The following is a 115,343-nucleotide window of genomic DNA, read 5'->3' on the forward strand; positions in this document are numbered from 1 at the left end:
TGACGATAAAGACGGTAAAAAATTCATAGCAGAAGTGCAAAACCAACTGAAAATTATAGATGAAATTGGTAAAAAACAACACAAACTAATTGCTATTGCTGAGGCAGGTTACGAAGCCATTCCAGACCCAAAATGGTGGACAGGAACTTTATCTAAAGCAATTGGCGATTATAAAATTTCTTATGTTTTATTCTGGAGAAACCACGGCTGGCAGGAAAAAGAACAAAAAATGCATTACTACGCGCCATATTCCGGACAGATAAGTGAGAAAGATTTTATTGAATATTATAAACTTGACAAGACGTTATTCGAAAAAGACATTAGAAAAAATTAAAAATTGAAAATTAAAAATTAAAAATCTGTTTAAATCTGCGAGATCTGCGAGCGAAAAATTCGATACATAGAAACATCCATTTTAAAGATATCGCATTCAAAATAAAATCTGTTTTTATCCGCGTTTTTACGAAGTAAATCCGTTTTATCTGCGTGCTAAAAAATTCAACACATAGAAACATTAAAATAATTAACCAAATCTAAATCACAACCTTTAAAAAAAGCCTAATGCACGACAAAATTAGTTTAAAAGAAAAAATAGGTTACGGCCTAGGAGATGCTGCATCATCCATGTTCTGGAAAATTTTCAGTATGTATCTTCTATTTTTCTATACCGATGTCTTCGGACTGGCGCCTGCCGTTGTAGGAACCATGTTTTTGATTACCCGAATCTGGGATTCTTGTTTTGATCCGATCGTGGGAATCATTGCCGATAGAACAAAAAGCAAATGGGGAAAATTCAGACCTTACCTTTTGTGGGTTGCTGTGCCTTTTGCCGTTATCGGAGTTTTGACTTTTTATACGCCTGATTTTGACGAAAAAGGAAAAATAATTTATGCTTATGTTACCTATTCGGCGATGATGATGATTTATTCGCTGATCAATGTGCCCTATGCATCACTTTTGGGAGTAATGTCATCTGACCGAAAAGAAAGAAATACTTTGTCTTCTTATAGAATGGTTTTTGCTTTTGGAGGAAGTCTTCTCGCGCTTTGGTTAATTGAGCCTTTAGTGAATTATTTTGGAGGAAGCCTAAACTCTAAATCAGGCTGGCTGGCTACAATTGCCGTTTTCGGAATCATTACAACTGTTTTTTTCTGGGCTTGTTTTTTCTTTACGAAAGAAAGGGTAAAACCAATTTCAGACGAACAAAACAATCTAAAGGAAGATTTAAAAGATTTACTAAAAAATAAACCCTGGTGGATTTTACTGGGAGCCGGAATTGGTGCATTGGTTTTTAATTCTATCCGTGACGGAGCTGCCGTTTATTACTTTAAATATTATGTAAGTAACAGCGTGAACTTCGATTTTTCTCTTTTCGGGACAGATTTTCACATGACGCCCACTTCTATTTATTTGGTTTTAGGGCAAGCCGCCAATATCATTGGAGTTATTGCTGCTACGCCAATTGCCAACAGAATTGGTAAAAAGAAAACCTTTTTTGGTGCCATGGCATTAGCCGCAATTTTGAGTTTGATTTTCTATTTCTTTGGGAAAGAAGATGTGTTCTTAATCATGAGCTTTCAGGTTTTAATCAGTATTTGTGCAGGTTGTATTTTTCCATTAATCTGGTCGATGTATGCCGATAGCGCCGATTACTCAGAATGGAAACAAGGCCGCAGAGCAACAGGATTGGTTTTCTCTGCATCATCCATGTCACAAAAATTTGGATGGACCATTGGTGGTGCCGGAACCGGATGGCTTTTAGGCTATTATGGTTTTCAGGCCAATGTCGAGCAAACCGCCGTAACCCAAAACGGAATTCAATTAATGTTAAGCATACTTCCTGCCATTGCAGCAATAATATCAGTCGCTTTTATCTTGTTTTATCCGTTATCCGAAAATAAACTTCAGGTAATCGAACAGGATTTAAACGAAAAACGAGACCAAAACAATTAAAAAATACAGATACAGAAATCTATTTATATGACAGCAATAGCCTCTTCGACTACATTTCAGGATAGAAAAGTAGCATTAGAAAAAGAACATACAACACTGATCGAGCAAAAAAATGCGCCACAGGATCACGCCGGAAACGGTATATACGAACGCTACAAAAATCCGGTTGTTACAGCAGCCCATGTACCATTGAACTGGCGCTTTGACCTTAACGAAAAAACCAATCCGTTTTTACAGGAAAGGATCGGGATGAATGCCGCTTTTAACGCAGGCGCCATGAAATGGAAGGGAAAATATTTACTGGCAGTTCGCGTAGAAGGAATCGACAGAAAATCTTTTTTCGCTATTGCGGAAAGTCCAAACGGAGTCGATAATTTTAAATTTTGGGACAAACCCTGCGTGATTCCACAAACCGCAGAACCAGACACCAATGTTTATGATATGCGTTTGATTCACCATGAAGACGGTTGGATTTACGGTATTTTTTGTACGGAAAGAAAAGATCCAAAAGCGCCTAAAAGCGATACAAGTTCGGCTGTAGCCAATGCGGGAATCGTACGTACTAAAGATTTAATAAACTGGGAAAGATTACCGGATTTGATTTCGAATACCGGACAACAGCGTAATGTGGTTTTGCACCCTGAATTTGTAAACGGAAAATATGCTTTATATACACGTCCGCAAGATGGTTTTATTGATGTTGGTGCCGGCGGCGGAATTGGTTTAGGATATGTTGACGATATGACAAATCCGGTTGTGAAGGATGAAAAAATCATCTTCGGAAAACAGTATCACACAATTTATGAATTGAAAAATGGTCTTGGCCCTGCTCCTATCAAAACCGAAAAAGGCTGGTTGCATCTCGCACACGGCGTTCGTAATACCGCTGCAGGATTGCGTTACACGCTTTATATGTTCATGACAGATTTAAACGATATTTCGAAAGTGACACACGTTCCGGCAGGACATTTTATGGGACCTGAAGGAATCGAAAGAGTTGGCGATGTATCGAATGTATTGTTCTCAAACGGATGGATTGAAGATACTGACGGAACGGTTTATGTATATTACGCATCATCTGATACCAGAATGCATGTTGCTGTTTCGTCTGTAGAAAAACTGGTTGATTATGTTGTTAATACTCCCGCAGATACTTTTATCTCAGCAGGTTCAGTGAAAACGATCATCAATCAAATCGATAAAAACAACACAATTTAAATCTACCGTGTCAGTACAACTCAAGCAACTTAAATCGGAATTATCAGACGAACTTGATGCTATTCTAAAATATTGGTCTAAACATACTTTAGACAATGAAAATGGTGGTTTTGTTGGTCAGATTGATTTTAATGATCATATCATTGCCAATACTGAAAAAGGTGCTGTTTTGAACGCCCGGATTTTATGGAGTTTTTCGGCAAGTTATAAAGTCACAAAAAACGAAAGTCATAAAAAGATTGCAAAACGCGCTTTTGAGTTTCTTTCGGAATATTTTTATGATGCTGAATTTGGCGGTTTATTCTGGAGTATCAATGCTGACAAAACACCAAAAGATACTAAAAATCAGATCTATGCTTTAGCTTTTGCTATTTACGGATTATCTGAATATTATGCTATTGCTAAAGATGACAAAGCTTTAGAAATAGCGATAAATTTATATTTAAAGATTCAGGAACACAGTTACGATAATGAGCACAAAGGTTATTTTGAAGCTTTAACCAGAGATTGGCAACCTATTGATGATTTGCGTTTGAGCGATAAAGATGCCAACGAAAAGAAAACTATGAACACGCACTTGCACATTGTTGAGGCTTATGCGAATTTATTCAGGGTTTGGAAAGATAAAACGCTTCAAAACAATATTGTAGAGCTATTACAAACGATTGAAAAACATTTTATTAATACCGAAACAGGTCATTTACGTTTATTTTTTGATGAAAACTGGATCGAAAAACCGGACGTGAGCTCTTACGGGCATGATATCGAAGCGGCTTGGCTTTTATTGCAATGTGCCGAAATTTCTGAGGATGAAACGCTGATTGCCAATTATAAAAAACATGCCATTCAGATGGCCGAAGCAACAAAAGAAGGACTTGATTCTGATGGTGGTTTGTGGTACGAATTAGATCCTAAAAAAAATGAATTAGTCGCCGAAAAACATTGGTGGGTTCAGGCCGAAGCTTTAATTGGTTTTTACAACGCTTATCAATTAACAGGCGATGAAACTTATTTAGACATTGTTTACAAAAACTGGAAGTTTATAAAAAAATACATTCTGGACAAAGAAAACGGAGAATGGTTCTGGGGAATTAACCGCGATTATTCTTTGATCGAAAAAGACAAAGCCGGTTTCTGGAAATGTCCGTATCATAATAGTCGCGCTTGTTTGGAATTAATTGAGCGCATTAAAACATAAAAGATGAAAACTACATTTCTGAAAATAGCATTTTTAAGCCTGTCGATTTTAGCAATTTCAAGCTGTTCTTCAAACGACGAATCAGATCCTGAAATCATTATTGAACCGCCAGTTGTAAACCCAGGCGATCTGTTGACTACGCAAAATGTCGCAACCTACATGGTCGATGCAAATGCTACCAAAGAAACTGTAGCTTTATTTTATAATTTAAAAAAGCTTGCCAAAACTAAAATTGCCGTTGGTCAGCAGGATGCTTTTAATAGTTTTTATCAGGATAACGGCGGAGATTCTGACATCAAAAAAAATACAGGTTCTGATCCTGCAATTTTAGGCTCTGACTTTATGTTTATTACTGATAAAAACAATAACAATCAGGCGGATAACTGGTTTTATCACGAAGAAGAAAAAATTTTAATCGCTACAAAAGCCGCTTACGCGAAAGGAATAATCAATACTTTTTGCTGGCATTTGAGAGAACCAATTAAAGAAGATTCTTTTTATACGGCCGATATGACAGCAGATCAAAAAGCAAATGCTTTCAAAAGTATTTTGCCTGGCGGAGTAAATCATGAATGGTATAAGAAAAAATTAGACAAAATTGCCAGTGTTCTTTTAAATCTAAAAGGTTCGAAAGGAGAATTGATTCCGATTATCTTCAGGCCTTTTCATGAATTTGATGGAAGCTGGTTTTGGTGGGGTGCTAATTTCGTCACGGCTCAGGAATATAAAACGGCTTATCAGTTCACCGTTGATTACTTAAAAAACAGTAAAGGCGTTCATAATATTCTCTATGCCTTTTCGCCTGACAACTCGTATACTACAGAAGCGAATTATTTAAGCAGGTATCCCGGTGATAAATATGTAGATATTTTAGGAATGGACAACTATGGAGATTTTGATAATCAGGGACAATATGGTGCTAACAAAGCCAATTCTAAACTAAAAATAATTGCTGATTTGGCTAAAGCCAAAGTAAAAATTGCAGCATTAACAGAAACCGGTTATCAGGTTACAAATGCAAAAATGCCAATAACAGATTGGTTTTCGACTTATTTGTACAGCGCATTAACATCGAATGATATTGAAGTTAGTTATGCCATGCTTTGGAACAATACTAAAGATGCTTATTTTGTACCAAATGGCGCCGTTTCGAATGCAGCAGATTTCAAGACATTTGCTACGAAGCCAAAAATAACATTAGTCAATTCTTTACCAAAGATCTATGAATTGCCAAAGTAACATAAAGTATGTCATTGCGATGAACGAAGCAACAATAATCACGTTTACTAACTAAAAAGGATATACTACATGAGATTGCTTCGTTCCTCGCAATGACTAATGAATACCTAAATCCCTATCCCTGATAGCGACTGACGAAGTAATTAGCTCCTAAAAATATAAATAATGAAAAACAGATTTCTAAAAACTCTTGTCTTCGGTTTAATGCTTTCTACAATTGCTTGTCAGGCGCAGGAAAGAATTACGGTTAAGGGAACGCAATTTTATAAAGGCGATAAACCTTACGCCTATATTGGTACGAATTATTGGTATGGAAGTTTATTAGCTTCGAAAAAAGTGGGCGACCGAAAAAGATTGCTTCGCGAACTGGATTTGATGCAGAAAAACGGAATCGATAACTTGAGAATTCTCGTGGGTGCCGATGGCGGAAAATACGATTTTACGGTTCGTCCAGCATTGCAATACGAACAGGGAAAATATGATGAGGATTTGCTTGACGGCCTGGATTTTTTGATCAACGAAATGAGCAAACGTAAAATGTATGCGGTTTTGTATTTGACGAATAACTGGGAATGGTCGGGCGGAATGTCGCAATATTTAGAATGGAATGGTAAAGGCGCGATTCCTGTTCCGAATATTGCCCCCAATACCTGGCCGCAATTTATGGCGTATACAGAACAATTCCATAGTTGTGAGCCTTGTATGAAAGCTTTAGAAGATCATGTAAAGTTTATTATTGGCAGAACCAATAAATATTCGAAAAAGAAATATACCGAAGATAATACCATTATGGCGTGGCAAGTGGGCAATGAACCAAGGCTTTTTACGGTAGAAAATGAAACGAAATTTACGATTTGGCTGAATAATATTGTAAATCTGATTGATAGTTTAGATAAAAACCATTTAGTTTCGACGGGTTCTGAAGGAAAAAACAGCTCGAACGATAGTATGGAAATCTTCGAGAGAACGCACAAAAATCCAAATATCGATTATTTGACGATGCACATCTGGCCTAAAAACTGGAACTGGTTCAAAGCTGATAATGCCGAAAAAACAATGCCAACAACTCTTGAAAATGCGGGAAAATATATTGACGATCATATTAAAGTGGCCAATAATTTAAAACGCCCTATTATTATTGAAGAATTTGGTTTAGGAAGAGAAAATGAAAGTTTACTGGCAACGACATCAACAAAAAACAGGGATGTTTTTTATGATTACATTTTTAGCAGAGTTGCCGAAAGCGTTAAAAATAACGGCCCGTTGCAAGCTGCGAATTTCTGGGGATTTGGTGGTGAAGGAAAAGCGGTAACTCAAGACGGAAAATGGAATCCCGGAGATCCATTAACAACAGATCCACCACAAGAACCACAAGGATTGAATTCGGTTTTTTCTTCGGATAAATCGACTTTGGATATTGTGAAGAAGTATAATTTACAATTGAAAAAATAGATAAAGTACACCTTTTTATATTTCAAACCCGACAGGTTTCAAAAACCTGTCGGGTTTATTGTTTCATATAAACGACAGAGACGCACTGCTGTGCTCCTCTACGATCTGTATTTACAGAAATAGATTATGCTAAAATTTTCTCGATTGCATTCAATTCATCCTGAGTAAAATCAAGATTTTGCAAACAATCGATATTATTATTTAATTGTCGTACTGAACTTGCGCCTATTAAAACCGATGTAATACGTTTGTCTTTTTGCAACCAAGCCAAAGCCATTTGTGCCAAAGATTGATTACGATTTTGTGCAATTTCGTTTAGCTGAACTAATTTATTAATACGTTCGGGAGTAACCTCATCTTCTTTCAAATGTCCGTTTGGATTATGCGCTCTGGAATTATCAGGAATTCCGTTCAGGTATTTGTCTGTTAAAAGTCCTTGTGCCAAAGGTGAAAATGCGATGCAGCCCACTCCTTTTTCTTCCAAAACATCCAATAAACCGTTTTCTACCCAACGTTCTAACATTGAATATTTTGCCTGATGAATCAAACATGGCGTGCCTAATTGTTTCAAAACATCAACCGCAACACGAGTTTGCTCTGCTGAGTAATTACTGATTCCAACATACAACGCTTTTCCGCTTCTTACGGCATAATCAAGCGCCATCATAGTTTCTTCTATTGGCGTTTCCGGATCTGGGCGATGCGAATAAAAGATATCGACATAATCGACTTTCATGCGTTTCAAACTCTGATCTAAGCTTGATAATAAATACTTGCGAGAACCCCAATCTCCATAAGGCCCGTCCCACATTGTGTAACCTGCTTTGGTAGAAATGATGATTTCGTCACGTAAATTTCCCTGGAAATTGTGCCAAAGAATTTTACCAAAATTAGTTTCTGCAGAACCTGGAACTGGTCCGTAATTATTTGCCAAATCAAAGTGGGTAATTCCTTTATCAAAAGCTTCTACAGCAATACTTTCGGCGTTTTCAAAATTATCGACCGACCCAAAGTTATGCCACAATCCTAAAGAAATTTCAGGAAGTAATAATCCGCTTCTTCCGCATCTGTTATATTTCATTGTTTTAGTTTAATGGTTGAAAGTTTTATAGGTTTTAAAGATAGAAAAATATCAAAAGTTATAATCCGAAAAATTGTGTTTTTTTAATCGCGCAAAGACGCTAAGTCGCAAAGTTTTTTTGCCACGAATTCACGAATGAATTGCTTCAAAATTCGCATCAGTTTTTTTTCATAGCCCCTAGTTTTAACTAGGGAAATTTATATGTAAATAAAAAAAAGTTTTAGCCAAACCTAATTAGCATTTAATATTTGTAAATTGCTATAAATATTAAATCATGAAAAATAAGCATCAAAATATAATTTCAATAGATCCTAACATTAGATTTGGAAAGCTGATAATTACAGGAACAAGAATTTGTGTTGTTGATATTCTTTCATGGCTCTCTATCGGAATGTCTATTGAAGAAATCATTGAGGATTTTCCTGAACTAAAACGAGAACATATTCTTGCTACTCTAGCTTTTGCTGCTAATCGAAAAAACATAAAAAAAAAATATAGAAATTTCATTCTAGCAATGAATTAGAACCTAAACCTGTATTGCATAGCCCCTAGCTTCAGCTAGGGAAATTTATAGTCAAATAAAAAAGGGCTTTAGCCAAACCTAACAAGTTTGTCTAAAGCCCTTTCGTTTACGTATAAATCAACGTCCAGTTAAAACTGGAAACTATTTAATAGCTAATAAAATTCTATAAATGAATTTTTTCTTTCAACTCATCAATTTTTTCAGGAATATCGTGTATTCTTTTTAGTTTGAAAGAAAGATAAATGTAAAAAATTCCCAATGCTATAAAAGCAAACGCTGTCCAGTATACTAATGAAAGTCCTGCAAAAAGAGGATTCCATAACAATACAAATGAAAAGATTGTTCCTAATATCCCTAAAGATAAAAGATTCTTCCAATCCGGAACGGAGTAACTCTTTAGATTAAAAGCAATAACAATCGCCATTATCGAACGGAATAAAATTACAAACCCAACATATAACGGAAGTAATGTAATCGAGATTAACGGATTGGAAAGCAATAATATCCCAACCACTAAACCTATAATTCCGGATGCTAATGTCCAGCCCCAATTATCAATTTTCTTTCTGTTCGAAAGAGCAAAAATGATATCAAAAACTCCACTCACCAAAAACGAAATGCTAAAAAGAAAAGCAAGTGTTAAATAAGCGGCCAAAGGAGTAATAAAAGACCAAATCCCGATTCCAACAAAAAGTAATCCTATCAATAACGGAATGTACCAATAATCAATCGCTATTCTAACTTTTTTAAATAAAGAACTTTCCATAAATACTATTTTAAAATCATGCTTACTCTGTAAAGTTTTCAGCTTACCTTTAAAAATTGACTTCTTAAAAAAACCTGTAAACACCTGTTTTTCAAATGAAGTTATCCCAAAGATAACGATTAAAAATAATATTTATAATTATTAACTTACAAAATACTTTAATCAAACTTTGCTTGTTTGGCTAAAGCCTTTTTTCTATTCCAATCTAATTCCCCTAGCTGAAGCTAGGGGCTATGCAAAAAAATCGCCACGAATTTACGAATGAATTGTTTAAATAATTCGTGAATTCGTGGCGAAAAAACTTTATAAATTAGTAGCAAAAAAAACTTTGCGTCTCTGCGCCTTTGCGAGATTATTTCTTAGCTACTTCAACTCAAAACCACTTTCTAAACCTTTATCAGAACTTCCTCCTACCATAATCTTAAAAGTTCCCGGTTCTACAAGATAATTCCCGTCATTGTCATAAAAACCTAATTCTTTATTAGTTAAAGTAAAAGTTACCGTTTTCGTTTCTCCTTTTTTCAAATTCACTAATTCAAAACCTTTTAATTCTTTTATTGGCCGAACAATACTTGCAAATTCATCATGAATATATAACTGTACAACTTCTTTTCCATCATAATTTCCTGAGTTTGTAACCGCAACGCTAACCTCAACTTTTTCACCTTTTGCGAAAGTCGATTTATTCAATTTTAAATCTTTATAATCAAATTTGGTATAACTCAACCCAAAACCAAACGGATATTGAGGCGTTTTTTCCACATCCATATAATGAGACCAAAACACATTTTTATCACTATCTACAGGTCTTCCTGTACTGTATTTATTATAATAAATAGGCACCTGACCCACATTTCTCGGAAACGATATTGGCAACTTTCCACTTGGGTTGTAATCTCCATATAAAACCTGCGCAACCGCATTTCCGGTTTGAGTTCCTAATTGCCACGCTTCAACAATCGCCGGAATATTTTCAGCCGCCCAAGGAATACTCAACGGACGACCATTATTTAAAACCAAAACCACATTAGGGTTTACTTTATATATTTCCTCTAACAATTCCTGTTGCAAGCCCGGCAAATTCAAATCAGTTCTGCTTCTTCCCTCGCCGCTCTGAAAACCGTATTCTCCTAAAACCATCACCACAACATCGGCATTTTTTGCGGCTGCTTTTGCCGCTTCAAATCCGCTTTTATCAGTAGTATTAAAAACTGTTTCCGTTAAAAAAGTTGCTTTTTGCTTCAATAAATCTACACCTTTTTCAAAAACTAATTGATTGTCTTTGTATTGTTGCATTCCTTCTAAAACCGAAACCGCTGTATTATCATCTGCAGCAATTCTCCAGCTCCCAAGCGGACTGTTTTTATCATTTGCCAAAGCGCCAATCAAAGCAATTTTTTGTCCGGATTTCTTTAGCGGAAGCAAATTCTTTTCGTTTTTCAGCAATACGATAGATTTCTTCGCCATATCTAAAACACCGTCATTATTGGCTTTACTTCCAACAACCGCTTTTTCACGTTTTTCATCACAATATCTGTACGGATCATCAAACAAACCAAGCTCGAATTTCACACGCAAAATTCTACGAACCGCATCATCAACCAAAGCTTCTTTTACTTTTCCTTCCTTCACTAAACCCACTAATTTTGCTACGTATAAGTACGATTCCATATCCATATCAGAACCTGCAATAACCGCTTTTGCCGTTGCATCTGCTTCGTCTTTTGCATAACCGTGCGCAATCATTTCGCGAACGGAAGCGTAATCCGAAATTACAAAACCGTCAAACTTCCATTTTCCTTTCAGAATATCCCTTTGCAGGAAAACATTTCCTGTTGCCGGAACCCCATTCAAGGTATTAAACGAATTCATAAACGTACGAACTCCAGCTTCAACCGTCGCTTCAAAAGGTGGTAAAACCGAATTATACAATTTAGAATTACTTATATCTACCATATTATATTCTAATCCCGCCTCAACATAACCGTACGCCGCAAAATGTTTCGCACAGGCCGCAATCGTATTTACTTTGGACAAATCAGCAATTGTTTCGCCTTGAAAACCTTTTACTCTGGCATAACCTACCTTACTTCCCAAATACGGATCTTCTCCTGAACCTTCCATCACACGTCCCCACCGCGTATCATTTGCAACGTCTACATTTGGCCCAAAAGTCCAGTTAATTCCAGATGCCGAAGCCTCATCAGCCGCAATTGCCGCTGACTTTTTAATCGCTTCCAAATCCCAACTTGCTGCTTCTGCCAACGGAATCGGGCTCAACGTTTTATAACCATGAATCACATCAAAACCTATAATCAACGGAATCCCCAATCTCGTTTCTTCAACCGCAATTTTCTGCACGGCACGAACTTCCTTCACACCACGCACCGTCAGCATCGAACCCACCCAGCCTTTACGCAAATGTTCGTATTTCAACTCAGCCGTTCCGCCTTTCGGAGCCGGCCCCGTAACATCCCAAAACCCGTTATATTGATTCATTTGCCCCACTTTTTCCTCCAAAGTCATTAAAGGCAAAAGCAAATCGATACGTTGTTCAATAGTTTTATTTTTATCCAGATACGGCTTTTTTTGTGCATTCATATTTCCAACAGTAAACAGGGCAAAAACCCCGATTGTTATTATTTTATTTTTCATTGGTTAGTTTTTTTCTAAGGTACTAAGGTGCTGAGAGACTAAGATTTTAAGTTTAATATTTTGGGCGTGTTTCGCCGCGGCGAATCGGGCTATTCGCTGCAAGTCCTCGCACTTCCTTCGTCAGGCTGTGGGCTTTTCACTACTATCCCTCACGCGAACCACTTAACGAGATATTTTGTTTTTAAACACAATCTTGTCATCCTGAGGAACGAAGGATCGCACAAGAGATTCCGCACAGTAATTCTCCAATCTTTGTCGAGTTTCTAGTGTGATCCTTCGTTCCTCAGGATAACAAACTGTATGTTTCACTTTGCGGGGCTTCGACTCCGCTCAGCCTGACAAACGCAAACAAAAAACCAGCGCCAATCCGTTACATCAGGAAAATCCGTGGGCAAAAAAATCTAAAATCTAAAATCTAAAATCCATCTTACTCCGTAACAAAACAAGAAGCTGGTAAATTCGCTTTATTAAACAAATCGGATTGTATTGTATTCCCCCACGCAAATCTCAATTTTGCAGGATTAACAACTTTCTTGCTTACCAAAATCACTTCATTATTTTTTATCGAAGCTTCGGCAGGATAGAAAACACTATCGGCTCCAGCCACTTCAAACTGATTTGATGTTTTGTTCTTAAAATACAATCCATCAGCATAATCAAACAAAACGATAGCTTTGTTTTTATCTACTTTAAAATCTTTAAAAAGCGGACCATTTACCAAATTAGAATTGACTTTATAAGTATCTGCCAAAGCCAAATTCGCCAAACGAATCCCAACCGATTTTTTATTTTTTGGATGAATATCGATAGTATCCGAAATATCACTTGTTAGCACCATTCCCGTTTTAGAAACTTTTTTCAATACTTTTCGTTGAGAATTTCTTACCGTAACATTCGAGAAGTTATTACTGCCTGTTTTATAAGGCGCGATTTGAACGTAATAAAACGGAAAATCATCATTCCAGGCTTTTCTCCACGCAGTAATCAAAGCCGATAAAGTTTGGTCATATACCAAAGAACCTACATTCGATTCTCCCTGATACCAAAGTGTTCCTGCAATCTTAAAACCCACAAAAGGATAAATCATTGCATTATACGCACGTCCGGGTTGACGTGGTCCGTATTCTTGCTCGTTTAGTTTTTTAGCATTTTCTAATAAAACCGAATCATTCTGAACCACTTCTTCCGGCATCCAGATTTCAGCCGGAGTTCCGCCCCAATTCGAAGAAATCAATCCTATCGGAACATTTTTCAAATCTTCCCTTAAGCGCTTGGCAAAAAAGTAACCAATCGCACTGAAGTTTTTCATGGTTTCCGGAGTCGACTCGACCCAGTTTCCTAATAGATTATTTTGAGGACTTGTCGCCGTTAATTTCGGAACGGTAAAAAAACGAATATTGGGATTTGTGGCATTTTTAGCTTCTTCTTCGCCATTATCAATTCCCCAACTTACCGACATTTCCATGTTCGATTGTCCGGAACAAACCCAAACTTCACCAATTAAAATATTTTTAAGAATCACTTCATTGTACCCTTTTATAGAAATAGTATAAGGTCCTCCGGCTTCGGGCGTTTTAATATTCAATTCCCATTGTGCCTGATTATTAGCAACGACTTTATATTCCTTATTATTCCAGCTCGAAACCAATTTGATTTCTTCCTTTGGATTCGCCCAACCCCAAATCTTAATCTGAGAGTTGCGTTGTAAAACCATATTATCGCCAAAAATATTCGGAAGTGTAACGTTTGCCATCATAGTACTGGAAATCATCAGAATGAAAACAAACTTAAATATATTATTTTTCATTTAGCAACTTTTTTAAAAACGGAGCATATTCATGGGCCAAAACCTTATGATCTGCCACATCAGGATGTCCGGAACAACCTTTTGGAGTCATGGGTTTAAATTTGAAAATTAAAATGGGTTTATGGATTTTATCTTCCGTGAAAGCGTTCTTCACTTTATTGAGACAATCTTCAAAAACAATCGCTCTTTCGCCATTTATCATCGGACTATTCGTAATCACAATTTGAGCTTTTGGATTGTGCTGGTACAACATTTTAATAAAGTTAATGTAATTCGAAACGTACTTTTCAGGATTAAAAGGCAAACGTTCTTTTTTGCCATCTCCGCCAGAAAAATCATTCGTCCCTAATGCAATGCTGATAATATCAGGCTGAAAAGCAAAATCGTATTTAGGCTTAGAATTGTCTTTCGTCAAATATAAATTCGGATAAACGTCTGGCATAATTCCTTCTTCTTTATTCTCGTCGTTCCAATTTCTGTACATTCCAATTCCCGAAACAGAACTCACCAAATAATCAACACCAATTTCCCTCGAAAGTACTGGACCATAAGCATAATATCCGTTATGATGATCAAAATATTCTCCTTTATCGCACGGAATATCCGACGGATCACTAGCCGCTCCGCAAGTAATAGAATCTCCAATAAATTCGATTTTCTTTTTCTTTTTAGCAGTAATAGAAGTGAGTTTTGCCGTAGTTCCTGCAAATAAAATTCCGCCGCTATGAGCCTCTGTAGTTTTATAAATTTCTAAAATATGTTCATTTTTATTAGACGTTATTTTTACTGGAAAAGATTGTACTGCTCCTTTTTCGATTCTCAATTTCCCTATATATTTCCCGTCTAAAACCAGTGAAACATAATTATGATGTTCCCACGAATCTACACTTTGCAATGCAATCGAACATTCATTTCCTGTAAAATTAAAAGAAACCGATGAAGCTGTTCCTATTAAAACCACCTTGTTATCGGGGAGTTTTTCAACACGACCCTGATATAAGAAAGTATTGGTTTTGTTTTGTGAACTCGAAACGATTGAAATCAGTAAAAACGAAATCAAAAATGATATTTTTTTGAGAAACATAATTTATTTGTTAAAATATAAATACGATTCACAAATATATTTGAAATATGAGATACAAAAAGATACTAAAACATCAAATAGTAATATAAAATCACCAAACTCATAAGACTATTTCGTGGTTCTTGACGTTAATTAATAAGCTACCTTGCAAAACATATCCTTTGATATTCTAAAGCAACGGTCTATCTTTATCATTTAAATCTTACAACACTTCTTTAAAATGAAATTATCCCTATATATCGTATTTTTTGTTACTATTTTATGTTCTTCTTTTACATTAAAAAAAAATCAAGTTGAAGCAAACCGAATTGAAACCGCTCAAAATAAAATCGATCGGGATTCTATAATTATTTACGCAAAACAATATTTAGGAATTCCTTATCTCTACGCAGGAAACGATCCTAAAAAAGGATTTGATTGTTCCGGTTTTGTCAATTATATTTTTAAAAATTATGGTATTACTTTACCCAGAAGTTCAAGCGGTTTTAAAAATTTAGGAACAAAATTAGCTCCCGAAAATTTTAAAGTGGGAGATATTTTGGTTTTTTACGGTTATAGAAACAAAACCATTGTTGGGCATGTTGGTATTATTTGTGAAGCCAATGGGATGCATTCAAAATTTATTCATGCTTCTTCAGGGAAAGCAGGCAGCGTTACGATTAGCGATCTTGATTCTGATCATTACAGCAAACGTTATTATAAATGTATTAATGTATTGCCTTGATATTATAGCCACAAATTACACGAATTAGCACGAATTATTTTTTTTATAAATTAGTGGAAATTCGTGTAATTCGTGGCAAAAAATCTTCTTATTCTTCAGTCAATAGTTTTATCAAACTTTCGTCTCTTTTATAAACATCTTTATAAAAATTCAAATTGCCATCGCGATCTACCCAAGCGGTAAAATAACCGATATAAACCGGAATTTTCTTTTTTAGCGTATACCAGCTTTCTTTACCGGCATGCATAGCTTTATCGATTCTTTCCGGAGTCATACTTGGATCTTGTTTTAATAGTTCGATTGCCAATTCTCTAGGTTTACCAACACGAACGCATCCGTGACTAAAAGCCCTGTTTTCTCTTTCGAACAAACTTTTTGAAGGAGTATCATGTAAGTAAATATTGTTTGAATTTGGAAATAAAAACTTTACCAAACCAAGCGAATTGTTTTTTCCCGGTAACTGACGAACTGCGCCATTATTCCATTCCAGATTTTTCTGAGCCAGATAATTTTTGTTCTTAGCCATTCCCGGTTTTATTTCGCTTTTAATAATGCTTGGAGGTACATTCCAATACGGGCTGAAAACAATATTATTCATCATTCCGCTAAAAATTACGGTTTTGTTCATTGCTCTTCCCACTACAACTGGCGATACAAATGCAATTTCATGATTGCGAATCAAATACAATTTAAACTCCGGAATATTAACTTCGATGTATTCTTTTCCTTTTTCGAGTTCAGGGTCAATCCATCTGCAACGTTCCATGTTGGCAATAATAGTTTTTATTCTATCCGAAACAGGAACATTTAATTCCGCAATATGTTCCGGTAAAATAATGTTTTTCGGCGTTAATCCGTGGTGCAATTCGTAAGTCCTGATTCCTTTTATCAATGTCGAATCACAAATATTGCTTTTGCTATTTTCTTTAAGATCTCCCGTTATATACAATCTTTCTCTGATTTGCCCAATCATAGCGACAGAATCGCCCAATTTCAGACTTTTAAAATCTTCGGCAGTTTCGATAGTTTTCCATCCGCCTTTTTTCTCAATCTCTCTATATCGGTGAAGCGCATCACGAAATTTATAGTACTGACTGAACATTTTGCTCTTTTTGTCGTCACTAATAGTCGCTTTTTTATAAATAGAATCTGAAAAAACCTGATAGTTGACTTTTTTTCTAGGTAAAAGCCATTCTAATGATCTGGTCGTTTTTTCGTCTACGCCCGAAACTTTCTGTACATAATAAAAGTACAGGTTCGTAATCATCAAATCGGTGTCTTTTTGTGACAATTTATTTTCGGCTGTATGCTCAAAAATAGGACTGATCTTTTCATTATAAGGAAAATTAGCTTTCAAACCTTCCTGATCTAATCCTTTGTATTTATTAAACAAAGTATTTGCGTATTCTACAACGCCTCTATTATCCAGCCACAATTGAGTCGATTTGTTTTTTTTGTATAAAGCCAAAACTTCGCTCTGAAATTTAACCAATTTAGGATACGACTGATAAAATGTCGAAATGCCAGAACTATCAATTGTAATTTTAAGTTCAGGAACCACTTTCTCTGAAGCTTTTTTTGATTCTTCTGTTTTCTTGTCTGCTTTTTTATTACAGGAAACAGCAGCAAAAAGAAGTACAACAGCAACAAGCGAATACAAAATTTTCATAATAATTTTTTTAATAAAAATAGAAAAGTTTTGGAGAAAACAAACCATTTAAAAAAAAATTAATACTGACTTTACAATCTGAGCATTCCCTCAAAAAAAGGCATAAAAAAAACTCCAGCAACATGGCTCAACTGGAGTTTTTCACTTTATAACCAACCTTTATTTTTAGATTACTGTCCCTTTTAAAGTAAGTACTTTTGGAGTTGTCTCCGCACTTGTTGTTACAGTAACTGTTTTTGTAAAACCACCTTTGTTTGCTGCGTTATAAGTTGCTGTTACTTTAGCTGATTTACCAGGTAAAATAGGCTCTTTTGTATAATCTGTTGCAGTACAACCACAAGATCCCTGAACGTTTGTAATTACAACTGCAGTTTTTCCTGTATTTTTAAATTCGTATACAATTGCTTTTGGCGTTCCTTGAGGAATTTGACCTACATCAATTGTTTCCGCTTTCCATACAATTGTAGAAGCAGCTTCTGCCTCAACTTTTGTTTCAGCTGTAATCGATTTTATCGGAGCAATTGCCGAAAAAGACATTAAACTTAAAGCTAAAGCTAACATCGAAATTTTGATCATTTTCATAATTATTTATATTAATGGTTTATAGTTCTAATTTTGCTTTACAAAGATATTTCAGACAAATCCTAATCGCTGTTAACCGCTTTCAAATCTTTGTTAATGACTTGTTAATCGGTGTTTTTAAACCTAATTTTGATTAATATTACACTCTAAAATACCGTTTTCTTGAAAATCAATAAACTTAATAGTATTATCCTTCTGGGACTTGTAGCCATTATTAGCATATTGGTGGCGCAATTACTTTGGACAAAAGAGGCTTTTACTTTAGAACAAAAAAAATTAAGCCAGAAGGCAAACATTGCTTTACTCGAAGTTGCCCGAAAATTATATGAAGGAAAGGATCACGAATCATCGTGTCAGAATCCTGTGCAAAAAATTTCGAACGATTATTATATAGTAAATATTCAAAATGCTTTTGAACCGGATATCTTAGAATTTTACCTGAGATCTGAGTTTAAGAAAATGAATATTACTACTGATTTTGAATACGCCGTATACAATTGTCAGAGTGATGAAATGGTGTACGGAAAGTACATTTCATTTTCTGAAAAAGAAAAAGAGAAAAAGACGGTTTCGTTTCCTAAACATAAAAATTTAGTTTACTATTTTGCGATTCGCTTCCCGAACGAAACCACGTATTTATTTAGTTCAATGCGTTTTTGGTTTATCCTTTCGATTGCTTTAATTCTTATTTTATTGATTTATGTATATTCGATTTTTACACTTTTGCAGCAAAAAAAATACTCTGAATTGCAACGGGATTTCATCAATAATATGACGCATGAATTCAAAACGCCTTTATCGTCTATACTAATCGCTTCAAAATATCTTAGCGAACAAAACCCTATTAAGGATGATAAAAAACTTCATACATATACCAATATCATCATCAATCAGAGTCATAAACTGAACAATCATATCGAGAAGATTTTAAATGTAGCCAAATCAGATTCTGCTCCTTTAGCATTAAAAAAAGAAATGATTTTAATTGTTCCTATTATCGAAGAAGTAATCGAAAATATTCAGTTAAAATATCCTGATGCAACCATTAAAATTGAAACTTTATCGTACGATTATAAAATAGAAATTGATGTTTTTCATTTTACGAATTTAGTCTACAACTTATTAGATAATGCGGTGAAATATTGCAACGAAAAACCGGAAATTACGATTGCAATATCATCAGAAAATAATATTTTAAAACTTGCTTTTATTGATAACGGAATCGGAATTTTGCCTAAAAATTTATCGTTTATCTTTGATAAGTTTTACCGTGCACAAAACGAGAAAAGTAATGAAGTGAATGGTTTTGGACTTGGCTTGTATTATGTAAAAGAAATTTGCAACTTGCATAACTGGAAAATAAAAGTCGAAAACAATCTCGCAAATGGTATTACAATAACCTTGTCTATTCCTCATAAAAAATGAAACAATTCAAAGTACTTTATACTGAAGATGATGAAACTTTAGCTTTTTTGACTAAAGACAATCTGGAACAAAATAACTATGAAGTTATTCATTGTTGCGACGGACAATTGGGTTTGGAAACCTTTAAAAAAGAAAATTTTGACATTTGCATCTTTGATATCATGATGCCAAAAATGGATGGTTTTGAATTGGCTACAGAAGTTAGAAAATTAAATACTGATATTCCCATTATCTTTCTCTCGGCAAAAACATTAAAAGAAGATCGTATCAAAGGTTTGCGTCTGGGCGCCGATGATTATTTGGTAAAGCCTTTTAGTATCGAAGAATTATTGCTAAAAATTGAAATATTCCTGAAGCGTTCTCAGAAAAATATCCCGATGGAAAAATCTGTTTATGAAATTGGGAAGTATCAATTTGATACGAACAATTTTATTTTATTTAATGAAACTGAAAAAATAAGCCTTACACAACGTGAAGCCGAATTATTGAAATTATTTCTGGACAATAAGAATTCGGTTTTAAAAAGAGAACAAATTTTGACTTCGCTTTGGGGAACCGATGATTATTTTATGGGAAGAAGCCTGGATGTTTTTATTTCGCGACTGCGTAAAATTTTAGTTAATGAAAAAGGTATTTCTATTGAAAATCTTCACGGAATTGGGTTTAGGTTTACAGTGTAAGTTTTGTTCATAATTGTTTTTACAGCGCTATAAAACATTTTTAGCATTAACAAAGCTTCCTAAAAATATAATAATTACGAAAACCTTCTTATAAATACATTATCCTGAAAAGTTATATTTTTAATACAAATTAGAAAAAAACTGTAAAATTAATTTTAAAAAACTTTCGTATTTTTAATATCTAATTTTCCTCGATATGAAATTACATCACTTACGCAACGCCACTTTAGTTATTGAAACTGAAACCGATGTTATATTGGTTGATCCCATGTTAGGAAAAAGAAAAACGATTGCTCCTTTTACTATTTTTCGTTATAAACCTCACAGAAACCCGCTCGTTGCTTTGCCTAAAAATAGCAGGGATATTTTAAGCCGGGTTACCATTTGCCTGATTACACATTTACATCCTGATCATATTGACAAAGCCGGAGAAGTTTTTCTTCGACGAAAAAGCATTCCGGTAATTTGTAGTTCAAAAGATGAAAATGCTTTGAGTGCAAGAGGCCTAAACATTCTTCAGACTTTAAATTATTGGGAACCGGAGGATTTTTTAGGAGGTAAAATTACAGGTATTCCGGCGATTCATGGTTACGGATTTATTGCCAAACTTATGGGAAACGTAATGGGTTTTCATATCGAATTACCTAACGAAAAATCAATTTACATAAGTTCTGATACTGTTTTTACTGAACATGTACAAAAAGTTCTGGTTGAATTTAAACCAGAAATTGCTGTAGTAGCCTGCGGAACAGCAAGATTAGATATTGGTCAGCCTTTATTAATGCGAATGAACGATATCCTGAAATTTGTTGCCTTAGCGCCTAAATATGTTTTAGCAAATCATTTAGAAGCCCTAAATCATTGCCCAACAAAAAGATCTGAATTGAGATTAGCCTTAGAACAAAATGGCCTTTTAGATAAAGTTTCGATTCCGGAAGATGGAGAAACTGTTTCTTATTAAATTATAAAACCAGCAAACCAAATTCGCGTAAAGTGTTTATGGGTTTTGAATACCAGAATAATTCAAAATCATCTAAATTGGTTTCAAAATCAGCTTTTACTTCCTGAAAAGTATAATTTTTAGCATTCGAAATTGTGATTTTAGTCAAAATATCAACAAGCCATTCACCTTCTTCTTTATTGGTCTGAATGTTGAAACTTTCTTTTTTATCATGAAAAGTAAAAGTCATCATTTCCCAGGATTTGCCTTTTTTAGATTTTGTAAAATGGTCTGTAAACGGCTTTCCTCCTAACCAAACTACTTTTGCATTTGGTTTTGTATTAAAATCATTTCCTTCTTCGAGAGCATTAAAAATAAAATCGGGATCAATTTTAGTTTTTGGAATTTTAAAATCGAACCAATCCTGCAATTCGTAGTCAAAGCAAATTCCGTGCATGAAATTAAAAAGCGATTTCTTTAATCCGAAACTAAATTTATCATGGTTGATTCCTGTTGAATCCGTATAATCAATATCATTATTGGCAAAGGTTCCAATAGCTTCGGTCTTTTTTGTTACGCCAAATTTTTCCGGATACAATCCAACCGGACTATGCGCCGTCATGGCAAATTGATGCCAAAATCCTGATTGTAAAATTCCAGCTTCAAATAATTGACGTACCATTTCGAGACTATCCACCGTTTCCTGAATGGTTTGAGTTGGATATCCGTACATTAAATAAGCATGAACCATGATTCCGGCTTCGGTAAAGTTGCGTGTTACTTTTGCCACTTGTTCTACGGTTACGCCTTTGTCTATTAATTTTAATAATCGATCAGAAGCAACTTCTAAACCTCCTGAAACAGCAATACAACCGGAAGCTTTAAGTAATAAACATAAATCTTTAGAAAAGTTTTTTTCGAATCGAATATTAGTCCACCAGGTTACGGCTAATTTTCTTCGCAGAATTTCTAACGCCAAAGCGCGCATCAAAGCAGGTGGTGCTGCTTCATCAACAAAATGAAATCCGTTTTGACCTGTTTGCAGCATCATATCTTCCATACGATCGCACAACAAATTGGCTGCAACGGGTTCGTAAACTTTGATATAATCTAACGAAATATCACAAAAAGTACATTTTCCCCAATAACAACCGTGTGCCATGGTAAGTTTATTCCAACGACCGTCGCTCCACATTCTGTGCATCGGATTTACAATTTCGATAACCGAAATGTATTTATCCAAAGACAAATCAGAGTAATCCGGAGTTCCTACGTAAGCTTGTTTGTAATCGTGTTTTAATGAATCGTTTTTGTAAACTACTTTTCCGTCTTGCAAAAGAAAGGTTCGTTTGTATAAATTGTAATTTGGATTTTCGAGATTGAAAATTAATTCCTCTATCGGAACTTCTCCATCATCTAAGGTAATAAAATCGAAAAACTCAAAAACGCGTGCGTCAGAAAGCGAACGCAATTCGGTATTTGGAAAACCACCTCCCATCGAAATTTTAATCTCGGGATGATGTTTCTTAATCCATTGTGCCGATCTAAAAGCGCTATATAAATTCCCCGGAAAGGGAACCGAAATTAAAAATAAAGTAGGCTGAACAGCTTCAATTTTTGCTTTTAAAATCGAAATTAAAATCTTGTCTATATAAGTGGGTTCTTGCTGTAAAGCATCGTATAATTCATCAAATGAATTGGCGCTTCGGCCTAAACGTTCGGCATATCGGCTAAAGCCAAAATTTTCATCGACACATTCTACTATATAATCGGATATATCTTCAAGATATAAAGTTGCCAAATGTTTGGCTTTGTCCTGCGTTCCCATGGTCCCGAAAGCCCAATCGAGTTCTTCTAATTGTGCAAAACGAGAAGCTTCCGGCAGAAAATCTTCCTGACAAATTTGTAATGCCAATGTTGGATTTTTTCCCTGCAAAAACTGAATTACGGCATCAATTGTTTTGATATATTCGTCCTGTAAAGCAAAAATACGCTTTGAATTATCAGATATATCCTGATTCAATCCTTCAAACCTGAAACCTGAAAATTCAAACAAATCCATTAATCCTTTTTTCGAAAACAGTTCTAAAATAACATCAATACCTAAATCTGCCTGAACCGATTCGATATTTTTTGTATTCAGAAACCCTTTTATATACGCCGTTGCTGGATACGGTGTATTCAGTTGTGTAAAAGGCGGCGTAACGACAAAAAGTTTGGTTTTCAAAGCAACATTATTTTTTGCAAAAATACGGCATATTTAATGACTTTTCAGGAAAAGATTCAACTTGTGATTTTAGTTTTATTTTGTAGATATTTAATTACATTTGTCGCTATCCAAAACCAACTTATGAAACACAAATTACTTTTTATTTTTTTGTTTTTTTCAATACTTTGCTATTCTCAGGAAAATTGTAATAACGGAATTGATGATGATGGTGACGGTAAAATAGATTTAAATGATGAAGACTGTATTTGTAATAAATCTGCTATTACTTCTATAATTCCCAATCCTTCTTTTGAAACAAAATCAGAATGTCCAAGATCATTTTCAGAGTTAAAAAATGCAACTCCATGGATTCAGGCCACAACTGCGACGACCGATTATCAAAATAAATGTGGATTTGTAACCAGAGGAGTCAAAGATTTAGGCCTGGATAATTTTCCTGATGGAGACGGAATTGCTGCAGCGTTATTTTTGCCTGATTGGAATGAATATTTAGGAGCGACATTATTATCGCCTTTAGTAGCCAATACTGATTATCAATTAACTTTTAATATAGCTGCCTATTTTGAAAATGGTAGTGGAGAACATACAGGTAAAGACATATCGCTTTTAGAACCTGTCAACGTTACAATATACGGATGTGCAAACGGTCAAAACCTACCTCTCAATACCACTCAAAGCCCAAATTCAGTAGATCCTACCTGGGTGGAAATTGGCAATGCTTCCTACACTCCAACCTCAGTCTGGGGAGAGCTAACACTAACATTTAAAACCAATTTTAATGTTAACGCTATTATGCTTGGCGCTCCTCCTGTGCTTCCGGTTTCCTATAAAAGAACCCACGGAAATCCTTACTTCTTATTCGATAATCTCCTATTAAATACATCAGCATCTTTTGGTGTAAATATAAGTCAGCAAGGATTGTTTTGTGATTCTAACCTAATCTTAAAAGCCGAAATAACAAAACCTCTCAGTGACAAAAAAACATTTCAGTGGTATCAAAACGGAATTGCAATTTTGGATGCTACAAAAGAATCTTATAAAGTTCCTGCTTTTTCTACAAGTTTAGGTCAATATTCCGTTAAAGTGACAGATGGAGACAAATGTTTTATAAGTACAAAAATAACGATAAACAATAATGTTCCCAGCCCAACTTTCTCAACGATTCAGCCCAACTGTATTATAACTACTGGTACGATAAAGATTGTAACCCCTGCTTCTGAATATAGTTTTGACAATGGTGTAACATGGCAAGAAAGTCCTGTCAAGGAATTATTACCAGTGGGAACTTATTACATTAAAATAAAAACACAGACTGGATGTGTTTCTTCTTCTACAGGAGTAAGCATTTTGGCACCGCAGTTATTGGCAAATTCTGATTTGTCTATTATACAACCTACTACCTGCGAAGGGAAAGGAACAATTACAATAAATGCAAAAAATGCAGAACAGTATAGTTTTGATGACGGCGCAACCTGGGGCTTTAATTCGACCGCAAGCAATTTAGAACCGGGAAATTATTTAATAAAAATAAAAGATGCAGCTGGCTGTCAATCTTCATCTCAATATGCAATCATAAATCGAGTTTTCTTAAAAAATCCAACTTTTACTATCACTCAGCCTATTTGTGGAAAAGACGGCAAAATATCTATAAATACTGTTGCAGACCAATATAGTTTTGATGGAGGTAAAACATGGACAACTGATCCAGTAGCTTCAGATTTAAAACCAGGATCCTATTTAGTTCAAACAAAAAATAATAATGGTTGTCAATCTAATACTGTATACGCTTACATTGAACAGTTTTATTTAAAAACATACCCAACTTATACTAGAACTCAACCAATCTGCGGAACAGGAGGTACCATAACCATCACTTCGGAAGCTTCAGAATTTAGTTTTGACGGAGGTAAAACATGGACAACTAATCCAGTTGCAAACGATCTTTTACCTGGAAATTATCAAATTGTATTTAAAAATGAGTTAGGTTGTATATCATATACTCAATATGTAAATCTGGATTATTTTTATTTACCTAATCCTGCTTTTACTTCTACTAAACCAACCTGTGAAACTGGTGGCAGTATTACTATAACCACTACAGCAAGTGAATATAGTTTTGACAATGGTAAAACCTGGACCACAAATCCTACAGCTTCAAATTTAAAACCAGGAACTTATTACATTATGATTAAAAATGAAATTGGATGCACTTCATCTACTTATCATTACGTTAATCTTGATTATTTTTTCCTTCCAGATCCCACTTTTATCTCGATCAATCCTAGCTGTGGAAATATCGGGAGCATAGAAGTAACAACAAAAGCAGACCTCTATAGTTTTGACGGTGGTTATAACTGGACAACAGACCCTAAAAAAACAAATTTATCGAGTGGCTATTATTATATAAAAATAAAAAACAATCTTGGTTGCGAATCAAATTCAATTTATGCTTATCTGGATTCCAATTATCTGGCTAACCCTAATTATAATCTAACACCAGCTACTTGTAATAATAATGCCAGTATAACCATTACTACTACAGCCGACTTATACAGTTTTGATAATGGTAATACATGGACAAAAAATTCAACTCTTTCAGGGCTAATTTCTGATAATTATTATAATATCAAAGTCAAAAACAGTTCAGGCTGTGTATCTAATTATCTTTCGATCTTTATAAAACCTTTTTATCTGGATGCCCCTGTCTTTACAGTTCAACAGCCAAAATGTGGAGACACAGGAAATATAACTATATCAACAGCAGCAGATTTTTATAGTTTTGACAATGGAAATACATGGACAACAAACCCCGTACTTTCAAATTTAATTCCAGGCAGATATTATTATGTTAAAATAAAAAACAATCTAGGATGTACTTCAGAAGGCAAGCCTGTGTACGTCCAGCCTTTTTTCTTAGACAATCCAAGTTACACTATTGTTCATCCCTCTTGCGGAGTAGCAGGTAATATCACAATAACTACTAAATCAAGCTTCTATAGTTTTGATAATGGTAATACCTGGACAACAAATCCAATTTTATCTAATCCGAAACCTAATACTTATTATTACATATTAATTAAAAACAATTTGGGATGTGTATCAAATTCAATATACATATACGTCGAACCATTTTATTTAGATAACCCTTCATTTAAAGTAGAACAGCCTACATGTGGTAAAGGAGGAACTATTGCCATTACCACAATATCTGACTTATATAGTTTTGACAATGGAAATACATGGACTGCCAATTCTGTGGCTTCAAATTTAAAACCAGGCTATTATTATATATTAATTAAAAACAAATTAGGCTGCACTTCAAATTATCAATATGCATATTTAGAACCTTATTATTTAGAATATCCTACTTTTGAAATTGTTCAGCCAACTTGCGAAACAAAAGGAAAAATTACTGTAACAACGGTTGCTGACCAATATAGTTTTGACAATGGAACTACCTGGAGCAGCAATTCAGTACTAACCAATCCAAATTCAAATTATATATATATTAAAATTAAGAGCAATAAAGGATGCGAATCAAACCCTCAGTTTGCTTATATTAATTCTCCTCCTAATATTCCTGCTAAGCCAACTATATCTTCTGTACTTCCAAGTGAATGTGGCATTAAAGATGGCAGTATAAAAATAACAAGCTCTTCTTCATTGTATAGTTTTGACAATGGCAATACTTGGAGTACGAATTCAAATTCAGGTTCATTAGAAGCGGGGACTTATTATGTACGAATTAAAGAAAGTTCTTCTAGCTGTCCATCAGAACCAAATATTGTAATTTTAAATTCAAAAAATATTTTAGAAGCTCCACTATTTACAACTATTCAGCCTACTTGTTCTACACCAACAGGGACAATTACGATAAATACAACTGCTTCTCAATATAGCTATGATAACGGTTTGACATGGCAGACAGAAAGCTCAAAAAGCAACATTTTACCTGGTGATTATTTAGTTAAAATAAAAAATGATAAAGGCTGCATATCTAATGCTGCTTCTGTAAAAATCAATACCTATGTATCTTTCAAAATTAGTTCATATAGTTCAGAGCAACCTTTATGTATAGGAAGTTCAGCAAGAGGTATTGTAATTAAGATTGACACTCCGGCATCTGCTTATAGTTTTGATAATGGATTGACCTGGACAAATGATCCTATTGCGACTAATTTAAAAGAAAATACAGAATATTGTTTAAGAATTAAAAATGCCGAAAACTGTATTTCTGAGCCAAGCTGTATGACAACTATTAAACAAGTTGCTATTCCAAGTGCACCTAAAATAACAACAAAACAACCTTCTGGTTGTGATCTTACAGGATCAATTATTGTAAATGAAAGCAAAGAAGAATACAGTTTTGACGATGGTAAAACATGGAGTAAAAACCCAACATCCCTGCCTTTAAATCCAGGAACTTATTTCGTACGTACAAAAGAAGTTAGAAGTCTTTGCGTTTCTGAAGCAACCCAAACTATTATTAACAATCCGGAAAATGCACCACAATCGCCTGTTACTACAGTTGTTCAGCCTGTAAGTTGTGTAAATCCGTTTGGCTCAATTCTGATAACATCGCCAGCTTCTGAATATAGTTTTGATGGAGGTAAAACATGGACAACTAATTCATTTGCAGAAAAATTAGCTATAGGAACTTATTCTTTAAAAGCCAAAAATACAGCAGGCTGCGAATCAAATGTAGTTAGTATTAAAGTTGAACCGCCTCTGGATTATCCAAATCCTCCGGAAATAAATATTACACAACCTGATTGCTCAAATTCAAAAGGACAAATAACAATAACATCTAATGCTGCTCAATATAGTTTTGATAACGGCTTAACATGGACAACGGAAAAAATTTCGATTTTTTTAATTCCAAATGATTATCATATTAGAGTAAAAAATTCTGATGGATGTATTTCTGAATTTACTAAAGCGGTAATAAATCCATTCACTGATTTCCCACCATTACCAACAGGCAGCACTAATCAACAATTCTGTATTGATGAAATTGCAACTATCGAGAATCTAAATGTAAATGGAACAGATTTAAAATGGTATGACGCCGCAACAAACGGAAATATTCTACCAGAAATCACTTTATTAGAAAACAAAATCTATTACGTTTCTCAAACATTAAATAGTTGTGAAAGTCAGAGATTAGCGGTAAATGTAAAAATTCAGGATACTCCAATTCCAATATCAGATTCGCCACAAACATTCTGCGTACAACAAAATGCTTCAATAAAAAGTATCAAAATTACAGGGCAGAATATAAAGTGGTATCAAAGCACAACTTCAAGCACTACATTATCTGAAACAACATCTCTTGAAAACGGAATCACCTACTATGCGTCGCAAGCGATAAGTAATTGCGAAAGCGACAGAATACCAGTTACGATTCATGTTCTTGCAGCAACAGAAGGAAATTGCATTAATTATGTGGATGAATTACCTTATCCAAGATTCTTTACACCAAATAACGATGGTTATAACGACACCTGGTCTATAGATTTTGCTTATTTAAAACCTGATAGCGGAATTAAAATTTTTGACCGCTACGGAAAATTCATCAAAGAAATAAATCAAAATAATTCGTGGGACGGAACTTACCTCGGTACAAATGAACCCGCATCCGATTATTGGTTTACCGCAACAAGATTAAACGGAAAAGAATACAGAGGACATTTTAGTCTGAAACGATAAAAAAATAACCGCAAAGTAAATTTTGCGGTTATTTTTTATTTAGAGCTTATACTTTATTTTGTTTTTACCAAAAGCCAATTGGATATTTCTTCTAAAGCTATAGGAGAAAATGTCTGCTCAATCGAATCATATTCCATAGGAGAACCGGTTTTACATTCCTGAAACAAATGATTTAAACCAGGAAGCTCTTTGATTGTTGCATTTTTATTCCCTGCTTTCACCAAAGCTTTTTTAATAGTTTCTAAATTAACAGTTGCAGGAACTTGTAAATCTTTGCTGCCATTAAGAGCTAAAACAGGGCATTTTACTTTTGCTAAAGCTACTGCCGGATCAATTCTTAAAAAATTGTACCACCATACATTTGTAATTTGATCTACGAATGATTTTGCCGTTTTATCATCAAATTTTGACTGAGCATAATTGCTTAAATTATTTTTTAAGTTTTCATCGTTTACAGAAGAAGCTAAAATAATGTCATAGGCACCTTTAAAAATTTCCTGTCCTTTTTGAATGTCATTTTCAGGAACTCCAAATTGCTTTTCAAGTATTTCTTTTTGTAATAATAACAATTTATCACCACGAAGACCAGGCGCGGCTAACAAAACAATAAAGTCAATATCTTTTGAATTTCCTGCAATCATTGGAGCGATTACCCCTCCCTCACTGTGTCCTATTAATCCAATTTTGCTTTTATTAATTTCTTTTCTGGTTTTTAAATAGTCAACCCCTGCCTGAACATCTCTCGCAAAATCGATTGTTGATGCTTTTGTATAATCTCCGGTAGATTCACCCGCACCACGATCATCAAAGCGTAAAACAACGATTCCTTTTTTAGTTAGATAATCTGACAACACTAAAAATGGCTTATGTCTTAGTATTTCTTCATCTCTATTTTGTTTCCCGCTTCCTGTAATTAAAATTACAGCTGGAAAATTACCCTCTTTTTTAGGTAAAGATAATGTTCCTGCTAAAGTTACATGATCAGTTTTATTCTCAAATTTCACTTCCTCAGTATAATACGGAAAAGGTTTTTGAGGTTCTTGCGGTCTTGCATATACCTGTTTTTGAATTACATCTTTTGATAAATTCATCTCGAAAGATTGCCCGCCTTGGGTAAAAGTACCTTCAATAATATTGTCTTTATTTAATGTTCCCAAATAGGAAATTTGAGCATTTGGTATTTCTAATTTTAAAATTGAATTCTCAAAAGTTGCTTTCTCAATAGGAATCCCAGTTACTTTCTGATCCGGACTATCCATTGTTGCCTTAAAACCATTTTCTGTTGGAGTCACATTAAAAGATACTCGTAATTGAGTTCCCTGAACTTTTAAAACGCCATTCCATTTTCCTGAAATTTCTTGTCCTATCATTAAAAAAGAGCTTAAAATGGTTATTAAAATAAGTACTGTTTTTGTCATTTGTTTTGAATGATTGTGTGATTAAATTAATTTGATTGACGATCTCTTTTTTGTATTTGCTTGAATTTTATAAAAGAATAAACAACGGGAATTAAGGCTAGAACAACAATGATAAAAACAAATACTTTACCAAATACATTGTTTAAAACCAAGCCTCCCAGTATTAGTAGAAAACCTCCAACAACCCAAATCTTACCAGCAAATACATGAGTAGCTTTCCAGACTTCGTTATTTTCTAATGTCCACGGTGTACGTATTCCTATAAAATAATTGGGTTGAATTACTTTAAAATAATTTCCGAAAATGATCAGTAAAACGCCCAACAATGCGAAGACGAAATTAGGATTATTTACAGATCGTTCTTTGGTAGTATACACAATCAATAATGCAACTAAAGACATAAACAAAACCAAAAAAAACTTAAGCTGATAGAATTTTCCTCCCATCAAAGAAATCCTGTTCTTAGGATCTATTCTTGGAATAAAAGTCATCAAAACATACATCAAAACCGGCAATAAAAACAACATTAAAATAAGCGAAAACTTGTCGCCCCAATTATCAATTTCTCCCTTATAATTCCAATGTATTGGCACTCTTTGAGGAAGACTGTCCCAAATAATAGCTAAATACACAAAAGGTGTCAAAACAATTCCAATTATTGGAAGCTCTTTTTTCAGTTCTAAATTCATTTTTATTTTTTAAAGGTTAGTATCCATTGCAAAACATCTTCCATTATGGTGGTATTGATGGAGTAAATGATGAATTGCCCGTTTTTTTCAGAAGTAATTAAGTCTGCGCGTTTCAAAATATCCAAATGATGTGAAATACTGGGTTTTGAAATATTAAACGCATCAGCAATTTCTCCGGCAGACAAATCTTTCTCTTTTAAAAGTTCCAGAATTTCTCTTCGGGTTGCGTCGTTTAATGCTTTAAAAATATCATTCATCATTTATATATTTAGACAAATATCTAAATACTTTTTTAATTAACAAAAAAAAGAGACTATAATATTAAATTACAGTCTCTTTAGAAATTTTATTATAAAATATTTTTTTTTTAAAACTTATGTTCTTCTTTGCTAATTACTAAAAATGCAAATAAAGAGATACATGCCGCAATCGTTAAATACAAACCTACATAGCTCACACTATAAGTAGAAGCCAGCCAAATTGCGATCATTGGCGCGAATGCTGCTCCAAGAATTCCTGCCATATTAAAAGTTAAGGATGCTCCGGAATAACGAACGTTTGTTGGAAACAACTCTGATAAAAAAGTTCCTAAAGGTCCATAAGTGAATCCCATTAAAGCCATTCCGATACAAGCAAAAATGGTTACCAGAACAATGTTTCCTGAACTTAAAAAATAAGAAAAGAAAAATCCAAAAATTGCAATAGCTACTGTAGCTATAATTAGCATTTTACGACGGCCAATTTTATCTGCCACTACAGCCGAAACCGGAATAAAAATAGCAAAAAACAATACCGAAAATAATTGTATTAATAATCCGTCTCGTTTCACAATTCCTAAATCTGAAGTCGCCCAGCTCAAGGTAAAAACGGTCATTAAATAAAAAACCAAGAAAGTTGTAATGGCTGCAAACGTTCCGAAAATAAGTTGGTTTTTATATGATTTCACCAATTCTAAAAAAGGGACTTTCACTTCTTCCTGTTCTTTTTTAGAATTTTCGAAAGAAGGTGTTTCAGTAATTTTTGTTCTAATGTAAAATCCAACAATTACCAAAAGTGAACTCGCAATAAAAGGAATTCTCCATCCATAATCCATAAAAGCTTCGTTGCTCATAGAATCGGTTAATAATAAAAAAGTTCCACCTGAAAGTAACAATCCTATTGGAGCTCCCAATTGCGGAAACATTCCGTACCAGGCACGTTTGTTTGGCGGTGCGTTTTCTATAGCTAGTAAAACAGCTCCTCCCCACTCGCCTCCTAAACCTACGCCTTGCCCGAATCGACACAACATCAATAATAACGGCGCGGCTACACCAATACTGGCATAACTTGGCAAAAATCCGATAGTAACGGTAGAAATACCCATCGTTAATAAAGCAGCTACTAAAGTAAATTTACGTCCAATTTTATCTCCATAATGTCCAAAAAAAGCAGAACCTAAAGGACGCGATAAAAAGGCTATTGAAAAAGTAGCTAAAGATTCTAAAGTCGCTATAGTCGAATTAGAACCAGGAAAAAATAATTGCGGAAAAACCAACACTGCGGCATTGGCATAAATATAAAAGTCAAAAAATTCAATTGTGGTTCCTATTAAGGAGCCAAAAAGAACATGTTTTAAGGAGTTCTTTTTTTTCGGGTTATTTTCCATGTAAAATAGATATATCTTTTTTTTGATTACAAAAATATAGTTTCGCTATTAATATTTTACATTTACAAGCATTAGTTTCAAAACAACACTGTATTTTTAACAAATTTGATGTATTTTACATTTTAAAAAACATTACGTCAGCCAAAATTAAAAACCTGATTACAGGAACTTTAAAATAAAATTTAAAAATCAAATCATAAGCAATAGTTAAAACCGTTTTTAACTGCATATTTTCATTAAATTTACAGCTGTCAAAAATAAATATAAAATTATGCCTACCGACTGTATCAGCTACCAAACTTCAGGATATTTCTCTAAATTGATGCAAGATTATTTAGATCAAAAACCAGAATTAAAACCGCTGTACAACCATTTTCCTACTTTAGAAAATTTCGAAAAACAAATTGCAGAGAAAGCGGCAAATTTTGATAATAACAACCGAATTCCGTTGGTTGAGACTTTAAAAAAGCAATATCAGAACATTGAAATCTCTGATTTGACAAAACAAAACATTGAACTTTTAGGGCTTCAAAATACTTATACCATTACAACCGGTCACCAGTTAAATTTATTTAGCGGCCCATTATACTTTTTATATAAAATCATCTCGACGATTAATCTTTCGAAGGAATTAAAATTAAAATATCCAACGAATAATTTTGTTCCAATTTATTGGATGGCAACTGAAGATCATGATTTTGAAGAGATCAACTATTTTAACTTTAAAGGAAAAAAATTCAGATGGAACAAAGAAAGTACTGGCCCGGTTGGCAGACTTTCTACAGAAGGTTTAGCTGAATTTTTCGAAATATATTCAAAAGAATTAGGATCAAGCACCAATGCCAATGTTCTGAAAAAACTTTTTGAAGAGGCTTATTTAAAACACGAAAACTTAGCCGATGCTACCCGTTTTCTAGCCAATAGTTTATTTTCTGCTTATGGTTTGGTAATTTTAGATGCTGATGATGCGAATTTAAAACAAGCGTTTATTCCGTATATCAAAGAAGAATTATTAGAGCAAACTTCGTTTAAGGCAGTTCAGGAAACTATCGATCAACTAAAAGACTATACCGTTCAGGTAAATCCTCGTGAAATAAATTTATTTTATATCGAAGATGATTTACGCGAACGAATTATTTTCGAGAATGATAAATACTTTGTCAACAATACTAAAATCTCATTTTCTAAAGATGAAATCTTAGTATTATTAGAAAGTAATCCGGAGAAATTCAGTCCAAATGTGATCATGCGCCCATTGTATCAGGAAATTATTTTACCTAACTTATGCTACATTGGCGGAGGCGGAGAAATTGCTTATTGGTTAGAATTAAAATCTTTTTTCGAAGCTGTAAACATTACTTTCCCAATGCTTTTGGTTCGTAACTCAGTACTTTTATCTACTGAAAAACAAGCCCAAAAAGCAGACAAATTAAACCTTACATGGAAAGATTTATTTACAAAACCAGCCGATTTAATCAATACTATCACACACAAATTATCTGCTTTCCCTATTGATTTAACACCTCAAAAAGAAGCATTAGAAAAACAATTTGAATATCTTTATGAACTTGCAGAGCAAACCGATAAATCATTTATCGGAGCTGTAAAAGCACAGGAAGTAAAACAAAAGAAAGGCTTAGACAATCTTGAAAAAAGATTATTAAAAGCACAAAAACGAAAATTAGACAATGAATTGCAGCGTGTTGCAGATTTGCAATTCGAGTTGTTCCCGAATCAGAGTTTACAGGAACGTCATACCAATTTTTCAGAATTTTATCTGGAAAAAGGCGAACAATTAGTGCCGCTTTTGCTACAAAAACTGAAACCTTTAGAAATGAATTTTAATATTATAACAATATAAAAAGCAAGCTGCGAATTCACGAATTAATCAAATAAAAATTATTGAATTCGTTGCTAAAAAATAATAAAGTAATAATTACTGAGAGCCAAATAACCACCTATCTTCTCAAAATTATTATTTCAAACCAAATAGCGATTTAAAAATTATTAACTAACCAATTTACCCAAAACCAATGGTAAAAGAACGCTTAATTTCGCTAGATGTCTTTCGCGGACTCACTATTTTATTAATGACAATCGTAAACAATCCAGGAGACTGGGGCAATGTTTACCCGCCATTATTACACGCCGAATGGCACGGCTGCACACCAACCGATTTAGTATTTCCGTTTTTTATTTTTATAATGGGAGTTGCCGTTCCGCTGGCAATGCCGGACAAATTTTACGACGGCACCACATTCAACAAAATATTAGTTCGTTCTTTGCGAATGCTTTGTTTGGGTATTTTCTTCAACTTTTTTGGAAAAATCCAGTTATTTGGGCTTGAAGGCATTCCGCTTCTTATTGGCCGACTCGCTATTACTATTGCAGTAGGTTATGCCTTAATGGGCACTTTCAGTTCAAAAGTCAAAAACATTTTAGCATTTTCAATTCTATTTATTTATCTATTTCTGGCTTACAGTGGTATCGAAGCCTATCATGACGTAAGACTTCCTGGCGTTTTACAACGAATTGCCATTGTATATTTTGTAGTTTCTCTTTTGCATTTAAAAACCTCTCAGAGAACTCAAATCATAACCGGAATTGTTTTGTTATTAGGTTATTGGGCAGTTATGACTTTAATTCCTGTTCCCGGAATTGGCGAAGCTAATCTTGACAAAGGAACCAATTTAGCTTCATGGCTGGACAGCGTTATACTAAAAGGACATATGTACCGCGGTACAGTAACCTGGGATCCGGAAGGAATCTTAAGTACCATTCCGTCAATCGTAAACGGAATCATTGGTTTGCTTATCGGACAACTTTTACAAGCAGACACCATCAAGATTCAAAAAGCACAAAAAATGGGTATCATTGGTACGATATTAATCTTTTTTGGCTTAATCTGGGATATTATTTTTCCAATAAACAAATCTCTTTGGACCAGCAGTTACGTTTTGTACACAACCGGATTAGCAACCGTGTTTCTTACCATTTTATATTACACCATTGATATCGCCAATTACAAAAAAGGCTTCAAACCGTTCCTGATTTGGGGAGTAAATCCAATGATTGTTTTCTTTACCTCGCAGATCATTCCGCAGGCTTTAGTAATGATTCAATTTAAAAACCCACATAATCCCGAAGAACAGATTAATCTTTTAAGTTATTTATATACTTTCGGAATTGCGCCATTTTTCAGCAATCCAATGACCGCTTCTTTGGCCGGAGCATTGGTATATGTTGGTATATGGACGTTTATTTTGTGGATATTCTACAAAAACAAATTGATATTCAAAGTTTAAAGTTTTTACCATATAAGTTATATAAGTTCATTTTAGAAATACGTTATACTTTACGGAGATATTCTGCACGAGGTATTTAAATGAACTTATATAACTTATATGGTTGATTTTTTTCATTAAAACATCATTCTACCATGTTTTAATTACGAATTAATTAAAAACAATTCATAAAAAAAGTATACTTTTGCACAAAATTTAATAAAATATAAAATGGCAACTAATAGAACTTTTACAATGATTAAGCCAGATGCAGTTCAAAACGGACACATCGGGAATATCTTAGCAATGATTACTAATGGAGGTTTCAAAATCGTTTCATTAAAATTAACCCAACTTACTGTAGCTGATGCTCAGGCATTTTACGCAGTTCACGCAGCAAGACCTTTCTACGGAGAATTAGTTGAATTCATGTCTCGCGGACCAATTGTTGCTGCAATTTTAGAAAAAGACAACGCAGTAGAAGATTTCAGAACTTTAATTGGAGCTACAAATCCAGCTGAAGCTGCTGAAGGAACTATTCGTAAAGCATACGCAACTTCTATTGGAGAAAATGCAGTTCACGGATCTGATAGCGACGAAAACGCTGCAATCGAAGGTGCATTTCACTTTGCTGGAAGAGAGCAATTCTAATATTAGTTTACAGTCACAGTTATCAGTGACAGTTTACAAATACAAAAAAACCTGTTTCAAATCTGAAACAGGTTTTTTTATATCCTTTACTTAAACAGTTCAATACTTTCTTTTATAAAAGCAGGTTCCCTCTCTCCCATATCTGTCAATTTATCTTTCAAAACCGACTTTATCTCCTCAAAATTACTGTGATAAAAGCTGGAAATACTACCAATTCTCTTACCGTCTTTAAGAATAAAAAGAGATTCATAAACTCCTCCTCTTGCCGATTCAATCAATGTTACAAAACCATCTAACGTCTTAAAATCATAACTTACAGATTTTCCAACTCCAAAATAACGTTTTATAATTATAGCATCATCCTCAATTTCAACCTTAAATGCCCTGGTTCTAAAAACTGTGAGCCAAAAAAACACTATAAATAACACAAATAAAATAGGCAAAAACATACCTGCCGCTATCGACTTAGCCGAAAAATAAACCGCCACTAATGGCAATATTGTAAAATAAGAAATCAAAAGAATCGGCCAAAATTTAAACTTAGATTTTATACTCATCATAACAAAAACTTCATTATTAACTCACTAATCAATCTATCTCAAAACCACATCTTTCACCACCTCACGACCTAATTCTTCATTAATCATTTTCACGATTTTAGATTTTCCATGGCTTAATTCTTCCCTTAAAACTGCCGAACCCAATTCTACATACAACGTACTCCCCTTCAATATTACATTCTTCGTATACGTGTTTACTCCATTCCCCATCAACTGTCTCCAGGCCTCTTTTACATCAATCTGATCCATTCCGGCACCTAACTTATTCACTTGGATAATCTGTTGCAAAACAGCCCCAATCGTACTTTGATTATTTAGTCTTTTTGCCATCGTCTAATAAATTTATTGCTCCTGCTTTTTTATAATGATACTCTTTTTTCTCCTGATTTTTCACCACTAATTTCTCCTCTGTAATCGAAATCAATTCCTCGCTCCATTTTGCGTAATCCGTTTTATAATCCAGAAAAACCTGATCCCCTTTAAATCGAACCGAAACATTTTCAAAAGAATCACTCGTCAAAAAAGTCCCATCAAGCTGCGGCATCACCTTCTTTCGAATTCCTTTATTATTCTTTATGTCAAAGTAATCAAAACTTTCATTCATTTTATAATCCTTCTCTTCACCCTTATCAAAAACTACCTTTTCAATTTCCCAATAGCCATTTAATTTTGCAATATCTGCCGGTTTAATTTCTTGTTTACAGCTTACCAGCAAAAGCGATAAAACCAAAATCATAAAAGTGTTTTTCATACTGTATTTATTAAAAATTTAAATAGATTTTACTCTCAATATCCTAAAAATTTTAGGAATGATTAGGAGCTGATACCTGCTGTCCGCTATATCTTTTCCTGGCTAAAGAAGCCAGAAAAAGGATGTCGCTTCCATCAGGGCTAGACATCCTTTTTCAGAAGAAAATTCTGTGATACAAAGTTAACTTTATAAAATTCAAATAAAATATTTATCTCTTAATTTTTGCAAGATTTCAAGAATAAAAAATCTCCCTCCATAAAAAACTTATTCTGATAAAAGTTTAACTTTTAAAGGCTTTAATAAAATTTAATATCTCGCAATTTTGCAGCAAAAATGTTTTGACTTTTTTCTTCTCTATAAGTATTTAACACCGGACCTTCTACCTGCCATACACCAACCAAAATGAAAAAAATAATACTAACATTTATTATCCCAATTTTACTTTCATGTACCAACAAAAAAAGCAACGCAACCCAACCAATCCTTCAGGATAATACTAACGGAAAAATTACAGAAGAGAAAAATGAAAAAGAGATAATAGATTCTGTCAAACACAACTTCCTGGACACACAAAAAACAAAGAATTCTCCAGTCAGAATCATTTCAGCCAAACTGCTTAAAAATCAATACTCTGATCATAAAGACATTCAACTAACCTACAAAAACACAACAAGAAAAAACATCAAAGCCATTAAATTTGAATGGTACTGCGAAAATGTATTCGACAAACCGGCAAGTGGCCAGTTTTTCTTTGTAAAAGGAATATCCAGAGGTCACACCGACATTTTATTAGAGCCACGAAAAACAACATCTAAAATATTGGAAGATTTCTCAACAGACGCCCATGCCATTATAGCAGCAAGAGCTTACTTAGTTGTATTTACTGACGGTACAAAATGGGAACTTAAACAATAAATGTACTATATCAAATTCCAACCCTTTTTCAACAGAAAGCTTTTGCAGTTCTCACAGAAATCTTTTTCTTCATCTAAATGATTTCCGCCTTCAGCATCCCTCATAAGACAAGTTTTCGTTTTACAATGAGGCAAACCTTCGGTATGGCCTAATTCATGCAAAACCACTTTATAAAATTGTTGATTTCTATTTTTGCTTTCCATTCTAAAATCCGAAACTACGCAGGATTTACCAGGGCGGTAACCTAATCCCATGACACCCCAATCCTCTATTCCGTTTTTAGCAGTACTAATATCGCGATTAGACAATCCTACAATAACCGAATCCTTACCAATAGTATTACTAAGAAATCTTATAATACTATCAGCACGATATCTGTTTCTGGGTTTGTAATATGAGTTTTCAGGAAAAGAAATAGCCGCCTTTAACACAACATCAGGATTAATCTCCTTGATCTGAACAAGAACATTCTTAGCCTGACCTGCTTTAAAATTACCCAATGGCTGGATAACAATTACCTTACTCTTTTTAACCTCGCTTTCCTTCCTTGCATTTGTACAGGAAATAAAACTACAAAGTAAAATAAGAAAACAATACTTCATTAGAAACAAGAGTTAATCGCTAATCTTTAAATTAATGCGTTTGACCTAAAGTGTAAAACCACAAAAAAAGATTACTTCGTGCGTAATCTTTTTAAAACTCCCATAAAAAAGAAAGCTATACCTAAAACCAATAATACATAGTAAAAAGTCGAAATTTTGTCTCGCAATACATTGGCCAGTACAAAACAAATAACACTCCCAAAATAAAAAGTAAGAGGTGTTATATTTTTAAAAGAAGAAAAACTCATTCAATTAATTCTAAAAATTATTTAAAAAAACTATCTACAAACTCGTATTTATTAAATACCTGCAAATCCTCAATTCCTTCACCAACACCAATATATTTTACAGGAATCTGAAACTGGTCAGAAATACCAATTACAACACCACCTTTTGCAGTTCCGTCTAGTTTAGTTACCGCAAGCGAAGTTACCTCAGTTGCAGCCGTAAATTGTTTTGCTTGTTCAAAAGCATTTTGACCTGTAGAACCATCTAAAACCAAAAGTACATCATGAGGCGCATCGGCAACTACCTTTTGCATCACTCGTTTTACCTTGGTAAGCTCGTTCATTAAATTTACTTTATTATGCAAACGTCCGGCAGTATCAATAATAACGACATCGGCATTTTGAGCTACGGCAGATTGCAGAGTATCAAAAGCAACAGAAGCAGGATCACTACCCATATTTTGTCTTACGATAGGCACATCTACACGATCTGCCCAAACTTGCAATTGATCGATAGCAGCAGCACGAAAAGTATCTGCAGCTCCTAAAACGACTTTATAACCCGCTTTTTTAAACTGATAAGCCAGTTTACCAATTGTAGTTGTTTTACCAACTCCATTGACACCAACCACCATTAAAACATATGGCTTTTTATCTTTCGGAATTTCGAACTCAGTTGCTTCTCCGGTATTGGTTTCAGAAAGTAAAGCACCAATTTCTTCACGCAGAATCTGGTTCAATTCGTCTGTACCTAAATATTTGTCTTCGGCAACGCGTTTTTCGATTCTTGAGATTACTTTCAGCGTTGTATTTACACCAACATCAGAAGCAACAAGAATTTCCTCAAGATCATCCAGAACGTCGTCATCGACTTTAGATTTTCCAGCAACAGCTTTGCTTAACTTAGAGAAAAAAGTAGTTTTTGATTTTTCGAGACCTTTGTCTAATGTCTCTTTTTTATCACTAGAGAATAATTTTTTAAAAAAACTCATTTTTATAGGTTGTTAGTTTTTTAGACTATACGATTTTTTGACAATCTAAATAATCCTAATGTTTACAGAAAGACCAATTGCTTTATTTGGCCCCGATAGCATTTATGCTTTATTTCCGTTAAAACGGATAGTAAAGATAGAGATGATAACGGGATTTAATGCTTAAAAAAAAGCCAATTGTTATATTTCTGCAAAATTTTAGACAAATATAAAAAATAAAAAAGCTACTTCCGAATGAAAGTAGCTTTTCTATATACTGTAATTGTTATTATTTCTTTTTCAAGAAAGTATCAACTTCTTCAGGAGCCATAATAGATTCTACGAATGTATATGCACCAGTTTTAGGAGATTTCACCATTTTGATGGCTTTTGATAATCTCTTAGAAGCTGTTTGTAACGATGCTACGGTTTTCTTTGCCATGACTTAATTATTTAATTTCTTTATGAACAGTTACACGTTTCAAGATTGGATTAAATTTTTTAATCTCTAATCTATCCGGAGTATTTTTTTTGTTCTTAGTTGTTATGTATCTTGAAGTACCTGGAACACCAGAAGTCTTGTGCTCAGTACATTCTAAAATTACCTGGATTCTATTACCTTTCTTTGCCATCTTGCTATATATTTATTTAGGAAAAGATTATTTGATAAATCCTTCTGACTGCGCTTTTTTCAAAACAGCAGAAATTCCATTTTTATTAATTGTTTTTATCGTAGATGCTGCTACTCTAAGAGTAATCCATCTATCTTCTTCTGGAAGATAAAAACGCTTTTTAACTAAGTTTACAGAAAATTTTCTCTTAGTTTTGTTCATAGCGTGAGAAACGTTATTTCCTACCATCGCTCTTTTACCTGTAAGGTCACAAACTCTTGACATTATACTTTACTTTTATCGTTATTCAAAATCAGGGTGCAAAGAAAAGAAAAATAAACCATTGTAGCAAAAAATTATTGCACATTTTTTAAAATTTCTTTCTGTAATATTTCTAAACTCTTAATCGTCGCTCTATCTATCACTTTTTCACGTGGTTGACCAAAATTAAATTCTTCGACAATTATACCGTTTGGAGTGGCCAAAGCGATAAAAACAGCTCCGATTTCTGCATCAGAGTCTCCTTTTGTTGGTCCGGCGTTCCCGGTTGTGGCAATTGCATAGTCTGTTTTAAGTATCTCTTTCACATTCAAAGCCATAGCCGATGCAACCTCTGCGCTAACTACCGAAAATTGATCGACCAAATCCTGCGAGACACCGAGAACATTAACCTTCGCCTCGGTTGCATACGAAACTACACTGCCCTTAAAGTAGTTAGATGCTCCTGGAACTGCTGACAAAATCGAGGCGACTTTTCCTCCCGTAAAACTTTCGGCAGTCGAAATGGTTTTATTTTGTCTGGTCAGTATTTTACCCACTACAGATTCTATCGTTTCATTTTCTTCGTAACCAACAATAATATCATGAATGATAGCATCTAATGATTTTACATTTTCTTCGATCGCTGCTTCGAGCAAATCTTTATCCGTTCCTCTAGCTGATAAACGCAAGCGCACTCTTCCGGGATTAGGTAAATAGGCTAACTTGATAAATTCAGGCAAATTATTTTCCCAATGTTCGATACGTTCTGCCACTAGACTCTCGCCCTGCCCATAGGTTAAAATGGTTTTATGGATGATATACGGACGCTTGTATTCACGAACAATTTTAGGAATTATTTCTTCTTCGACTAAATATTTCATTTCGTACGGAACTCCCGGAAGCGAAACAAATACTGTATTTTCTTTTTTCATCCACATTCCCGGCGCAGTTCCCATTTTATTGTGTAAAACGGTACATTTTGACGGAACTAAGGCCTGATCTTTATTTAATTGTGAAATTGGTCGTTTATAAAAACCTTCGATCAATTCTGTCACGTGAGCCAGAACTTCCGGATTTATGACTAGTTCATCATCAAAATAATCGCAGAATGTTTTTTTAGTGACATCATCTTTCGTTGGTCCCAAACCTCCCGTGACAATAACAACATCAACTTTGTTTTGCAATTGCGCAAATGTATCTAAAATGTGTTTTTTGTCATCGCTTATCGAAATCATTTCATGAACTTCGACACCAATTCGGTCGAGTGATTTGGCGATAAAACCAGAATTTGTATCTACAATTTGACCTATTAAAATTTCGTCTCCAATAGTAATGATAGTTGCTTTCATAGCTGTAGAATATTTTCACTTACATAGGTAAGTCATTATTATAAAGAAGATTGTTCTCGCAACGATTTTGCGTGAGGGGTAGTAGCGGCATCCTTTTGTGACAAAATAGACGCCTTTGTTGAGCAAAAGATTTCCGGGAACAAAAGATATAGCGAATAACCCGACCCTGTTTTTGCCTTAAATTAAAAAAGGGCAAAAACAGGGGCACGCCCAAATTTTACAAATCGAAATCTTTTTTAATTTCCTTGATAGCATCTTTTACCTGCACTTTTATACTCTTAAAAGTTTCGATAATTTCTTTTTTCTTGCCTTCGGCTTTTGTCCAGGCCTCGACTTGCAGTATTTCTTCAAAAGCCACATTTAATCCCATTAAATCTAATGTTGGCTTAATTTTGTGCGCATACGAATACGCATATTTATGATCTTTTTTCTTAATCCCTTCTTTGATTTGCTTTAAATCTTCAGGAACTTCGGTAACAAATAATTTTAGAATTTCGTTTACAAATTCAGGATCGTTGTCTGAAAGTGCATACACTTTCGAAAGGTTGTATTTTAAAGCCATTATTTTACTTGTATTCTGAATAATTTTTTATCTTCTAAAAAGCCTTCTAAAACATCATTTGGTTTCACCGAAGCGACACCTTCAGGAGTTCCGGTAAAAATAATATCACCAATTTTTAAAGTAAAAAACTGCGACACATACGAAACAAGTTCATCAATTTTCCAAAGCATAAAGCTTGTATTGCCTTTTTGAACTGTTTTAGAATTGTTTGTTAACTCAAATGTAAGATTTTCCATCGAAATAAAATCAGTTTTTGGTAAAAAGTCTCCAATAACCGCAGAGCCGTCAAATGCTTTTGCTTTTTCCCAAGGCAATCCTTTTGCTTTCAATTTATCCTGCAAATCTCTGGCAGTAAAGTCGATACCTACACTTATTTCATCGTAGTACTTGTGCGCAAACTTAGGTTCAATGTACTTTCCTACTTTGTTAATTTTAACAATTATCTCTATTTCGTGATGAATTTCTTCAGAAAATTCCGGAATTACAAACGGATGCTGCTTCAACAAAACTGCCGAATCCGGTTTCATAAAAACCACCGGTTCTGTCGGACGCTCGTTTTGTAGTTCCTCAATATGATTGGTATAATTTCTACCGATACAGATGATCTTCATTTCTTTATAAGTTACTAAGTTACTAAGCTACTAAGACTCTAAGAAACTATGCAAAAAACTTAGCACCTTAGAACCTTAGCAACTCAGAACCTTATTTCGTATTTAACTTTCTTAATTTTATTGCTGTCAAAACCTTTTTAGTATACAAAGGAAAATCAGCGTTTTGAATCCAGCTGAAATATCCAGGTTCGGTTTCAAGGATTTTATCGACTTTGGCACCTTTGTGTTTTCCGAAGGTAAAAATCTCTTCGTTATCTTTATCAAAAGCAATCATTCCGGCAAAATCAGCAATCTTTTTACGGGTTGTAAATTCAGACAATGATTTCATGTCGTTTTCAAGATCCGGATAACGATCTAATTGCGCTTTTAAGATTTCGTACGTTGCCATAGTATCTGCTTCTGCAGAATGGGCATTTTCTAAACTTTTTCCGCAATAGAATTTCAATGCAGCGCTTAGCGTACGCTCTTCCATTTTATGAAAGATAGTCTGCACATCTACTGACACTTTATTTTTCATATCAAAATCTACTCCGGCGCGAAGTAATTCTTCTGCCAAAAGCGGGATATCGAAACGATCTGAGTTAAAACCACCCAAATCACTATCCTTAATCATATTATGAATTTGCGGCGCCAATTCATTAAACGTTGGCTCGTTGGCTACTTTTTCATCTGTAATACCATGAACGGCGGTGGTTTGCGGCGGAATTGGAATGGTAGGATTCACCAACCAGGTTTTACTTTCTTTATTTCCGTTTGGAAAAACTTTGAATATCGAAATTTCTACAATTCGATCTTTACCGATATCAATTCCGGTTGTTTCAAGATCAAAAAAGCAAATTGGTTTGTTGAGTTTGAGTTCCATTTTTAAATTTTATAAGATTACAAATGTAATTTTTAAAGCCGAATTTCCTCTTTTATTCTTGATTTTTTTAAAGAAAAATAGGCTCAATTTGACGATTTTAACTTTTGAATTCATTCTGAAAGAAGATCAAACTTGAATTCCTTAACGTTTTCTTACAAAACAAAAAACCCGAAAAATCATTAAAATTTTTCGGGTTTGAATTTATTTTTATTTGATTTTAGAAATCTCTGTCAATATCAAAAGCTTCTAAATATTCTGCAACTCTTTTTACGAAACTTCCACCTAAAGCTCCATCAACAACTCTGTGATCGTAAGAGTGAGAAAGGAACATTTTTTGACGGATTCCGATAAAATCACCTTCCGGAGTTTCGATAACCGCAGGCACTTTACGAATCGCTCCAAGAGCAAGAATACCTACTTGCGGCTGATTGATAATCGGCGTTCCAAAAACACTTCCAAAAGTTCCCACATTTGTCACTGTATAAGTTCCGCCTTGTGTATCGTCTGGTTTTAGTTTTCCTGCTTTTGCACGGTTTCCTAAATCGTTCACCGCTTTTGCCATTCCAACTAAATTCAATTGATCTGCATTTTTAATTACAGGTACAATTAAGTTTCCGTTTGGTAAAGCCGCCGCCATTCCTAAATTTATATTTTTCTTTTTGATGATATAATCACCATCTACAGAAATGTTCATTCCAGGGAAATCTTTCAATGCTTTTGCAACCGCTTCCATCATAATTGGCGTAAAAGTCAACTTCTCGCCTTCTCTTTTTTCGAAAGCTGTTTTTACTTTTTCTCTCCATTTTACGATGTTCGTTACATCAACTTCGATAAACGATTGTACGTGAGCCGAAGTTTGTACCGAAGCAGTCATATAACCTGAAATCAGTTTACGCATTCTGTCCATTTCGATGATTTCGTCACCGCCATTTACAGAAACCGGAACTGCTTGCTGGCTTTTTTGAACCGGAGCTGCCTGAGCTACTGGTTCTGCCGCTTTTGGAGCCTGAACTACCGCTTTTGGAGTTTCGACAACACCTGATTTGCGGTTTTCAATATGTTTTAAAATATCTTCTTTTGTTACGCGGCCATCTTTTCCTGAACCGGCAATGCTTTCTAATTCAGCAACAGAAATACCTTCTTCTTTCGCAATATTTTTTACTAATGGAGAAAAGAATTTATCAGATCCTGAAAAATCCTGCGGAGCAGCAACTGCTTCTTTAGCCGTTTCAATTGTTGCTTCAAGTGCAGCAACTTCTGCCGGAGCAGCAGCTTCTTCAGCTTTTGCAGCTGGAGCATCACCTTCAGTTTCAATAATTGCAATAGTTTGTCCTACCTGAACCAGATCGTCTTTGCCAAACAACTGTTCGACTAAAATTCCTGAAACTTCGCTTGGTACTTCACTGTCAACCTTATCAGTCGCAATTTCCAGTACTGCTTCATCAGCTTCAATTTTGTCTCCTACTTCTTTCAACCAGTTGGTAATAGTTGCTTCAGCGACACTCTCTCCCATTTTAGGAAGTTTTAATTCAAATCTTGCCATATTGTTAATCTAAAGGATGATTTTGATTTTCTGATTGCGAAATTACTGAATATTTTAAATATAAATTACACTTAATATAATTTTTTACTCAATTTTTATAATTTGCCCCCTGTCATTTCGGGAATTACTCCCAATAATAAAATTTGTGTTTTTAGGGAAAATCTTAAAAGTAATGTTCTTATCTCTAAGAGTTTCTATGATTTTGATACATTTTTTGAATGAAACATAATGATTATCCAAAATAATCTCCGTCTTTTTACCCTTAAAATTCAGGCACGAATTTACCATTTTTTCTTTTTTTAAATCCAAAAACAGTACTTTATTTTTTAAAATAGAAGGTAACTTTTCAGACAAATTTTTATTTGAAGAGTAAAAAACGATACTTTCAGGCAATGGTTTTGGTGTGGTTTTTCCCTGAAACATTTTTATAAAAGAGAAAAAGAAAATGCCAATTTGAATAAAAAATTCAAAAAACCACGACTTCTTAAAATGCTTTTGATAGAAAAAATGCATTGCTTCCTGAAAGCGTTTCATGTATTTTTCGTCTTTCACAGTACTTTCTCCTTTATAATGCAAAACGGTGGTTTCGTGAAAGTAGAAATTGGTTTTATTTTTAAGTAACATTCGGTACGACAAATCGATATCATCTGCATACATAAAGCATTTTTCGTCAAAACCTTCTATGTCTAAATACAAATCACGTTGCATCAGCATAAAAGCCCCCACCAGAATTTCTACTTTTCCGGTTTGATTCTCCTTTATATGTTGTGCGTAATATTGATTGAAAAGTTTCGAATTTGGAAAAACTTTATACAATCCAAAAACTTTTGTAAAAGCGACCCAGGGCGTTGGGATACCGCGCTTACTTTCCGGCAGAAAATTTCCTGTTCCGTCGATTAATCTGCAGCCTACAATACCCAGATTAATTTGCCTTTCGGCGAAAGCCAAAATCTTTACGAACGTATCTTCAGCAACAACAGTATCAGGATTAAGTATACAAATATATTTCCCCGAAGCTTGTTCCACTCCAATATTATTGCCTTTTGGAAAACCAAAATTGGCGGTGTTTTCGATTAATTTTACGCTTGGGAATTTACTTTTCATCATCAAACAACTCTCATCAGTCGAATTATTATCGACTACAATAATTTCGGCATCTATTGTCGAGATGGCGTCCTGAACACTTAAAACGCATTGTTCCAGAAAGTAACGCACATTATAATTAAGAATAATTACCGATAATTGCATGAAAAACGAAGGAATTGATTTTTTCGAAAGTTAGAAATTTTCGGCCAAACCCAATCGCAATGACCAATCGTTTTTACTTACACCAAAATCCAGAATCAAATTACTATTATTTTGCTTGTTCCATTTAATGCGTAATCCGGCTCCTGCTGCGGGATTCCATTTTTTAAAATCATAAGTATCCAATTTAGAAACCGAAGAAAGATTGGTAAAAAATACCGCGCCCCAGAATCCGTTTTTAGAAATATCAGTTCGATATTCGGTTTCAAAATAAATTAACGCATTGCTTCTAAATCTGTTTCTGGTAAAACCGCGACCTGTTTTTCCGTCCCGATCCCAGCCAATACTGGGCAAATCAAGATAATGGGGTTTTCCGCTAAACGTAGACCAATAGAAAGCTCTGTAGGCCAAAACCCTGTGTTTGTATTTGCTAAAAGAATGGTATTTTCTGGCATCAAAATAAAATGATTTCCATTTTTCGCCCTCTACTCCACTGGTATTAATTCTGTAATCAGCCTCGACATATAAACCTTGCTCCGGATTTACGTTGTTTTTTCTGGAATCATACAAAGCCTGAACAGCCACTCCAAAAGAGGTTTCATCAGAAAAATCTCCGTTCATATACTTCACATAATCAGTTTCATCATCAATATAAGATTGCTCAGAAATATTTTGATAATTATCCAGCAACAAACCCAATCCCAAACGAAAATCTCCGATAACTTTTCGGGTGGCAAACTGATAAAAACGCCATTGCTGATAATCGAGAGTCGACATTTTTTTATCAGTATTGTGTCCGCCAAGTCCGTAAGTAGGTTGCGGATAAATCATGTATCGGTAATCTCCAATAAAATTCCACTTGTTGTCTTTTGTATAAATATAGGACTGAATAGGAAATACATATTGTTTGGTAAAACTAAAATAAGGCGAAAATACCACCTGAGACATTTTTGTCGTATTACTGTCGCCCAGATAAAATGTGGTTAAAAACGAAACCACCAAACCTGCACTTTTATTGGCATCTATAGGTACAGGAAGCAGCGAAAAAGCTACTTTTTTGTCCGGATTCATTCGAAGTGAATCATTTTTATGAAAAAGTTTGTACAAAACATCTAAAATATCTTTTTTGTTATTCACTATTGAATCGTTTTGCGAATAACAAAAAGGCATCGTGAAAAAGAAAAATAAAATTATAGGATATTTCAGATTTTTCATTTCGTAAAACTTTAAGAAACAACTTCTTACAAATTTAAAATTAATTTTAAAACAGAAGCTATTTTAGAAATAATAAAAAAAAGAAAAACATAACAGATTATAAAAAAGCATATTTTTGAGTTTGAATATTAATTTCATTTCCATGAAAAACCAAATGTCGATTAAGATTACATCTTTACTTTTCATTCTAATAATGGGATTCTTTACATTAGGATTTATTGTTATTGAAAAAGATTCCAATAAAGATTTAGTCAAAACCTCAACCTGGTTTATTGCGGGTCCAGCTTTAGAAAATCAGGAAATGATTAATCGTATTCGCGAGGAAAAAGGAATTATTAAAGTAACGGCAAAAGATAATCCGAAAGGTGAAATCGAATTGAATGTTTTAATTACAAATTCGGATTCTAATGATGGCGCACCGACGAATTTATCTAAAGATTCTAAATTTGTGCTGATTACTTACAAATCTTCTCATTTGATAAAATTGCAAGCACGAGAAGGCAATATTGAAGGAACAGGCTGCGTACATGGCGGTTCGCATCCGCGAGTGGATTTATCTCCTTCGCCAAAAAAATTTACAACCGTTAAAATTCCGTGGTCTGATTTTAAACTAGACGGACTACCTGATGGAAAACTTTTAGACATTCATAATCTTTGTAAATTCAATTTTGTGAATTACAATCCGGTTTCGGGAGCATTTTTAGAAATTAAATCCGTAATTATTGATTAGAACTTCCCGAGATTGAAATGAGAATATTTGACCGCAATCCCGATAGCTATCGGGAGATAAGATTTACGCTAAGTTCGCTAAGTTTTTTTTTTAAAAGCTGGATTTTAATTTGCTCGCAAAGTCGCGAAGACGCTAAGTTTGTTTTTATATTCTGCTTATTTAAATGCGAAGTTCGCAAAGCTATAAAGATACAGCTTTGCGAACTTTGTGTTTTTATTCAAGCTTCAAGATTAAAAAAACTTTGCGCCCTTTGCGGTTAAATTCCCTTTACAAATGCAATTGAATTTTATACTTATTACATAATTTCATTACAAATAACATAATCGTCGAAAATACCAATGCCCAGATAATTCCCGGAATGCCTACGCGGAAATATCCCGGAATAATATGAATATTAACAGCTTTGCAGAAATAATAGATTACGCCAGGCAAAATATAAATCAATAACGGATTTGCCGCTGCAGGCATAAAGAAATTACTCCACTTGGTTTGTTTTTTAATCTCCATTAGCCAATATAAAAAGTAAAACAGCACGGTACAAATTGTTGCCGAAAACATTGTCCAGGACGGAGTTCCTTTTATTTTTGAGATTCCGAAATAAGGTCTTAATAAATATGCTGTTGCAAAAAACAGAACCGCAAAACCTATTACCGCCCAATTGATTTTGGCAGCTACTTTTCGGTCAAAAAACAATAACGAAATTATCACTCCCGCCGAAACTAATGCGGCATGGGTTAAATGTCCGGCGATAAAACTCAGCCAGGATGTTTGCTGTACAAAAGATCCTTCGATTAGATTCATAGAATTTGCAGCAACACAAACTACCAAAAAAGCAATCATTGCCCATAAATTTCCCGAAACAATCCAATAATAAACTACTGTAAAAAGATACGCCCAGCCTATTAAGCCCAAAATTCCCCACCATTTTGGCGTCATCCCGATTTCACCATTATCCTGAACATATAAAAAGTATAGCATAACAAGAACTAACATTCCGCCATATTGTAATGTATTTTTTAACCAAACCGGAAAATCTTTTCCGTATTTATTCCAGATCGGGATTGGCATCGCGTAAGCCAAAAGCGCCCAGAAAACTGGTGTGATAATCATTTTCGAAGCATCGTAACCATATTCTGCATTGACCATAAAAACACCTATGATAATTAAAGCCAACGCTCTTTTTAAAGTATGTGTCCAGATGGTTTTAGCGCTGTCTCCTTTAAGTAATCGCGCATTAAAAGCAAACGGAACCGACATTCCGACAATAAATAAAAAGGCAGGAAAAACAACATCTACAAAAGTCATTGCATCAGCATCAGCCGGCATGTGTTTCATCCATTGCGGAACGTCTGAAATACTTGCCAACTCATTTACAAAAATCATAACAAATATTGTAATTCCTCGTAAAGCATCAATAGAAATAATCCTTTGATTGTATAAATTTTCTTTAATTTTCATAAAATAGTAGGTTTATAGCAATCTCAAATATAATATAATTCTGAAATGTTAGGTTACAATTGTTACATTAAAAATTAACCATAACAAATTCTTCCTATTTCCATACTTTTGCAACATGCTATCCTTCTTAAAATCAAAGCCCGTTTTAAAAGATCTTTTATCAGATCATTATGTTGATATTCATTCGCACTTTATACCAGGAATTGATGATGGCGCAAAAACCATAACCGACACGCGAAAACTGATCACCGCATTTGAGGAAATTGGAATTTCTCATATTATTACGACGCCTCATATAAGTCATTATATATGGAATAATACTTCGGAAATTATTACGGCCAAACATCAGGAAACAAAACTCCTGCTCGACGAAAGCAATAATACAATTCCTTTTGAGGCTGCTGCCGAATACTTTATAGACGATTGGTTTGAAACTCATTTTAAAACCGAAAAACTCCTGACCTTAAAAGACAATTATGTTCTGGTCGAAATATCATATCAAAATGCTCCTATGCATCTTTACAAAACACTTTTTGAGTTGCAGGTTGCAGGATATATTCCGGTTTTGGCACATCCGGAACGTTATTTATATTATCGAAAAGACTTTGGTGAATATGAGAAACTAAAAAAAGCGGGATGTTTATTTCAGCTCAATTTGTTGTCTACGGTAGGTTATTACGGAGAAAGAATCAGCAAAATTGCAGAAGAACTTCTAAAAAAAGGAATGTATGATTTTACAGGAACAGATGTTCATCATATGAAACATATCGCGTCTTTTAATGAAAAAGTAAAGATTGACAACATTTCTAGTCTTAAGGAAGTAATCGCCAATAATCAATTTTTCAAATCTTAAGAAAAGGTATTAATACGCGTTTTCTTCGCCTTTGAATATATTAATGATTGTTTTGATGATAATTTTGATGTCGAGCAATAAACTCCAATTTTCGATATACCAGATATCATATTCTACGCGATTTTCCATATCGCTTAACACTTTGGTTTCACCTCGAAAACCGTTAACCTGAGCCCAGCCGGTAATTCCGGGTTTGGCATATTGGCGCACCAAATAGTTATTGATAAGATCGCTGTACTCTTTGGCCAGATTTACCATGTGCGGCCTTGGCCCTACTATAGACATGTCGCCCCATAAAACATTAAAAAACTGCGGCAGTTCATCAATACTGGTTTTACGAATAAAAGCACCAAATTTAGTAATACGGCTATCTCCTTTTTCGGCTTGTTTTCTATGCGCCAAACCGTTTACATACATGCTTCTGAATTTAAAACACATAAATGATCGGTTATCTCGACCTGAACGTTCTTGCTTAAAAAATACAGGTCCAGGCGATTCTATTTTAATGATGAGCATGATAATGGGAAACAACCACGGAAAAATCAATAAAATGACCACTATTGAAAAACAAATATCGAATACTTTTTTTAGAAGTCTGTTTACCGGAAATTCTAAAGGTTCTGTCCTGAACATTAATACAGGCGTATTTTCATAAAAAGCAACCTCAACTTTACTCGATTTGGTGTACAACTGAAAATCCGGAATAAACTTAATCCTGACCATATTTTGTTCGCAAATCCTTGTCAATTCATTAATTACTTTGATATTATCAATGTGTAAAGCCACATACATTTCATCGACTTTTTTCTCGATAACAAATTCTCGAATTGCATCAAATCCTCCTAAAACAGATTTTGGATCTACAATTTCGTCGTCGATATTTTCATCAAAAAAACCTAAAAAACGATATCCGTAAGTTAAATCTTTGGCTAATATTTTGCGTATTTTTTCACCTGATAAATTGGCTCCAACAACAATAAAAGTTTTAAAATTATAGCCTTGTGCTCTAATATACTTTAAAAGCTTCATCGATAGATAACGGGAGATCATCAATAATGCGAAGAAAATCAAATAAAAAGAGACCAGTCTAAGTCGGGAAATATCAGTGTATTTTAAGTAAACAACAAAAATCGAAATTAAAGCGGCATGAATAATTAGCTTTTTGATGGTTCTGACTAATATGGATTCTATTGGTTCTACGCGTATACTTCGGTTAGAATCATTTTGAAGCAATAATGCCACCCAGATTAAAATAGCCAGTAAGGAAACGGTTCTTTCTTCTTTAGATAAAAGTTTATCTAAACTGCCAAATCGGGCCAACGCAGAGAGTATAGTCGCGATATTTAACAATACCACATCTACTATAACAAATAAAAGTTTAAAATAGCGAGAAAAACGGTAATGTGACAGTTTTTGTAAAATTTTCATGCTGGGGAATTATACCTACAAATATTAAATAAAAATCTGATTAATCAGCACCGCAAAATAGCATTTTAATTATATTTCTCAATAGTATTTAAAGCTATTCTTTAAAACTTTACTTTTATGTTATGCAAATTTAATATTGCAGTCATGATAAAAACGATTTTATTCTTTTGCCTGATTTTTTCATCGGGATATGCACAAATTAAGGGTTGCACCGATCCGCTTTCTAAAAATTACAACCCGAATGCAACAGTAAATGATGGAAGCTGCTTGTATAAAAATTTTAAAATAAAACCGGAATACTCCATTAAACTAAGTGATTCTATTCATGAAACTTCAGGATTAATTGCTTTCGACAATCTTTTATGGACTCACAATGACGATCATGACAAAACAATCTACGGATTAGATACGTTAGGAAAAATTCACAAAAAAATCATTCTGGACAAAGTAACTAATAATGACTGGGAAGAAATCTCTCAGGATAGCACTCATTTATATATTGGAGATTTTGGAAATAACGCTTCAGGAAACAGAACAGATTTGAATATTCTAAAAATTGAAAAAAAATCTTTTTTAGAAGGAAGTCCAATTATTGAGAAAATTGCATTTCAATATTCTGATCAAACTGATTTATCTTCTAAAAAACCAAACACCACCAATTTTGATTGTGAAGCTTTTATCATCTCCAAAGACAGTATTTATTTGTTTACCAAACAATGGAGTTCTTCTAAAACTACTATTTATGTTTTACCCAAGCAGTCCGGCGATCACGTTGCACAACTAAAACATAGTATTGACACCAAAGGTTTGGTAACTGGCGCTACTTATCTGGAAGATAAAAAACTAATTGTTCTTTGTGGTTATTCTAAAATTGGAAAACCATTTTTATATCTTTTATACGATTATAGAAACGATGATTTTTTATCCGGAAACAAACGCAGAATTACTGTAAAATTTCCCATACTCCAAATAGAAGGAATTACGACTCAAGATGGTTTACATTATTATTTAACGAATGAATCTTTGGTTAGAAAACCTATTATTAATGTTCCGCAGCAAATTCATCGTATTGATTTAAGTCCGGTTCTAAATTCCTATCTCCATAAATAATTCGCAAATAGCAATATAAAAGTTTACTTTTGCAAAAAAGTTATGTTTTGTAAAACATTCTTAACTTATAATTTATAACACCCAGTTTATAGTGAATTACTTATCTGTAGAAAATATATCGAAGTCATTTGGCGAAAAAACGCTTTTTGACAACATTTCATTTGGAATCAATAAAGACCAAAAAATTGCTTTTATTGCTAAAAATGGTTCTGGAAAAACAACCATTATGAGCATTATTAATGGTTTAGACGAACCAGATACTGGTCAGGTAGTTTTAAGAAAAGGCATTAAAATGGCTTTTTTATCGCAAAACAATAATTTGCAGGAAGAACTGACTATCGAAGAAAGTATTTTCGCCTCAGATAACGAGACTTTAAAAGTAATTGAGAAATACGAAAAAGCACTAGAAAATCCGGACGACGAAGAAGCATATCAAAAAGCTTTTGACGGAATGGACCAACATAATGCATGGGATTTCGAAACGCAATACAAGCAGATTTTATTCAAATTAAAACTGGAAGATTTTAAACTTAAAGTAAAAAATCTTTCGGGTGGACAAAAAAAACGTCTTTCATTGGCGATTATCCTAATCAATCGTCCTGATTTATTGATTCTGGATGAGCCTACCAACCACTTAGATCTTGAAATGATCGAATGGCTTGAAAGTTATTTTGCCAAAGAAAATATTACGTTGTTTATGGTTACGCACGACCGTTTCTTTTTAGAGCGCGTTTGTAATGAAATCATCGAACTTGACAACGGAAAATTATACCAATACAAAGGAAATTATTCTTATTATTTAGAGAAAAAAGAAGAAAGAATTACCTCTGAAAATGCCAGCGTTGACAAAGCAAAAAACTTATTTGTAAAAGAATTAGAATGGATGCGCCGTCAGCCAAAAGCAAGAACAACGAAATCAAAATCGCGTCAGGATGATTTTTATGTAATTAAAGAAAAAGCACAAAGTCGTCGTCGCGAAAACAAAGTTGAGCTTGAAATTAATATGGAACGTATGGGAAGCAAGATTATCGAGCTTCACAAAATTTCTAAAAAATTCAAGGATCATGTTATTCTGGACAACTTTAGTTTCGATTTTCAACGCGGAGAACGTATTGGAATTATTGGTAAAAACGGAACCGGAAAATCTACTTTCTTAAATCTTTTAACAGGAACACTTCCACTAGATAGTGGTCGCGTGGTAAAAGGTGAAACGATAAAAATTGGTTACTACACACAAACTGGTATCAACCCGAAACCAAATCAGCGCGTAATTGATATTATCAAAGAATACGGAGAATTTATTCCGTTAGCAAAAGGCCGTATGATTTCGGCTTCGCAATTGCTAGAGCGTTTTCTTTTTGATGCTAAAAAACAATACGATTTCGTAGAAAAATTAAGCGGAGGAGAATTGAAACGTTTGTATTTATGTACCGTTCTGATTCAGAATCCTAACTTCCTTATTCTGGATGAGCCAACAAACGATTTAGATATTGTTACGCTAAACGTTTTAGAAAGTTTTCTTTTAGATTATCCTGGTTGTTTGCTTGTAGTATCGCACGACCGTTATTTTATGGATAAAATTGTAGATCACTTATTTGTTTTCAGAGGAAATGGTGAAATCGAAAACTTCCCAGGAAACTATTCTGATTTCAGAGCTTACGAAGACAGTGCCGATGTAGCACAAAAAGAAGAAAACAAAGCCGAAAAGAAAGACTGGAAACAAAATAACCCAACAGGAAACCTAACTTTCAATGAGCAAAAAGAATATCAAAAACTAGAAAGAGAAATTAAAGATCTTGAAATAGATAAAACTAAAATCGAGCAATTATTCTCTGACGGAAAAGTAGCCGACGCTGATATCGAGAAAAAAGCAAACGAACTACAAAACATCATCAATAAAATAGACCAGAAAGAAGAACGTTGGTTTGAGCTTTCGGCTAAGATTGAGGGATAATTTTTTTTAGTTTTCAGTCTCGGTCCCAGTCTCAGTTTTCAGTGGCAGTTTTCAGTTTGTCTGTAAATACAGCTTCTTAAATAAGTAATCTTTTTCTTTCTTTTTTTTATTTTTGTAAAAAAGAAAGAAATGGATTTTAAAGAACTATTGGCTTACAAAAAGTCGTTTGAACTTGCAATGGAAATATTTGAACTTTCTAAAGAATTTCCAAAAGAAGAAAGATATTCATTAACTGATCAAATAAGGCGTTCTTCAAGAAGTGTTTCAGCAAATATTGCAGAATCGTATCGAAAGAGAAGATACATCAATCATTTTATAAGTAAATTGACAGATAGTGATGCTGAAAACTCAGAAACCAATGTTTGGCTAGAATTTTCTCTTAGGTGTGAATATATCAATCAGGAAAAATTTGATCAATTGAATATGAAAAATATTGAGATCGGAAAACTAATAAATTACATGATCAACAACCCAGGTAAATTTGGATGTAATATTTAATAGCCCCAATATAAAACTGAGACTGAGACTAAAAACTGAGACCGAGACTGAGACTGAGACTGAGACTGAGACTGAGACTGAGACTGAAAACCGAGACCGAGACTGAAAACTAAATTTTACTATATTTGGAACTTTAAAAAAAATCCATACTTTATGAAATACCTTTTAACTTCATTACTGACATTAACACTTTTTATTTCTTGCTCAAAAGACGACCAAAAAGATTACACTGCCGAAAACGACAAAGAAATCGCTGATTACATCGCAAAAAAGAATCTAACAGCTCACAAAACTGAATCTGGTTTGTATTATGTAATTGATGTTCCTGGAACAGGAACGCAACCTACTGCAAAATCGAATGTTACTGTAGCTTACAGAGGTACATTTACTGACGGAACAGTGTTTGATCAAAGTAGTTCAGATGGACTTTCGTTTAATTTATATGAAGTTATACCAGGATGGACAGAGGGAATTCCTTTTTTCAAAACCGGAGGAAGTGGTATTCTTTTAGTTCCTTCAAGACTTGCATACGGAAACGACGGTAGAGGAAAAATCCCAGGAGGTGCAGTTCTTGTTTTTGACATTAAACTGATCAAAGTAAACTAAGACATCAAATTTACAATCCATAAAAAGCCACAGCAGAATTATTTTTTGTTGTGGTTTTCTTTTTTCTATTAAATAGTCAAAATGAAATAGCAGCAAAAATTTCATTATGTAATGATTCTAAAAAATTGTGTAAAAGATAGTTAGTCTATTTTACGAGCTTTGTTAAAGTGAAAACACATTCACTCTTAAAAACTTATAAAAATGGAAAATTTACATAATCCTGACGGAACGAAACGCGAAGTATTAACTGGAATGTTTTCAGATCGCGACAGTATAGAAAGAGCTTATACTACTTTAAATGATAGAGGTTATACAAAAGATGAAATCAACCTTATCATGTCAGACGAAACCAGAAAAAAACATTATTCTGATAAAGATGATCATTCGGAATTAGGAACAAAAGCTGCCGAAACTGCCGGAACAGGATCTGCCATTGGCGGAACAATTGGTGCTATTGTAGGCGTTGTTGCTGCATTAGGAACAAGTTTGGTTATTCCCGGATTGGGCTTAATTATCGCTGGTCCGCTTGCTGCAGGATTGGCTGGAGCTGGTGCAGGAGGAATTACCGGAGGTTTAATTGGTGCTTTAGTAGGATCTGGAATTCCGGAAGACCGAGCAAAAATTTACGAAGATGGAATTAAAGAAGGAAATGTAGTTTTAGGTGTTCACCCACGTAATAGTGAAGATGCCGAATATTTAGAACAGCAATGGCAAGCTAATAATGGTGTAAATATATACAGATAATCTATTTCTCACTCAATAAAAAAACCACAACAGAAAATTATTTGTTGTGGTTTTTTATTTTTGTCTAAAGAAATATTACGAATAAAATGAAATTTGAAATACAACCTTATAATGACAGATTTAAAGAACAGTTGATTCTTGTTTGGGAAAATTCTGTGCGTGCTACACATCATTTTTTGGCTGCAGCCGATATTAATTATTATAAAACAATTGTATCCGGCATTGATTTTAATTCTTTTCCAGTATTTTGTCTTATAGAAACAGAAACTGATAGTGTACTTGGATTTATGGGCATTGCAGATTATAAAATCGAAATGTTGTTTCTTGCTCCGGAATCTATCGGTAAAGGATTGGGCAAAACATTAATAAATTTTGCTATTAATGAACTGCATGTAGACAAAGTCGATGTAAACGAACAAAATCAAAATGCTGTAAATTTTTATTCAAAATTTGGATTTGTACGCTACGATAGAACCGATAGAGATGATGAAGGAAAAGACTACCCTATTTTAAAAATGAAACTAGAAAACGCAGCTAATAAAATTTAAAAGTATCATTTATAATTTCAAAAAAGCCACAACAAAATTTAATTCTGTTGTGGCTTTTTTGGGTCAGTCAGAAAACTGAAAACTGCGACCGGGACTGAAAACTAATCCTACCACGGAATCGGGTTATAATCTTTTAGAAATTTTCCGCACCAATGTTTTCCTGTATTGATTCCGTCAAACAAAGGATCCATAACACGAGCTGCACCGTCGACAATATCCAATGGTGGTTGAAAATCTTCTAATTCCTGTTTCTTTTTGGCTAATTCGGCAGGATCTTCATCGGTTACCCAGCCTGTATCAACAGCATTCATAAAAATACCATGTTTGGCCAAAGTTCCGGATGATGTATGCGTTAGCATATTCAGCGCTGCTTTTGCCATATTAGTATGCGGATGACGATCTTCTTTAAAAAAGCGATGAAACTTCCCTTCCATAGCCGAAACATTTATAATATGCTTTTGTCCGGTATTGTCTTTTTTCATGACTTCCGAAAGTCGGTTGCATAATACAAAAGGCGCAACAGAATTTACCAATTGCACTTCGATCATTTCAGTAGTTTCAATTTGGCCCAAACGCAAACGCCAACTATTCGTTTTACGCAAATCCACTTGTTGTAAATCGGCATCAAGTTCTCCTTCCGGAAAAACCTCATTAGCAACCAATGCATTATCAAACGAATACGGAATTTGCGACAATTGAGCCGAAGCTCGCAAACCAATTCCAGGTTCAGGTCCGTGCCAGGTTACCGGCATATTTTCGTTGGAAGATGCTCCCGTTGTCAGGATTTTTAATTCATCAAGACAATTAAGATGATCCGCTAATAATTCCTGAGCTTGTTTGGGCAATGCGCTTAGAGGCAATTCTTCATTTTGCATTAAATGCGAATAAAACCCCGCAGGACGTCTTACCGTTTGTGCTGCATTATTAATTAAAATATCGAGGCGTTCGTATTTTTGCTCAATAAAATTGCAAAAAATCTCCACACTCGGAATATGTCTTAAATCTAAACCATGAATTTTTAGGCGATGCCCCCACTCCATAAAATCTTCTTCTTTGGCAAAACGCAAAGCCGAATCTACCGGAAAACGAGTTGTAGCAATAACAGTTGCTCCACCGCGCAAAAGCATCAACGTAATATGGTATCCTATTTTTAAACGAGAACCTGTAATAATCGCAACTTGTCCTTTTACATCAGCGGTCTGGAAACGTTTGGCATAATTAAAATCGCCACAATCTGTACACATTGTATCATAAAAATGATGCATTTTAGTAAATTCTGTTTTACAAACGTAGCAATTTCTTGGAGTTTCAAGTTCTAATTGCTCTTTGTGAGCAAGATCATTAAGAGCTAATAATTTAGGAGCAACAAATATGCTGGCTTCACGTGCATGACGAATTCCCGTTTCTTTACGAGCAGTTTTGTCTTTCTTTTCTTTTTTACGTTTGGCAGCCTGAACTCCATCTTTTTTTCTTCTCGAAAATTCATCTCTGTCAGGTCTCGAAAACATTCCGGCTTCTTTGATCAGAGCAATTCGCTGTTCTTTCGGAATATCAAATATCTGATCTGTATTGGCATTCAATTGTGCTAAAATAGCAATGCATCGATTAATTTCTTCAGAAGATATCTTGCTTATATCTTCTATTTCTTCCTTCAACATCATAAAAAACGTATTACTATTAGCTTAAATTAAAGTTCGCAAATATAGTCTTTTTAATAGTCATAAAGTTCAAAGTCAAAAGTCGTAAAGTATCGCTTTGTATCTTTAAAACTTTCGACTTTACGACTTTCGACTTTTTTGTATCTTCGCAGCCAGATGTAACTATTTCTATGCTATTTCAGATAAAATCTTATTTAAAATTCCTTTGGAATTCCAAAAACGAACACGGAGTACATTCTCCATTTGTATTTAATTTACTGACGAAATGTTTTTACGATAAAAAATCAAAACCTGAATATTCAATTTTGAAACGGTATCGAAAATCACTCACAGAAAATAAAAATTTTATAGAAGTTACTGATTTTGGTGCGGGATCAAAAGTATTCAAATCAAACAGAAGGCAAATATCTAAAATAGCCACAACAGCAGGAATTTCGCCAAAACGTGCCGAATTATTGTTTAGAGTTACGAATTATTTTCAGCCAAAAAACATTCTCGAAATAGGCACATCACTTGGTCTTGCCACTTCTGCTTTAGCATTAGGCAATCCAAAAGCAAAAATTATCACACTAGAAGGTTGTCCGGAAACGGGAAATGTTGCTAAAAACCATTTAGATCATTTTGATTGTAAAAATGTCGACACCATTATAACTGAATTTGAAGACTTTTTAGTTCGTACCAATCTTCAGGCTACAGATTACGACCTCATTTATTTTGATGGAAATCATTCGAAAAAAGCAACCTTAACATATTTCGATCTTTTACTGACTACTATCACCAACGATTCTGTTTGGATTTTTGATGATATTCATTGGTCACCTGAAATGGAAGAAGCCTGGAAAGCGATTAAAGATCATCCAAAAGTAACCGTAACCATTGATACTTTTCAATGGGGATTTGTATTTTTCAGGTACGAACAGGAAAAAGAACATTTTGTGATTAGGGCATAAAAAAAATGGCAACCATTTCTGATTGCCATTCTAATACTAATTCAATATACTTAATTATTTTTTTGCATCCTTGTTTTCTTCAGATTTTGCTCCCATTCTGTTAAGAGTGTACATTGGAGCAAATTTCACTTTCAAACCAGCAATTTTTCTGTTATCTTCAGAGGTAAGACCTTCTTTTTCAACCGTATTTTTTCGGCTGTCAAGCGCTTCATACATGATTTTAATTTTATCCCAATCTTCACGGGAATATTTATCTTTATTATTTTCTACGGTATGAACAAATTGTTGGTATACGCTATGAATATTTTTAGCATTTACCCAGTCAAAATTCATATCCTCTCCAATTTTTCCTTCACCAAATAAAGAATTTCTTAATTGTTGTTGTGGGCTTGGAGCCGGAGGGGCAAAAACGGTGGTCATTTCTTTTTTAAACTCTTCGTATTTTGTTTTACTCGCATTTATTTTTTCTGTCGCAGCAGAGTTGTCTTTAATGTCTGCAAGTGCCACCTGAGCTTCTGCAGCTTTTCTGTCATATTCTGCTTCAACATCTTTCCAATCGGCTTTTAGATCATCGGCTTTTACATTTTTAACCGAATCAACGTAGGCTACATAAGCATCGACTGTTTTTTGAGCTTTTTCTTGTTTTTCATCTTTACACGATGTAAAGGCTAGTGCAATAAATGCAATTCCTGATAATAATTGTATGTTTTTCATAATTCTGATTATTTTACGATTAGATATTAACAAATATAGACTACAAAAAAGCGCTTAACATTACATAATTATCACTTTTAAAATATTTAAAACATTATAATTCAATAAAATCACGAAAAAATGGTAATTATAAAAAAACAATACACAACGATATAACATGTTTTACTAGGATTGGTTTATACTTTAAATAGAAACAGTAATCATGTAAGAGTGATTACTTAAACACAGTCGTTTCTGTAACAAAAATCAATTATGGACTACTTATCGTTTATTGAAAAGTGTTTTGTACTTTTAAATCCAAAATTGTAAATCGAAATGGCAAACCCATTAATTAAAATAACCGACATTAAACGAAACTTTGTATTAGGCAACGAAATTGTTTATGTATTAAAAGGAATAGACTTAGAAATCAACAAAGGCGAATACGTAGCTTTAATGGGACCTTCAGGATCCGGAAAGTCGACTTTAATGAATTTATTGGGTTGCCTGGATACGCCAACTTCCGGACATTATGTGTTAAATGGAAAAGATGTAAGCCAAATGAAAGATGATGAATTGGCCGGAATTCGAAACAAAGAAATTGGATTCGTTTTTCAGACCTTTAATCTTTTACCCAGAACAACCGCTTTAGATAATGTGGCGTTACCTATGATTTACGCCGGATATTCAAAATCCGAAAGAAATGCTCGCGCTACAGAAGTTTTAAAACAAGTAAATCTGGCCGACAGAATGGATCACCAGCCGAATCAGCTATCAGGAGGTCAACGTCAGCGTGTTGCCATTGCCCGAGCTTTGGTTAATAAACCTTCTATTATCTTAGCCGATGAACCTACAGGAAACTTAGACAGTAAAACCTCTGTAGAAATCATGAAACTTTTTGGTGATATTCATGCTCAGGGAAATACCGTAATTCTGGTAACCCACGAAGAAGACATTGCAGCCTATGCACATCGTGTAATTCGTTTACGTGATGGTTTGATTGAAAGCGACACGACGAAATAATTTTAGATTTCTGATTTTAGATTATTTTCTAAATCTAAAATTTGAGCTACAGCATTTCAATCTAAAATCATAAATCTACAATCTAAAATAAAAAATGAAAGTATATACAAAAACCGGAGACAAAGGAACAACTGCTCTTTTTGGAGGCACGCGCGTTCCTAAAGATCACATTCGCATTGACAGTTACGGAACTGTAGACGAATTGAACTCCTATATAGGACTCATTCGCGATCAGGAAATGGATGCGCATTATAAAACGATATTAATCGAAATTCAGGACCGTCTTTTTACTGTTGGAGCTATTTTAGCAACTCCGGCAGAAAAAGAAGTATTGAAAAACGGTGAACTTCGACTAAAAAATCTCGGAATAATCGATTCTGATATTGAATTATTAGAAAACGAAATCGACAAAATGGAAGAAAGTCTTCCGCAAATGACTCATTTTGTTTTGCCAGGAGGACATCCAACCGTGTCACATTGTCATATTGCACGTTGTATATGCCGTCGTGCAGAGCGTTTGGCAGTACATTTAAGCCATAATGAACACGTTCCTGAAATCGCAATTAAGTACTTAAACCGACTTTCTGACTACCTTTTTGTCTTGGCACGGAAGTTGTCCTCAGACTTAAAAGCGGATGAAGTGAAGTGGATTCCGAGAAAGTAAACAGTCGCAGTTTTCAGTTTTCAAACTGCAAGCCAGCACCAAAAACTGAATACAAAAAAATACAGCAATCAGTAACAAATTTCAGTTTTAAGACTGAAAACTGGCACTGAAAACTGAATACTAGTAGAGACGTTCTTAAATTTTATTAAAATAAATCAAAATTTACTTGTCTTTTTCAGTAAAAAATTTATTTTTGCACAAACTAAACAGATAACAGATGTATTGGACATTAGAATTAGCATCTTATTTAAGTGATGCGCCATGGCCTGCTAACAAAGATGAACTTATAGACTACGCTATTAGAGCTGGTGCTCCATTAGAAGTAGTAGAAAACCTTCAATCAATCGAAGATGAAGGAGAGATATATGAATCAATGGAAGAAATTTGGCCTGATTATCCAACAGACGAAGATTATCTTTGGAACGAGGATGAATATTAAAAAATAAACCAAAGAAAAAAGTCTCATCACCGAGGCTTTTTTTTTGGTTCAAATACACATTTACATAAAATAGAAATACAATAAATCATGAGTTTCATAAACAGTATTATTAAAGTCTTTGTAGGTGATAAATCACAGAAAGATGTCAAAGCTTTACAGCCCTATTTAAACAAAATTAAAACATTCGAAACCAGCTTAATGAGTTTGTCTCACGACGAATTGAGAGCTAGAACCGTATTTTTTAAACAAAAAATAAAAGAAGCAAGAGCTGATAAAGATGCTAAAATTGCTGCTCTTAAAGCAGAAGTTGAAAACATCGAAGACATCGACAAAAGAGAAGATCTTTATGATGCTATCGATTCTCTTGAAAAAGAAGCATACGAAATCTCAGAAAAAACTTTACTAGAGATTCTTCCGGAAGCTTTTTCTGTCGTTAAAGAAACAGCGCGTCGATTTAAAGACAATTCATTTATTGAAGTTACTGCTACGCCAAAAGACCGCGAATTTTCAGCTACAAAAACTTATGTTACTATAGAAGGTGACAAAGCAACCTGGGCAAACAAATGGAATGCTGCCGGAAAAGAAATTACCTGGGACATGATTCATTATGATGTTCAGTTAATTGGTGGTATGGTTTTACATGAAGGTAAAGTTGCAGAGATGCAAACGGGTGAAGGTAAAACTTTAGTAGCTACACTTCCGCTTTACTTAAACGCTTTAACAGGAAACGGTGTTCACTTAGTAACAGTGAATGATTACCTGGCAAAACGTGATAGTACATGGAAAGCGCCTTTATTCGAATTTCACGGTTTAACTGTTGATTGTATCGATAATCACCAGCCAAGTACAGAACAAAGAAAACAAGCATACGATGCTGATATCACTTACGGAACCAACAACGAATTTGGTTTTGACTACTTAAGAGATAACATGGCACATTCTCCTGGAGATTTAGTGCAAAGAAAACACAACTACGCAATTGTCGATGAGGTCGATTCTGTATTAATTGATGATGCAAGAACACCACTTATTATTTCAGGACCGGTTCCTCAGGGAGATCGTCATGAATTTAATGAGTTGAAACCAAAAATCGAAAACTTAGTTGCACAACAACGTCAGTTAGCGAATGGTTTCTTAGCAGAAGCTAAAAAACTTATCAAAGAAGGAAACACTAAAGAAGGTGGATTCTTATTATTGAGAGCTTACAGAAGTTTACCTAAAAACAAAGCATTAATTAAATTTTTGAGTGAAGAAGGAATCAAACAATTGCTTCAAAAAACCGAAAATCAATACATGCAGGATAACAATCGCGAAATGCATAAAGTGGATGAAGCTTTGTATTTTGTAATTGAAGAAAAAAACAATCAAGTTGAATTGACTGATAATGGTATTCAATACCTTTCAGGAGATACAGATCCTGACTTTTTCGTACTTCCGGATATTGGAACTGAAATCGCAGCGATCGAAAAACAAAAACTGGATAAAGATGGTGAAGCAGAAGCTAAAGAAAGATTATTCCAGGATTTTGGAGTAAAAAGCGAGCGTATCCATACTCTTACTCAGCTTTTAAAAGCGTATGCTCTTTTTGAAAAAGATGTAGAATATGTGATCATGGACAACAAAATTATGATTGTCGATGAGCAAACAGGTCGTATCATGGATGGTCGTCGTTATTCTGACGGATTACACCAAGCGATCGAAGCAAAAGAAAATGTAAAAATCGAAGCTGCTACACAAACATTTGCAACTGTTACATTACAGAATTATTTCAGAATGTACAGCAAATTAGGTGGTATGACAGGAACGGCGGTTACAGAAGCTGGAGAGTTATGGCAGATTTATAAATTAGACGTGGTGGAAATTCCAACCAACCGTCCGATTGCAAGACAAGACAAAGAAGATTACATCTACAAAACTACACGTGAAAAATTTAATGCTGTAATCGAAGATGTTACTGAATTATCAAACGCAGGAAGACCAGTATTAATTGGAACAACTTCTGTAGAGATTTCAGAATTATTAAGCCGAATGTTGAAAATGAGAGGCGTTACCCATAACGTTTTGAATGCTAAAATGCACAAACAAGAGGCACAAATCGTAGAAGAAGCAGGAAAAGCCGGAGTTGTAACTATTGCAACAAACATGGCTGGTCGTGGTACCGATATTAAATTAACTCCAGAAGTAAAAGCTGCCGGAGGTTTAGCAATCGTGGGTACAGAACGTCATGATTCCCGTCGTGTAGACAGACAGTTACGTGGTCGTGCAGGACGTCAGGGAGATCCGGGAAGTTCTCAATTCTATGTTTCTCTTGAAGATAACCTAATGCGTTTATTTGGTTCTGAAAGAGTTGCTAAAGTGATGGACAGAATGGGACTTCAGGAAGGTGAAGTTATCCAACATTCTATGATGACTAAATCTATCGAGCGTGCTCAGAAAAAAGTAGAAGAAAACAACTTTGGTGTTCGTAAACGTTTATTAGAATATGATGACGTAATGAACTCTCAACGTGAAGTAGTATACAAACGTCGTCGTCACGCTTTATTTGGTGAGCGTTTGAAACTGGATATCGCAAACATGCTTTATGATACTTGCGAATTAATCGTAAGCAACAATAAAGTAGCCAATGATTTCAAAACATTTGATTTTGATTTGATTCGTTATTTCGGAATTACATCTCCAATTTCTGAAGCAGATTTTACAAAATTATCAGATATTGAAGTAACCGGAAAAGTGTACAAAGAAGCTTTAGCTTTCTATACTGAAAAAACAGAAAGAAGCGCTAGAGAAGCTTTCCCAATTATTCAGGGAGTTTACGAAGAGCCAAACAATCATTTTGAGCGTATCGTAGTTCCGTTTACTGACGGAATCAAAACGCTAAATGTAGTTACAGACCTGAAAAAAGCATACGACAGCCAAGGTGCTCAGTTAATTGCTGATTTCGAGAAAAACATCACATTATCTATTGTTGATGAGGCCTGGAAAAAACACTTACGTAAAATGGACGAATTGAAACAATCTGTTCAGTTAGCCGTTCACGAACAAAAAGATCCATTGCTTATTTACAAATTAGAAGCATTTAATTTGTTTAGAGGAATGTTAGACAACGTTAACAAAGAAGTGATTTCATTCTTATTCAAAGGTGATTTACCAGCTCAAAACGTTCCTGAAATTCACGAAGCAAGAGAAGTTCGCCAAAAAGAAAACTTCAAGTTAAGCAAAGACGAAATTGTAAACAGCGAAGACATCAACCGCGAAGCTGGAGAAACACAACAACGTCAGGTTACAGAAACCATTGTGAGAGATAATCCAAAAATCAATCGTAATGACAACGTAACAATTCAGGAAGTTGCTACTGGTAAAACAGAAACAATGAAATTCAAAAAAGCAGAAACGCTATTAGCTTCAGGAGCCTGGGTTATTGTTAAAGAATAATTTTTCAGTTTTCAGTCACAGTTTTCAGTTTTGAAACTTTGCCTATAAATAATTTAGATCAAACCCGACAGATTTTTAAAATCTGTCGGGTTTTTCTTTTGAATACTTTTCATAATCAAAAGAAAACGAAGACAAAGACTGAAACTGAGACTGTGACTGTGACTGTGACTGAGACCGCGACTGCGACCGCGACTAAAACTTTTTTTCAATAAAAACTAAAAACAAAACGAATAAAATGTACTTTTGCTCTCGAAAACAAAAAAACAACTCTTGAAGAAGATATTGATCATATTTCTTTCTATTATGCTTCTGGTGCCATCTTTTGGCAGTTTCTTTGTTTATACCTCTTTCAAATTAAATCAGGAAGAAATTTCGAAAACCATTTGTGTACAACGCAAAATGCTTTTTAATTCCTGTAACGGTCGATGTGAACTTCAAAAAAGTTTAAAAAAATACGCCGACAACGAAAAGAAAATGCAAAACAATCTAAAAGAAAAAGTAGAGATTGTTTACCTTCAAAATACCATTACAAACGAATTCAAATTAGTCAATCCAATAGAATCTAAAGCAGCACTTTTTGCTACGTTAGATCAAAAACCTATTGCCGTTTCGACCACTACTTTTCGTCCTCCATCCTATTTTATATAATTTTTAAAATCACATTTCAATTCATATTGAAATGATTTTTTCGTTGTTCCCAAAACAACGAAACCGTTTTTACGCACATTTTAAATTCAAATTATATAAAATTCATACAATGAAAAACACATTATACAAAGCCCTTGCTCTTGTAGCAATTTCTATAGCATTTATCTCATGTTCAAACGACGATAACAACGAAACAAGTTCAGGAAACGGAAACCTTACTTTAAAATTCGACAACGCTTTTGGCGCGAACGATTTAATTTTAAACACACAAGGAAACACAACTTCTAACAACGAAGTCCTTAAAATTAGCCTTGTAAAATATATCGTAAGCAACGTTGTACTTACAAAAGCTGACGGAACAACTTTTACTTACCCAAAAAGTAAAAGCTATTTTATTGCTGACGAATCTACCGCAGCCGGACAACAATTTAAACTCACAGATATTCCTGCCGGAGATTACGTAAAAGTAAAATTTGGAATTGGAGTTGACGAAGACCAATGGAAATTAGGCGCTGCGGGACAAGGCGATTTTCTGGCTCAGGCAAATGATGCCGGCATGTTGTGGTCTTGGGCTGCAGGATATAAATTTCTGGCACTAGAAGGCACTTTTACCTCAGCAACTGTTACTACAGCAACCCCTTTTATGATTCACACCGGAAAAACCGGAACCGATTATAATTATACCGAAGTAACCGTAGATCTGCCAACAAAAGCTTTGGTTCGCGACAACATCACTCCTGCCGTTCACATTATTACAGATCTTTCTAAAATCATCGACGGTAAAAACAAAATCAAACTTTCTGACAACAACCCTGGCGGAATGGGCGCTATGATTATGGGCGGTGCCAATCTACCCTTGATTACCCAAAACATTTCGGCTATGTTTAAAGTAGATCACGTACATAACGATTAATTTTTTCAGGAGCACAAAAGTTTCGTTTTTCCAAAAGTAATGTCCCGCTATTCACTATATCTTTTGTGGCGAACCCCGCCACAAAAGGATGTCGCTTCTATCGGGGCTAAACCAGAACTTTTTGTGCTTTTAACAACCAAAGAAGCAATCATTATAAGAAAATTTTAGTCCCATTATAATTCGCGGAAATTCGTGCAATTTGTGGTAAAAAATATTCGGTTTTGCTTTTTAAAAATAAAAAATCATGCTGAAAATAAAATATTTTCTATGGCTGATGATTCCGTTGTTATGGAGCTGCTCTAGTGAAGAAGACGAATATGTAAACATTCCTCTGGAATTTACAGTTCCGTCAAACTTTCCTGCTTTAGCCTACAATATTGCACTGAATCCGCCAACAGAAAAAGGATTTGAATTGGGTAAAAAACTATTTTACGACGGACGTTTAGCGTCTGACGGAGTCGTTTCTTGCGGGTTTTGCCACATACAAGCCAACGCCTTTACACATCACGGACACACGGTGAGTCATGGTGTCGATAATGCACAAGGAACCAGAAACACGCCATCGATTCAGAATCTGGCTTACCAAACTACATTTATGTACGACGGAGCCGCAGATCATTTAGACTTACAACCTATAATTCCGCTTACGAGTAATATCGAAATGAACGGAAATTTGAACGCTATTCTAAAAATGATGAAAGCCGATAAAGACTATCAAAAATTATTTGGACAAGCTTTTGGCGATGATGCGATTACAACCGAAAATATGCTGAAAGCACTTTCGCAATTTATGGTGATGGTCGTTTCATCCAATTCAAAATTCGATAAATACCGACGTCATGAAACTGGCGGAACATTCTCAACTGATGAATTGGCAGGTTATGATTTATTTAAATCAAAATGTGCTTCATGCCATGCAACTGATTTACAAACCGACAATTCGTTTCGGAATAATGGTTTAGCAGTAAATCCAATGGTAAACGATGTTGGTCGCTATAAAGTAACCGAATTAGCAAGCGATTATTACAAATTCAAAGTGCCAAGTTTACGTAATGTAGAAGTTTCAGCGCCTTATATGCACGACGGACGATTCGGAACACTTGAAGGTGTTTTGGATCATTATGCGAGTGGTATAGAGGATTCTCCAACATTAGATCCTATATTAAAACAGAACGGGAAATTTGGAATACCTCTTAACGCAAATGAGAAAAAACAAATAATTGCCTTTTTGAAAACACTGACGGACAATCAGTATTTGACAGATAAACGTTTCTCGGAGTTTTAAGAAAATTGGCCCACGGGTTTTACGGATTACGCAGATTAACGCAGATTAAAAGTAATTTAAAATCATATTTAAAAAATCATTTTAATCCGTGGAATCTGTGGCAAAAACAATTATGAATAGCGTCCAGCTTTAGCTGGATTTAAATAGTAAAAGACTAAATAGAGGCTTTAGCCAAACTTGTATTTGGCTAAAGCCCAGATTAAATGCAAATGGATTACTCCAGCTAAAGCTGGAAGCAACTCAAATAATAGAAATAAAATTTTGCCACAGATTAAAAAGATTAACACAGATTAAAAATCAATTGAAAATCAGATTTGAAAAAAAATCATTTTAATCTGTGTAATCTGTGGCAAAAAACAAAAATCATAATGAAAACCGGAGTCCTAGCCCCGATTGAAGTGGAAAGCCTTTTTGAAAAAAGACCTAATTTTTCTGGGTTTTATAAAGCGACCAGCGGAAGCTTTGTAAAAACATAGAAAAATCTGATTTTGAAAAAAACTTGAAACGAAAAGCGGGATCAGCTCCTAAAAATAATACAATTTAAAATGAAAAAAATAATAGTAATGTTGACACTTTTGGTTGGTTTTTCGGCCTTTAGTTTTACCGTAAAAGATAGTATTTCGGCCTTTACTTTTCAGCGTTTGGCAATGATGGAAGATTTTGATTGCGATGCTTGCGGATGTTCGGCAAGTGGCGGAAGTATGGGTTTTGGTTCGATGCTGAACAATAATTTTGTGGGATTGAGATATATGAAACAAAGTTATACGAGTCGCGACGGGATTTTTGCCAATTCGCCGTGGATTGATGAAAACTTCAATACAATTCAGGCTTGGGCGCGAGTTCCTGTGACGGACAAAATTCAGATTTCGGCGTTGGTTCCCTATCATTTTAACGAAAGACAATTAACTGCCGGAACAGAAAATATCGAAGGTTTAGGCGATATTACGGTAATGGCTTTGTACACGGTTTTTGAAACCAAAAAAGACAGCACGTTTTTTACGCATAAAATAAATTTGGGTGGTGGTGTAAAACTTCCGACCGGGAAATTTAAAGAAGCGAATAATTTAGGAAGCGTAAATCAGAGTTTTCAATTAGGAACCGGAAGTTGGGATTTTCCGATAGTTTCAGAATATGTGATTAAGCATAAAAACTTAGGTTTAAACACCACTTTGAACTACATTTTTAAAACCGAAAACAGTAAAAATTACCAATACGGCGATCAGTTTAATTATGCCGGAACGTTCTTTTATTTGTTCGATTTAAAATCAGTTCAAATTGTTCCGCAAGCAGGTTTAGCAGGCGAAGTTTATCAAACCAATCAACAACACGGATTGGATTTACCTAATACAGCTGGCGATATTTTGTTTAGCAAATTTGGGATCGAAGCCGGAAAAGATAAATTTTCGGTAGGAATAAATGCGATGTTGCCTATTAACCAAAATTTATCAAGTGGTAATATGGAGGCGAATTACAGATGGAGTATCAACTTAAATTATACTTTATAGTTTCATACTAAAGCATAAAATTTTTAAAATTTGTGCCGTTAGCCACTAAATATTGGTACAAAATAGTAATCAAGAAATTTAGCGTGCCGTAGGTACGCAACAAAACGAGAATCATTGCGTACCTACGGCACGCCAACGAATTTCAAATTAAATAGACTACCAATATTATGTATCTAAAGATACATTTCAACTTTTAATTTGCATTTAAAATAAAGATTCAAAAAACAACGAAACAAGCTTTGAGAAAAATCGTCATTATATTTCTTTCCTTCATGCTTTTAATGCCATCATTTGGCAGTTTCTGCGTTTATACGGCATTTAAGCTCAATCAGGAAGAAATCTCAAAGACTATTTGTGTACAACGCAAAATGCTTTTTAATAGTTGTAATGGTCGATGCGAACTTCAGAAAAGTTTGAAAAAATATGATGATAACGAAAAAAGAATGCACGACAATCTGAAAGAAAAAGCAGAAGTGGTTTACATTCAGAATATCATTATAACCGATTTTAAAATAATTCCACCAACAGAATCGAGAGCGAAAATCTTTGCTCCTACAGATAAAAAACCTGTTTCGGTTTCGAATAGTACTTTTCATCCACCGTCTTATTTGATATAGATTTTAGTCCCGCTTTTCAATTCTTTTGAAAAGCTTTTTCGGCATTCTATCAAGAGAATGTCCGGTACTTTATAAAATTTATATCATTTAAAATGAAGAAAATATACTTCGCTCTATTCATTATAGGGCAATGTGTCTTAGCGCAAAACAAAGTCAAGCAAGACACAACACAATCTCAGGAACTGGATAATGTTTTTATCACCGCAAATCGTACCGCAACTTTGCGCAAAGAAACTCCGGTTGCCATAAGCAAACTGACCGCCAAAACGATCAACGAAACTAAGGCAACAGCGGTTTATGAAATCATCAATAAAACGCCGGGAGTTTTAATGGTAAATTTAGGAAATGAGCAGCACATGATGTCTATTCGTCAGCCTATGACAACCAATGCTTATTATTTATATCTCGAAGATGGTTTGCCTATTCGCCCAATGGGAATCTTTAACCACAATGCTTTATTAGAAATTAACCAGTTTAATATACAAAGTATCGAGGTGGTAAAAGGCCCCGTTTCGTCTTTGTACGGACCCGAAGCGGTTGGCGGAACGATTAATTTAATTTCGCAAAAACCTCCTGTTGATCCCGAATTTAAATTTGGCGTTCAGGCTGATAATTACGGATACAGAAGATTTCAGGCCGCTGGTGGCGCAACCATTGGCAAAGTCGGTTTTCATATTGCCGGAATTTCGAGTTTGCAGGAAAATGGCTGGATGACCTATTCTGATTATAATAAAGACAATCTGAATGCGAGAATCGATTACAACATCTCCTCTTCGACCCGATTGATTAGCAATACGATGTATGGAAAATATTATTCGGACATGAGCGGAACGGTTAATGAAGATGCTTTTAATAACAGAACATACCAAAGTACCTCTAATTTCACTTATAGAAAATCTGACGCTTTACGAACACGATTAACATTAGAACACGACTGGAACAGCAATTCAAGCAGTTATATTACAGGATATTTGCGTGATAATAAATTGGGACAAAATCCTTCTTACGGAATTAGATGGAGTCCAACCGTAAATCCTACTACAGCAAAAGGCGAAGTCAACTCGAATAATTTTAAAAGTTATGGCGCGATTGGGCAACATACTCAAAAATTCGATTTTTTGAACACCAAATTGGTTGCCGGAGCTTTATACGATTACTCTCCCGTGACGTATTGGTCGTATGTTATTGATCTAAAAGCCAATCTAAACCCTGGAGAAGCTGGCAAACAAACTGTTAGTTCGTACGAGATTGTTGCCCAACATCCGGACTCAAAATTAGCCGATTATACAGCTGACATCTTCAATTCTGCCGGATATGCGCAATTGAGTTTTAACCCAATCGAAAAACTAATTATTACCGTTGGCGGACGTTACGATAATATGAAAGTCAATTACAACAACGCGCTTGACAATTCGACCGGAAGTAAAGTTTATGACAAAATGACTTTTAAAGCCGGAGCCAACTACAACCCAACCGAATTTGCCGGTTTCTACGGTAATTATTCCCAAGGTTTTGCGCCTCCGGGAATTACGTCAATCTTTAGAACCAAACCCGGAACTGGCGGCACAACTGGCGTTCCTGCTGATTTTTATTATAATCTGGATCCCGCAACTTTCAATAATTACGAAGTTGGAGGATGGCTTTCTTTCTTCGAAAACAAATTAAATTTTGACTACGCTTTATATTATATGGAAGGAAAAAATGAACTTTTGAACATTAAACTTCCTGATAACTCGACAGATTATCGCTCGGCTGGAGAAACACGTCACAAAGGTGTTGAGTTTGGCGCTTCGTATCGTCCTTCAAAACAATTCAACATTCGTCTTGGCGGAACTTATGCGCAACATACTTATATCGATTTTAAACTTTCTGACAAACCAAGCGATCCTGTTCAGAATCTGGACGGGAAAGAAATGCCGGCAGCACCAAAATGGTCTGGAAATTCTGAGGTAAGTTATTATCCCAACTGGCTTCCAAATCTTAGAACTTCTGTCGAATGGCAATTGGTCGGGAGTTATTACCAGGATCAGATTAATACCGTAAAATATAGTGGTTATAACTTATTCAACGCCAGAGTGGGTTATCAATGGAAAAGCATTGAAGTCTACGGAAACGTACTCAATTTAACCGATAAATTATACGCTTATAATGTTTCGAGGGCCAATACCGCAAACGCTCAACCTACTTATACAGCAGCAGCTCCAAGAACTTTTGTATTTGGAATACAGTATAATTTTTCATTAAAAAAATAGAGTTTTTTGCCACAGATTAAAATGATTAGAACGATTTTCTAAAATAATCTTTTTTAGTCCTTTAATCTGTGGCAATAAAATAATAATTATTAGAAGCTAATCCCGCTCTCGGCTTTATCTTTTTATGGCAGAAAAAGCCATAAAAAGGATATCGCCTCCATCGGGGCTAAAAAACCTAACAATGAGCAAAGAAACAAACAAAGACAAAAAATCTAAAAAGAAAGATTCAAAATTTGTCAAAAAAGTCAAGCAGAACATGTACAAGTGGCATCGAACAATTGGTTTAATAACTATTGTTCCGGTCATTTTCTGGACTTTATCAGGATTAATGCACCCATTTATGGCGCATTTCTTTAAACCAGAAATTGCGCACGATAAACTGGAAACACCAATAATTGATAAAACTCAATTACACTTTTCGATTCAGGAAGTTTTACAAAAAAATGAAATCACACAATTCAAAAATTTCCGAATCGTTTCGTTCAACAACGCCACTTTTTATCAGGTAAAAACAATATTTGGCGAACTGATCTATTTCGATACTTCGAACGCAAAAAAACTGGAGAACGGAGATCAAAAATATGCCGAATGGCTTTCGCGTTATTTTCTCGACGATCAAAAAAGCGCCATTAAACAAAGCGAAATCCTAACCGAATTTACTTCGCAATACAAATATGTAAATCGTTATTTACCGGTATATAAACTAAGTTTCGATCGTCCTGACGCCATGCAGGTTTATGTCGAAACATCATCAAGCAAGCTCGCCACTTATAATCCAACATCAAGACAAGCCTTTATCTGGTTCTTTGATACGTTTCATAATTGGTCGTTTATCGATGCAATATCAAACAATAGTATCCGAATTATTACGATGATTTTCTTGCTATCAATCATTGGATTTTCGGCCATAAGCGGAATCGTGATTTATGGCTTATTATGGAAACAATTTAAAAAAACAGACTCTTTACAACCTAAAAAAGGCATTAGAAAATACCATCGTCAAATTGGTATCTGGATTTCGCTTTTTACCCTGACATTTGCTTTTAGCGGTGCTTATCATGCCACAACAAAATGGAATCCGTATACTTTATCGCAAATGGTTTACGAACCAACATTCAAAACCAAAGAAATTTCGGTTGCCAATACTAATCTGGATTTAGACTGGAGCCGTTTTCAGAATGCGAGTATTATTACCTTAAATGATACAACCTATTTCCGTTGTCAATTGCTTGAAAAACAAAAATTCAAAACATCAAAATCAGATTCAAATTCAAAATGGAATAAAAAAGAGGATTCAAAATCTGAGGTCGTTTATATTAATGCCGCAAACAATAAAGTTAAGCCCAATCTGGATTTTCAATACGCTGAATTTCTGGCTTATTATTTTACAGACGGAGCTCCAAAAGCCGCTTGTTGCGAAATGGATCATAGTTCAGACGAACCTCAGGTTTCTTTAGAAAACGTGAAATTGTTAGATACTAAACTTTTAACTGATTTTAATAGTCGCGAATATGGCTTTGTCAACAAAAGATTGCCGGTTATAAAACTGGCTTATGACACGCCCGAAAAAACAACTTATTTCATCGAAACTTCGACCTCAAGATTAGCCGCAGTAGTTAAAAACAGTGATCTGGTCGAAGGCTATTCTTTTGCCATACTCCACAAATTTTTATTTATGGATTGGGCAGGAAAAAACATTCGGGACCTTACCATGGTTATAGCTGCGCTGACTATTTTAATTGTTAGTGTTTTGGGGTTTATTTTGTTTTTGAAGAAATAATCTTAAGCTACTAAGATTCTAAGTTACTAAGGTACTAAGTTTTTTCCTTAGTGACTTAGAACCTTAGTCTCTTAGTAACTTTATCTCGGATTCTCTTCGAAATAACGCGCTTCGATTCGTTTAATATCTTTAATCGAATTTTTAGCCCAGGCCAAACGTTTCTCCAGAATTTCTTCTTCGGATAAATGCCAGTTGATATCTGATTTTTGTAATCTGTTGGTTAAGTTTTGAATGATGATGGCTGCAGAAACAGAGATATTCAAACTCTCTGTAAAACCTACCATTGGTATTTTAAGAAAACCATCGGCTTTTTCCAGAATTTCTTCGGATAATCCGTCTCTTTCTGTTCCAAAAAATAAAGCACTTGGTTTTGTAATGTCAAAATCTTCCAGCAAACAATCATTCTCATGAGGCGTTGTGGCAATAATTTGATATCCCTGATCTTTTAAAGTCGAAATACAATTCGTGACAGAATCGAACTGATTAATGTCTACCCATTTTTGAGCACCCATTGCAATTTCTTTATCGATCTTTTTTCCGTAACGTTGTTCGATAACATTTAATTCCTGAATTCCAAAAACTTCACAACTACGCATAACCGCGCTTGTATTGTGCATCTGAAAAACATCTTCTACAACAACTGTAAAATGCTTTGTACGATTTCCGAGTACTTTTAAGAATTTTTCTTTACGATTATCTGTTAGTATATTTTCAAGGAAAGCGAGGTAATCTAAATCAATCATTTTATTTCTGTTTGCCGCAAAAATACACCATAATTAAAACAGAACGAAATTTCACCTCAATTTTCAACAATCTTAATAGGCAACTACACTATCATTCAGTTTTTTATGTAAAACATCCAATCTCGAAAAATCAATTTGCAACGCTTCTTCCTTAAACTGATCTCCGGTAAAAACGACACTTTGGTTTTTTGAATGTCTTTTTAAACGATCATAAATTTTTTCTAATGCATCATCAACATACTCCACTTTTATGAAGGAAATAAATTTCTCCAGAACGGCTTTCATTCCATCATTATAATTAAGCATTACCACGTTGGTATCTCTTTTATAAAAATCCAGAAATCCCTGAAAATATTTCTCCAGAACTAATCCTCCGTATTGCTGAAAACTAATTTCATTGATTTCTTTAGCCGAAATTCCAAAAATAATTGAAGGCAAAACATGAGGAACCATGTGCATTCCCGCCATTTTCTGATGCGACTTTAAAACTTCTGTTGGGTTTCTATAAAGTAAACCAAATGGAATTTCAGGAAAAAGTGATCTTAAATACGAAGCTTTAAAAATATGCCAGGCATCCAATTTTATAATTAAATGTTGCTGCTCCGGAAATCTTTTTTGACCCAATAATTTTAGTACAGACTTTATCAGTACACTTTTTTTATCATCATTAAAAAGATCACTTCTTAAAATTTGATCGATAATTGGTGCTTCAGAAACCATAATATTTTCTGAAGACGAAGCTAAAGATTGGCTCAACATAGTAGAACCACATCTTGAAACATGAAAAACCAACGATTTTAAATCAACCGAAATTAACTCATCAGACCATTCTATAAGATTTTCTACGCTACTTACTACCTTAAATGATTTCGAATTAAAAGCATGACTTTTGCATTTTGCAATCGTTTCATCAAAAAAAGGATCAGCATATTTTAGATCTCCCAAATAAATCCATTCAAAATAAATCTCGTTATCTTTTTCGATTAACTTAACAGGAATCCAATTAAAAAGTGGATGATGTGTGTTTTCCATGATTTTATTTCGATTGTAGATTTGCAATAATTTTATCCCCTGCTTCTGATGGATTTCGGGAAAGTTCAGCAATAATTTGCTGTTTCATCTCATCTGAATATTGTTTATTTTGGGATGATTCATTGATATCAAAACCCATTTTTGTAAACAATTCGTCAGACCAATCGTTTCTAATACAATCAAGTGTAAAATGAATGCGGGGTTCAGCACTTTTATTCTCGACACTATGCGGAAGCTGAAAATTGGCGTACCAGCATTCTCCCATTTGCATAGGAACACGTTTTTTATCGACATAAAAAAATACATCATCGTTCGTTATAATCGGAATGTGAATTCTAAAAAATCCATCATCATACGATGTGTCATTATCTACATGCTCTTTAATTTCGCTTTTAGGATCTAATCGAAGTAATCTCACGGCTTCTTTTTCGCATTGAAACCAATCCATAATTTCTTTAAAATATTCGCAGCGATCTAATAAGCTGGTATTTTTATAGGCTGCATTTGGAAATGACAAAATATCATCAGCCAAACCAGATTGCGATCGTAAAGAAATACTGGTCCAGTTTCCTTCGTATCTGTAGGTATTAAAATGTGGTGTCCACAAATCATTCTCGCATACAACAAGGTCATTTTGTAATTTGTCTATAGAAAAAGAAACAGGAAGTTTACTCGAAGAAGGATTCATACGTTTTTAAGGATTAAATTACTCGAAATCAGATATTGTCTATTATAAAATTATACAATTTATGGGTTGAAAAAGAAACATTTTCAAAATCAGTTTTTAAAACTAAATCTGCACTGGATGGCACCTCAAAAACATCGCTTATTCCCGTAAAATTATTGATTTTGTCAGGGTCATGACTGGGTAATAAAGCTTTTTTATACAATCCTTTTGGGTCTCTTTTGATGAGATTGGGTATCGAACAATCTAAATATACGGTTCGAACAAATTCATATGTTCTTAGTTCATTTCGCAAATTCTCGTAAGGATTAATAACCGACATTAAAACAATGGCGTCCTCTGCAACAAAATTTTGTCCCACCTGAAACAAACGTCTTATATTTTCGCACCGGTCTTCTTTAGAAAATCCCAAATCCTTGCAAATGGTTTGGCGGTAAACATCTCCATCAATTATTTCGACTTTATAACTTTTATCCATTAGCAAATGGCGAACATTTTCGGCCAATGTTGTTTTACCTGAACCTGACAAACCGGTAAATTGTATTAAAATCATTGAAATTTTGTTTTGGTTTACTTCAAAATAAAAGTAGACATTTTGTAAGACCCTTACAATAAGTATAATTACCTTTTTTTATTGTTGGCAAAAAAATAAAAAGTAAAAATGTGTTTTTAGGTGTATAATATTGATAGTAATTTAGATTTGATACTCGTCTGCGTGTTGTAAGTGGGCTATATTTATTCACCTTCTTATTTTCGATTAATATCTAATAGCTAACGGCACAAAGTCTAGGCTTTCATTCTTTTATTCCCTATTTTTATCTTTTTAATTTGAATATGATGAAAAAGAAATTAGTTGTTTTAACCGGAGCAGGAATAAGTGCCGAAAGTGGTATTAAAACTTTTCGGGACAGCGATGGTTTATGGGAAGGACATGATGTAATGGAAGTAGCAACTCCTGAAGGCTGGAGAAAAAATCAGGAATTGGTTTTGGACTTTTATAATAAAAGACGCCAACAACTGAAAGAAGTGAAACCTAATTTAGGGCATTATATTTTAGCCGAATTAGAAAAGGATTTTGATGTGCATATTATTACGCAGAATGTAGATGATTTGCACGAACGCGCCGGAAGTACAAAAGTTTTGCATTTGCATGGAGAATTACTAAAAGTACGAAGCATACAAAATCGCGACCTAATTCTGGATTGGACAGACGATTTGTACACGGGCGATTTGGACGAAAACGGACACCAGTTACGTCCGCACATTGTTTGGTTTGGCGAAGATGTTCCAGCTCTTGAAGAAGCTATTGAAATTACAGAAACTGCTGATTATTTTGCTGTAATTGGTACGTCATTGCAGGTATATCCGGCGGCAGGATTAATCTCATATACCTATAGTATTACGCCTGTTTTTTATATTGATCCTAAACCTATTGCAATCCCGAATATTCAGAACAAAGTTGAAGTGATTGCCAAAGTTGCTTCTGAAGGTGTTGCGGAATTAAGAGAAAGATTATTTGAAATAGAAAACATATCATGATATTCGAAAGCTGGCTGCAGCAATTATCTCACTTCAATTTTTTTACGCTCTTTATTTTCTTTCTGGCAGAAAATGCAGTTCTGCTGTTTCTTTCTATAATGCTGGGAAAAATAATTGAATATGAAAATACAAAACTTAGTAAAACAGATCGAAAATGGATTTTGTCGACTCTTATTTGTAATACCTTAATAACGCTATTGGGATATGAATTGTACCATTATGAGATCCTCAAAATAGATTTTTCAACCTCACTTGTATCGATACTATCGGATACTTTGCTGTTGATTTTTATAATGGACTTTTTTATGTTTGTTTTTCATTATCTGGTGCATCAGTTAAAATGGTTTTATCCTATTCATCAGCTTCACCATACGCATGTCGAAACAAGTGTTTACAGCTTATTTGTACTTCATCCTGTAGAAACTTTTGGGTTTGGGATTATATGGCTGTTTTCTATTACTATATTTGAGTTTAATTTTATCAGCATTATAATTTATCTGGTCTTAAATCTTTTATACGGAATATTTGGGCATTTAAAAACGGATATTTTTCCGGAATTTTGGTATAAAAGTCTTTTGACAAAATGGATTTCGACAACAAAATTTCATGCAGACCATCATAAAAATGAATCTCATAATTTTGGTTTCTATTTTACCTTTTGGGATAAAATTTTTAAAACCATAATTTAATTATTAGTTTGTGCTATAATAACTCTTCGGTAATTTTCAGAAGTTTTAACAATAGCTTATATTTGTGCCTTTCGAAAAACAACATAACAATGACTACTTTAAACGAATTGAATGCTATATCACCAATCGACGGACGATATAGAAGTAAAACCCTTTCATTAGCGCCATTTTTCTCTGAAGAAGCTTTAATCAAATACCGCGTATTAGTTGAAATTGAATATTTTATTGCTTTGTGCGAAGTTCCTTTGCCACAACTTGCAGATGTAAATCCTAATTTATTTGACAGTTTACGCGATATCTACAAAAATTTCTCTACTGAAAATGCTCTTTGGATAAAAGAAACGGAGAAAGTAACCAACCACGACGTAAAAGCGGTAGAATACTTTATCAAAGATGCTTTTGAAAAACTAGGCTTATCTCAATACAAAGAGTTCATTCACTTTGGTTTAACTTCTCAGGATATTAATAATACTGCGATTCCGCTTTCTACAAAAGATGCGTTTGAGCAGGTTTATATGCCATCGTTAATTTCTTTAATTTCTAAATTGAAAGAATTAAGCGTAGAATGGAAAGACATTCCGATGTTGGCTCGTACGCACGGACAACCAGCTTCTCCTACTCGTTTGGGTAAAGAGATTTTGGTATTTGTAGAGCGTCTTGAAGAACAAATGCGTTTGTTATTTAATATTCCGTTTGCAGCTAAATTTGGTGGTGCTACAGGAAACTACAACGCGCATCATGTTGCATACCCACAAATCGACTGGAAACAATTTGGAAATAAATTTGTTGAAACTGATCTTGGTTTACACCACTCTTTTCCAACTACTCAAATCGAGCACTATGATCATTTTGCTGCATTTTTTGACGCTTTAAAAAGAATCAACACCATTGTTATCGATTTAGATCGTGATATCTGGACGTATGTTTCGATGGATTATTTTAAACAAAAAATCAAAGCGGGAGAAATTGGATCTTCGGCTATGCCACATAAAGTAAACCCGATTGATTTTGAAAATTCTGAAGGAAACTTAGGAATTGCAAATGCGATTTTTGAGCATTTAGCTGCTAAATTACCAGTATCAAGATTACAACGTGATTTAACTGATAGTACTGTTTTACGAAATATTGGTGTGCCAATTGGCCATACGATTATTGCTTTTGAAGCGTCGCTAAAAGGTTTAAACAAATTGCTTTTGAATGAAGGTAAATTTGCTGAAGATTTAGAGAAAAACTGGGCTGTTGTGGCTGAAGCTATTCAGACAATTTTACGTCGTGAGGCTTATCCAAATCCTTATGAAGCGTTGAAAGGTTTGACAAGAACTAATGAAGCTATTGACAAAAAAGCAATTCATAATTTTATTGCTACTCTTGAAGTTTCTGACGCTGTCAGAGCTGAATTAATGGCAATAACTCCTAGTAATTACGTAGGAATTTAAAGAAAACTAAAAATATTTTCTCAAAAAAAGCTATCTTTATCGAGATAGCTTTTTTTATTTAAAATCGTGAATCTAGCCCAGATTGAAATGAAAAGCCTTTTGAGAAAAAAGCCATATTTTTTGCAGAGACAGAGCGACCAGCGGAAGCTCCTGGAATTGCTTAAAAAATAGGCGTTTTGAACAAAAGCTTGAAATGGAAAGCTGGATTAGCTCCTTAATACTAAATACCACTTTATGATCGCCTTAAGCGCCGCAGCAGAGACTACACACCACTTACAACCACTTATAAGCGACTTGGGATTAATCCTGATGACCGCCGGAATTGCTGTTTTGATATTTAAAAAAATGAAACAGCCTCTGGTATTAGGATATCTAATTGCCGGATTTTTAGCTGGAAATCATTTTGATTTTTTCCCTTCGATAACTGACATGAAAAGTGTGGAGGTTTGGGCAGAAATTGGCGTGATCTTTTTATTGTTTAGTCTGGGGCTCGAATTTAGTTTTAAGAAATTGATGAAAGTTGGGGGAACTTCCTCGATTACTGCCATAACGCAAATTTTATTCATGACCCTCATAGGTTATTGTGTTGGGCAATGGATGGGCTGGGGCAAAATGGACAGTATTTTTCTTGGTGCCACGCTTTCGATTTCGTCGACTACGATTATTATCAGAGCATTTGATGAATTGGGTGTTAAGGGAAAAAAGTTTGCCGGAATTGTATTTGGCGCCTTAATTGTTGAGGATATTGTTGCGATTTTGATGTTGGTTTTATTATCGACAATTGCAGTTAGCGATCAGGTTTCGGGCGGTGCCTTATTACAATCGGTTTTAAAATTAGTATTCTTTTTAATCATATGGTTTTTGGGCGGAATTTTTATTATTCCAACAATCCTGAAAAAAGCCAAACATCTTTTAACGGATGAAATGCTGCTTATTATTTCGTTAGCACTTTGTTTAATGATGGTAATGTTTGCGGCAAATGTAGGATTCTCGCCTGCTCTTGGTGCTTTTATAATGGGTTCTATTATTGCAGAAACAACTCAGGCCGAAAAAATCGAACATTTGATTCAGCCTGTAAAAGATTTGTTTGGTGCGGTTTTCTTTGTATCGGTAGGAATGTTGATTAATCCGGAAACATTGGTTACCTATATGTTGCCGGTGGCTCTTATTACATTATTGACAATTTTCGGGAAAGCGTTTAGTTCATCTATTGGGGCTTTATTATCGGGGCAACCTCTTAAACAATCGGTGCAAACAGGTATGAGTTTAGCCCAAATTGGAGAATTCTCGTTTATTATTGCGACTCTTGGTATGACGCTTAAGGTAACGAGTGACTTTTTGTATCCTATAATTGTGGCGGTGTCTGCCATCACGACATTTACGACTCCGTTTTTGATTAAATACTCTGATCCGTTTTCTGGATATTTAGAACAAAAACTACCTAAAAAATGGATTAAAAATATTAACCGATATAGTGTGAATGCACAGGCGATAAAATCTGTCAGTACGTGGCAAATTGTGCTTCGTGCTTCGATTACTCAAATTGTATTGCATACGATTATTATTATTGCGATTATTTTATCGTCATCAAAATTTGTAGCGCCTTTAGTGGCTGATACTCGTTTTGGGAATACTTTGGCCGCATTGATAACATTGGTTGTTATTGCTCCGTTTTTATGGGCACTTTCGTTACGACGTGTAAAAGTTGCGGAAGTAGAAGAACTTTGGGAAGAACGAAAATATCGCGGTGCCCTTTTGATGTTGATTTTGATTAGAATGAGCCTTGGTTTATTTTTCGTTGGATTTTTACTGAATATCTTCTTCTCGCCTTTGGTCGCGTTTGTTGCCCTGATCATTGCTATTGGAGCATATCAATTGTTTCCGAAGAAATTAAACGAACAATATCATAAAATTGAAACTCACTTTTTAAAGAACCTTAACGATCGCGAGAACAAAAAAATCGACCGAAGATATGCGAATTTAATGCCTTGGGATGGTCACATGTCTATTTTTGATATTGGAAAAGAATCTAATCTGGCGGGAAAAACGCTAGAAGAATTGCGCATTCGTGAAAATATGGGAATCAATATTGCTTTTATCCGTCGTGGTGAAATTACAATTCCTATTCCGACTAAAAACGAACGTTTGTTTCCCGGTGATGAAATTTGTGTTATTGGTACCGATGAGCAAATTACAGAGTTTACCAAATACTTGCAAAATGAAGTTGAAGCGGCAAATAACTCACAAGAATCAGATATTGTACTACGCCAGTTAGAAATTTCTACTGATGATTTTATACAAAAAAGAGTAGGTCAGTTTAGAGAAAAAACCGGCGGACTTGTTGTGGGAATTGAACGAAATGGTAATCGAATTTTAAACCCGGAATCGCATTTGATTTTAGAAAAAAACGATATTATCTGGGTCGTAGGAGATAAAAAACGAATGAACGAACTGATGAAGAAAAGCGTTCATGTCGAGTTATAGGTTTTGAATAGCTACTAAGGCACTAAGTTTCTAAGGCACTGAGTTTTTATAAAACTAAAACCTTAGAAACTTAGTATCTCAGCAACTTAGAAGCTTATTTATTCGGTTGCGGTGTTAGGCGCAAATAAGGTTTGATAGCCGTATGTCCTTTTGGAAATTTAGCCGGGATATCACTATCCGGAACTGCTGGCGTAATTACCACATCTTGTCCGTCTTTCCAGTTCGCCGGAGTGGCTACACTATAATCTGCTGTTAATTGCAAACTATCGATAACACGCAATAATTCGTCAAAATTTCTTCCTGTCGAAGCTGGATATGTTAAGGTTAGCTTTATCTTTTTGTCCGGACCAATAACAAAAACTGAGCGTACTGTAAATTTCTCGCTTGCATTTGGGTGCAGCATATCGTATAAAGTCGCTATTTTTTTATCTTCGTCGGCAATGATCGGGAAGTTAACGGTTGTATTTTGGGTTTCGTTGATGTCTTTTATCCATTCTTTGTGAGATTCAAGTCCATCGACACTTAAAGCAATTACTTTAGTATTTCTCTTTTTAAATTCAGGAACATAATTGGCCACTGTTCCTAATTCAGTTGTACACACAGGGGTAAAATCTGCAGGATGCGAAAATAAAACACCCCAGGAATCGCCTAACCATTCATGAAAATTGATTGGTCCTTCGGTTGTTTCTGCATGAAAATCTGGAGCAATATCTCCTAATCTTAATGTTGACATAATTATATTTTTTTAGTTCATCTAAAATTAGTCAAAAAAGGCATAAGGAAAACACGGATTTTGTAAAAAAAAGTTAAAATTCTATTTTCTCTATCGAATTAGTTACGAAAACTAAATAAAACTTACTACAAAGTACCAAATGGCGAGGGTAACAAAAGAAATTGGAATTCCAAAACCAATCATCATACTGCTTAATTTAGGCTTTAAACCATAAGTCGAAGCTAAAATTGCGCCAGTAATCATGGGTGCCATTGCCATTTCCATGATAGTAATTTTAATAGCTTCTGAATGTTGGTTGAAAATAAAAACATACAACACGAAAATGATCGAAGGCGTTATAATAAGCCTAAAGAAAAGTCCGAGTCTGAGAAATCGCCAATGCTGACTTTTTCTATTAAAGGTAAGTTGCAATCCTACTGAAAGTAATGCTAAAGGTGTTACCAAACTTCCTATTTTTAGTAAAGCTGTTTGTAGGTTTACCTCTAAATCGTATTGAAAGACATTTAATAAACACGCCACAATAAAGGTAATAAATGGCGGAAAAAATATTATTTTTTTGAAGATACTAAAAGCGTCCGGGCTTCCTTTTGAATAAAAAGCGGCTACAAAAACACCCAAAGTTGATACTACAACAAAAGTTCCCGGTTGATCGACCAGGATGGCGGTTTCTAAACCTTTTTTTCCAAATAAAGCTTCAATAATGGGATATCCCAAAAAAGATGAATTGCTTAATCCTGCAGTGAGAATCAAACAACCAATGAGTTTATTAGACCAGCCTAACCTCTTTCCTAAAAAATGAAAAAATACAAAAGCCAGTATAAAACTAATCCAGCCTGATGCTATCGGGAATAATAATTCGTTACTCCATTTTATTTTAGGAATGTGATATAAGGTAATGGCAGGAAGGCAGATATAAATTACAATCTTATTTAAAACCTTATAGATATGAGTTGGAAATTGCTTGATATGCTGCAAGATCAAACCCAAAGCGAGAAAGAAAAATATAAGTATAAAATTGTTCATATAGTTGAGTAATCACAAAAATAGGGATTTATAAATTGTTGGCGAATTTTAATTTTTAGTTAAAATCTTTTTTTATTTGGTGAAACCTAACTACATTTGTAACATATTTTATTACAGTATGATTTCAGGTAAGTTTGCCATAACGATTCACATTTTAACTTTACTTACAAAGTATCCAAATGATTATTTATCATCTGAGTACATTGCGGGAAGTATTAATTTGAATCCTGTTTTGGTTCGAAAAGAAATTGCCAATCTAAAAGCCAATCATATTGTAGAGAGCAAAGAAGGTAAAAATGGCGGAACAAAACTGGCTGTAGATCCTTCGAAAATTACATTAAAAGAAATATTTGAAATGACTTTTGAAAGTATTAACTTAGGATATGCTAAAAATACGCCGAATCCGGATTGTCCGGTTGGTAAAAAAATCAATCAAAATCTGGCCAATTTATATGCCGACATGAATCAAAAAGTAAGCGCTCAATTGCAAGAAATTTCTCTTGAAGATTTTTCGAACCAATTTTAGAACTATTTTTTTACTCAAAACTGTAACATTTTTTATTACTAATAAAAATTATATATTATGAAAATCGCAATTATTGGAGCTACAGGATTTGTGGGCTCTGCCATTTTAAACGAATTAGCAAACAGAAATCATGACATTACTGCTATTGCAAGAAACCCAAAAGACACAGCCAATGTAAACTGGAAAAGTGCTGACATCTATAATGTTGATGCTTTGGCAGAAATTCTAAAAGGAAACGATGTTGTAATCAATGCTTTTAATTCAGGTTGGACGAATCCAAACATTTACGATGATTTTATTTCAGGATCTAAAGCGATTCAGGAAGCGGTAAAAAAATCCGGTGTTAAACGTTTCATTACTATTGGTGGTGCCGGCAGTTTGTTTGTTGCTCCTGGCTTACAAGCGGTAGATACTCCTGCTTTCCCAAAAGAATATCACGCTGGTGCAACTGCAGCAAGAGATTATTTGAATATCCTGAAGGAAGAAAAAGAATTAGACTGGGCGTTTTTTAGTCCTGCTTTCGAAATGCATCAGGGCATTACAACCGGAAGAACTGGTAAATATCGTTTAGGTTTAGACAATCCGGTGTTTAATGATGAACAAAGAAGTATTCTTTCTGTAGAAGATTTAGCAGTTGTTATCGCTGACGAGGCAGAAAATGCAAAACATCACCAAGTTCGTTTTACCGCGGCTTATTAATTTTTTTTAGCCACGAATTACACGAATTTTCACTAATTAATCTTTTCTATTTTAAATGGACACGCATAACAAATTCGTGAAAATTCGTGTAATTCGTGGCAAACTTACTTTTTGAAACTGTTTTTGTTTTCTGTACTTTTACAGTACCAAAAACAATATTTTGTCAAGTTCAAAAAATCCATCAAGCAGTTTACACGAAAAAGCCGGAATTTCACCTCCTGAAATCACCAATGTGGCTGCTATCAATCAAATTAAGAAAAATAGAAGACAACAACCTTCTTCTGCCGAATTGATTGATGGAATTTTAAACGGAAACATTACTTCTCTTAGCCGTGCCATTACTTTGGTAGAAAGCACAAATCCTGAACATACCGCAAAAGCAAACGAAGTGATTAATGGATGTTTGCCTCACGCTAATAAATCGATTAGAATAGGAATTACGGGTGTTCCCGGTGTTGGAAAAAGTACTTTCATCGAAGCTTTTGGAAGTTTCCTGACACAATTAGGTAAAAAAGTCGCTGTGTTAGCTGTTGACCCTAGTAGTTCGCTTTCGCACGGAAGTATTTTAGGCGATAAAACCCGAATGGAAGAACTGGTAAAGGATGAAAATGCTTTTATCAGACCAAGTGCTTCGGGAGATACTTTGGGCGGTGTAGCCCGAAAAACCCGTGAATCGATCATTTTATGTGAAGCGGCAGGTTTTGATACTATTATTATCGAAACGGTTGGTGTTGGACAAAGTGAAACTGCAGTTCATAGTATGGTGGACTTTTTTTTATTATTGAAAATTTCCGGTGCCGGCGATGAACTTCAGGGTATAAAACGCGGTATTATGGAAATGGCCGATGCTATTGTCATCAATAAAGCTGACGGCGATAATATCAAAAAAGCGAATCAGGCAAAACTGGAATTTAACCGTGCTTTGCATTTATTTCCTCCAAAAAAATCAAACTGGCAGCCAAAAGTTACGACTTGCAGCGCCATTACAAAAGATGGTATTTCTGAAATCTGGGATACTATTTCTCAATATTTTGTACAAACAAATGAATCGGGTTTCTTTCCTGAAAAACGAAAAGAACAAAATCAGTTCTGGATGATGGAAACGATTAACGAACAATTGAAACTGAATTTCTACAATCAGCCGGAGATTATTTCGCAATTAGAACAAAACAAAAAAGCAGTGCAAAATGATGAAATTTCACCTTTTGCAGCTGCTCAGGGTTTGTTGTCCGTGTACTTTAATAAAGATGCTAAGTAGCTGAGATACTAAGATTCTAAGATTTTTCAATATTGTCAATTCGAGCGAAGTCGAGAATTCGCAAAGCATTTCGACTTCGCTCAATGTGACAAACGTTCTGAATAGAACTTAGTACCTTAGCAACTTAGTTACTTAGAACCTTTTCTAAGCTTATACTTATTCTCTTTATATAAATTTCCTGCTGTAATTACATGTGCCAAAGCGTCTTTGGCTAATTCTTCATTTAATTTTACAGGAACTAAAGTCGTATCATTTTTAATTTCGAATTGTAAAGGTTTCAAATTAGGCTGCATTATTACAACTTGATTTTCGACTCTAAAAGCATTGATATCATTAAATTGCATGATCGATCTTCCTTGTGTTTTTGGATCTAGTTTATTTAAATTTCTTCCTACCATTGGTGTTTCAAAGGGAAGTCCTAAATAACTCAACAAAGTTGGCGGAATATCGATTTGACTTGCTAATTTGCTATAAGACGTTCCTTTTGGAACTCCAGGTCCTATAATCAAAGCAGGAATATGGAACTTATTAATTGGCACTAAATTTTTACCATAAGTTCTGGTATTATGATCTGCAATTACGATGAAAATTGTGTTTTTGAAGTAAGGCTCTTTTTTCGCCATTTCAAAGAATTTCCCAATAGAAAAATCGGCATATTTCATGGCGTTATTTACCGTTGCCGGTTTTGCATCATAAGGTTTGATTCTTCCTGCAGGATATTCAAAAGGTTCATGATTCGAAGTCGAGAACATTAAAGAAAAGAACGGCTTATCGCCTTTTGCTTTAAAATAATTATTGGCTTTCGTAACCAAATCTTCATCAGAATAGCCCCAAGTTCCTTTAAAAGCGTATTTGTGTCCATCAGATTCAAAATCTTCCTGATCTACAATATCCTGAAAACCGTTTCCGTTGAAAAACGAAGCCATATTATCAAAATTCGCCATTCCTCCGTAAATAAAACTGGTGTCGTATCCTTTTTGCTTTAAGGCTTCAGCCAAAGTAAAAAATCCTTGTTGTGAGTTTCCTAACTTTACTACACTTTCTGATGGCGAAGGCAAAAATCCGGTTACAACTGCTTCGATTCCGCGAACGCTTCTTGTTCCGGTACAATACAAATTGGTAAACAATAATCCTTCTTTCGATAATTTATCAAATTCAGGCGTCAATGGTTTTCCGCCTAAAATTCCAACATACTCTGCTCCTAAACTTTCTTGTAGAAAAATAACCAGGTTATAAGGTTTCTTCACAACAGTATCTGGTTGTTGTACATGTAAAAACGGAATTTCGGCATCTGTAAAATCATTTGGTCCGGCAATCATGTATTTTTTTACTCGAGCGATTGCTTCGGCTTCATCCATTTTACCATACATCTTCGTGTTTCCTTCATTTTTAATCGAATAAGCTGCAAAAGCTACGGTATAAAATGAATTTAATCCCAAAGTATTCGTTAGCTGATCTGTTGAAAAAACAGCATTACTGGCATTGATAGGACGTTTTGAAGTAAGACTTGAACGGGCTCCAAAAAACAATAAAAAAGCAACTAATGGAAAAGCTATCAGTTTGAATTTATATTCGATACTTGTAGTATGAAAATACTTCTTGCCTTTCTTGAAAGCAAAATAAATCACAACTCCTAAAATTATAAAAGTTACAATGATCGAAGTCAGATAACTTTTTAAAAGCATTCCCACAACTTCTTTAGGATAAATAAGATAATCTAAGAAAATCTTGTTTGGTCGTGTATCGTATTGTTTCACAAAATCCGGTGAAGCCAATTCTACAAAAAGAATCAGAAACAGGAATAAAAAGCTATAAATTACCAAAAAATTATTGGTAAACTTTAGCCATTTATTGGGCAGAAAAGTAATTAAAACTGCTGGCAGAAACGACAGATAACATAATAATATTAAATCCATTCGAAGTCCGATTGGAAAAATATACCAGAAATCCGGTGTTTGTACTACCCTCTCTCTAAATATAAAAAATAAAAAGATTCTACTTAAAGTAGTAATTAGCAATCCGATTGCTATAAAATTAAAAATGGGTTTTAAATAACTTAATTTTTTCATTAGAAAGATTTAAATATTTTTTGGCTAGGGATACCTTAAAAAGAAGCGTCGAAGAGTGTCTCTACTCTTCGTAACGTTTTATTTCTCTGTCGTAAAATTCATTCGCGAGAACAATTAAACCTTCCATTTCGGCATTCAATTCTGCTTCGTCAAGATCTTCTGCTTCTTCCATAAACTCAACCTCATCGTCTTTTAAGTTGATTATGAATCTTGGGTAATCAAGGTGAATGATGAAAATATCATCTGGAAAGTCAGTATTATCTCCGAGTAAAAATTTAGGTAATTCCATATTTATTTATGTATTTGTTATTTTTATTTGCCACAGATTAAAAGGATTAAAAAGATTTTATAATCTGTATAAATCCCTGCAATTTGGCTTATTTATTTTCTACCACATCTTTACAAATTATTTTAAGAAATATTTTTAATCTGTGAAATTTGTAGCAACTTTATTCAAGCTTCAAATTTAACTATTTGAAAGTGAATTTTGGATTAATTTTTTTGTTAGGAAATGAAAGCGAATATAAAGGAAAATTGCAGCGGAAGTTAATCCGGCCAAAAGTCCTATCCATACTCCTTGTGCCTTTAATTCAGTATATTCGGCTAAATAATAAGAAATAGGAAAACCTATAATCCAATACGCCACAAACGTAATATACATTGGAACTTTTACATCTTGTAATCCGCGTAAAGCGCCAAGAACCACCACCTGAATTCCGTCAGAAATTTGAAAAACCGCTGCGATCAATAATAATTTTGATGCAATGCTGATTACTTCGCTATTGTCGAGAATTTGTCCGGTATTCTCCATATTCAAAAAGATATGAGGAAGGAAATTATGGAAAGCGACAAACAGAATCGCAAAAACAGTTTCGATGATAATAGCCAGCAAAAATATAGAACGGGCTACAACAATTAAGTTTTTAAAATCCTGCAATCCTCTCTGGTTACTTACACGAATCATCGAAGTCACGCTTAATCCCATCGCAAACATAAAAGTTAACGAAGCCAGACTCAACGCAATTTGATTGGCTGCCTGACTGGTTTTTCCAATATTACCACAAAGCCAGATTGATGCAGTAAACAATACCACTTCGAAAAGCATTTGCATCGCTGATGGAAATCCTATGCTAATAATCTTTTTTATGGTTTCTTTTTTAATCTCATCAAAACTGAAGTTTTTAAAGAAACGTTTTAAGTCATTTCTTCTCGACAACATAATGTGCATGAACATTACCAAAAATATTCTTGAGATTACGGTTCCTAAAGCTGCACCGATAATTCCCATTTTTGGAAAAATCCAGATTCCGTAAATCAACATATAATTGATACCAACGTGCAAAACATTGGCCATAATCATTGCATACATAGAATATTTTGTCAACGATAATCCATCGGCAAATTGTTTGTATCCCTGATACATAATAAGAGGAATCAACGAGAAAGCTACCCAATCAAGATATGGCTTTGCCAACGCAATAACATCAGCAGGTTGTTGTAGCAATTCCATTATTGGCTTTGCCAAAACAATTACGCCAAAAAGTACCAATCCTAAAATCGTACATAAAAACAATCCGTGATGAAAAGCCGAACGAATTTTGTTGTCATTTTTTTCAGCATCACCTTCGGCTACAATTGGAGTAATGGCTGTCGAGAAACCAATTCCTAACGACATTGCGATAAAAATCATACTGTTTCCTAACGAAACCGCGGCAAGTTCTGTACTTCCTAACTTACCTACCATGATATTATCTACAATACCTATTAAGGTATGCCCCACCATTCCTAATATAATAGGATATGCCAATCTTAAATTATACGAAAACTCTTTGGTATACTGCTTTAAATTCACTGCTACTTCTTTTTTAGTCGGCAAAGATAATCAGAAGCTTTGGATTCTTTGGTATTATAGAAAACATAAGCGAATATTAAGCTGATTTTCCACCAACCCTAATATTATATAACAATTTGTAAAAATTATATAACAAGCTCCAAAGGTCTCTCTTTTACTTTTACATTATTAATAATTCAAAAATACTAGCCATGAAAAAATTACAAATGTTATGCTTATGTGCCTTCGCTTTTTTATACGCCAATACAACTTTTGCTCAGGATAGCGAAATTAAAAATTACGATCAGGGTTTTAGATTAGGTTTTGGGGTGAATGGTGGAATACCAACTGACAATGATTACAGATGGGCACTTGGTGGAGATGTTCGTTTGCAATATGATTTGACAAAGAAAGCATCGTTGACGTTAACTACAGGTTTTACAAACTTGTTTATGAAAGATCAAAATGGAGTTGAAGTAAAAGATCTAGGATTTATTCCGGCAAAAGCTGGTTTTAAAGCATTCGTTTGGGAAGATCAATTTTATGTTATGGGTGAAGTTGGAGCAGGTTTTGCAGTTACAAACGACTATAACCAAACTACCTTTTTATGGGCGCCGGGAATTGGGTACGCCAACAAATACATTGACATTAGTGTCCGTTATGAGGACTACAATAAATTTAATACCAATCAGGTGGCTTTACGTTTAGCCTATGGTTTTAAATTATAAAAGTTAAGGTTTATTTTATTTTTTTGTTTTTGGTATAAACCCGAGAGATCGCATAGTCTCTCGGGTTTAGTTTTTTACAGCATTTTGTTTTCCTTATAAAGTAACTCTCAAGGTGTAAATCCTTTTGGGTTTATTGGTGTTTACTACCATTGGTCAAAACAAAACTGCCATTAGTCAAATGATTTTTTAAGATTGATTTGGAACGCGGTAATTCGCAGAAAAATTAATAAAATCATGAACAAAACAGTTTTTTATCTCTCACAACTTTTCCTTTTTTTATTGGCTTCTATTGCCGCAAGATCACAATCCGGAATCTCAGGAGAATTCAAAGTCGATTACGTTCCTTTTTCTAAATACGTTCGGCCAATGGACAGTACTAAAACAAATGCTGAGAGCAATTTTAAAAGAGCTCAGATCACTTTTGAAGTACCAATATCTTTAGAAATGGATCAATACAATCATCCGAAACTCTGGGCTATTTTTCTTAACGGAAGTTATGCCAAAATGCAAAACAAGAATTACGAAATTCAGGATCTTCCGGTAGAATTTCAAGGCGGATTTCCAACTGAATTACTGAACGCGCAAATTGGTGTCAAGCATTTACGTTCTATTTCTCCTTCCTGGTCTTTATTAATCATGGCTTCTGTTGGTGTTTATACCGATATGGTCGAAATTAATAAAGATGATGTGCTAATTCAGGGTGGTGTTCTTTTTATCAAACAGTTTAATCCGAATATGGCTTTAGGTCTTGGACCTATTTTAACCAATAGTTTTGGTGTTCCGATGGTGCTTCCTGGAATTTATTTTAATTGGGAATCTACAGGAGCTTTACATTTTAAAGTTGCTTTCCCGCAAAGTGCAGAAATTGGTTATAGAATGTCTGATAATTTTGATTTAAAAGCAGTTGTAGAATTAAGCGGAATGACGGCAGAAACTAAAATTGGAAATAAATCTTCGTTATTAGGCTATCAGCAAATTATTGCCGGTTTACGACCTCAGTTTAAATTTGGTGAACATTGGACTCTGGAACCTACTGCAGGAACTACACTGGTTCGTAATTTCTCTACGACGAATAGAAAAATCAAAGATATTTTTAAAGAAAAAGATATGGCCGATCCTAAATTTACGACCACATTTTACGGAGCAGTAGCTCTAAAATGGAAATTCTAGAGCTATCTGCTTAGTAAGTTTTTATAGACTACCTCTTTCAATAGCGCTTCGCGGCGTGTTCTTGAAATTGGTAGTTCTTGTCCTTTTATAAACAATCGTCCGCCGGAAACGGAATCGATATGAGTAATGTTTACCAAAAAGGATTTATGAATTCTAAAGAAAATCTCTGCCGGAAGTGTTTCTTCTAATGAAATCATGGTTTGATGAATAACAATGACTTTATCTTTAAAATGAAGTTTAGCATAATTTTGCATTCCTTCGATATATAAAATATCTACCCAGGAAATCTTCTGAAATCCTTCTTCCTGACGCACATATAAAAACGGATCTAACTGATTTTGTTTTGGAGACTGAATCATCTGATGCCATTGTCTGGCTTTTAATGATGCCTGATAAAAGCGTTGAAACGTAATTGGTTTTAGTAAATAATCTACAACTTGTAAACGATATCCGTCTAAAGCATGTTCTGAATAGGCGGTTGTAAATATCACCAATGGCGGATTATCTAATGCTTCCAGAAATTCTAATCCGGAAAGATAAGGCATGTTGATGTCAAGAAACATTAAATCGATTTGCTTTCCCTGAAGGTACGAAGTGGCTTCTAGTGCCGAGGCGCAAGTTCCTACTACTTCCAGAAAATCAATTTTAGAAATAAAGTCTACGATTCCGTTTCTTGCGATGGGTTCGTCGTCGATAACGAGGCATTTCATGTTCATAGTTTTTTTTCTTGTTTGATGTTTGCTTTTTTTTGTTTCACGCTCCCGATAGCTATCGGGATGGCAGATTTTTTTCTTTTGATTTTTAAAGCCCTATTAATCTGACAATCTGTGGCTAAAAAATTTAACCGCAAAGAGCGCGAAGATTTACGCAAAGTTCGCAAAGTTTTAATTCTTATAAAGAATGCTAAGATCACAAAGCGTTATGTTAAATTCTAGCAGATTAAAAATTCGTGTTAATTCGTGCAATTCGTGGCGAAAATAAAATCATTTTAATCCTTTAATCTGTGGCTAAAAATTTAACCGCAAAGAGCGTAATCCCGATAGCTATCGGGAGTGGCAAAAAGAATCATTTTAAATCTAAAGTTACTGTAACCGTAAAATCAGAATTGGTTTTATTGATATTAAATTGATGTTTTTCAGGATACTGAATCGCTAATCTTTTCTTTACGTTTTCTAATCCTAATCCCTGGCTTTTAGATGGAATTTTATATTGTTCGGTATATGAGTTTTCGATTCTAAAATTCAATTGATGGTTTATTTGCTCACATGATAAATGCACATATCCTTTTTCGTTTGGAAGTCGGGAAACATGTTTAAAAGCATTTTCGATCAGAGGAACCAAAAGCAATGGCACGATTTGAAGCTGTCCGTCTTCGATATTCCATTTGCTTTTTACTTCCAGTTCATTTCCCCAACGGGTTTCTTCAACAGCAATTAAATCTTTTAGATATTTAATCTCAAGATGCAATGGCACATATTCTTTATTGCATTCATACAATTGATAACGCAAAATATCCGAAAACTGAACCAATAAAGCGGAGGCCAATTGCACATTACTCTGCATTAGAATATGAATATGATTCAGAATATTAAACATCAAATGCGGATTAATCTGATCCTGCAAAATCTTGATTTGAGCTTCAAGATGCACTTGCTGTAACTGCGCATGATTTCTTTCGATGACATTATGTTCCTGATAAAATCGAAGTCCGCAAGCAGTACCGCAAATTAAAATCGCTGATGGAATGTTACCATAAAATCGTGTCCACAAAAAATGAAAAGAATCTACATCCTCGGCTTCAGGATATGCTTTTCTTCTCAAAACCGAATCTGAAAAAACAATATAAATGAATGACAGACAAAATGCCAAAAGCAGTACAACAACAACGCTTTGTAAAGCAAACCAGTTCATTTTATTTTGCTTTAGCGCTTTGGGCAGTATGACATCACTTAAAATATGCGCTAAAACGGCAGAGCAAAACAAAACTAAAACAGCCTGAATTGTGGCCGTAAAAAAATCGTAATCCTCGATCATCTGCGCCCAGATTGTCATACCTAATAAGCTCCAAAAAAAGACTAAAAATATCCAATGCCTATTTTTATAATTTGTAACCATCTCAATAATTTATAAGAAAATTTATATTCAAAATTAACCCTATATTTTTTAAACAAACAGCAAAGAACCAAAAAGATTCTTTGCTGTATATAGGATCGCGTGATAAAATGTAGGCTTACAAGAAAAAATAACCAACACCTACATTGAATGAATTAGGTTTTGAACTGAAATTTTTGTTCACATTATTTAATCCGCCCTGATAGGTAAAATCTACAGTAAATTTCCAGACCTCAACTCCTGCCCCAACCTGATATCCAATATTAGATTTATCGAATTTTCTGTACGAATCTTTTAATTGATTTAATGATGAAAAGTTTTCATCCAAAACATAAGAATAAACTCCACCAGCAAAAACTCTGACATTTAAGGCGGCAAGATCAACTACTTTGTATCCAATAACCAAAGGCACTTCGATACTTCTCCATTTTGCATTTTTAGATGCGGTTCCTGAAGTTTTATCAATTTTAGACGACTTCTCGCTATACAGGATTTCATTCTGAATATAGAATCTTTTAAAATCAAATCGAGCCACTGCACCACCAAAATAACCTACAGCGTATTTTGAACTAAAGCCATCTGACACCGGCAGTTCAGAAAAATTAGATCCTCCTTTTATACCAATATGAATAGGAAGCGGAGATTGTGCATTCATTTTAGCAACTAATCCTAATACGAAAATTGTAGTAAGCAATAATAATTTGTTCATGTTCATGATAATAGTTTTTATTAATTTGATGCAAAGGAGCACAAACCTAAAACGCTATTAAAATTAGTTTGATGAACTACATTGTTGTTTTGACCAATGGAACTATTTTATTTTTTTTGCCACGAATTTCACGAATTAGCACGAATTAATTTTTAAAAATCTGTGGGATCTGTGGCTGAAAAATTTAACCGCTAAGAACGCTAAGAATGTGCAAAGTTCGCAAAGCTTTGTATTAAACCAGCTTTGTGAACTTTGCGTTTTATAAAAATCTTATGGTAAAAAATCTTTGCGTGCTTTGCGGTAAAATAAACACGCAAAGCTAATTTCTTTACTCTATCCTCTATTTTTTATTCTCTATTTTCTCCAAATACTTCTTATCCGTCAAAGTTCTCATAAAAGCAATAAGCTGTTTTTTCTCTACATCAGATAAATTTAATTTGTCTTCCGGTAAAGTTTGGTTTGGGAGATCGAATCCTAAACCTAATCCTCCGCCTTCATTATAAAAATCAATTACCTCCTCGAGCGTTTTATAAACACCATTATGCATATACGGAGCTGTAAGCGCTATGTTTCTTATCGTAGGAGTTTTAAACGAGTATTTATGAATCGCAGCTTGTGTGATTACAAACTTGCCTAGATCTCCGTCGAGTTTTTTAGCTTTATTTGGAGTTCCTAAAATTTCACTCTCAGAGCGATCGAAATTTGGCGGAACAGTTCCGTTGGTTAACGGAATAAAATGACAAGTTGCACATTTGGCTTTGCCGGCAAATAAATTAAAACCTGCTTTTTCATCTGCTGTAAGTTGGGTTTTGTTTTGCATGTATTCGTCAAACTTAGAATCATAATGACTCAGCGAACGAATATAAGAAGCTAAAGCATTTTTAATTTCAAATTCATTAATTTCTCCTTTCGGGAAAGCCTTTTTAAAATCCTTCACATAATCACTATTCTTTTGAATCGCCAAAGCCGACTTTTCTAAAGATCCGTGCATTTCGTTTTCATTTTTAATCACCGCTACTGCCTGATCTTCAAGATAACTTACTCTTGAATCTGCAAAAAATACGCGCTGAAAAGCAATATTTGTTAATGTTGGCGTATTACGCTGAATCATTGATTTTCCGTCAAGCGAAACCGCTCTTTCTAATCCGTCTGTAAAAGCTTTTTCCGCATGATGGCATGACGCACAAGAACGTGTATTGTTTCCTGATAAAACCGGATCATTGAATAACTTTTTGCCCAGAGCAATTTTCTCCGGCGTTGTTTTATAATCCGGGAAACCTGAGAATGCTTCAGGATCAAAGGCATCTTTATCGAATAAAGTTTGAGCTGTTACTCTCAAACCTCTTTGCTCTTTCATAAACGGAATTCCCAATTCAGATTGCGTTTGGTAAATTCCTTTACTCAACGGATTTAAAACTTCTTTTATAAAATAAGCACGATCAAAAGCATTAAAATTGGTATTGGTTTGTAAATACTTTTTCCCTTTTTCTAAAACCTCAAGCACCTCTTTAGAGTTTGAAACTGATTTATTTTCAAGATAAACTTTATAATACTTTTCGATTGTTTCTAAAGCTACAAATGCTTCAGGAATTGAATTTAAAACAACAGGAGAATCAAAACCTGTAATTCCTAAAGTAATAATTCGATACACTTCTAATCGCATGGCATCAAAAACATGCGCATCGGTTAGTTCATTCGACTTCGAAACTTTTTCTAACCGAATTAAATTTGCCGTCAGCACTCCTAATTCCTGTAGTAATTCTTTTTTATTTCCTGTATCGTATTTAGGAAAAACCAATTCCTCAATAACCTGAAAACCTTCGGGTGCAACGGTTACTTTATCATTCTCTTCAAACTCAGGAATGGCCGGACCGTTGATCGATTTAGAAACTGCTGGCGAATAATACTCACTTATCATTTCTACCTTTTTATAGCTTTTATGCGCTTCCAGAAATTGTCGCTGAATTTGCGCTTCAGTAGAATCTGCTTGTACCGAATATTTTAGTTTGGCTACTTTTTCAATCAACAAAGTAATATCTGACTGAAATAATTCATTAACTTCCTGATGTTTGCTTTTTTTCTGACAAGCGACAAAGACAACCAGAAAGAACAAACAATATATTTTTTTCATGATCTAATAAAAATTAAAAAGAGGAATATTCAGAAAAACAGAAACCACTACTTCAAATAGAAATAGTGGATGACTGTTTTATAATGACTTAAAAATTTATCTCGCTAAACCTTTAAGTACTAATATTTGACTTGCCTGATTTTCTTTCGGGCGATTTGTTCCTCCATCAGGACTTAAGTATTTATCTCCAGTCCATGTATGTGGCTGAACGCTCAACATAAAAGTATCCGGAATACCTAACTGATCCGATACATCGATCAAAGCACCATATTCCCAATCTCCAAATTTAGAAGTTCCGCCTACGTTATATTTCGCAGCATCAGTCGCTGTACGACGGTGGTCTAATTCTACCACAACTTTCAAAGCTTTTGTAGCAATATTGTATTGGTAGATGTAAGCATCGTGAGTTTCATCACCATATCCGTTAGCATCTTCCTGAACGTAAACGTAGTTTTTAGTTACACAAATGTTATCCGGATTCTGAAATTTACCTGCAATTCCAGAACGGTTATCTCCGTCAAGAATAACTTCAAGAGTTCCTTTTAATGGGTCAGCAGCATCCAGGTTTAATTTGTAAACTCTACCGTATTTAGTTCTAGAACCATCAGCATTTGTTCCTGTTGTATTTTGTCCTGTTACGTTAAAATACAATTCACGATCAGCAGCATCACCACCTTTACGGTAATCTAAATCTTCTACACGACCAAATTTAATCGCTTTTAGAGTATTTACTGATGCATTGATTTGCGCACCTGTAAGCGTTGTATGATTGTCGATTTTTACAAAAGAAACTGGGTATGATTTATTAACCTCAATATCTTTTTCTCTTTGGTTATCATCGTTTCTTTTTAGCATGTACAAAGAACCACTAGTTAAATCCCCTACAGCATTCGATACATACATAAAAACCTGACCTCCGTAAGTTCCAGAATCGTCATCACCAATAACAACTACCGTTTTCCCTTTGTAGGCAGATGTACGTAATGGTAAAGCATTCTCAGCACTTAAGCGACCAAAACCAGATAATTCTTTAGATACAGATGCAGAACCTACACTTCCGTAAGGATCTAATGCATGCGTGCGAGATTCTTCTCCAGACTCTCCACAAGTTAAATAAACCGGTCCAAAACCATGCTCTTCTTTTGTAGCCATAGTTGCACCACATAATCTCCATGTTCCTCCACTAGAGTTCAACAAATATTCTCCTTTAGTAGGTTTAAATGTTTTGTCAAGTGTAATTCTGGAAACAGCAAAATTGTCCTCGTTGTTTACCAAAAAAGTAAAAGTTCCGTCAGTGTTTTTCAATAAACCTGAACCATCGGCAGAACCTCCAAAAACAAATTTAGGACTGTCCGGAAATACATCATCTGAACTAAAAAGAGAATAGATTTTCAAACTCTCAAAACCTGCCTGTGCCTTCAATAAACTTGGCGTTACAGATTGATCCTTCAATACAACACTTGTTGGTGTTTCAGTTTCGTCTTTAGAGTCGTTATCATTACAAGATGCAATCAACGAACCCAAGATAACCAGGGGTAGAATAATTCTTTTCATTAGCTAAAAATTGGTTTTATTTTTTTTACAAAGTAAACCCCTACTCTTTAACTTAAAATGACTTCGATATTATCAAAAAAATAAGACTATGCATAAAATCACGTCTTTATGCAAAAAAAATTAACATTAAATTAGTAATACAAAACATTCATAAACTTACAATAACATTGAAGCAAAAAAAAGAGCCTTATTTCTAAGACTCATTTTCTAACTGTTTTTTATAAATTCCTATATTTTCCTGAATATCCTCAGGCAGCTCAGGTTCCTTAATATCAGTATGTTTCTGCATTACTTCCCATATAATTTTGGCTACAATATAACGCGCCATTTCTTTATCATCAGCAGGAACAATATACCACGGAGCATCTTTAGTCGATGTTTTGTTTATTGCCTCTTCATAATATTCCTGATATTCATCCCAATGTCCGCGTTCCTTCAAATCTCCCAAAGAAAACTTCCAGTTATGTTTTTCCTTTTCCAGTCGGCGTAATAATCTTTGGCGTTGCTCCTCTTTACTTAAATGCAAATAAAACTTTAGCACAATAATTCCGTTTTGCGAAATATGCTTTTCAAAGTTATTAATTTGTTCTATTCTGTCTTTCCAGAAATCTTTCGGAATATCTTCAACCGTTTCAATTCCCGGCAAATTCTCCGCCAAAATAAATTCAGGATGCACACGTGTTACCAAAACATTCTCATAATGCGTACGATTAAAAATTGCATACTTTCCTTTTTCAGGCAAAGCCATATAATGTCTCCATAAATAATCATGCTCTAACTCTGTCGAAGTTGGCGTTTTAAAACTATGCACCACAACACCACGCGGATTAAACTCCTTAAAAACCTCCCGAATCAAACTATCCTTGCCCGAAGTATCCATGCCCTGCAAGCAAATCAAAACGCCGTATCTGTTATGAGCATACATCGTATCTTGCTGTTTGCTCAATTTCGATTGCACCTTATCCAGCTTTTCAATCTTGTCATCATCATCACCATTTACCTTTAGCAAAGTCGGAATTTTAGATAATTTTATTTTATCAGTAACTTTAAAATCATTCGGATCTATCGATTTCATATATCTTTCATTTTAATTATTATAAATATACTAATTTTACGAAGCATATTCCTGCTATTCATTACAATACTTTTCGATAAACTGTTTTTTTCCAAAGCCATAACAAGAGCTTCCTCCGGTCGCTTTGTTCTGTCAGGAAAAAATACAATTTCTCTTCAAAGTATTTTCATTGCTATCAGGGCTAGGCATTGGTTTTTAAAAAGACCTTCATTAAACCGAAGAATATATGATGATTCAAAGAATTTTAGTTTTCAGTATTTTATTTATAACATTAATTGCAAATTCACAAACCGATAAAGAATATAGCATAGATCAATTAACTTCTAATTTCATTAAAGATCTCCAATCAAAGAAAATTGACACAATCTGCATTTATGAAAATTATTGTGTTGGATGCGAACGAACATATGATGCCTCTAAAATATATGACGAAGAAACTTGCACAGATGAACTAAAATACGAACCCGCATATGTTTTCTGGAAAGAAAAGGGAACAACATTTTTAACAAAAATAAATACCTGTTTCGAATATCGTGGAAGCATTGTCTCAAAAAATAATTTTTGGGATATTTATTTTTCAAACAAAAATCTAATCCAAAAAGAAATTATAAAACCATTTGAATATAAAATTTCATCTAATAAAAATAAACAAACATCAACTTTGAGAGCTTCCCATTCAAGATATCAAGTTTTCAAAATGATCAATAAAAATAATGCAGTAATAAAGGTCTTCGATCATTTTAAATTAAAAAAAACAAACGAAAATTTCTCAAACGAAACATTATACAATATAAACTACGAGCACAACATCAACTTAAAAAGTAAATTAATCATTGACATTCTTGAAAGAATAACATCAGAAGCAGAAAAAAACAATATATTTAAAAAGATAAAGTCGAGATAAAAAAGCTTTCAAAATAAAACATTCATGGAAAAATTCACATTAGAAATATTATTTCAAATCATAGGCATCGGTTCTGCATCAGGATTATTTTTCAATAACGATTCATTATATATCATTGGCGACAACAGCGGATTTTTATACGAATACAATATGCAAAATCAGCAATTAAACCAACATGCTTTAATTGATAATCCAACACAAAATATCCCTAAAAACTTAAAACCAGATTTTGAATCCCTAACGCATCATAACGATACCTTATTTGTATTTGGTTCCGGATCTACCGAAAACCGAAACAAGATGATTGAGTTCGATCTAAAAAACAAAAAGGTGTTACAAAAAAATAATCTGGTCGATTTATACGGTTTAATGCAAAGTTTTGGCGAAATAAAACCGGAAGATTTTAATCTTGAAGGTGCAATCTTCGATGGCGAAAACTGGTATTTATTCAATCGCGGCAACGGAATCTCAAACAAAAACACCATTTTTACCATTCATGCCAAAAGTTTGGGAGAAGAATTTGCATTGGTTGCTACCAATTATAAATTGCCAAAAATAAAAGGCATTCGTTCCAGTTTTACCGATGCCATTTTGGTCGAAGATAAAATCTATTTCCTTTCAACCACCGAAGACACCAAATCAACTTACGACGACGGAGAAATCTTAGGAAGTTTCATTGGCCGAATCGATCTTAAAACCATGAAAATAGATTTTACGCAAAAAATCACCTCAACCAATAAATTCGAAGGATTGACTTTCTATAAAAAAGAAAACAACAAAATCGAGTTTTTGCTTTGTGAAGATAATGACACTGACTTGTTAGAAACTAAAATTTTTAAGTTGACCTTGCCGATTAAGTAATAATAACTTTCATGAGAAAAATACTTCTTCCTTTGTTAGTAATTATCATTCTTTTGAGTGGCAGTTATCTATTTTATAATTTTAAAATAAATAAAACAAAAAAGGAATATTATAAAAAGCTATCACCAAAAGATTTAGATCCAAAATCATTCATTGAACTTTTTAAAGAAAGATATAATAAAACACCAATAAATAGTATATCTATGGTGGGGGATTTTCCTGAAAATTGGGTAAAATCAAATGATGTCGAATATTTAATGTCGATTATGAATTCTCGTGAAAAGTGTTGTGGGTATATGAATGTATTTTCCTCTTTTATTTCGAATGAAAATGCTGAGGTTGGAGGTTTTGCAATAATTTTTTTAAACTCTTATATCTCAAATACTAAAATTAATTTGGGTTTGAATTGTAATCCCAAAACAGATGAAGAATCTGTTAAAAAAATAGAAAATTGGTATAGAAACATGAAAGATAAAAATTAATCTCAGTTTTTGTCATTACAAGGAACGAAGCAACTACACTAACAAAAGCAAATTTGCTAGTCAAAAAAAATACTGGATGAGATTGCTTCGTTCCTCGCAATGACTCCTATAATAATGTAGAGAAGCACAGTAGTGCGTCTCGCGCAAAGAATATCCGCCAATAAAACAATAAAACGAAGACGCATTGGGCGAAGACGCACAGCAGTGCGTCTCTACAAAAAACCTCTGTACCTTTGAACCTTTGCCACTTAGAACCTTTAAAAAAAATTTAATAACCGTCCCAACCTTTTTATCTTTTTAACCCTCTTTAGTATAAAGACAACAATTGTGATAAACGAAACGCTAATTTCTAACTGCAAAAAAATGAACCGAGATGCTCAGCGTCAGGTTTATGAGCATATGGCTCCAAAATTGTATCGCCTTTGCAAACGATACCTAAAAAAGGAAGAAGAAATAGAAGAAGCTATGGCTGACGCTTTCTATACCATATTTACAAAACTGGAACAACTAAAAGAAGTTCTGGCTTTTGAGGCCTGGGCGCGAAAAATAACGGTTAACCATTGTTTGGCAACCATCAAGAAAAACACCAATTTTAATATGTATCTTGATGATGTTAAATTGCTTTCGCAACCTTTTACGGATGAGATCAATACGCTGGAAGAAGAAGATTTACTTAATTTACTAAACCATATACCAGACGGCTGTAAAACTGTTTTTAACCTTTTTGTTATAGAAGGTTTTGGCCATAAAGAAATTGCGGCAATGCTAAGCATTTCTGAAGGCACATCAAAATCACAATTGAATGCCGCTAAAACCAAGCTAAAAGATTTAGTAAATAAACTGTATTACCAAAAAGCAAAATAGTCATGGACAATCAAGATAAAATATTCGATAAATTTAAAAAAGCCGCAGAAAACTCGGAGCAAAAGGACTTTCCCGGAATGGATAAAGTTTGGGCCCGTGTTGAAGAAAAACTCGATAAAAAAGAAGACAAAAAAGCGATCTCATTATGGAAAAAGATTGCCATTGCAGCTTCTGTATTATTACTAATTTCGATAGGATCTCAGTTTATAAAATCAGATAAGGTAATGAATACTTCACGTGATGAAGTTGTCGTTACCGAATCAAAGGATGAAATGAATCAAAATTCTGATATAGAAAAAAATAGTACCATTGTTTCATCAGAGTCACCAATAGTACCAAAAGCCGAGGCTGCTAAAATTTTAGACAAACAAATAAAACGACAACAAGAGGTCGTAGCAAATGGCTATGAAGCCCCTGCTTATTATGAGCCTGCAATATCTCAATCTGCTAGTGCACCTGTTGCTGACGCTGTTGTTACTGCACCAATAGAAGAAGATCATTCAACCGAAAATGAAAATGCGCTTTCTAAAGACAAAGCTGTTCAGGGTTACAGTTCCTATAAAACCACAGAAAGAGAATCGGCCAGAGTTGGGTTTTCAGATAAGCAACCGCAAATGGCAAAAAAAAGTACTCCATTAATTATCCTTAACGGAAATGCAATATCACACAGCGACGATGCAAAACGAGATCAGATGATGCAGAGAGAACTTCCTAATTTGCAACCCGAAAATGTAGATTCTTTAGTAGTTTTAGATGCTCCGTTATATATTATAGACGGGATTTATTATTCTGAAAATGATTTATTTGGTACAAACCCAACAAGTCCTTATGCACCTTTGAACAAACAGGAAATTAAAACCATCACTGTGCTTCAGGACTTAGAGGCCACCTCTAAGTATGGCGATAAAGGAAAAAAAGGTGTTGTAATTATTACAACAAAAACAGGAAAACCAACTCCTAAAAAATAGAATAAAAACTCAGAATTCAATCTTAAAATCTTTGTCAGAGTTCTCAACTTTGACAAAGATTAGTTCCAAAATTTATTTAAAATTTCGATCATGAAAAACATAAAGTTTATTTCATTAGCATTTTCTATGCTTATATGTTTCGTAGCGAAAGCGCAGGAAAAAACAATTTCTAAAGACCATATAGAAAAAAAGCCTACAGAAATAGAAACCAAACCTTTTACAAAAACAAAGGACACAATTCCTGCAGTAAAAATTCCTTCAAATTTGGTTCAAAATAAAACTTCAACCATAAGAATTGTATGTTCAAAATCTATTTCAAATGTAGATGAACCACTATACATTTTGGACGGAACTTTGATAAGTGCAAATAAATTTTCTAAAGTAAATCCTAACGATATTGAAAGCATTAAAGTTTTGAAAGGAATCGAAGCGACTTCTATTTATGGAAGCAATGCTATGAACGGAGTTATTATTATTACATTAAAAGAAAAAGAATAACGATTTCAATTTCGTCAATTTCAAACCTATTTAATATTGATTTATTAACAAAATTATTTTTACATTTGACCTCCTTTTGAAAATCCTTCAAAACTTATTCAAGTAAAAAAAAATACAAATCAACATCAAATAAAATTTAATGAACCCTATTTTAAATCAAAATCTATTTCTTGTAAAAGAACATATCGGAATGTTTAAAGCTGCTAACAATTATGACATTTATGATCCTGAAACCAATCAGATTATAATGAATTGCAGAGAAAATAATCTGGGCTTTTTTACTAAAGTATTCCGCTTTACAGATTATAAAAGAATGACACCTTTTGATATTGAAATTACAACTGCTTCGGGCGAAAAATTAATTTCGGTAAAACGTGGTATTGCCTGGTTACGTTCGACTGTTGAAGTTTTTGATGAGAAAGATCGTTTAGTGGGAACCTTTAAACAAAAATTATTTTCGATTGGTGGAAAATTTGAAATTCTGGACAAAAACGAAAAAACCGCAGCAACACTTCAGGGAAAATGGACGGGTTGGGATTTTAAATTCAGCCATGAAAATAAACAATTGGCTCAGGTAAGCAAAAAATGGGCAGGAATGGGTAAAGAGTTTTTTACCAGCGCTGATAATTATGTACTGCAAATCGAAGAAAGTGTCACACCTGACAGTCCGCTTAGACAATTAATTCTGGCGGCAGTAATGTGTATCGATATGGTTCTGAAAGAATAAATAAGTTGTTAAACTTAGATTAAGAAAATAACTTAAAGCATCGTTTTAGGAAGCAAAAACTGTATTTTTGTGTTACTAAAATGATGCTTTTTGCATTTCTAAAAAATAAATCATGACAGACTTAAAAAATAAAAATGCCTTAATTACCGGAGCTGGAAAAGGAATTGGAAAAGCGATTGCAATCGCACTTGCTAATGAAGGTGTAAACGTAATTTTAGTTTCACGAACTCAGGCTGATGTTGATCAATTAGCAAAAGAAACAGCTGCTTTGGGCGTAAAATCTTTGGCTTTATCTGCTGACGTTTCTGATATTAACTCTATTAATAGTGCTGTAGAAAAAGCTTTCGCTGAATTTAAAACAATCGACATTTTAATTAATAATGCCGGTATCGCTGCTTTTGGAAATTTCATGGAATTAGAACCAACTGCGTGGGAAAAAATCATTCAGGTAAATTTAATGGGAACGTATTATACAACACGCGCTATTTTACCTAATATGATCGAAAGAAAAACAGGTGATATCATTAATATTTCTTCGACAGCGGGACTAAACGGAAACGCATTAACAAGTGCTTATAGTGCATCGAAATTTGCTGTTCTTGGATTAACCGATTCTTTGATGCAGGAAGTGAGAAAACACAACATTCGTGTTACAGCTTTAACGCCTAGTACGGTTGCTACAGATTTGGCTCTGGACTTAAAATTAACTGACGGAAACCCGGATAAAGTAATGCAGTCTGAAGATATTGCCGAATTAATTATCGCGCAATTGAAGTTAAGCCGTCGTGTTTTTATTAAAAACAGTAGTATCTGGTCTACGAATCCTTAAAAGTAAACAACTAAATTTCAAACTTTTAAATTCCAAATTCCAATTCCCCGAGTAGGTTAAAATTTCAACAAATTGGAATTTGGAATTTTTAAATTGGAATTTTAAAAAAAATAAGATGGAACAATATTTAAGACAATTAATTGCAATAGAATTTACGGATAAAAAAGAGATTTTTACCGGGTTCCTTATTGATTATTCTGATGACTGGATTTTGCTTCGAAATAATCCCGAAGATTTTATATTGGATGGTTATGTGATTTTGAAAAACAAAAACATCGAAGAAGTTCACAGAGATCATGATCTTCAATTTACTGAAAAAGTAATTCGCCTGAAAGGTTTAAAAACAAATGCCGAGGATATTATTCCTATTCGCGATTTGAGTTCGATCCTTAATTATGTGAATAACAAATATGGTATTTTTCAGATTTCGAAAAAATCAGCTAAATCAGCTTATTTAGGAAAATTACTGGAACTAAACGACGAAGAACTTACTATTGACTTCTTGGATATAAAAGGTCAGTTTGGTGGTGAATTGAGTTTTAATCCAGAGAAAATCAGGGTTATTGAGTTTGATACGGATTATATTAATTCATTGAAGTTGGTGATTCCTGAAGATCAGAAGTAACTTTTATTTTAAAAACAACTAATATTCAACTTTGTCAAAGTTTTAAACTTTGACAAAGTTATCGAAAACAGAAAAGCCCTTTTTTACAAAGGGCTTTTCTGTTTTTTTTGTCATTGCGAGGAACGAAGCAATCTCATCGCGTATATCTTTGTGATTATTATTAGTGTGGTTGCTTCGTTCCTCGCAATGACAAATCGCACGGAAATATTATTATGACAATGATTGCCCTAGCCCCGATAGAAGTGGAAATCCTTTTGTGCCGGTGTTCGGCACAAAAGATTGGAACGGATAGCGGGATTAGCTCCTGAAAAAAAATAGTTTTATCAAACTAGATTTAAACCTCAGCCAATTTATTTAAAAACTCTAAACGAACGCTTCCGTCTTCGTCGATTTTTGTTAAGTTGATTTCTTGTAATGTATTTACTAATTCAGGATTCCAAGGTGTTTTTACTTTTACGTAATTTTCGGTGAAACCGTGAATGTATCCTTCTTTATTTTCACTTTCGAACAAAACAGTTCTGTTAGATCCTAATTGACTTTCGTAAAAAGCACGACGTTTTTTAACGGATAATCCGCGTAACATTTTACTACGTTTTGCTCTTACGTTGGCAGGAACAATTCCTGGCATATTGGCTGCTTCTGTATTATCTCTTTCAGAATAAGTGAATACGTGCAGGTATGAAATATCCATTTCGTTAAGAAAATGGTAGGTTTCTAAAAAGTGTTCATCTGTTTCTCCAGGGAAACCAACAATTACATCGACACCAATACACGCATGTGGCATTACTTCGCGAATTTTGTTTACACGTTCTGTATATACTTCACGTAAGTAACGGCGTTTCATTAATTTTAAAATATCATTGCTTCCGGATTGTAACGGAATATGAAAATGCGGAACAAATGTTCTGCTTTTAGAAACAAATTCTATCGTTTCGTTTTTCATTAAATTAGGTTCGATTGATGAAATTCTCAAACGTTCGATTCCGTCAACTTTATCTAAAGCCTGAACTAAATCAAGAAAAGTATGTTCGTGTTTTTTATTTCCGAATTCTCCTTTTCCGTAATCTCCAATATTTACTCCGGTTAAAACAATTTCTTTGATGTTTTGAGCTGAAATTTCTTTGGCATTTTGCAAGACATTCTCTAAAGCATCACTTCTTGAAATTCCTCTTGCTAACGGAATGGTGCAATACGTACATTTATAATCACATCCGTCCTGAACTTTCAGGAAAGCACGGGTACGATCTCCAATAGAATAACTGCCTACATAAAAATCAGCTTCGGCAATCTCGCAAGAGTGAACTTCTCCCATGTCGTTTTTGCTCAAATCGTTGATATAGTCGGTAATTTTAAATTTTTCTGTAGCGCCCAAAACTAAATCGACACCATCAACTGCGGCCAATTCTTCGGGTTTTAATTGTGCATAACAACCTACTGCTGCAACAAAAGCCTTATCGTTGAGTTTCATTGCTTTTTTTACCACCTGCTTAAATTGCTTATCAGCATTCTCAGTAACTGAGCAGGTATTAATAACATATATATCGGCGATTTCTTCAAAATCAACACGGTCAAAACCTTCGTCATTAAAGTTTCTGGCAATTGTAGAAGTTTCTGAAAAATTCAGTTTGCAACCAAGCGTATAAAAGGCAACTTTTTTTCTATTTTCCATGAGAATAAACTACGTTTTAAGTAGTAAGATATTATATTTACATCTCTTTTAAAGAGTTTGCAAATTTACGTACAATATTCTTTAAAATAAAATCAATAATGTACTATATATCAATATTTTGAAGCAAACCAATATTTAGTCTATCCTAAAAAACTATAGGTTAAACCAAACAAATAAGAAATAAATTTTATTTATAAAAAAAGTAATTCTTAATTTCAATAAGAATAAAATGACAAAATTATCGATTAAATGCAAATATCATCGATTAAATACATTTTTTTATCGATTAAATTCAAATTTTCTTACATTTAACTTTGTTTAATTCGTTCATAAAAACTAATTTCACCTGCTATAAAAACAGTGCGTAAAAATTATATTATTTAAACAATAAATCGGCATAACAATTTTGATTTTCCCTCGTTATGTTGTTGTTTTGTTGTTATAAAAAATGGGAAGGCCGAAAACCAGAAAGAGTAGGCGAAAATTATAAATTAAAAATCCATATGAAAGCATTTTTACCCACAATCTGCTTGATGTTCTTAACCATTTTTAGCTCGCAAGCGCAAACTGCTGCTCCAGCTGCTAATCCATTTCCTTCTATTAGTACATTGACAACTTGGGCGAGCTTAAACTCTCAATCTCAATTTGATATTGCAATCCGTGCGGTTGGATTTAAATTTGAAGTTAAAGAACCGAGTGAAGGCTCAACAGCTTACACTTATATTCGTAAAGTAACGGTAAATGAGGTAAATTATACTGATAGAATTGTTTATAGAATTACTAATAATAATTCAGCAAGTATTATTTCATTAGTTACAGCTTCTACTGATTTAGTAAGTTTGTATACACCGCAATTGTCGACTTTTAAAAACAACAATTGTAAAACTGAAATGTCTAAAGACAAAAACACTACTTGTACTTGTTACGAAAGTGCCAATTTTGCAATCGATCTTTGCGACGAGCGTGTAAAACTAACAATGGGTGACGGAAATAAATATTTTGTTTCTGTAGCTAAAAAATAATTCTAATAGTAAGTATTAGAATCTACGAGCTGTTTTCTAAATCTTTGTAATTCTTAACGAGATAAGATTACAAAGATTTAGAACGCATTTCTTAGGTGTTTATAGGTTTGGATTTTTTAACTCGTACCAAACTTCCAGTTCTCCTTCATATTCAAAAGAATTCACATAGCGCAAACCAAGCTTTTCCAGAATTTTTCTTGAGTTTTCATTTCCAGCATCTGCATAAGCATACAATGCTTCTACTTTCATTTCATTAAAAGCATAATCTATAAAAGCTTTTCCGGCTTCGGTAGCATATCCTTTTCCCCAATGTTTTTCGATGAAACGATATCCAATTTCATAAAAATCTTTATGATTATTGATTTCATTTGTAATGAATTTTATTCCGGACCATCCTAAAAATTCATTGGTTTCTTTTAAGATTACTGCCCAGCGGCCTGTACCAAAATTTTTATATTGCTGATGAATAAACTCAACATAAGCACGACATTCATCAATATGAGTAACTGGTTTATTCCCTACAAACAAATGCACATTTGGATTAGATTCTAACTCGAATAATCCATCAACATCTGAAAAAAGCAATTCTCTTAAAAGTAAACGGTCGGTTTCTATTGGTTCTTTCATCTCAAAAACAATTTAGTTTAAAATAAAACGCTGCACTACTTCGGCAACTCCGTCATTATTATTTGAGGCTACAATAAGATCAGCTCTGTCACGCAATTCTGGCGTTACATTATCAACCCAAACTCCAAGTCCGGCATATTCTATCATAGTAAGATCGTTTCCTGCGTTTCCTACAGCAATAATTTCACTTTGATGAATGTTTAGCTTTTCAGCCAGAAGTTTTAAACTCGCCGCCTTATCGATTCCGTTTTGAGCAGCTTCTAAAAAGAAAGGTTTAGACATCGCAACACTCAAATGAGGCATGGTAGCTTTTAAGTCAGCTTCGACTTCTTTCAGATAAGAAGGTTCTGCCAATAAAATACATTTTACAGCAGGTTTAGTAACTGCTGCTTTAAAATCTGGAACTTTATTGTGTGGTAATCCCGTAATTTCTTTTTCGATGTCGATGTATTCCGAATCGGTTTCGCTTACAATTTCGCCATTAATATAGGTAATGATGTGCGTTTTCATTTTTACACTATAATCGTATAAATCATGAATTTGTTCCGGAGTTAAACATTGCTCAAACAATACAAGATCATCTTTTACCGTGCTGATTATAGCTCCATTAAAGGAAATAATATAAGAGTCATATAAATCAAGCTGCAATTCTTTAGCATAAGCTGTCATTGCTGATGTTGGACGGCCAGAGGCCAAAACTACATGAACTCCTTTTACCTGTGCTTCGAGAAGTACTTTTTTATTTAAATCTGAAATTTTATGATCGTCTGTCAACAAGGTATCATCCATGTCGAGCACTAGCATTTTATATTGCATATTTTTTAGTTTTCAGTTTTCAGTCGCAGTAAACAGTTCTCTACTGAGACTGAAAACTGAGACTGAAAACTTCCTTTAGATACTCATTCTGAATTCTTCAATAACCGGATTTGCTTTTGCAAAATCTGTTTCCTGAATAAATACCTCAACCGCTAAATCAGATTGTCCAAAACCTCCTAAACGAGCAGATTGAATATTATCTTTTTTAGTCGTTTCTACTCCTGCTTCTTCTAATCTTTCTTGTAAAGCAAGTGCCAAAACTTCACTTCCTGAATATACTTTCATTAATCCCATAACATTCTATTTTTGTAATTATTTTGAATTTATTTAGTTTTCAGTCGCAGTCACAGTTTTCAGACTGCGACTGAGACTGTGACTGCGACTGAAAACTGCCACTTTTATTCCTCTTCCTGAATATCGTCTTCTTCCTCGTCAAGTTCTTCTTCACCTTCTTCATCCATATCAAACAAATAAGGCTCAAGCATCATTTTATCAGCCAAAATTTCGATACGTTCTGTCAATGTTTCAGCAAAAATAATACGTTGCGTTTTTGTGATACTGTTCGAAATACGCATGATTTTAGTTTCATGACGTAATTTTAAGATAGGATCTGCATCATCAATAATAAACATTTTCAAGCGGTTTACATTATAACCTGCGGTCGTAAACATATCGCTCAGTTTATTTGGCGTACCAATTAAAACATCAATTCCTGTCGAAATGTAGTTTTTATCATAATCCATATCACCTTTATCGTGCACACCGTAAACTTCAAGATTAGAATATTTTCCGTACTTCTCGAAAAGCGCTTCCATTTCTAACACTTTGGCTTTATCTTCAACAAAAATTAAAGCACGTGGAGATTCTTCTGTATGACCTGACAATTGCTGAATAACATTCAATACAATTGTAGTCGATTTTCCGCTTCCTGCCGGAGAAAGAATAATGCAATCTGCACCACTTTTTATCGTCGAAAAAGTTTCCTGCTGCAAAACATTTGCCTCAGTTAAACCATTTTCGATTAAAGCGTCTTGTAATTTTTCGTTTATTTTTTTTAGTTTCATATTCTAATTTTAGATTTATGATTTTAGAATTTAGATTCTAAAATCACTATTTGCTTGCAAACATTGTTACGTCGGTTTCAGAAATTTCGTTTCCTCCTAAAATGATTAATCTTTCGACTACATTTCGAAGTTCACGAATGTTTCCAGTCCAGTCGTATTCTTGCAATAATTTTATGGCTTGCGCCGAAAATACCTTCACCACGTTTCCTTGTTCTGATGCAATTTTTTCAGCAAAATGTCTGACCAAAGCCGGAATATCATCACGTCGTTCGTTTAATGGCGGAACTTTAATTAAAATTACAGCCAAACGATGGTACAAATCTTCGCGGAAACGGCCTTCAGCAATTTCAGTTTTCAAATCTTTATTGGTTGCAGCCACAACACGAACATCGACTTTAATATCTTTTTCAGCTCCAACTCTCGTAATCATACTTTCCTGCAAAGCTCTCAATACTTTGGCTTGCGC

At 34.3% G+C, this 115,343-nt stretch carries 107 protein-coding genes (2 of these 107 cut by a window edge); 55 read left to right on the forward strand and 52 right to left on the reverse strand.

The genetic code is table 11. The annotated features are described in order from the left end of the window. The 6 genes from L0669_RS23050 to L0669_RS23075 form a co-directional block, all read left to right on the forward strand. On the forward strand, positions 1–334 hold the 3' end of the coding sequence (locus L0669_RS23050; RefSeq protein ID WP_263760210.1) for a glycoside hydrolase family 26 protein. Its footprint begins 797 nt before the window's first position; the window shows 334 of its 1,131 coding nt (coding positions 798–1,131); its start codon lies off the left edge, out of view; the stop codon is at positions 332–334. A gap of 227 nt (positions 335–561) precedes the next feature. Then, on the forward strand, positions 562–1,953 hold the full coding sequence (locus L0669_RS23055) for an MFS transporter (RefSeq protein WP_263760212.1): 1,392 nt from the start codon (positions 562–564) through the stop codon (positions 1,951–1,953). A gap of 27 nt (positions 1,954–1,980) precedes the next feature. Continuing rightward, positions 1,981–3,171 carry a glycoside hydrolase family 130 protein gene (locus tag L0669_RS23060; protein ID WP_263760214.1) on the forward strand — a complete coding sequence of 397 codons (1,191 nt, stop codon included), beginning with the start codon at positions 1,981–1,983 and terminating at the stop codon, positions 3,169–3,171. 7 nt (positions 3,172–3,178) lie between these two features. Further along, positions 3,179–4,369, forward strand: a complete 1,191-nt coding sequence (locus L0669_RS23065) for an AGE family epimerase/isomerase (RefSeq protein WP_263760231.1) — start codon at positions 3,179–3,181, stop codon at positions 4,367–4,369. 3 nt (positions 4,370–4,372) lie between these two features. Next, positions 4,373–5,608 (forward strand): glycoside hydrolase family 26 protein, encoded by a 1,236-nt coding sequence (locus L0669_RS23070; protein WP_263760233.1) that lies wholly within the window; start codon positions 4,373–4,375, stop codon positions 5,606–5,608. A 165-nt stretch (positions 5,609–5,773) separates the two neighbouring features. Beyond that, positions 5,774–7,060 carry a glycoside hydrolase 5 family protein gene (locus L0669_RS23075; protein WP_263760235.1) on the forward strand — a complete coding sequence of 429 codons (1,287 nt, stop codon included), beginning with the start codon at positions 5,774–5,776 and terminating at the stop codon, positions 7,058–7,060. A gap of 124 nt (positions 7,061–7,184) precedes the next feature. On the opposite strand, the gene mgrA is transcribed toward L0669_RS23075, so the two are convergent. After that, a complete protein-coding gene (gene mgrA / locus L0669_RS23080) occupies positions 7,185–8,141 on the reverse strand; it encodes an L-glyceraldehyde 3-phosphate reductase (RefSeq protein WP_263760237.1) in 957 nt (318 codons plus the stop codon). Positions 8,142–8,415: 274 nt separating this feature from the next. On the opposite strand from mgrA, the gene L0669_RS23085 reads away from it, so the two are divergent. Beyond that, a complete protein-coding gene (locus tag L0669_RS23085) occupies positions 8,416–8,664 on the forward strand; it encodes a DUF433 domain-containing protein (RefSeq protein WP_263760239.1) in 249 nt (82 codons plus the stop codon). Positions 8,665–8,827: 163 nt separating this feature from the next. Here L0669_RS23085 and L0669_RS23090 read toward each other — a convergent pair whose 3' ends face one another. The 4 genes from L0669_RS23090 to L0669_RS23105 form a co-directional block, all read right to left on the reverse strand. Beyond that, positions 8,828–9,430, reverse strand: coding sequence for an HdeD family acid-resistance protein (locus L0669_RS23090; RefSeq protein WP_263760241.1), 603 nt, complete (start codon positions 9,428–9,430; stop codon positions 8,828–8,830). 363 nt (positions 9,431–9,793) lie between these two features. Beyond that, positions 9,794–12,085 (reverse strand): beta-glucosidase BglX, encoded by a 2,292-nt coding sequence (bglX, locus tag L0669_RS23095; RefSeq protein WP_263760243.1) that lies wholly within the window; start codon positions 12,083–12,085, stop codon positions 9,794–9,796. Between the two features lie 427 nt (positions 12,086–12,512). After that, positions 12,513–13,892, reverse strand: coding sequence for a sialate O-acetylesterase (locus tag L0669_RS23100; protein ID WP_263760245.1), 1,380 nt, complete (start codon positions 13,890–13,892; stop codon positions 12,513–12,515). Continuing rightward, positions 13,882–14,976, reverse strand: a complete 1,095-nt coding sequence (locus L0669_RS23105) for an SGNH/GDSL hydrolase family protein (RefSeq protein WP_263760247.1) — start codon at positions 14,974–14,976, stop codon at positions 13,882–13,884. Before L0669_RS23105 ends, L0669_RS23100 begins: the two co-directional genes overlap by 11 nt. Before the next feature lie 220 nt (positions 14,977–15,196). Between L0669_RS23105 and L0669_RS23110 the strand changes: the two genes are divergently transcribed. Continuing rightward, entirely contained in the window at positions 15,197–15,700 is a 504-nt protein-coding gene (locus L0669_RS23110) for a C40 family peptidase (RefSeq protein WP_263760249.1), read from the forward strand. Between the two features lie 88 nt (positions 15,701–15,788). Here L0669_RS23110 and L0669_RS23115 read toward each other — a convergent pair whose 3' ends face one another. Next, positions 15,789–17,369, reverse strand: coding sequence for a L,D-transpeptidase family protein (locus L0669_RS23115; RefSeq protein WP_263760251.1), 1,581 nt, complete (start codon positions 17,367–17,369; stop codon positions 15,789–15,791). 165 nt (positions 17,370–17,534) lie between these two features. Continuing rightward, positions 17,535–17,951, reverse strand: a complete 417-nt coding sequence (locus L0669_RS23120; RefSeq protein ID WP_173971094.1) for a DUF1573 domain-containing protein — start codon at positions 17,949–17,951, stop codon at positions 17,535–17,537. Between the two features lie 162 nt (positions 17,952–18,113). On the opposite strand from L0669_RS23120, the gene L0669_RS23125 reads away from it, so the two are divergent. The 3 genes from L0669_RS23125 to L0669_RS23135 all read left to right on the forward strand — a co-directional run bounded on the left by L0669_RS23125 (position 18,114) and on the right by L0669_RS23135 (position 21,017). Beyond that, positions 18,114–19,376, forward strand: a complete 1,263-nt coding sequence (locus tag L0669_RS23125; protein WP_263760253.1) for a sensor histidine kinase — start codon at positions 18,114–18,116, stop codon at positions 19,374–19,376. Further along, positions 19,373–20,056: a response regulator transcription factor gene (locus L0669_RS23130; RefSeq protein ID WP_263760255.1), complete on the forward strand. Its 684-nt coding sequence runs from the start codon at positions 19,373–19,375 to the stop codon at positions 20,054–20,056. The genes L0669_RS23125 and L0669_RS23130 overlap by 4 nt, the downstream gene beginning before the upstream one ends. Positions 20,057–20,252: 196 nt before the next feature. Beyond that, complete coding sequence (locus L0669_RS23135; RefSeq protein ID WP_263760256.1) at positions 20,253–21,017, forward strand: MBL fold metallo-hydrolase; 765 nt, start codon at positions 20,253–20,255, stop codon at positions 21,015–21,017. Position 21,018: 1 nt separating this feature from the next. Here the strand turns inward: L0669_RS23135 and L0669_RS23140 are convergent, their stop codons facing one another. Then, positions 21,019–23,223, reverse strand: a complete 2,205-nt coding sequence (locus L0669_RS23140; protein ID WP_263760258.1) for a B12-binding domain-containing radical SAM protein — start codon at positions 23,221–23,223, stop codon at positions 21,019–21,021. A gap of 123 nt (positions 23,224–23,346) precedes the next feature. Here L0669_RS23140 and L0669_RS23145 point away from each other — a divergent pair, with 123 nt between their 5' ends. After that, a complete protein-coding gene (locus L0669_RS23145; protein ID WP_263760260.1) occupies positions 23,347–28,935 on the forward strand; it encodes a T9SS type B sorting domain-containing protein in 5,589 nt (1,862 codons plus the stop codon). Between the two features lie 53 nt (positions 28,936–28,988). On the opposite strand, the gene L0669_RS23150 is transcribed toward L0669_RS23145, so the two are convergent. The 4 genes from L0669_RS23150 to L0669_RS23165 form a co-directional block, all read right to left on the reverse strand. Next, positions 28,989–30,353: an alpha/beta hydrolase family protein gene (locus L0669_RS23150; RefSeq protein ID WP_263760262.1), complete on the reverse strand. Its 1,365-nt coding sequence runs from the start codon at positions 30,351–30,353 to the stop codon at positions 28,989–28,991. Positions 30,354–30,379: 26 nt separating this feature from the next. Next, positions 30,380–31,042 carry an SdpI family protein gene (locus L0669_RS23155; protein ID WP_263760264.1) on the reverse strand — a complete coding sequence of 221 codons (663 nt, stop codon included), beginning with the start codon at positions 31,040–31,042 and terminating at the stop codon, positions 30,380–30,382. A 2-nt stretch (positions 31,043–31,044) separates the two neighbouring features. Further along, a complete protein-coding gene (locus L0669_RS23160; protein WP_026984867.1) occupies positions 31,045–31,299 on the reverse strand; it encodes an autorepressor SdpR family transcription factor in 255 nt (84 codons plus the stop codon). Between the two features lie 110 nt (positions 31,300–31,409). After that, complete coding sequence (locus tag L0669_RS23165; protein ID WP_263760266.1) at positions 31,410–32,687, reverse strand: MFS transporter; 1,278 nt, start codon at positions 32,685–32,687, stop codon at positions 31,410–31,412. A gap of 271 nt (positions 32,688–32,958) precedes the next feature. Here L0669_RS23165 and bshC point away from each other — a divergent pair, with 271 nt between their 5' ends. The 3 genes from bshC (at position 32,959) to L0669_RS23180 (ending at position 36,622) form a co-directional block, all read left to right on the forward strand. Next, positions 32,959–34,548: a bacillithiol biosynthesis cysteine-adding enzyme BshC gene (bshC, locus tag L0669_RS23170; RefSeq protein WP_263760268.1), complete on the forward strand. Its 1,590-nt coding sequence runs from the start codon at positions 32,959–32,961 to the stop codon at positions 34,546–34,548. Positions 34,549–34,720: 172 nt separating this feature from the next. Beyond that, positions 34,721–35,992, forward strand: a complete 1,272-nt coding sequence (locus L0669_RS23175; RefSeq protein WP_263760270.1) for an acyltransferase family protein — start codon at positions 34,721–34,723, stop codon at positions 35,990–35,992. 210 nt (positions 35,993–36,202) lie between these two features. Beyond that, positions 36,203–36,622, forward strand: a complete 420-nt coding sequence (locus L0669_RS23180) for a nucleoside-diphosphate kinase (RefSeq protein WP_035625955.1) — start codon at positions 36,203–36,205, stop codon at positions 36,620–36,622. Between the two features lie 86 nt (positions 36,623–36,708). Here the strand turns inward: L0669_RS23180 and L0669_RS23185 are convergent, their stop codons facing one another. The 3 genes from L0669_RS23185 to L0669_RS23195 are packed head-to-tail and all read right to left on the reverse strand — an operon-like array spanning position 36,709 to position 37,933. After that, positions 36,709–37,182 (reverse strand): hypothetical protein, encoded by a 474-nt coding sequence (locus L0669_RS23185; protein ID WP_263760272.1) that lies wholly within the window; start codon positions 37,180–37,182, stop codon positions 36,709–36,711. Positions 37,183–37,215: 33 nt separating this feature from the next. Next, on the reverse strand, positions 37,216–37,512 hold the full coding sequence (locus L0669_RS23190) for a DciA family protein (protein WP_041517090.1): 297 nt from the start codon (positions 37,510–37,512) through the stop codon (positions 37,216–37,218). Beyond that, complete coding sequence (locus L0669_RS23195) at positions 37,493–37,933, reverse strand: lipocalin family protein (protein WP_263760274.1); 441 nt, start codon at positions 37,931–37,933, stop codon at positions 37,493–37,495. The genes L0669_RS23190 and L0669_RS23195 overlap by 20 nt, the downstream gene beginning before the upstream one ends. A 402-nt stretch (positions 37,934–38,335) precedes the next feature. Here L0669_RS23195 and L0669_RS23200 point away from each other — a divergent pair, with 402 nt between their 5' ends. After that, positions 38,336–38,848, forward strand: a complete 513-nt coding sequence (locus L0669_RS23200) for a hypothetical protein (protein WP_263760275.1) — start codon at positions 38,336–38,338, stop codon at positions 38,846–38,848. Between the two features lie 5 nt (positions 38,849–38,853). On the opposite strand, the gene L0669_RS23205 is transcribed toward L0669_RS23200, so the two are convergent. The 12 genes from L0669_RS23205 to L0669_RS23260 form a co-directional block, all read right to left on the reverse strand. After that, complete coding sequence (locus L0669_RS23205; RefSeq protein ID WP_263760277.1) at positions 38,854–39,450, reverse strand: Zn-dependent protease; 597 nt, start codon at positions 39,448–39,450, stop codon at positions 38,854–38,856. A gap of 265 nt (positions 39,451–39,715) precedes the next feature. Then, entirely contained in the window at positions 39,716–40,669 is a 954-nt protein-coding gene (gene ftsY / locus L0669_RS23210) for a signal recognition particle-docking protein FtsY (RefSeq protein ID WP_173970661.1), read from the reverse strand. Positions 40,670–40,937: 268 nt separating this feature from the next. Continuing rightward, the gene (locus tag L0669_RS23215) at positions 40,938–41,090 is read right to left on the reverse strand and encodes a DUF4295 domain-containing protein (RefSeq protein WP_072961632.1); all 153 of its coding nucleotides are present in this window, start codon (positions 41,088–41,090) and stop codon (positions 40,938–40,940) included. A 7-nt stretch (positions 41,091–41,097) separates the two neighbouring features. Then, on the reverse strand, positions 41,098–41,280 hold the full coding sequence (gene rpmG / locus L0669_RS23220; RefSeq protein ID WP_008253902.1) for a 50S ribosomal protein L33: 183 nt from the start codon (positions 41,278–41,280) through the stop codon (positions 41,098–41,100). A gap of 27 nt (positions 41,281–41,307) precedes the next feature. Further along, positions 41,308–41,544 (reverse strand): 50S ribosomal protein L28, encoded by a 237-nt coding sequence (gene rpmB / locus L0669_RS23225; RefSeq protein ID WP_007805815.1) that lies wholly within the window; start codon positions 41,542–41,544, stop codon positions 41,308–41,310. Between the two features lie 71 nt (positions 41,545–41,615). Next, positions 41,616–42,869: a CinA family nicotinamide mononucleotide deamidase-related protein gene (locus tag L0669_RS23230; protein WP_263760279.1), complete on the reverse strand. Its 1,254-nt coding sequence runs from the start codon at positions 42,867–42,869 to the stop codon at positions 41,616–41,618. A 217-nt stretch (positions 42,870–43,086) separates the two neighbouring features. Continuing rightward, positions 43,087–43,431, reverse strand: a complete 345-nt coding sequence (locus tag L0669_RS23235; RefSeq protein ID WP_194617623.1) for an Hpt domain-containing protein — start codon at positions 43,429–43,431, stop codon at positions 43,087–43,089. Next, the gene (locus L0669_RS23240) at positions 43,431–44,042 is read right to left on the reverse strand and encodes a fumarylacetoacetate hydrolase family protein (RefSeq protein ID WP_173970659.1); all 612 of its coding nucleotides are present in this window, start codon (positions 44,040–44,042) and stop codon (positions 43,431–43,433) included. Before L0669_RS23240 ends, L0669_RS23235 begins: the two co-directional genes overlap by 1 nt. A 91-nt stretch (positions 44,043–44,133) precedes the next feature. After that, complete coding sequence (locus tag L0669_RS23245; RefSeq protein WP_056252330.1) at positions 44,134–44,904, reverse strand: 3'-5' exonuclease; 771 nt, start codon at positions 44,902–44,904, stop codon at positions 44,134–44,136. A 217-nt stretch (positions 44,905–45,121) separates the two neighbouring features. Continuing rightward, the gene (locus L0669_RS23250) at positions 45,122–46,447 is read right to left on the reverse strand and encodes a dihydrolipoamide acetyltransferase family protein (RefSeq protein WP_263760281.1); all 1,326 of its coding nucleotides are present in this window, start codon (positions 46,445–46,447) and stop codon (positions 45,122–45,124) included. 84 nt (positions 46,448–46,531) lie between these two features. Continuing rightward, complete coding sequence (locus tag L0669_RS23255) at positions 46,532–47,695, reverse strand: glycosyltransferase family 2 protein (protein ID WP_263760283.1); 1,164 nt, start codon at positions 47,693–47,695, stop codon at positions 46,532–46,534. 30 nt (positions 47,696–47,725) lie between these two features. Then, positions 47,726–48,907, reverse strand: coding sequence for a BamA/TamA family outer membrane protein (locus L0669_RS23260; RefSeq protein WP_263760285.1), 1,182 nt, complete (start codon positions 48,905–48,907; stop codon positions 47,726–47,728). Positions 48,908–49,049: 142 nt separating this feature from the next. Between L0669_RS23260 and L0669_RS23265 the strand changes: the two genes are divergently transcribed. Next, positions 49,050–49,637, forward strand: a complete 588-nt coding sequence (locus L0669_RS23265; RefSeq protein ID WP_263760287.1) for a hypothetical protein — start codon at positions 49,050–49,052, stop codon at positions 49,635–49,637. 267 nt (positions 49,638–49,904) lie between these two features. On the opposite strand, the gene L0669_RS23270 is transcribed toward L0669_RS23265, so the two are convergent. Beyond that, positions 49,905–51,095 (reverse strand): DUF5009 domain-containing protein, encoded by a 1,191-nt coding sequence (locus L0669_RS23270; protein ID WP_263760289.1) that lies wholly within the window; start codon positions 51,093–51,095, stop codon positions 49,905–49,907. A gap of 115 nt (positions 51,096–51,210) precedes the next feature. Between L0669_RS23270 and L0669_RS23275 the strand changes: the two genes are divergently transcribed. Continuing rightward, a complete protein-coding gene (locus tag L0669_RS23275) occupies positions 51,211–51,948 on the forward strand; it encodes a tyrosine-protein phosphatase (protein ID WP_173970653.1) in 738 nt (245 codons plus the stop codon). Between the two features lie 9 nt (positions 51,949–51,957). Here the strand turns inward: L0669_RS23275 and L0669_RS23280 are convergent, their stop codons facing one another. Then, positions 51,958–53,376, reverse strand: a complete 1,419-nt coding sequence (locus L0669_RS23280; RefSeq protein WP_263760291.1) for an undecaprenyl-phosphate glucose phosphotransferase — start codon at positions 53,374–53,376, stop codon at positions 51,958–51,960. Between the two features lie 144 nt (positions 53,377–53,520). On the opposite strand from L0669_RS23280, the gene L0669_RS23285 reads away from it, so the two are divergent. The 6 genes from L0669_RS23285 (at position 53,521) to L0669_RS23310 (ending at position 58,836) form a co-directional block, all read left to right on the forward strand. Next, a complete protein-coding gene (locus L0669_RS23285) occupies positions 53,521–54,486 on the forward strand; it encodes a T9SS C-terminal target domain-containing protein (RefSeq protein ID WP_263760293.1) in 966 nt (321 codons plus the stop codon). A gap of 91 nt (positions 54,487–54,577) precedes the next feature. After that, positions 54,578–56,440 (forward strand): ABC-F family ATP-binding cassette domain-containing protein, encoded by a 1,863-nt coding sequence (locus L0669_RS23290; protein ID WP_173970650.1) that lies wholly within the window; start codon positions 54,578–54,580, stop codon positions 56,438–56,440. 129 nt (positions 56,441–56,569) lie between these two features. Beyond that, positions 56,570–56,938: a four helix bundle protein gene (locus L0669_RS23295; protein ID WP_263760295.1), complete on the forward strand. Its 369-nt coding sequence runs from the start codon at positions 56,570–56,572 to the stop codon at positions 56,936–56,938. A 153-nt stretch (positions 56,939–57,091) separates the two neighbouring features. Beyond that, complete coding sequence (locus L0669_RS23300) at positions 57,092–57,544, forward strand: FKBP-type peptidyl-prolyl cis-trans isomerase (RefSeq protein ID WP_263760297.1); 453 nt, start codon at positions 57,092–57,094, stop codon at positions 57,542–57,544. 201 nt (positions 57,545–57,745) lie between these two features. Further along, positions 57,746–58,288, forward strand: a complete 543-nt coding sequence (locus L0669_RS23305) for a hypothetical protein (RefSeq protein WP_173970647.1) — start codon at positions 57,746–57,748, stop codon at positions 58,286–58,288. A gap of 86 nt (positions 58,289–58,374) precedes the next feature. Then, positions 58,375–58,836: a GNAT family N-acetyltransferase gene (locus tag L0669_RS23310; RefSeq protein ID WP_263760299.1), complete on the forward strand. Its 462-nt coding sequence runs from the start codon at positions 58,375–58,377 to the stop codon at positions 58,834–58,836. Between the two features lie 107 nt (positions 58,837–58,943). Here the strand turns inward: L0669_RS23310 and L0669_RS23315 are convergent, their stop codons facing one another. After that, positions 58,944–60,494, reverse strand: a complete 1,551-nt coding sequence (locus tag L0669_RS23315; protein ID WP_173970671.1) for an SDR family NAD(P)-dependent oxidoreductase — start codon at positions 60,492–60,494, stop codon at positions 58,944–58,946. Between the two features lie 170 nt (positions 60,495–60,664). On the opposite strand from L0669_RS23315, the gene L0669_RS23320 reads away from it, so the two are divergent. Further along, positions 60,665–61,444, forward strand: a complete 780-nt coding sequence (locus L0669_RS23320; protein ID WP_263760301.1) for an O-methyltransferase — start codon at positions 60,665–60,667, stop codon at positions 61,442–61,444. A 54-nt stretch (positions 61,445–61,498) separates the two neighbouring features. On the opposite strand, the gene L0669_RS23325 is transcribed toward L0669_RS23320, so the two are convergent. Then, entirely contained in the window at positions 61,499–62,158 is a 660-nt protein-coding gene (locus tag L0669_RS23325) for a DUF6565 domain-containing protein (RefSeq protein ID WP_173970644.1), read from the reverse strand. Between the two features lie 315 nt (positions 62,159–62,473). Between L0669_RS23325 and L0669_RS23330 the strand changes: the two genes are divergently transcribed. From L0669_RS23330 to L0669_RS23380, 11 genes are all read left to right on the forward strand, one after another. Further along, positions 62,474–63,160, forward strand: a complete 687-nt coding sequence (locus tag L0669_RS23330; RefSeq protein WP_173970643.1) for an ABC transporter ATP-binding protein — start codon at positions 62,474–62,476, stop codon at positions 63,158–63,160. 94 nt (positions 63,161–63,254) lie between these two features. Then, a complete protein-coding gene (locus L0669_RS23335; RefSeq protein ID WP_173970642.1) occupies positions 63,255–63,824 on the forward strand; it encodes a cob(I)yrinic acid a,c-diamide adenosyltransferase in 570 nt (189 codons plus the stop codon). A gap of 217 nt (positions 63,825–64,041) precedes the next feature. Then, complete coding sequence (locus tag L0669_RS23340) at positions 64,042–64,263, forward strand: DUF2795 domain-containing protein (RefSeq protein WP_007138072.1); 222 nt, start codon at positions 64,042–64,044, stop codon at positions 64,261–64,263. Positions 64,264–64,350: 87 nt separating this feature from the next. Continuing rightward, positions 64,351–67,695, forward strand: a complete 3,345-nt coding sequence (gene secA / locus L0669_RS23345) for a preprotein translocase subunit SecA (protein ID WP_263760303.1) — start codon at positions 64,351–64,353, stop codon at positions 67,693–67,695. 270 nt (positions 67,696–67,965) lie between these two features. After that, positions 67,966–68,343 (forward strand): hypothetical protein, encoded by a 378-nt coding sequence (locus tag L0669_RS23350; protein WP_263760305.1) that lies wholly within the window; start codon positions 67,966–67,968, stop codon positions 68,341–68,343. 109 nt (positions 68,344–68,452) lie between these two features. Further along, positions 68,453–69,256, forward strand: a complete 804-nt coding sequence (locus L0669_RS23355; RefSeq protein WP_263760307.1) for an MbnP family protein — start codon at positions 68,453–68,455, stop codon at positions 69,254–69,256. A gap of 244 nt (positions 69,257–69,500) precedes the next feature. Continuing rightward, positions 69,501–70,541, forward strand: a complete 1,041-nt coding sequence (locus tag L0669_RS23360) for a cytochrome-c peroxidase (protein ID WP_263760309.1) — start codon at positions 69,501–69,503, stop codon at positions 70,539–70,541. Positions 70,542–71,086: 545 nt separating this feature from the next. Next, positions 71,087–72,046 carry a transporter family protein gene (locus L0669_RS23365; RefSeq protein WP_263760310.1) on the forward strand — a complete coding sequence of 320 codons (960 nt, stop codon included), beginning with the start codon at positions 71,087–71,089 and terminating at the stop codon, positions 72,044–72,046. 239 nt (positions 72,047–72,285) lie between these two features. Continuing rightward, positions 72,286–72,663 carry a hypothetical protein gene (locus L0669_RS23370; RefSeq protein ID WP_263760312.1) on the forward strand — a complete coding sequence of 126 codons (378 nt, stop codon included), beginning with the start codon at positions 72,286–72,288 and terminating at the stop codon, positions 72,661–72,663. Positions 72,664–72,755: 92 nt separating this feature from the next. Beyond that, on the forward strand, positions 72,756–74,915 hold the full coding sequence (locus tag L0669_RS23375; protein ID WP_263760314.1) for a TonB-dependent receptor: 2,160 nt from the start codon (positions 72,756–72,758) through the stop codon (positions 74,913–74,915). A gap of 181 nt (positions 74,916–75,096) precedes the next feature. Then, the gene (locus L0669_RS23380; RefSeq protein WP_263760316.1) at positions 75,097–76,695 is read left to right on the forward strand and encodes a PepSY-associated TM helix domain-containing protein; all 1,599 of its coding nucleotides are present in this window, start codon (positions 75,097–75,099) and stop codon (positions 76,693–76,695) included. 80 nt (positions 76,696–76,775) lie between these two features. Here L0669_RS23380 and L0669_RS23385 read toward each other — a convergent pair whose 3' ends face one another. The 4 genes from L0669_RS23385 to cysC all read right to left on the reverse strand — a co-directional run bounded on the left by L0669_RS23385 (position 76,776) and on the right by cysC (position 79,708). Next, on the reverse strand, positions 76,776–77,438 hold the full coding sequence (locus L0669_RS23385) for a TrmH family RNA methyltransferase (protein WP_121320266.1): 663 nt from the start codon (positions 77,436–77,438) through the stop codon (positions 76,776–76,778). A 72-nt stretch (positions 77,439–77,510) separates the two neighbouring features. After that, positions 77,511–78,470, reverse strand: coding sequence for a sulfotransferase family protein (locus tag L0669_RS23390; protein ID WP_263760318.1), 960 nt, complete (start codon positions 78,468–78,470; stop codon positions 77,511–77,513). A gap of 4 nt (positions 78,471–78,474) precedes the next feature. Next, positions 78,475–79,158: an aspartyl/asparaginyl beta-hydroxylase domain-containing protein gene (locus tag L0669_RS23395; RefSeq protein WP_263760320.1), complete on the reverse strand. Its 684-nt coding sequence runs from the start codon at positions 79,156–79,158 to the stop codon at positions 78,475–78,477. 28 nt (positions 79,159–79,186) lie between these two features. Further along, positions 79,187–79,708: an adenylyl-sulfate kinase gene (gene cysC / locus L0669_RS23400; RefSeq protein ID WP_263760322.1), complete on the reverse strand. Its 522-nt coding sequence runs from the start codon at positions 79,706–79,708 to the stop codon at positions 79,187–79,189. Positions 79,709–79,992: 284 nt separating this feature from the next. Here cysC and L0669_RS23405 point away from each other — a divergent pair, with 284 nt between their 5' ends. The 4 genes from L0669_RS23405 to L0669_RS23420 all read left to right on the forward strand — a co-directional run bounded on the left by L0669_RS23405 (position 79,993) and on the right by L0669_RS23420 (position 85,303). Beyond that, positions 79,993–80,694 carry an SIR2 family NAD-dependent protein deacylase gene (locus L0669_RS23405; protein ID WP_263760324.1) on the forward strand — a complete coding sequence of 234 codons (702 nt, stop codon included), beginning with the start codon at positions 79,993–79,995 and terminating at the stop codon, positions 80,692–80,694. Continuing rightward, positions 80,691–81,383: a sterol desaturase family protein gene (locus L0669_RS23410; RefSeq protein ID WP_263760326.1), complete on the forward strand. Its 693-nt coding sequence runs from the start codon at positions 80,691–80,693 to the stop codon at positions 81,381–81,383. Before L0669_RS23405 ends, L0669_RS23410 begins: the two co-directional genes overlap by 4 nt. An 89-nt stretch (positions 81,384–81,472) precedes the next feature. Next, entirely contained in the window at positions 81,473–82,819 is a 1,347-nt protein-coding gene (gene purB, locus L0669_RS23415) for an adenylosuccinate lyase (protein WP_263760328.1), read from the forward strand. A 234-nt stretch (positions 82,820–83,053) separates the two neighbouring features. After that, positions 83,054–85,303 carry a cation:proton antiporter domain-containing protein gene (locus L0669_RS23420; RefSeq protein WP_173970629.1) on the forward strand — a complete coding sequence of 750 codons (2,250 nt, stop codon included), beginning with the start codon at positions 83,054–83,056 and terminating at the stop codon, positions 85,301–85,303. A 94-nt stretch (positions 85,304–85,397) separates the two neighbouring features. On the opposite strand, the gene L0669_RS23425 is transcribed toward L0669_RS23420, so the two are convergent. Next, a complete protein-coding gene (locus L0669_RS23425; protein WP_173970628.1) occupies positions 85,398–86,036 on the reverse strand; it encodes a peroxiredoxin in 639 nt (212 codons plus the stop codon). Positions 86,037–86,147: 111 nt separating this feature from the next. Beyond that, positions 86,148–87,059 carry an AEC family transporter gene (locus L0669_RS23430; protein WP_173970627.1) on the reverse strand — a complete coding sequence of 304 codons (912 nt, stop codon included), beginning with the start codon at positions 87,057–87,059 and terminating at the stop codon, positions 86,148–86,150. A 118-nt stretch (positions 87,060–87,177) separates the two neighbouring features. Here L0669_RS23430 and L0669_RS23435 point away from each other — a divergent pair, with 118 nt between their 5' ends. The 3 genes from L0669_RS23435 (at position 87,178) to meaB (ending at position 89,542) form a co-directional block, all read left to right on the forward strand. Next, on the forward strand, positions 87,178–87,585 hold the full coding sequence (locus L0669_RS23435) for an Rrf2 family transcriptional regulator (protein ID WP_341849983.1): 408 nt from the start codon (positions 87,178–87,180) through the stop codon (positions 87,583–87,585). A 57-nt stretch (positions 87,586–87,642) separates the two neighbouring features. Beyond that, the gene (locus L0669_RS23440) at positions 87,643–88,284 is read left to right on the forward strand and encodes an NAD(P)-dependent oxidoreductase (RefSeq protein WP_263760332.1); all 642 of its coding nucleotides are present in this window, start codon (positions 87,643–87,645) and stop codon (positions 88,282–88,284) included. A 160-nt stretch (positions 88,285–88,444) separates the two neighbouring features. Then, on the forward strand, positions 88,445–89,542 hold the full coding sequence (gene meaB, locus L0669_RS23445) for a methylmalonyl Co-A mutase-associated GTPase MeaB (protein WP_263760337.1): 1,098 nt from the start codon (positions 88,445–88,447) through the stop codon (positions 89,540–89,542). Between the two features lie 128 nt (positions 89,543–89,670). Here meaB and L0669_RS23450 read toward each other — a convergent pair whose 3' ends face one another. From L0669_RS23450 to L0669_RS23460, 3 genes are all read right to left on the reverse strand, one after another. Further along, a complete protein-coding gene (locus L0669_RS23450) occupies positions 89,671–91,458 on the reverse strand; it encodes an LTA synthase family protein (protein ID WP_263760339.1) in 1,788 nt (595 codons plus the stop codon). Between the two features lie 214 nt (positions 91,459–91,672). Continuing rightward, positions 91,673–91,900 (reverse strand): hypothetical protein, encoded by a 228-nt coding sequence (locus L0669_RS23455; RefSeq protein WP_055095484.1) that lies wholly within the window; start codon positions 91,898–91,900, stop codon positions 91,673–91,675. 177 nt (positions 91,901–92,077) lie between these two features. After that, on the reverse strand, positions 92,078–93,463 hold the full coding sequence (locus tag L0669_RS23460) for an MATE family efflux transporter (RefSeq protein ID WP_263760341.1): 1,386 nt from the start codon (positions 93,461–93,463) through the stop codon (positions 92,078–92,080). Positions 93,464–93,654: 191 nt separating this feature from the next. On the opposite strand from L0669_RS23460, the gene L0669_RS23465 reads away from it, so the two are divergent. After that, entirely contained in the window at positions 93,655–94,170 is a 516-nt protein-coding gene (locus L0669_RS23465; RefSeq protein WP_173970622.1) for a hypothetical protein, read from the forward strand. Positions 94,171–94,404: 234 nt separating this feature from the next. Further along, complete coding sequence (locus L0669_RS23470) at positions 94,405–95,340, forward strand: DUF6268 family outer membrane beta-barrel protein (RefSeq protein ID WP_263760343.1); 936 nt, start codon at positions 94,405–94,407, stop codon at positions 95,338–95,340. 2 nt (positions 95,341–95,342) lie between these two features. Here the strand turns inward: L0669_RS23470 and L0669_RS23475 are convergent, their stop codons facing one another. From L0669_RS23475 to L0669_RS23500, 6 genes are all read right to left on the reverse strand, one after another. Beyond that, positions 95,343–96,056 carry a LytR/AlgR family response regulator transcription factor gene (locus L0669_RS23475; RefSeq protein WP_263760345.1) on the reverse strand — a complete coding sequence of 238 codons (714 nt, stop codon included), beginning with the start codon at positions 96,054–96,056 and terminating at the stop codon, positions 95,343–95,345. Between the two features lie 349 nt (positions 96,057–96,405). Beyond that, on the reverse strand, positions 96,406–97,392 hold the full coding sequence (locus L0669_RS23480) for a sensor histidine kinase (protein ID WP_263760347.1): 987 nt from the start codon (positions 97,390–97,392) through the stop codon (positions 96,406–96,408). Positions 97,393–97,570: 178 nt separating this feature from the next. Then, positions 97,571–98,167, reverse strand: a complete 597-nt coding sequence (locus L0669_RS23485) for a porin family protein (RefSeq protein WP_263760349.1) — start codon at positions 98,165–98,167, stop codon at positions 97,571–97,573. 334 nt (positions 98,168–98,501) lie between these two features. Then, a complete protein-coding gene (locus L0669_RS23490; protein ID WP_263760351.1) occupies positions 98,502–100,292 on the reverse strand; it encodes a cytochrome-c peroxidase in 1,791 nt (596 codons plus the stop codon). A gap of 96 nt (positions 100,293–100,388) precedes the next feature. After that, the gene (locus tag L0669_RS23495) at positions 100,389–101,846 is read right to left on the reverse strand and encodes a PhoX family protein (protein ID WP_173970617.1); all 1,458 of its coding nucleotides are present in this window, start codon (positions 101,844–101,846) and stop codon (positions 100,389–100,391) included. Positions 101,847–102,039: 193 nt separating this feature from the next. Beyond that, positions 102,040–102,921, reverse strand: a complete 882-nt coding sequence (locus L0669_RS23500) for a PPK2 family polyphosphate kinase (protein WP_263760353.1) — start codon at positions 102,919–102,921, stop codon at positions 102,040–102,042. A gap of 226 nt (positions 102,922–103,147) precedes the next feature. On the opposite strand from L0669_RS23500, the gene L0669_RS23505 reads away from it, so the two are divergent. From L0669_RS23505 to L0669_RS23545, 9 genes are all read left to right on the forward strand, one after another. After that, positions 103,148–103,825 (forward strand): hypothetical protein, encoded by a 678-nt coding sequence (locus L0669_RS23505; RefSeq protein WP_263760355.1) that lies wholly within the window; start codon positions 103,148–103,150, stop codon positions 103,823–103,825. A 24-nt stretch (positions 103,826–103,849) separates the two neighbouring features. After that, complete coding sequence (locus tag L0669_RS23510) at positions 103,850–104,686, forward strand: DUF6929 family protein (RefSeq protein WP_263760357.1); 837 nt, start codon at positions 103,850–103,852, stop codon at positions 104,684–104,686. A gap of 11 nt (positions 104,687–104,697) precedes the next feature. Continuing rightward, on the forward strand, positions 104,698–105,168 hold the full coding sequence (locus L0669_RS23515; RefSeq protein ID WP_263760359.1) for a hypothetical protein: 471 nt from the start codon (positions 104,698–104,700) through the stop codon (positions 105,166–105,168). 363 nt (positions 105,169–105,531) lie between these two features. Next, complete coding sequence (locus L0669_RS23520) at positions 105,532–106,032, forward strand: RNA polymerase sigma factor (RefSeq protein WP_173970612.1); 501 nt, start codon at positions 105,532–105,534, stop codon at positions 106,030–106,032. Between the two features lie 2 nt (positions 106,033–106,034). Beyond that, on the forward strand, positions 106,035–107,000 hold the full coding sequence (locus tag L0669_RS23525; RefSeq protein WP_263760361.1) for a hypothetical protein: 966 nt from the start codon (positions 106,035–106,037) through the stop codon (positions 106,998–107,000). A gap of 90 nt (positions 107,001–107,090) precedes the next feature. After that, entirely contained in the window at positions 107,091–107,498 is a 408-nt protein-coding gene (locus tag L0669_RS23530) for a TonB-dependent receptor plug domain-containing protein (protein ID WP_263760363.1), read from the forward strand. Between the two features lie 139 nt (positions 107,499–107,637). Further along, the gene (locus tag L0669_RS23535; RefSeq protein WP_263760365.1) at positions 107,638–108,225 is read left to right on the forward strand and encodes an LURP-one-related/scramblase family protein; all 588 of its coding nucleotides are present in this window, start codon (positions 107,638–107,640) and stop codon (positions 108,223–108,225) included. A 112-nt stretch (positions 108,226–108,337) separates the two neighbouring features. Then, positions 108,338–109,054, forward strand: a complete 717-nt coding sequence (locus tag L0669_RS23540; protein WP_173970608.1) for a 3-ketoacyl-ACP reductase — start codon at positions 108,338–108,340, stop codon at positions 109,052–109,054. Positions 109,055–109,169: 115 nt separating this feature from the next. Beyond that, positions 109,170–109,679, forward strand: coding sequence for a hypothetical protein (locus L0669_RS23545; RefSeq protein WP_263760367.1), 510 nt, complete (start codon positions 109,170–109,172; stop codon positions 109,677–109,679). Between the two features lie 334 nt (positions 109,680–110,013). Here L0669_RS23545 and mtaB read toward each other — a convergent pair whose 3' ends face one another. After that, on the reverse strand, positions 110,014–111,348 hold the full coding sequence (mtaB, locus tag L0669_RS23550; RefSeq protein ID WP_263760369.1) for a tRNA (N(6)-L-threonylcarbamoyladenosine(37)-C(2))-methylthiotransferase MtaB: 1,335 nt from the start codon (positions 111,346–111,348) through the stop codon (positions 110,014–110,016). A gap of 503 nt (positions 111,349–111,851) precedes the next feature. Between mtaB and L0669_RS23555 the strand changes: the two genes are divergently transcribed. After that, entirely contained in the window at positions 111,852–112,370 is a 519-nt protein-coding gene (locus L0669_RS23555; RefSeq protein WP_173971709.1) for a hypothetical protein, read from the forward strand. 99 nt (positions 112,371–112,469) lie between these two features. Here L0669_RS23555 and L0669_RS23560 read toward each other — a convergent pair whose 3' ends face one another. From L0669_RS23560 to L0669_RS23580, 5 genes are all read right to left on the reverse strand, one after another. Next, a complete protein-coding gene (locus L0669_RS23560) occupies positions 112,470–112,997 on the reverse strand; it encodes a GNAT family N-acetyltransferase (protein WP_263760371.1) in 528 nt (175 codons plus the stop codon). A 12-nt stretch (positions 112,998–113,009) separates the two neighbouring features. Next, positions 113,010–113,813 (reverse strand): Cof-type HAD-IIB family hydrolase, encoded by an 804-nt coding sequence (locus tag L0669_RS23565; RefSeq protein ID WP_263760373.1) that lies wholly within the window; start codon positions 113,811–113,813, stop codon positions 113,010–113,012. A 75-nt stretch (positions 113,814–113,888) separates the two neighbouring features. After that, positions 113,889–114,107, reverse strand: coding sequence for a putative signal transducing protein (locus tag L0669_RS23570; protein ID WP_072961853.1), 219 nt, complete (start codon positions 114,105–114,107; stop codon positions 113,889–113,891). A 104-nt stretch (positions 114,108–114,211) separates the two neighbouring features. After that, positions 114,212–114,877 carry a DEAD/DEAH box helicase gene (locus L0669_RS23575; protein ID WP_173971705.1) on the reverse strand — a complete coding sequence of 222 codons (666 nt, stop codon included), beginning with the start codon at positions 114,875–114,877 and terminating at the stop codon, positions 114,212–114,214. A 46-nt stretch (positions 114,878–114,923) separates the two neighbouring features. Continuing rightward, positions 114,924–115,343 carry the 3' portion of a sigma-54-dependent transcriptional regulator gene (locus L0669_RS23580; protein WP_263760375.1) on the reverse strand. It continues 744 nt past the right edge of the window, so the window shows 420 of its 1,164 coding nt (coding positions 745–1,164); its start codon lies beyond the right edge, outside the window; the stop codon is at positions 114,924–114,926.

The sequence above is a fragment of the Flavobacterium bizetiae genome, from assembly GCF_024271895.1.
GTDB lineage: Bacteria > Bacteroidota > Bacteroidia > Flavobacteriales > Flavobacteriaceae > Flavobacterium > Flavobacterium bizetiae.

Excerpts from the sequence above, each read along its gene's own strand:
- L0669_RS23375 (WP_263760314.1), top strand. The coding sequence starts at position 72,756 with ATGAAGAAAATATACTTCGCTCTATTCATTATAGGGCAATGTGTCTTA.
- L0669_RS23420 (WP_173970629.1), top strand. The coding sequence starts at position 83,054 with ATGATCGCCTTAAGCGCCGCAGCAGAGACTACACACCACTTACAACCA.
- L0669_RS23465 (WP_173970622.1), top strand. The coding sequence starts at position 93,655 with ATGAAAAAATTACAAATGTTATGCTTATGTGCCTTCGCTTTTTTATAC.
- L0669_RS23240 (WP_173970659.1), bottom strand. The coding sequence starts at position 44,042 with ATGAAGATCATCTGTATCGGTAGAAATTATACCAATCATATTGAGGAA.
- L0669_RS23100 (WP_263760245.1), bottom strand. The coding sequence starts at position 13,892 with ATGAAAAATAATATATTTAAGTTTGTTTTCATTCTGATGATTTCCAGT.
- bshC (WP_263760268.1), top strand. The coding sequence starts at position 32,959 with ATGCCTACCGACTGTATCAGCTACCAAACTTCAGGATATTTCTCTAAA.
- L0669_RS23180 (WP_035625955.1), top strand. The coding sequence starts at position 36,203 with ATGGCAACTAATAGAACTTTTACAATGATTAAGCCAGATGCAGTTCAA.
- L0669_RS23510 (WP_263760357.1), top strand. The coding sequence starts at position 103,850 with ATGGAAAAATTCACATTAGAAATATTATTTCAAATCATAGGCATCGGT.
- L0669_RS23060 (WP_263760214.1), top strand. The coding sequence starts at position 1,981 with ATGACAGCAATAGCCTCTTCGACTACATTTCAGGATAGAAAAGTAGCA.
- L0669_RS23090 (WP_263760241.1), bottom strand. The coding sequence starts at position 9,430 with ATGGAAAGTTCTTTATTTAAAAAAGTTAGAATAGCGATTGATTATTGG.
- mgrA (WP_263760237.1), bottom strand. The coding sequence starts at position 8,141 with ATGAAATATAACAGATGCGGAAGAAGCGGATTATTACTTCCTGAAATT.
- L0669_RS23320 (WP_263760301.1), top strand. The coding sequence starts at position 60,665 with ATGCTATTTCAGATAAAATCTTATTTAAAATTCCTTTGGAATTCCAAA.
- cysC (WP_263760322.1), bottom strand. The coding sequence starts at position 79,708 with ATGATTTTAATACAATTTACCGGTTTGTCAGGTTCAGGTAAAACAACA.
- L0669_RS23360 (WP_263760309.1), top strand. The coding sequence starts at position 69,501 with ATGCTGAAAATAAAATATTTTCTATGGCTGATGATTCCGTTGTTATGG.
- L0669_RS23300 (WP_263760297.1), top strand. The coding sequence starts at position 57,092 with ATGAAATACCTTTTAACTTCATTACTGACATTAACACTTTTTATTTCT.
- L0669_RS23055 (WP_263760212.1), top strand. The coding sequence starts at position 562 with ATGCACGACAAAATTAGTTTAAAAGAAAAAATAGGTTACGGCCTAGGA.
- L0669_RS23190 (WP_041517090.1), bottom strand. The coding sequence starts at position 37,512 with ATGGCAAAAAGACTAAATAATCAAAGTACGATTGGGGCTGTTTTGCAA.
- L0669_RS23110 (WP_263760249.1), top strand. The coding sequence starts at position 15,197 with ATGAAATTATCCCTATATATCGTATTTTTTGTTACTATTTTATGTTCT.
- L0669_RS23365 (WP_263760310.1), top strand. The coding sequence starts at position 71,087 with ATGAAAAAAATAATAGTAATGTTGACACTTTTGGTTGGTTTTTCGGCC.
- L0669_RS23145 (WP_263760260.1), top strand. The coding sequence starts at position 23,347 with ATGAAACACAAATTACTTTTTATTTTTTTGTTTTTTTCAATACTTTGC.
- L0669_RS23265 (WP_263760287.1), top strand. The coding sequence starts at position 49,050 with ATGAAAAACCAAATGTCGATTAAGATTACATCTTTACTTTTCATTCTA.
- L0669_RS23540 (WP_173970608.1), top strand. The coding sequence starts at position 108,338 with ATGACAGACTTAAAAAATAAAAATGCCTTAATTACCGGAGCTGGAAAA.
- L0669_RS23135 (WP_263760256.1), top strand. The coding sequence starts at position 20,253 with ATGAAATTACATCACTTACGCAACGCCACTTTAGTTATTGAAACTGAA.
- L0669_RS23330 (WP_173970643.1), top strand. The coding sequence starts at position 62,474 with ATGGCAAACCCATTAATTAAAATAACCGACATTAAACGAAACTTTGTA.
- bglX (WP_263760243.1), bottom strand. The coding sequence starts at position 12,085 with ATGAAAAATAAAATAATAACAATCGGGGTTTTTGCCCTGTTTACTGTT.
- L0669_RS23235 (WP_194617623.1), bottom strand. The coding sequence starts at position 43,431 with ATGGCTTTAAAATACAACCTTTCGAAAGTGTATGCACTTTCAGACAAC.
- L0669_RS23480 (WP_263760347.1), bottom strand. The coding sequence starts at position 97,392 with ATGACAATCTGGGCGCAGATGATCGAGGATTACGATTTTTTTACGGCC.
- L0669_RS23475 (WP_263760345.1), bottom strand. The coding sequence starts at position 96,056 with ATGAACATGAAATGCCTCGTTATCGACGACGAACCCATCGCAAGAAAC.
- L0669_RS23160 (WP_026984867.1), bottom strand. The coding sequence starts at position 31,299 with ATGAATGATATTTTTAAAGCATTAAACGACGCAACCCGAAGAGAAATT.
- L0669_RS23500 (WP_263760353.1), bottom strand. The coding sequence starts at position 102,921 with ATGAAATCGATAGATCCGAATGATTTTAAAGTTACTGATAAAATAAAA.
- L0669_RS23560 (WP_263760371.1), bottom strand. The coding sequence starts at position 112,997 with ATGAAAGAACCAATAGAAACCGACCGTTTACTTTTAAGAGAATTGCTT.
- L0669_RS23325 (WP_173970644.1), bottom strand. The coding sequence starts at position 62,158 with ATGAAAAACATACAATTATTATCAGGAATTGCATTTATTGCACTAGCC.
- rpmG (WP_008253902.1), bottom strand. The coding sequence starts at position 41,280 with ATGGCAAAGAAAGGTAATAGAATCCAGGTAATTTTAGAATGTACTGAG.
- L0669_RS23505 (WP_263760355.1), top strand. The coding sequence starts at position 103,148 with ATGATGATTCAAAGAATTTTAGTTTTCAGTATTTTATTTATAACATTA.
- purB (WP_263760328.1), top strand. The coding sequence starts at position 81,473 with ATGACTACTTTAAACGAATTGAATGCTATATCACCAATCGACGGACGA.
- L0669_RS23195 (WP_263760274.1), bottom strand. The coding sequence starts at position 37,933 with ATGAAAAACACTTTTATGATTTTGGTTTTATCGCTTTTGCTGGTAAGC.
- L0669_RS23120 (WP_173971094.1), bottom strand. The coding sequence starts at position 17,951 with ATGAAAATGATCAAAATTTCGATGTTAGCTTTAGCTTTAAGTTTAATG.
- L0669_RS23175 (WP_263760270.1), top strand. The coding sequence starts at position 34,721 with ATGGTAAAAGAACGCTTAATTTCGCTAGATGTCTTTCGCGGACTCACT.
- L0669_RS23570 (WP_072961853.1), bottom strand. The coding sequence starts at position 114,107 with ATGGGATTAATGAAAGTATATTCAGGAAGTGAAGTTTTGGCACTTGCT.
- rpmB (WP_007805815.1), bottom strand. The coding sequence starts at position 41,544 with ATGTCAAGAGTTTGTGACCTTACAGGTAAAAGAGCGATGGTAGGAAAT.
- L0669_RS23340 (WP_007138072.1), top strand. The coding sequence starts at position 64,042 with ATGTATTGGACATTAGAATTAGCATCTTATTTAAGTGATGCGCCATGG.
- L0669_RS23280 (WP_263760291.1), bottom strand. The coding sequence starts at position 53,376 with ATGAAAATTTTACAAAAACTGTCACATTACCGTTTTTCTCGCTATTTT.
- L0669_RS23380 (WP_263760316.1), top strand. The coding sequence starts at position 75,097 with ATGAGCAAAGAAACAAACAAAGACAAAAAATCTAAAAAGAAAGATTCA.
- L0669_RS23230 (WP_263760279.1), bottom strand. The coding sequence starts at position 42,869 with ATGAAAGCAACTATCATTACTATTGGAGACGAAATTTTAATAGGTCAA.
- L0669_RS23490 (WP_263760351.1), bottom strand. The coding sequence starts at position 100,292 with ATGAAAAAAATATATTGTTTGTTCTTTCTGGTTGTCTTTGTCGCTTGT.
- L0669_RS23275 (WP_173970653.1), top strand. The coding sequence starts at position 51,211 with ATGCTATCCTTCTTAAAATCAAAGCCCGTTTTAAAAGATCTTTTATCA.
- L0669_RS23285 (WP_263760293.1), top strand. The coding sequence starts at position 53,521 with ATGATAAAAACGATTTTATTCTTTTGCCTGATTTTTTCATCGGGATAT.
- L0669_RS23295 (WP_263760295.1), top strand. The coding sequence starts at position 56,570 with ATGGATTTTAAAGAACTATTGGCTTACAAAAAGTCGTTTGAACTTGCA.
- L0669_RS23105 (WP_263760247.1), bottom strand. The coding sequence starts at position 14,976 with ATGTTTCTCAAAAAAATATCATTTTTGATTTCGTTTTTACTGATTTCA.
- mtaB (WP_263760369.1), bottom strand. The coding sequence starts at position 111,348 with ATGGAAAATAGAAAAAAAGTTGCCTTTTATACGCTTGGTTGCAAACTG.
- L0669_RS23335 (WP_173970642.1), top strand. The coding sequence starts at position 63,255 with ATGAAAGTATATACAAAAACCGGAGACAAAGGAACAACTGCTCTTTTT.
- L0669_RS23070 (WP_263760233.1), top strand. The coding sequence starts at position 4,373 with ATGAAAACTACATTTCTGAAAATAGCATTTTTAAGCCTGTCGATTTTA.
- L0669_RS23075 (WP_263760235.1), top strand. The coding sequence starts at position 5,774 with ATGAAAAACAGATTTCTAAAAACTCTTGTCTTCGGTTTAATGCTTTCT.
- L0669_RS23085 (WP_263760239.1), top strand. The coding sequence starts at position 8,416 with ATGAAAAATAAGCATCAAAATATAATTTCAATAGATCCTAACATTAGA.
- L0669_RS23575 (WP_173971705.1), bottom strand. The coding sequence starts at position 114,877 with ATGAAACTAAAAAAAATAAACGAAAAATTACAAGACGCTTTAATCGAA.
- L0669_RS23565 (WP_263760373.1), bottom strand. The coding sequence starts at position 113,813 with ATGCAATATAAAATGCTAGTGCTCGACATGGATGATACCTTGTTGACA.
- L0669_RS23255 (WP_263760283.1), bottom strand. The coding sequence starts at position 47,695 with ATGCAATTATCGGTAATTATTCTTAATTATAATGTGCGTTACTTTCTG.
- L0669_RS23150 (WP_263760262.1), bottom strand. The coding sequence starts at position 30,353 with ATGACAAAAACAGTACTTATTTTAATAACCATTTTAAGCTCTTTTTTA.
- L0669_RS23270 (WP_263760289.1), bottom strand. The coding sequence starts at position 51,095 with ATGAAAATTAAAGAAAATTTATACAATCAAAGGATTATTTCTATTGAT.
- L0669_RS23545 (WP_263760367.1), top strand. The coding sequence starts at position 109,170 with ATGGAACAATATTTAAGACAATTAATTGCAATAGAATTTACGGATAAA.
- L0669_RS23315 (WP_173970671.1), bottom strand. The coding sequence starts at position 60,494 with ATGTTGAAGGAAGAAATAGAAGATATAAGCAAGATATCTTCTGAAGAA.
- L0669_RS23455 (WP_055095484.1), bottom strand. The coding sequence starts at position 91,900 with ATGGAATTACCTAAATTTTTACTCGGAGATAATACTGACTTTCCAGAT.
- L0669_RS23425 (WP_173970628.1), bottom strand. The coding sequence starts at position 86,036 with ATGTCAACATTAAGATTAGGAGATATTGCTCCAGATTTTCATGCAGAA.
- L0669_RS23390 (WP_263760318.1), bottom strand. The coding sequence starts at position 78,470 with ATGGAAAACACACATCATCCACTTTTTAATTGGATTCCTGTTAAGTTA.
- L0669_RS23155 (WP_263760264.1), bottom strand. The coding sequence starts at position 31,042 with ATGAATTTAGAACTGAAAAAAGAGCTTCCAATAATTGGAATTGTTTTG.
- L0669_RS23515 (WP_263760359.1), top strand. The coding sequence starts at position 104,698 with ATGAGAAAAATACTTCTTCCTTTGTTAGTAATTATCATTCTTTTGAGT.
- L0669_RS23410 (WP_263760326.1), top strand. The coding sequence starts at position 80,691 with ATGATATTCGAAAGCTGGCTGCAGCAATTATCTCACTTCAATTTTTTT.
- L0669_RS23435 (WP_341849983.1), top strand. The coding sequence starts at position 87,178 with ATGATTTCAGGTAAGTTTGCCATAACGATTCACATTTTAACTTTACTT.
- L0669_RS23115 (WP_263760251.1), bottom strand. The coding sequence starts at position 17,369 with ATGAAAATTTTGTATTCGCTTGTTGCTGTTGTACTTCTTTTTGCTGCT.
- L0669_RS23530 (WP_263760363.1), top strand. The coding sequence starts at position 107,091 with ATGAAAAACATAAAGTTTATTTCATTAGCATTTTCTATGCTTATATGT.
- L0669_RS23200 (WP_263760275.1), top strand. The coding sequence starts at position 38,336 with ATGAAAAAAATAATACTAACATTTATTATCCCAATTTTACTTTCATGT.
- L0669_RS23430 (WP_173970627.1), bottom strand. The coding sequence starts at position 87,059 with ATGAACAATTTTATACTTATATTTTTCTTTCTCGCTTTGGGTTTGATC.
- L0669_RS23450 (WP_263760339.1), bottom strand. The coding sequence starts at position 91,458 with ATGGATTTAATATTATTATGTTATCTGTCGTTTCTGCCAGCAGTTTTA.
- L0669_RS23520 (WP_173970612.1), top strand. The coding sequence starts at position 105,532 with ATGAACCGAGATGCTCAGCGTCAGGTTTATGAGCATATGGCTCCAAAA.
- L0669_RS23305 (WP_173970647.1), top strand. The coding sequence starts at position 57,746 with ATGGAAAATTTACATAATCCTGACGGAACGAAACGCGAAGTATTAACT.
- L0669_RS23535 (WP_263760365.1), top strand. The coding sequence starts at position 107,638 with ATGAACCCTATTTTAAATCAAAATCTATTTCTTGTAAAAGAACATATC.
- L0669_RS23245 (WP_056252330.1), bottom strand. The coding sequence starts at position 44,904 with ATGGAACTCAAACTCAACAAACCAATTTGCTTTTTTGATCTTGAAACA.
- L0669_RS23205 (WP_263760277.1), bottom strand. The coding sequence starts at position 39,450 with ATGAAGTATTGTTTTCTTATTTTACTTTGTAGTTTTATTTCCTGTACA.
- L0669_RS23260 (WP_263760285.1), bottom strand. The coding sequence starts at position 48,907 with ATGAAAAATCTGAAATATCCTATAATTTTATTTTTCTTTTTCACGATG.
- ftsY (WP_173970661.1), bottom strand. The coding sequence starts at position 40,669 with ATGAGTTTTTTTAAAAAATTATTCTCTAGTGATAAAAAAGAGACATTA.
- L0669_RS23485 (WP_263760349.1), bottom strand. The coding sequence starts at position 98,167 with ATGAACATGAACAAATTATTATTGCTTACTACAATTTTCGTATTAGGA.
- L0669_RS23405 (WP_263760324.1), top strand. The coding sequence starts at position 79,993 with ATGAAAAAGAAATTAGTTGTTTTAACCGGAGCAGGAATAAGTGCCGAA.
- L0669_RS23440 (WP_263760332.1), top strand. The coding sequence starts at position 87,643 with ATGAAAATCGCAATTATTGGAGCTACAGGATTTGTGGGCTCTGCCATT.
- L0669_RS23385 (WP_121320266.1), bottom strand. The coding sequence starts at position 77,438 with ATGATTGATTTAGATTACCTCGCTTTCCTTGAAAATATACTAACAGAT.
- L0669_RS23470 (WP_263760343.1), top strand. The coding sequence starts at position 94,405 with ATGAACAAAACAGTTTTTTATCTCTCACAACTTTTCCTTTTTTTATTG.
- L0669_RS23555 (WP_173971709.1), top strand. The coding sequence starts at position 111,852 with ATGAAAGCATTTTTACCCACAATCTGCTTGATGTTCTTAACCATTTTT.
- L0669_RS23310 (WP_263760299.1), top strand. The coding sequence starts at position 58,375 with ATGAAATTTGAAATACAACCTTATAATGACAGATTTAAAGAACAGTTG.
- L0669_RS23215 (WP_072961632.1), bottom strand. The coding sequence starts at position 41,090 with ATGGCAAAGAAAACCGTAGCATCGTTACAAACAGCTTCTAAGAGATTA.
- L0669_RS23165 (WP_263760266.1), bottom strand. The coding sequence starts at position 32,687 with ATGGAAAATAACCCGAAAAAAAAGAACTCCTTAAAACATGTTCTTTTT.
- L0669_RS23395 (WP_263760320.1), bottom strand. The coding sequence starts at position 79,158 with ATGAATCCTTCTTCGAGTAAACTTCCTGTTTCTTTTTCTATAGACAAA.
- L0669_RS23495 (WP_173970617.1), bottom strand. The coding sequence starts at position 101,846 with ATGAAAAGAATTATTCTACCCCTGGTTATCTTGGGTTCGTTGATTGCA.
- secA (WP_263760303.1), top strand. The coding sequence starts at position 64,351 with ATGAGTTTCATAAACAGTATTATTAAAGTCTTTGTAGGTGATAAATCA.
- L0669_RS23185 (WP_263760272.1), bottom strand. The coding sequence starts at position 37,182 with ATGATGAGTATAAAATCTAAGTTTAAATTTTGGCCGATTCTTTTGATT.
- L0669_RS23355 (WP_263760307.1), top strand. The coding sequence starts at position 68,453 with ATGAAAAACACATTATACAAAGCCCTTGCTCTTGTAGCAATTTCTATA.
- L0669_RS23130 (WP_263760255.1), top strand. The coding sequence starts at position 19,373 with ATGAAACAATTCAAAGTACTTTATACTGAAGATGATGAAACTTTAGCT.
- L0669_RS23525 (WP_263760361.1), top strand. The coding sequence starts at position 106,035 with ATGGACAATCAAGATAAAATATTCGATAAATTTAAAAAAGCCGCAGAA.
- L0669_RS23250 (WP_263760281.1), bottom strand. The coding sequence starts at position 46,447 with ATGGCAAGATTTGAATTAAAACTTCCTAAAATGGGAGAGAGTGTCGCT.